Source organism: Shimia sp. R11_0 (assembly GCF_017744035.1).
Lineage (GTDB): Bacteria > Pseudomonadota > Alphaproteobacteria > Rhodobacterales > Rhodobacteraceae > Shimia > Shimia marina.
Genome location: NZ_JAGHQY010000008.1, coordinates 1 through 110,165 on the forward strand (window position 1 = coordinate 1; position 110,165 = coordinate 110,165).

The 110,165-nt window shown below is 57.8% G+C and carries 112 protein-coding genes, 2 tRNA genes and 1 riboswitch (1 of these 115 running past the window's edge); of the genes, 69 read left to right on the forward strand and 45 right to left on the reverse strand.

Annotated elements, in window-relative coordinates; genetic code table 11:
• Positions 1–258: hypothetical protein (locus tag J7382_RS15535; protein WP_209069941.1), on the forward strand; the 258-nt coding region annotated here is incomplete at its 5' end.
• A gap of 180 nt (positions 259–438) precedes the next feature.
• On the opposite strand, the gene J7382_RS15540 is transcribed toward J7382_RS15535, so the two are convergent.
• Positions 439–513, reverse strand: a tRNA-Gln gene (locus J7382_RS15540).
• Positions 514–735: 222 nt separating this feature from the next.
• Between J7382_RS15540 and J7382_RS15545 the strand changes: the two genes are divergently transcribed.
• The gene (locus J7382_RS15545; protein ID WP_209069942.1) at positions 736–1,965 is read left to right on the forward strand and encodes an acyl-CoA dehydrogenase family protein; all 1,230 of its coding nucleotides are present in this window, start codon (positions 736–738) and stop codon (positions 1,963–1,965) included.
• 237 nt (positions 1,966–2,202) lie between these two features.
• Here the strand turns inward: J7382_RS15545 and J7382_RS15550 are convergent, their stop codons facing one another.
• The 3 genes from J7382_RS15550 to carB all read right to left on the reverse strand — a co-directional run bounded on the left by J7382_RS15550 (position 2,203) and on the right by carB (position 8,000).
• Positions 2,203–3,174 carry a hypothetical protein gene (locus J7382_RS15550; protein ID WP_209069943.1) on the reverse strand — a complete coding sequence of 324 codons (972 nt, stop codon included), beginning with the start codon at positions 3,172–3,174 and terminating at the stop codon, positions 2,203–2,205.
• 85 nt (positions 3,175–3,259) lie between these two features.
• Positions 3,260–4,504, reverse strand: coding sequence for an Hsp70 family protein (locus J7382_RS15555; protein WP_209069944.1), 1,245 nt, complete (start codon positions 4,502–4,504; stop codon positions 3,260–3,262).
• 142 nt (positions 4,505–4,646) lie between these two features.
• Positions 4,647–8,000: a carbamoyl-phosphate synthase large subunit gene (gene carB, locus J7382_RS15560; RefSeq protein ID WP_209069945.1), complete on the reverse strand. Its 3,354-nt coding sequence runs from the start codon at positions 7,998–8,000 to the stop codon at positions 4,647–4,649.
• Positions 8,001–8,191: 191 nt separating this feature from the next.
• Between carB and J7382_RS15565 the strand changes: the two genes are divergently transcribed.
• The 6 genes from J7382_RS15565 to J7382_RS15590 all read left to right on the forward strand — a co-directional run bounded on the left by J7382_RS15565 (position 8,192) and on the right by J7382_RS15590 (position 15,565).
• On the forward strand, positions 8,192–9,319 hold the full coding sequence (locus J7382_RS15565; protein WP_348540041.1) for an aminodeoxychorismate synthase component I: 1,128 nt from the start codon (positions 8,192–8,194) through the stop codon (positions 9,317–9,319).
• Positions 9,274–9,933: an aminotransferase class IV family protein gene (locus J7382_RS15570; RefSeq protein WP_209069947.1), complete on the forward strand. Its 660-nt coding sequence runs from the start codon at positions 9,274–9,276 to the stop codon at positions 9,931–9,933. Before J7382_RS15565 ends, J7382_RS15570 begins: the two co-directional genes overlap by 46 nt.
• 105 nt (positions 9,934–10,038) lie before the next feature.
• Positions 10,039–11,895 carry an aspartate--tRNA ligase gene (gene aspS / locus J7382_RS15575; RefSeq protein ID WP_209070099.1) on the forward strand — a complete coding sequence of 619 codons (1,857 nt, stop codon included), beginning with the start codon at positions 10,039–10,041 and terminating at the stop codon, positions 11,893–11,895.
• A 215-nt stretch (positions 11,896–12,110) separates the two neighbouring features.
• On the forward strand, positions 12,111–13,514 hold the full coding sequence (locus J7382_RS15580; protein WP_209069948.1) for a DUF1800 domain-containing protein: 1,404 nt from the start codon (positions 12,111–12,113) through the stop codon (positions 13,512–13,514).
• Positions 13,515–13,528: 14 nt separating this feature from the next.
• Complete coding sequence (locus tag J7382_RS15585; RefSeq protein WP_209069949.1) at positions 13,529–14,782, forward strand: DUF1501 domain-containing protein; 1,254 nt, start codon at positions 13,529–13,531, stop codon at positions 14,780–14,782.
• 66 nt (positions 14,783–14,848) lie between these two features.
• A complete protein-coding gene (locus tag J7382_RS15590; RefSeq protein WP_209069950.1) occupies positions 14,849–15,565 on the forward strand; it encodes a GNAT family protein in 717 nt (238 codons plus the stop codon).
• 81 nt (positions 15,566–15,646) lie between these two features.
• Here the strand turns inward: J7382_RS15590 and J7382_RS15595 are convergent, their stop codons facing one another.
• A complete protein-coding gene (locus tag J7382_RS15595) occupies positions 15,647–16,360 on the reverse strand; it encodes a response regulator (protein WP_209069951.1) in 714 nt (237 codons plus the stop codon).
• A gap of 174 nt (positions 16,361–16,534) precedes the next feature.
• Here J7382_RS15595 and mce point away from each other — a divergent pair, with 174 nt between their 5' ends.
• Both mce and J7382_RS15605 read left to right on the forward strand, forming a co-directional pair.
• A complete protein-coding gene (mce, locus tag J7382_RS15600; RefSeq protein WP_209069952.1) occupies positions 16,535–16,939 on the forward strand; it encodes a methylmalonyl-CoA epimerase in 405 nt (134 codons plus the stop codon).
• Between the two features lie 67 nt (positions 16,940–17,006).
• Positions 17,007–17,312 (forward strand): DUF1467 family protein, encoded by a 306-nt coding sequence (locus J7382_RS15605; RefSeq protein WP_209069953.1) that lies wholly within the window; start codon positions 17,007–17,009, stop codon positions 17,310–17,312.
• Here J7382_RS15605 and J7382_RS15610 read toward each other — a convergent pair.
• From J7382_RS15610 to J7382_RS15620, 3 genes are read right to left on the reverse strand one after another with little or no spacing between them, the layout of a single operon-like run.
• On the reverse strand, positions 17,257–17,979 hold the full coding sequence (locus J7382_RS15610) for an EI24 domain-containing protein (protein WP_209069954.1): 723 nt from the start codon (positions 17,977–17,979) through the stop codon (positions 17,257–17,259). The genes J7382_RS15605 and J7382_RS15610 overlap by 56 nt on opposite strands.
• Complete coding sequence (locus J7382_RS15615; RefSeq protein ID WP_209069955.1) at positions 17,964–18,542, reverse strand: nitroreductase; 579 nt, start codon at positions 18,540–18,542, stop codon at positions 17,964–17,966. The genes J7382_RS15610 and J7382_RS15615 overlap by 16 nt, the downstream gene beginning before the upstream one ends.
• A 50-nt stretch (positions 18,543–18,592) precedes the next feature.
• The gene (locus J7382_RS15620; protein WP_209069956.1) at positions 18,593–19,717 is read right to left on the reverse strand and encodes a class II histone deacetylase; all 1,125 of its coding nucleotides are present in this window, start codon (positions 19,715–19,717) and stop codon (positions 18,593–18,595) included.
• An 83-nt stretch (positions 19,718–19,800) separates the two neighbouring features.
• Between J7382_RS15620 and J7382_RS15625 the strand changes: the two genes are divergently transcribed.
• Complete coding sequence (locus J7382_RS15625; RefSeq protein ID WP_209069957.1) at positions 19,801–20,058, forward strand: DUF167 domain-containing protein; 258 nt, start codon at positions 19,801–19,803, stop codon at positions 20,056–20,058.
• 9 nt (positions 20,059–20,067) lie between these two features.
• On the opposite strand, the gene J7382_RS15630 is transcribed toward J7382_RS15625, so the two are convergent.
• Positions 20,068–20,307 (reverse strand): hypothetical protein, encoded by a 240-nt coding sequence (locus J7382_RS15630; protein ID WP_058240338.1) that lies wholly within the window; start codon positions 20,305–20,307, stop codon positions 20,068–20,070.
• A gap of 126 nt (positions 20,308–20,433) precedes the next feature.
• Here J7382_RS15630 and J7382_RS15635 point away from each other — a divergent pair, with 126 nt between their 5' ends.
• From J7382_RS15635 to J7382_RS19980, 5 genes are all read left to right on the forward strand, one after another.
• On the forward strand, positions 20,434–21,171 hold the full coding sequence (locus J7382_RS15635) for a M48 family metalloprotease (protein WP_209069958.1): 738 nt from the start codon (positions 20,434–20,436) through the stop codon (positions 21,169–21,171).
• A 4-nt stretch (positions 21,172–21,175) separates the two neighbouring features.
• On the forward strand, positions 21,176–21,529 hold the full coding sequence (locus J7382_RS15640; RefSeq protein WP_209069959.1) for a YigZ family protein: 354 nt from the start codon (positions 21,176–21,178) through the stop codon (positions 21,527–21,529).
• Positions 21,530–21,785: 256 nt separating this feature from the next.
• On the forward strand, positions 21,786–22,055 hold the full coding sequence (locus J7382_RS15645; protein ID WP_247745052.1) for a DUF6455 family protein: 270 nt from the start codon (positions 21,786–21,788) through the stop codon (positions 22,053–22,055).
• Between the two features lie 53 nt (positions 22,056–22,108).
• Positions 22,109–22,393: a DUF6455 family protein gene (locus tag J7382_RS15650; protein WP_209069960.1), complete on the forward strand. Its 285-nt coding sequence runs from the start codon at positions 22,109–22,111 to the stop codon at positions 22,391–22,393.
• Positions 22,393–22,662 carry a DUF6455 family protein gene (locus J7382_RS19980; RefSeq protein ID WP_247745053.1) on the forward strand — a complete coding sequence of 90 codons (270 nt, stop codon included), beginning with the start codon at positions 22,393–22,395 and terminating at the stop codon, positions 22,660–22,662. The genes J7382_RS15650 and J7382_RS19980 overlap by 1 nt, the downstream gene beginning before the upstream one ends.
• Here J7382_RS19980 and J7382_RS15655 read toward each other — a convergent pair.
• Together J7382_RS15655 and rimO are read right to left on the reverse strand one after the other, a co-directional pair.
• A complete protein-coding gene (locus tag J7382_RS15655; protein WP_209069961.1) occupies positions 22,656–23,042 on the reverse strand; it encodes a DUF393 domain-containing protein in 387 nt (128 codons plus the stop codon). The two genes, J7382_RS19980 and J7382_RS15655, sit on opposite strands and share 7 nt — an antisense overlap.
• Before the next feature lie 56 nt (positions 23,043–23,098).
• Positions 23,099–24,496 carry a 30S ribosomal protein S12 methylthiotransferase RimO gene (gene rimO / locus J7382_RS15660; protein WP_209069962.1) on the reverse strand — a complete coding sequence of 466 codons (1,398 nt, stop codon included), beginning with the start codon at positions 24,494–24,496 and terminating at the stop codon, positions 23,099–23,101.
• Between the two features lie 153 nt (positions 24,497–24,649).
• Between rimO and J7382_RS15665 the strand changes: the two genes are divergently transcribed.
• From J7382_RS15665 to J7382_RS15675, 3 genes are all read left to right on the forward strand, one after another.
• The gene (locus tag J7382_RS15665) at positions 24,650–26,572 is read left to right on the forward strand and encodes an AsmA family protein (RefSeq protein ID WP_209069963.1); all 1,923 of its coding nucleotides are present in this window, start codon (positions 24,650–24,652) and stop codon (positions 26,570–26,572) included.
• Positions 26,569–27,789 carry a multidrug effflux MFS transporter gene (locus J7382_RS15670; RefSeq protein ID WP_247745054.1) on the forward strand — a complete coding sequence of 407 codons (1,221 nt, stop codon included), beginning with the start codon at positions 26,569–26,571 and terminating at the stop codon, positions 27,787–27,789. The genes J7382_RS15665 and J7382_RS15670 overlap by 4 nt, the downstream gene beginning before the upstream one ends.
• 193 nt (positions 27,790–27,982) lie before the next feature.
• The gene (locus J7382_RS15675) at positions 27,983–28,795 is read left to right on the forward strand and encodes a prephenate dehydrogenase (RefSeq protein WP_209069964.1); all 813 of its coding nucleotides are present in this window, start codon (positions 27,983–27,985) and stop codon (positions 28,793–28,795) included.
• A gap of 7 nt (positions 28,796–28,802) precedes the next feature.
• Here the strand turns inward: J7382_RS15675 and J7382_RS15680 are convergent, their stop codons facing one another.
• Together J7382_RS15680 and J7382_RS15685 are read right to left on the reverse strand one after the other, a co-directional pair.
• On the reverse strand, positions 28,803–29,534 hold the full coding sequence (locus tag J7382_RS15680) for a hypothetical protein (RefSeq protein WP_058240347.1): 732 nt from the start codon (positions 29,532–29,534) through the stop codon (positions 28,803–28,805).
• A gap of 121 nt (positions 29,535–29,655) precedes the next feature.
• Positions 29,656–30,255: a GcrA family cell cycle regulator gene (locus J7382_RS15685; protein ID WP_058240348.1), complete on the reverse strand. Its 600-nt coding sequence runs from the start codon at positions 30,253–30,255 to the stop codon at positions 29,656–29,658.
• A 173-nt stretch (positions 30,256–30,428) separates the two neighbouring features.
• Here J7382_RS15685 and J7382_RS15690 point away from each other — a divergent pair, with 173 nt between their 5' ends.
• Positions 30,429–31,253, forward strand: coding sequence for an ABC transporter permease (locus J7382_RS15690; protein WP_247745055.1), 825 nt, complete (start codon positions 30,429–30,431; stop codon positions 31,251–31,253).
• A 118-nt stretch (positions 31,254–31,371) separates the two neighbouring features.
• Here the strand turns inward: J7382_RS15690 and J7382_RS15695 are convergent, their stop codons facing one another.
• Entirely contained in the window at positions 31,372–31,515 is a 144-nt protein-coding gene (locus J7382_RS15695) for a hypothetical protein (protein ID WP_209069965.1), read from the reverse strand.
• A 90-nt stretch (positions 31,516–31,605) separates the two neighbouring features.
• Positions 31,606–32,604 carry a type I glyceraldehyde-3-phosphate dehydrogenase gene (gene gap / locus J7382_RS15700; RefSeq protein WP_209069966.1) on the reverse strand — a complete coding sequence of 333 codons (999 nt, stop codon included), beginning with the start codon at positions 32,602–32,604 and terminating at the stop codon, positions 31,606–31,608.
• A gap of 329 nt (positions 32,605–32,933) precedes the next feature.
• Here gap and J7382_RS15705 point away from each other — a divergent pair, with 329 nt between their 5' ends.
• Positions 32,934–33,392 carry a (2Fe-2S)-binding protein gene (locus J7382_RS15705; protein ID WP_209069967.1) on the forward strand — a complete coding sequence of 153 codons (459 nt, stop codon included), beginning with the start codon at positions 32,934–32,936 and terminating at the stop codon, positions 33,390–33,392.
• A 3-nt stretch (positions 33,393–33,395) separates the two neighbouring features.
• Positions 33,396–35,636 carry a molybdopterin cofactor-binding domain-containing protein gene (locus tag J7382_RS15710; RefSeq protein WP_209069968.1) on the forward strand — a complete coding sequence of 747 codons (2,241 nt, stop codon included), beginning with the start codon at positions 33,396–33,398 and terminating at the stop codon, positions 35,634–35,636.
• A 43-nt stretch (positions 35,637–35,679) separates the two neighbouring features.
• On the opposite strand, the gene J7382_RS15715 is transcribed toward J7382_RS15710, so the two are convergent.
• A complete protein-coding gene (locus tag J7382_RS15715) occupies positions 35,680–36,444 on the reverse strand; it encodes an enoyl-CoA hydratase-related protein (protein WP_209069969.1) in 765 nt (254 codons plus the stop codon).
• A 194-nt stretch (positions 36,445–36,638) separates the two neighbouring features.
• Here J7382_RS15715 and J7382_RS15720 point away from each other — a divergent pair, with 194 nt between their 5' ends.
• Positions 36,639–37,028 (forward strand): response regulator, encoded by a 390-nt coding sequence (locus J7382_RS15720; protein ID WP_058240355.1) that lies wholly within the window; start codon positions 36,639–36,641, stop codon positions 37,026–37,028.
• Here J7382_RS15720 and J7382_RS15725 read toward each other — a convergent pair.
• The 3 genes from J7382_RS15725 to J7382_RS15735 all read right to left on the reverse strand — a co-directional run bounded on the left by J7382_RS15725 (position 37,016) and on the right by J7382_RS15735 (position 39,340).
• Positions 37,016–37,372: an Hpt domain-containing protein gene (locus J7382_RS15725; protein ID WP_209069970.1), complete on the reverse strand. Its 357-nt coding sequence runs from the start codon at positions 37,370–37,372 to the stop codon at positions 37,016–37,018. The two genes, J7382_RS15720 and J7382_RS15725, sit on opposite strands and share 13 nt — an antisense overlap.
• Positions 37,359–38,843, reverse strand: coding sequence for a HAMP domain-containing sensor histidine kinase (locus J7382_RS15730; RefSeq protein ID WP_209069971.1), 1,485 nt, complete (start codon positions 38,841–38,843; stop codon positions 37,359–37,361). Before J7382_RS15730 ends, J7382_RS15725 begins: the two co-directional genes overlap by 14 nt.
• A 116-nt stretch (positions 38,844–38,959) precedes the next feature.
• On the reverse strand, positions 38,960–39,340 hold the full coding sequence (locus J7382_RS15735; protein ID WP_058240358.1) for a hypothetical protein: 381 nt from the start codon (positions 39,338–39,340) through the stop codon (positions 38,960–38,962).
• A gap of 542 nt (positions 39,341–39,882) precedes the next feature.
• On the opposite strand from J7382_RS15735, the gene J7382_RS15740 reads away from it, so the two are divergent.
• A complete protein-coding gene (locus tag J7382_RS15740; protein WP_348540042.1) occupies positions 39,883–40,476 on the forward strand; it encodes an acyl-homoserine-lactone synthase in 594 nt (197 codons plus the stop codon).
• A gap of 8 nt (positions 40,477–40,484) precedes the next feature.
• On the opposite strand, the gene J7382_RS15745 is transcribed toward J7382_RS15740, so the two are convergent.
• Positions 40,485–41,564, reverse strand: a complete 1,080-nt coding sequence (locus tag J7382_RS15745) for a response regulator (protein ID WP_058240359.1) — start codon at positions 41,562–41,564, stop codon at positions 40,485–40,487.
• A 291-nt stretch (positions 41,565–41,855) separates the two neighbouring features.
• The gene (locus J7382_RS15750; RefSeq protein ID WP_209069972.1) at positions 41,856–42,731 is read right to left on the reverse strand and encodes a MurR/RpiR family transcriptional regulator; all 876 of its coding nucleotides are present in this window, start codon (positions 42,729–42,731) and stop codon (positions 41,856–41,858) included.
• Positions 42,732–42,851: 120 nt separating this feature from the next.
• Here J7382_RS15750 and J7382_RS15755 point away from each other — a divergent pair, with 120 nt between their 5' ends.
• The 7 genes from J7382_RS15755 to J7382_RS15785 all read left to right on the forward strand — a co-directional run bounded on the left by J7382_RS15755 (position 42,852) and on the right by J7382_RS15785 (position 50,712).
• Positions 42,852–43,616, forward strand: coding sequence for an N-formylglutamate amidohydrolase (locus tag J7382_RS15755; protein ID WP_209069973.1), 765 nt, complete (start codon positions 42,852–42,854; stop codon positions 43,614–43,616).
• On the forward strand, positions 43,616–44,212 hold the full coding sequence (locus J7382_RS15760) for a TRAP transporter small permease subunit (protein WP_209069974.1): 597 nt from the start codon (positions 43,616–43,618) through the stop codon (positions 44,210–44,212). Before J7382_RS15755 ends, J7382_RS15760 begins: the two co-directional genes overlap by 1 nt.
• Positions 44,212–45,534, forward strand: coding sequence for a TRAP transporter large permease subunit (locus J7382_RS15765; protein ID WP_058240363.1), 1,323 nt, complete (start codon positions 44,212–44,214; stop codon positions 45,532–45,534). The genes J7382_RS15760 and J7382_RS15765 overlap by 1 nt, the downstream gene beginning before the upstream one ends.
• Positions 45,535–45,586: 52 nt before the next feature.
• Positions 45,587–46,621: a TRAP transporter substrate-binding protein gene (locus J7382_RS15770; RefSeq protein ID WP_058240364.1), complete on the forward strand. Its 1,035-nt coding sequence runs from the start codon at positions 45,587–45,589 to the stop codon at positions 46,619–46,621.
• Between the two features lie 108 nt (positions 46,622–46,729).
• Positions 46,730–48,094 carry a glutamine synthetase family protein gene (locus tag J7382_RS15775; protein ID WP_209069975.1) on the forward strand — a complete coding sequence of 455 codons (1,365 nt, stop codon included), beginning with the start codon at positions 46,730–46,732 and terminating at the stop codon, positions 48,092–48,094.
• Positions 48,095–48,187: 93 nt separating this feature from the next.
• On the forward strand, positions 48,188–49,570 hold the full coding sequence (locus J7382_RS15780) for an aldehyde dehydrogenase family protein (RefSeq protein WP_209069976.1): 1,383 nt from the start codon (positions 48,188–48,190) through the stop codon (positions 49,568–49,570).
• Positions 49,567–50,712, forward strand: coding sequence for an iron-containing alcohol dehydrogenase (locus J7382_RS15785; RefSeq protein ID WP_209069977.1), 1,146 nt, complete (start codon positions 49,567–49,569; stop codon positions 50,710–50,712). The genes J7382_RS15780 and J7382_RS15785 overlap by 4 nt, the downstream gene beginning before the upstream one ends.
• Here J7382_RS15785 and cobF read toward each other — a convergent pair.
• From cobF to cbiE, 6 genes are read right to left on the reverse strand one after another with little or no spacing between them, the layout of a single operon-like run.
• The gene (cobF, locus tag J7382_RS15790; protein WP_209069978.1) at positions 50,709–51,464 is read right to left on the reverse strand and encodes a precorrin-6A synthase (deacetylating); all 756 of its coding nucleotides are present in this window, start codon (positions 51,462–51,464) and stop codon (positions 50,709–50,711) included. The two genes, J7382_RS15785 and cobF, sit on opposite strands and share 4 nt — an antisense overlap.
• Positions 51,461–52,183 carry a uroporphyrinogen-III C-methyltransferase gene (gene cobA / locus J7382_RS15795; protein WP_209069979.1) on the reverse strand — a complete coding sequence of 241 codons (723 nt, stop codon included), beginning with the start codon at positions 52,181–52,183 and terminating at the stop codon, positions 51,461–51,463. Before cobA ends, cobF begins: the two co-directional genes overlap by 4 nt.
• Positions 52,180–53,496: a cobyrinate a,c-diamide synthase gene (locus tag J7382_RS15800; RefSeq protein WP_209069980.1), complete on the reverse strand. Its 1,317-nt coding sequence runs from the start codon at positions 53,494–53,496 to the stop codon at positions 52,180–52,182. Before J7382_RS15800 ends, cobA begins: the two co-directional genes overlap by 4 nt.
• A 1-nt stretch (position 53,497) precedes the next feature.
• The gene (gene cobM / locus J7382_RS15805) at positions 53,498–54,292 is read right to left on the reverse strand and encodes a precorrin-4 C(11)-methyltransferase (protein WP_209069981.1); all 795 of its coding nucleotides are present in this window, start codon (positions 54,290–54,292) and stop codon (positions 53,498–53,500) included.
• Complete coding sequence (locus J7382_RS15810) at positions 54,289–54,666, reverse strand: cobalamin biosynthesis protein (protein ID WP_209069982.1); 378 nt, start codon at positions 54,664–54,666, stop codon at positions 54,289–54,291. Before J7382_RS15810 ends, cobM begins: the two co-directional genes overlap by 4 nt.
• Complete coding sequence (gene cbiE / locus J7382_RS15815) at positions 54,663–55,859, reverse strand: precorrin-6y C5,15-methyltransferase (decarboxylating) subunit CbiE (RefSeq protein WP_209069983.1); 1,197 nt, start codon at positions 55,857–55,859, stop codon at positions 54,663–54,665. The genes J7382_RS15810 and cbiE overlap by 4 nt, the downstream gene beginning before the upstream one ends.
• Here cbiE and J7382_RS15820 point away from each other — a divergent pair.
• Positions 55,858–56,592, forward strand: coding sequence for a cobalt-precorrin-6A reductase (locus J7382_RS15820; RefSeq protein WP_209069984.1), 735 nt, complete (start codon positions 55,858–55,860; stop codon positions 56,590–56,592). The two genes, cbiE and J7382_RS15820, sit on opposite strands and share 2 nt — an antisense overlap.
• A 26-nt stretch (positions 56,593–56,618) precedes the next feature.
• Here J7382_RS15820 and cobJ read toward each other — a convergent pair whose 3' ends face one another.
• Genes cobJ through J7382_RS15855 form a run of 7 tightly spaced genes read right to left on the reverse strand, consistent with a single transcriptional unit; the run spans position 56,619 to position 64,636 of the window.
• Positions 56,619–57,383 carry a precorrin-3B C(17)-methyltransferase gene (gene cobJ / locus J7382_RS15825; RefSeq protein ID WP_209069985.1) on the reverse strand — a complete coding sequence of 255 codons (765 nt, stop codon included), beginning with the start codon at positions 57,381–57,383 and terminating at the stop codon, positions 56,619–56,621.
• Entirely contained in the window at positions 57,380–58,111 is a 732-nt protein-coding gene (gene cobI / locus J7382_RS15830) for a precorrin-2 C(20)-methyltransferase (protein ID WP_209069986.1), read from the reverse strand. The genes cobJ and cobI overlap by 4 nt, the downstream gene beginning before the upstream one ends.
• Complete coding sequence (locus J7382_RS15835) at positions 58,108–58,737, reverse strand: precorrin-8X methylmutase (protein WP_209069987.1); 630 nt, start codon at positions 58,735–58,737, stop codon at positions 58,108–58,110. Before J7382_RS15835 ends, cobI begins: the two co-directional genes overlap by 4 nt.
• Positions 58,737–59,870, reverse strand: coding sequence for a cobalamin biosynthesis protein CobG (locus tag J7382_RS15840; RefSeq protein ID WP_209069988.1), 1,134 nt, complete (start codon positions 59,868–59,870; stop codon positions 58,737–58,739). The genes J7382_RS15835 and J7382_RS15840 overlap by 1 nt, the downstream gene beginning before the upstream one ends.
• The gene (cobN, locus tag J7382_RS15845; RefSeq protein WP_209069989.1) at positions 59,867–63,157 is read right to left on the reverse strand and encodes a cobaltochelatase subunit CobN; all 3,291 of its coding nucleotides are present in this window, start codon (positions 63,155–63,157) and stop codon (positions 59,867–59,869) included. Before cobN ends, J7382_RS15840 begins: the two co-directional genes overlap by 4 nt.
• Before the next feature lie 6 nt (positions 63,158–63,163).
• Positions 63,164–64,255, reverse strand: coding sequence for a cobalamin biosynthesis protein CobW (gene cobW, locus J7382_RS15850; protein ID WP_209069990.1), 1,092 nt, complete (start codon positions 64,253–64,255; stop codon positions 63,164–63,166).
• Positions 64,256–64,636: a DUF1636 domain-containing protein gene (locus tag J7382_RS15855; RefSeq protein ID WP_209069991.1), complete on the reverse strand. Its 381-nt coding sequence runs from the start codon at positions 64,634–64,636 to the stop codon at positions 64,256–64,258.
• 77 nt (positions 64,637–64,713) lie between these two features.
• A riboswitch (cobalamin riboswitch) is annotated at positions 64,714–64,930 on the reverse strand.
• Between the two features lie 40 nt (positions 64,931–64,970).
• Between J7382_RS15855 and cobO the strand changes: the two genes are divergently transcribed.
• From cobO to J7382_RS15880, 5 genes are read left to right on the forward strand one after another with little or no spacing between them, the layout of a single operon-like run.
• Positions 64,971–65,588, forward strand: a complete 618-nt coding sequence (gene cobO, locus J7382_RS15860) for a cob(I)yrinic acid a,c-diamide adenosyltransferase (RefSeq protein WP_209069992.1) — start codon at positions 64,971–64,973, stop codon at positions 65,586–65,588.
• A 2-nt stretch (positions 65,589–65,590) separates the two neighbouring features.
• Entirely contained in the window at positions 65,591–66,061 is a 471-nt protein-coding gene (locus tag J7382_RS15865) for a metal-dependent hydrolase (RefSeq protein ID WP_209069993.1), read from the forward strand.
• A complete protein-coding gene (locus J7382_RS15870; protein WP_209069994.1) occupies positions 66,058–66,405 on the forward strand; it encodes a Lin0512 family protein in 348 nt (115 codons plus the stop codon). Before J7382_RS15865 ends, J7382_RS15870 begins: the two co-directional genes overlap by 4 nt.
• A complete protein-coding gene (locus tag J7382_RS15875; protein ID WP_209069995.1) occupies positions 66,402–66,746 on the forward strand; it encodes a Lin0512 family protein in 345 nt (114 codons plus the stop codon). The genes J7382_RS15870 and J7382_RS15875 overlap by 4 nt, the downstream gene beginning before the upstream one ends.
• 1 nt (position 66,747) lies before the next feature.
• The gene (locus J7382_RS15880) at positions 66,748–68,196 is read left to right on the forward strand and encodes a cobyric acid synthase (RefSeq protein WP_209069996.1); all 1,449 of its coding nucleotides are present in this window, start codon (positions 66,748–66,750) and stop codon (positions 68,194–68,196) included.
• A gap of 42 nt (positions 68,197–68,238) precedes the next feature.
• Here the strand turns inward: J7382_RS15880 and J7382_RS15885 are convergent, their stop codons facing one another.
• Complete coding sequence (locus J7382_RS15885; RefSeq protein ID WP_209069997.1) at positions 68,239–69,213, reverse strand: GlxA family transcriptional regulator; 975 nt, start codon at positions 69,211–69,213, stop codon at positions 68,239–68,241.
• A gap of 74 nt (positions 69,214–69,287) precedes the next feature.
• Between J7382_RS15885 and J7382_RS15890 the strand changes: the two genes are divergently transcribed.
• Entirely contained in the window at positions 69,288–70,199 is a 912-nt protein-coding gene (locus tag J7382_RS15890; RefSeq protein ID WP_209069998.1) for a 3-keto-5-aminohexanoate cleavage protein, read from the forward strand.
• A gap of 220 nt (positions 70,200–70,419) precedes the next feature.
• Here J7382_RS15890 and J7382_RS15895 read toward each other — a convergent pair whose 3' ends face one another.
• Entirely contained in the window at positions 70,420–70,884 is a 465-nt protein-coding gene (locus tag J7382_RS15895; RefSeq protein ID WP_209069999.1) for a DUF1203 domain-containing protein, read from the reverse strand.
• A 211-nt stretch (positions 70,885–71,095) separates the two neighbouring features.
• Between J7382_RS15895 and J7382_RS15900 the strand changes: the two genes are divergently transcribed.
• The 5 genes from J7382_RS15900 to J7382_RS15920 all read left to right on the forward strand — a co-directional run bounded on the left by J7382_RS15900 (position 71,096) and on the right by J7382_RS15920 (position 75,458).
• Positions 71,096–71,434 carry a hypothetical protein gene (locus tag J7382_RS15900; protein WP_209070000.1) on the forward strand — a complete coding sequence of 113 codons (339 nt, stop codon included), beginning with the start codon at positions 71,096–71,098 and terminating at the stop codon, positions 71,432–71,434.
• 16 nt (positions 71,435–71,450) lie between these two features.
• A complete protein-coding gene (locus J7382_RS15905) occupies positions 71,451–72,926 on the forward strand; it encodes a carnitine 3-dehydrogenase (protein ID WP_209070001.1) in 1,476 nt (491 codons plus the stop codon).
• Positions 72,923–73,684, forward strand: coding sequence for an SDR family oxidoreductase (locus J7382_RS15910; RefSeq protein ID WP_209070002.1), 762 nt, complete (start codon positions 72,923–72,925; stop codon positions 73,682–73,684). The genes J7382_RS15905 and J7382_RS15910 overlap by 4 nt, the downstream gene beginning before the upstream one ends.
• A 138-nt stretch (positions 73,685–73,822) precedes the next feature.
• A complete protein-coding gene (locus J7382_RS15915) occupies positions 73,823–75,094 on the forward strand; it encodes an FAD/NAD(P)-binding oxidoreductase (RefSeq protein WP_209070104.1) in 1,272 nt (423 codons plus the stop codon).
• Between the two features lie 10 nt (positions 75,095–75,104).
• A complete protein-coding gene (locus J7382_RS15920; protein ID WP_209070003.1) occupies positions 75,105–75,458 on the forward strand; it encodes a DUF5368 domain-containing protein in 354 nt (117 codons plus the stop codon).
• 13 nt (positions 75,459–75,471) lie between these two features.
• Here J7382_RS15920 and J7382_RS15925 read toward each other — a convergent pair whose 3' ends face one another.
• Positions 75,472–76,329 (reverse strand): helix-turn-helix transcriptional regulator, encoded by an 858-nt coding sequence (locus tag J7382_RS15925; RefSeq protein WP_209070004.1) that lies wholly within the window; start codon positions 76,327–76,329, stop codon positions 75,472–75,474.
• A 111-nt stretch (positions 76,330–76,440) separates the two neighbouring features.
• Here J7382_RS15925 and J7382_RS15930 point away from each other — a divergent pair, with 111 nt between their 5' ends.
• Both J7382_RS15930 and J7382_RS15935 read left to right on the forward strand, forming a co-directional pair.
• The gene (locus J7382_RS15930) at positions 76,441–76,644 is read left to right on the forward strand and encodes a DUF2061 domain-containing protein (RefSeq protein WP_209070005.1); all 204 of its coding nucleotides are present in this window, start codon (positions 76,441–76,443) and stop codon (positions 76,642–76,644) included.
• Between the two features lie 91 nt (positions 76,645–76,735).
• On the forward strand, positions 76,736–77,638 hold the full coding sequence (locus tag J7382_RS15935) for a DMT family transporter (RefSeq protein WP_209070006.1): 903 nt from the start codon (positions 76,736–76,738) through the stop codon (positions 77,636–77,638).
• A gap of 17 nt (positions 77,639–77,655) precedes the next feature.
• Here J7382_RS15935 and J7382_RS15940 read toward each other — a convergent pair whose 3' ends face one another.
• Together J7382_RS15940 and J7382_RS15945 are read right to left on the reverse strand one after the other, a co-directional pair.
• Positions 77,656–78,363 (reverse strand): NUDIX hydrolase, encoded by a 708-nt coding sequence (locus J7382_RS15940; RefSeq protein WP_209070007.1) that lies wholly within the window; start codon positions 78,361–78,363, stop codon positions 77,656–77,658.
• 40 nt (positions 78,364–78,403) lie between these two features.
• A complete protein-coding gene (locus tag J7382_RS15945; protein WP_058240927.1) occupies positions 78,404–78,784 on the reverse strand; it encodes a DUF983 domain-containing protein in 381 nt (126 codons plus the stop codon).
• A 257-nt stretch (positions 78,785–79,041) separates the two neighbouring features.
• Here J7382_RS15945 and J7382_RS15950 point away from each other — a divergent pair, with 257 nt between their 5' ends.
• The 4 genes from J7382_RS15950 to J7382_RS15965 all read left to right on the forward strand — a co-directional run bounded on the left by J7382_RS15950 (position 79,042) and on the right by J7382_RS15965 (position 81,196).
• Positions 79,042–79,635, forward strand: a complete 594-nt coding sequence (locus tag J7382_RS15950) for an EF-hand domain-containing protein (RefSeq protein ID WP_209070008.1) — start codon at positions 79,042–79,044, stop codon at positions 79,633–79,635.
• A gap of 80 nt (positions 79,636–79,715) precedes the next feature.
• Positions 79,716–80,300 (forward strand): RNA polymerase sigma factor, encoded by a 585-nt coding sequence (locus J7382_RS15955; RefSeq protein WP_209070009.1) that lies wholly within the window; start codon positions 79,716–79,718, stop codon positions 80,298–80,300.
• Entirely contained in the window at positions 80,293–80,679 is a 387-nt protein-coding gene (locus J7382_RS15960) for a hypothetical protein (RefSeq protein WP_209070010.1), read from the forward strand. Before J7382_RS15955 ends, J7382_RS15960 begins: the two co-directional genes overlap by 8 nt.
• 1 nt (position 80,680) lies before the next feature.
• Positions 80,681–81,196 (forward strand): periplasmic heavy metal sensor, encoded by a 516-nt coding sequence (locus J7382_RS15965; RefSeq protein ID WP_209070011.1) that lies wholly within the window; start codon positions 80,681–80,683, stop codon positions 81,194–81,196.
• A 132-nt stretch (positions 81,197–81,328) separates the two neighbouring features.
• Here the strand turns inward: J7382_RS15965 and J7382_RS15970 are convergent, their stop codons facing one another.
• The gene (locus J7382_RS15970) at positions 81,329–82,750 is read right to left on the reverse strand and encodes a diguanylate cyclase (protein ID WP_209070012.1); all 1,422 of its coding nucleotides are present in this window, start codon (positions 82,748–82,750) and stop codon (positions 81,329–81,331) included.
• 84 nt (positions 82,751–82,834) lie between these two features.
• On the opposite strand from J7382_RS15970, the gene J7382_RS15975 reads away from it, so the two are divergent.
• The 5 genes from J7382_RS15975 (at position 82,835) to J7382_RS15995 (ending at position 87,549) form a co-directional block, all read left to right on the forward strand.
• Positions 82,835–83,119, forward strand: a complete 285-nt coding sequence (locus J7382_RS15975; RefSeq protein WP_209070013.1) for a DUF3572 domain-containing protein — start codon at positions 82,835–82,837, stop codon at positions 83,117–83,119.
• 126 nt (positions 83,120–83,245) lie between these two features.
• Complete coding sequence (locus J7382_RS15980; RefSeq protein ID WP_209070014.1) at positions 83,246–83,935, forward strand: HAD family hydrolase; 690 nt, start codon at positions 83,246–83,248, stop codon at positions 83,933–83,935.
• Positions 83,936–84,138: 203 nt separating this feature from the next.
• Positions 84,139–85,890 carry a DUF4153 domain-containing protein gene (locus J7382_RS15985; protein WP_209070015.1) on the forward strand — a complete coding sequence of 584 codons (1,752 nt, stop codon included), beginning with the start codon at positions 84,139–84,141 and terminating at the stop codon, positions 85,888–85,890.
• 61 nt (positions 85,891–85,951) lie between these two features.
• Positions 85,952–86,539, forward strand: coding sequence for a heme NO-binding domain-containing protein (locus tag J7382_RS15990; RefSeq protein ID WP_209070016.1), 588 nt, complete (start codon positions 85,952–85,954; stop codon positions 86,537–86,539).
• A 5-nt stretch (positions 86,540–86,544) separates the two neighbouring features.
• Positions 86,545–87,549, forward strand: coding sequence for a GGDEF domain-containing protein (locus tag J7382_RS15995; RefSeq protein WP_209070017.1), 1,005 nt, complete (start codon positions 86,545–86,547; stop codon positions 87,547–87,549).
• Between the two features lie 43 nt (positions 87,550–87,592).
• Here the strand turns inward: J7382_RS15995 and J7382_RS16000 are convergent, their stop codons facing one another.
• Positions 87,593–88,498, reverse strand: a complete 906-nt coding sequence (locus J7382_RS16000) for a LysR family transcriptional regulator (protein WP_209070018.1) — start codon at positions 88,496–88,498, stop codon at positions 87,593–87,595.
• A 173-nt stretch (positions 88,499–88,671) separates the two neighbouring features.
• Between J7382_RS16000 and xdhA the strand changes: the two genes are divergently transcribed.
• From xdhA to kynU, 6 genes are all read left to right on the forward strand, one after another.
• Positions 88,672–90,123 (forward strand): xanthine dehydrogenase small subunit, encoded by a 1,452-nt coding sequence (gene xdhA, locus J7382_RS16005; protein WP_209070019.1) that lies wholly within the window; start codon positions 88,672–88,674, stop codon positions 90,121–90,123.
• Between the two features lie 11 nt (positions 90,124–90,134).
• Complete coding sequence (gene xdhB / locus J7382_RS16010; RefSeq protein WP_209070020.1) at positions 90,135–92,447, forward strand: xanthine dehydrogenase molybdopterin binding subunit; 2,313 nt, start codon at positions 90,135–90,137, stop codon at positions 92,445–92,447.
• Complete coding sequence (gene xdhC / locus J7382_RS16015) at positions 92,444–93,283, forward strand: xanthine dehydrogenase accessory protein XdhC (protein WP_209070021.1); 840 nt, start codon at positions 92,444–92,446, stop codon at positions 93,281–93,283. Before xdhB ends, xdhC begins: the two co-directional genes overlap by 4 nt.
• A 30-nt stretch (positions 93,284–93,313) precedes the next feature.
• Entirely contained in the window at positions 93,314–94,603 is a 1,290-nt protein-coding gene (guaD, locus tag J7382_RS16020) for a guanine deaminase (protein ID WP_209070022.1), read from the forward strand.
• A 233-nt stretch (positions 94,604–94,836) separates the two neighbouring features.
• Positions 94,837–95,676, forward strand: a complete 840-nt coding sequence (locus J7382_RS16025; RefSeq protein ID WP_209070023.1) for a tryptophan 2,3-dioxygenase family protein — start codon at positions 94,837–94,839, stop codon at positions 95,674–95,676.
• 2 nt (positions 95,677–95,678) lie between these two features.
• The gene (kynU, locus tag J7382_RS16030; RefSeq protein WP_209070024.1) at positions 95,679–96,872 is read left to right on the forward strand and encodes a kynureninase; all 1,194 of its coding nucleotides are present in this window, start codon (positions 95,679–95,681) and stop codon (positions 96,870–96,872) included.
• A 78-nt stretch (positions 96,873–96,950) separates the two neighbouring features.
• Here kynU and J7382_RS16035 read toward each other — a convergent pair whose 3' ends face one another.
• A complete protein-coding gene (locus J7382_RS16035; protein ID WP_247745056.1) occupies positions 96,951–97,841 on the reverse strand; it encodes a GNAT family N-acetyltransferase in 891 nt (296 codons plus the stop codon).
• Positions 97,842–97,901: 60 nt separating this feature from the next.
• On the opposite strand from J7382_RS16035, the gene J7382_RS16040 reads away from it, so the two are divergent.
• The 7 genes from J7382_RS16040 to J7382_RS16070 all read left to right on the forward strand — a co-directional run bounded on the left by J7382_RS16040 (position 97,902) and on the right by J7382_RS16070 (position 105,142).
• Complete coding sequence (locus J7382_RS16040) at positions 97,902–98,045, forward strand: hypothetical protein (protein WP_209070026.1); 144 nt, start codon at positions 97,902–97,904, stop codon at positions 98,043–98,045.
• 126 nt (positions 98,046–98,171) lie between these two features.
• Positions 98,172–98,245 (forward strand) — tRNA-Gly (locus J7382_RS16045).
• Positions 98,246–98,462: 217 nt separating this feature from the next.
• Positions 98,463–100,250 (forward strand): ABC transporter transmembrane domain-containing protein, encoded by a 1,788-nt coding sequence (locus tag J7382_RS16050; protein ID WP_209070027.1) that lies wholly within the window; start codon positions 98,463–98,465, stop codon positions 100,248–100,250.
• Between the two features lie 225 nt (positions 100,251–100,475).
• On the forward strand, positions 100,476–102,371 hold the full coding sequence (locus J7382_RS16055; protein ID WP_209070028.1) for an acyl-CoA synthetase: 1,896 nt from the start codon (positions 100,476–100,478) through the stop codon (positions 102,369–102,371).
• Positions 102,372–102,502: 131 nt separating this feature from the next.
• Positions 102,503–103,462 carry an agmatinase gene (speB, locus tag J7382_RS16060; RefSeq protein WP_209070029.1) on the forward strand — a complete coding sequence of 320 codons (960 nt, stop codon included), beginning with the start codon at positions 102,503–102,505 and terminating at the stop codon, positions 103,460–103,462.
• Positions 103,463–103,567: 105 nt separating this feature from the next.
• Positions 103,568–104,611, forward strand: a complete 1,044-nt coding sequence (locus J7382_RS16065) for an aldo/keto reductase (protein WP_209070030.1) — start codon at positions 103,568–103,570, stop codon at positions 104,609–104,611.
• 21 nt (positions 104,612–104,632) lie between these two features.
• Positions 104,633–105,142: a hypothetical protein gene (locus J7382_RS16070; protein ID WP_209070031.1), complete on the forward strand. Its 510-nt coding sequence runs from the start codon at positions 104,633–104,635 to the stop codon at positions 105,140–105,142.
• Positions 105,143–105,150: 8 nt separating this feature from the next.
• On the opposite strand, the gene J7382_RS16075 is transcribed toward J7382_RS16070, so the two are convergent.
• From J7382_RS16075 to J7382_RS16085, 3 genes are read right to left on the reverse strand one after another with little or no spacing between them, the layout of a single operon-like run.
• A complete protein-coding gene (locus J7382_RS16075) occupies positions 105,151–105,735 on the reverse strand; it encodes a hypothetical protein (RefSeq protein WP_209070032.1) in 585 nt (194 codons plus the stop codon).
• A gap of 3 nt (positions 105,736–105,738) precedes the next feature.
• Positions 105,739–106,275 (reverse strand): hypothetical protein, encoded by a 537-nt coding sequence (locus J7382_RS16080; RefSeq protein ID WP_058240414.1) that lies wholly within the window; start codon positions 106,273–106,275, stop codon positions 105,739–105,741.
• Entirely contained in the window at positions 106,272–107,981 is a 1,710-nt protein-coding gene (locus tag J7382_RS16085) for a TadE/TadG family type IV pilus assembly protein (RefSeq protein WP_247745057.1), read from the reverse strand. The genes J7382_RS16080 and J7382_RS16085 overlap by 4 nt, the downstream gene beginning before the upstream one ends.
• 428 nt (positions 107,982–108,409) lie before the next feature.
• Here J7382_RS16085 and J7382_RS16090 point away from each other — a divergent pair, with 428 nt between their 5' ends.
• Together J7382_RS16090 and J7382_RS16095 are read left to right on the forward strand one after the other, a co-directional pair.
• Complete coding sequence (locus tag J7382_RS16090; RefSeq protein WP_209070034.1) at positions 108,410–109,840, forward strand: Glu/Leu/Phe/Val dehydrogenase; 1,431 nt, start codon at positions 108,410–108,412, stop codon at positions 109,838–109,840.
• Between the two features lie 2 nt (positions 109,841–109,842).
• Positions 109,843–110,165: the 5' portion of a DUF6151 family protein gene (locus tag J7382_RS16095; protein WP_209070035.1), read on the forward strand. The gene runs 283 nt beyond the window's last position; the window shows 323 of its 606 coding nt (coding positions 1–323); its start codon is at positions 109,843–109,845; the stop codon falls past the right edge of the window.

Here is a 110,165-nt window from a genome sequence, read left to right on the forward strand (position 1 = left end):
GACAGCTTCCTCATCAACTACCGTCACGCCATCCAACTCAAGACGGTCATGAAAGCTGCATGTAAACTTGAAACGGGCTGTATCGTAGCGCTCTCAAATAACTATCAGGGCTTAGATGAGATGGAGCGGGACCGCCCAGAGTTGGTGGAGGACTATATCGAAGTCCGCCATCGGGATCGCTGCTCGGAATATAGTATCCGTCAGAGATTGTTCGGAGAGAGAGTTTCTTATCTTCGTTCTTTGGATTTGGGAGGATGATCATGCAAGGTGGGGAAGCTTCCGGGCTTCTCCGCATCTCTTCCCTGCGCCATCATTACTTATCCCTATCGCCTTCCTTGCTGACTATACTCAGACGGAGCCGAAAGCGGGGGCATTTTTAGGGGCACTTTTGACGCTAGCAAAGCCGCTGAGGCCAATAAACACTGATGTCTGGATTGATGGCTGGGGTGGTAGGATTCGAACCTACGGTGCGCGGTACCAAAAACCGGTGCCTTACCACTTGGCTACACCCCAACTGTGGGGCGGTGTTTACTCAGAGGGGGCGGGAGGCGCAAGACCTGAAATGCATTTTTGGGCGAAAAAATTTGCATTAAATTGCAGAAAATTTTGCGGAGGTTTTTAACGTTTCGCGAACCCCTTATTTTTAGGACCCTGCGTCATTTCCTGGGTCAGATCGTGGACAATGGTGGAGGGGACACGACATGGTGGGGCGAGGATTTTGAGAGGAGAAGAGCGATGTTCCTGGGAATGCGGCCGGAAAATGAGGCGCTCTTGGCGCAGGTCAAGGAGATGATCCGCGAAGAGGTGATGCCTCTGGAAGACGCCTATCACGCGGAGATCGGCAAAGGGGATCGCTGGGCCTACACAGAGCGGCAGGCAGAGATCCTGGAAGGGCTCAAAGCCAAGGCCAAAGAGCGCGGTTTGTGGAACTTCTGGCTCACGGATTCGGACAAAGGCTTCGGGCTCTCTACGGTGGAATATGCGTTCTTTGCGGAAGAGATGGGCAAGACCCCTCTGGGCGCGGAGGTGTTCAACTGTTCTGCGCCGGACACTGGTAATATGGAAGTTTTTGAACGCTACGGCACAGAGGTGATGAAGGCGCAGTGGCTCACGCCTTTGCTCAAGGGTGAGATCCGTTCTGCCTATCTGATGACCGAGCCGGATGTGGCCAGCTCTGATGCCACCAATGTCTCCATGTCCTGTGTGCGGGATGGCGATGACTACGTGCTAAATGGCGAAAAATACTGGGCTTCTGGGGCGGGGGATCCGCGCTGCAAAGTCTACATCGTCATGGTGAAAACCGGGGATGACACGCTTCCGGTGCACAAGCGGCAATCCATGATCGTGGTGCCAGCGGGCACCGAGGGTATCGAGGTTTTGCGCCCGATGATGGTCTATGGTCAGGATGATGCGCCCCATGGGCATATGCACATCAAATTCACCAATGTGCGCGTGCCAGCAGAGAATATCCTGCTGGGAGAGGGGCGGGGGTTTGAGATCGCACAGGGGCGGCTTGGGCCTGGGCGCATTCACCATTGCATGCGCGCGATTGGTCAGGCGGAGATTGCGCTTGAGCACATGTGCAGGCGGGCGCTGGATCGCGAAGCCTTCGGCAAAAAACTCGCGCATTTGGGGGCAAACTATGATATCATTGCGCAGTGCCGGATGGAGATTGAGCAGGCGCGTCTGCTGTGTCTGAAGACCGCATGGATGATGGATCAGGGCGATGCCCGCGCCGCCGCCCCATGGATCAGTCAGATCAAAGTGGTGGCGCCGAATGTGGCGTTGAAAGTGATTGATGAAGCGGTGCAGATGTTTGGCGGCACCGGTGTGTCGCAGGACACGCCCTTGGCAACAGCATGGACGCATATGCGTACGTTGCGTTTGGCAGATGGCCCTGACGCGGTGCATCGCCGTCAGGTGGCGCGCACAGAGCTGCGGAAATATACGCAGGAAAAGGTCTGAAAATTCACGTCGGTATCGTGTCGGTATCCCGTCTGTAACGCGGCGGTGCGATTTTCAGGGCCGCGACTCGGTGAGTCGCGGCCCATTTCTGTTGCATTGAGGACGGGCGCAACAGCGTGCGGTGTCATCATAGGTTGTTTCGTTCCCAACACATATCCATTGGGAGCCCTCCCAAACACACATTGCGTGGGGGCCAGCCCCCACACCCCCGGGATATTTTCATCAAGAGGAAAGGGGCTAAAATAGGGCTGCCGTATCGTCATGCAAAAGAAGGGCTTCGGCCTCTTCATATGGCGCGCGCATTTGCGGGGTTTCCAGATAGGTCATGAAGAGGCGGGTGATTGGGATGGTGTCTACCTGTAGGGCACGGTGCGCGATGCCCGCCGCGCTGTCATAGAGACGCTGGGCGACCTGCCGGTCAAATGTGGTGGAGACGAAGCCTGTGGGGCGTGGTGGCGTGAGCGGTTCATGGGAGGAGATGGTACGATAGAGCGTCACATGTGTTTGCCCCACTGTCGCATATGCCGCACGCAGAAAGGCGAGTCGCGCAAGGATGTGGGACTTGCGCCGTGCGATGGATTTGTGACCTGATACCTCGTCTTGATCGCGCAGTATGCGGCCTTTGTAGGGGCAGAGACCCAGATCTGCGAGCGTGAGGCGATGCGCCTTGATAAACTCTCCTGAGTGTGGATTGCTGACGTATTGGGTTGCAAAGGCGCTTTCCAGATGTGTCACATCATGATGTTGGAGCCACGTTGAAAATGCTTCTGCGTCCAAGAGAGCAGGAGGAGAGGGAGGCGTAGCCAGAGCGGCGACCGTGTGGCCGAATTTCGCCAACCATCGGAGCGCTTGTGCTGTCAGTTCGGTGAGTTTGTCATGCGTTGCCATACGGGTGTGCTGTGACACCGCGATGTACAGAGGTTGATCAAATCGCAAACAGGCCGCAGCAAGGTGCTTTGTGTCTTGAGGCTTGAGTTGAGGGTCCTGAGGATCGCCTAGGAACTTACTGACTTGCCAAAGCGGAAAGCTCCAAGTGGCGCCAATGTCTTCAAAGCCGATCACCTGTACGGAGAAACTTGCAATGTCTTCGCGCACAGAAAGAACCCGCACGGGGGTGCGGCGCGGGTCGCGCATCCAGAGGAGGCTGCCTTCACGGAGTGATGCAATGGTTGCAACAGCAGCATGTTCTGGGGGTGGGATCGCATCCATGCCAACATCTTCGACTGTAGCAAGATTGCGTCAAGGGGGCGCGTGCATTTCATGGGGCTGTAGGCCGGATGAGGGGGGATTACCTTTACTCCGCAGCAATCGCGAGACCATCGGCCACGGCTGTAAAGACCTCGGCCACTTTGTGATCTGCGCTCGGAAAGAGGGCTTTGGCGGTGTCTTGCACCACCGACAGGAGGCTTGAGCCCCCGACATAGATCACTTGTGTGATGTCTTCGGGCGCGGTTTGGGTTTCGGTGAGGATGCCTTGCATCGCGCTGTGCAGCTTCTGGGCGTGATCCGCAAGGATCAGGGGCAGGGCCTCGGGGGGCAGGGGGGCCTGTAGGCCCGGCTCAATGAGGGTGAGGCCGATTTGGGGATCGGCTTTTTGCAGGCTGGCGGCGACTTTGCCTGCCTCAACGGCAAAGGCGATGTCATGGCCCAGCTCATCGCGCAGAGTGGTGACCAGACGTGCGATCAGATCCGGCGCTTCGGCCTGACGGTGCATGTCTTCGACGGCGCGCCGGGTTTGCGCGGTGTAGAGGAAGGGGATTTTCTCCCAAGTGGCCAGATCATTGAAGATGGCATTGGGCGCGGTGTGCGTGCCTTTGCCCAATTGGTTACGCAGCTCTGTGCCGCGCCCAAAGAGCGGCATGACGCGGTCAATGCTGATGGCGCGGTCAAAGTCGGTGCCGCCGATGCGCACGCCGTGGTTTGCCAGCGTGGTGATGCCGCTGTCGTGGCTGCGAAACAGGGTGAAGTCGGAGGTGCCGCCGCCGATATCCACAATCAGGCCCAGTGCGCCGGGCTGATTGAGCGCACCATTGGCGATGGCGGCGGCTTCGGGTTCGGCCATGAAGGCAACCTCGGAAAACCCTGCGGCCAGATAGCAGGCGCGCAGATCCTCTTCGGCCTGTTGTTCACGCGGATCATTGGCGCCGTGAAAGACCACCGGACGGCCGGAGAGGGCGCGGCTGAAGGTCTGGCCGGTCTGTGCTTCGGCCTGTTGTTTGATATGGCGCAGGAAGCGGGCGATGATGTCGACAAAGGTGACGCGGGTGTTCAGGATCTGGCGCTTTTCATGCATGAGCGTGGTGCCCAAGACGCGTTTGAGTGCGCGCATGAAGCGGCCCTCGGCCCCATCCAGAAGCGCCTGATTGGCTGGGGTGCCCAGCAGGGTGGCGCGGGTGTCAAAATCAAAGAAGAAGGTGGTGGGCAGGGTGGTTTCGCCGGATGCAAAGCGGATGAGGTGTGGTTTGCCATCCACCGCGACGCCGGCGGCGGAGTTGGAGGTGCCAAAGTCGATGCCCAAAGTGTGGGATTTGGTGCTCATGGTCTGCTCTCCGCGTCTCAAGGAAAAGCGCGGGTTTTAGGGAGGGGCACAGGAGCTGTCAAGGCACAGAAAAAGGGCAGCCGGTGGGCTGCCCTTTGGGGTGTTGGTTGTGTCCGGGCTTGGCCCGTTCGCAAGGTGCCGCTTACCCTTGCAGGCTACGCACTTCCAGATCGCCTTCTTCACGCGCTTTCATGGCGCGGGCTGCGGCGTGGGAGGCTGCAGCGGTGGTGTAGTAGGGGATCTTGTCAAACAGCGCGACGGAGCGGATTTCGCGGCTGTCATTGACCGCCTGCGCGCCCTCGGTGGTGTTCATCACCAGAGAGATGTCGCCATCTTTGAGGTGATCCACGATGTTTGGACGGCCCTCATAGACTTTGTTGACCTTGGTGCACTCCACGCCCTGATCACTCAGCCAAGATGCTGTGCCGGAGGTGGCGACCACGGTGAAGCCCATGCCGATCAGGATGTTGGCGGCATCCACCATCATGTCTGTCTTGTCTTCGTCTTTGACGGAGATGAAGGCTTTGCCAGAGGTTGGCAGCTCCATGCCTGCGCCCATCTGTGCCTTCAGGAAGGCTCGCGCAAAGCTGCGATCCCAGCCCATGACCTCACCGGTGGAGCGCATTTCTGGCCCCAGGATGGTGTCCACGCCGGGGAAGCGGGCGAAAGGCAGAACGGCCTCTTTCACGGAGAACCATGGCATGTTGGGGTCCGCCAGTGTCATCTGATCGGCGATGGGCTGATCCTTGGTGGCGTCCAGTTCCACGTAGGGCGCGCGTTTGGGGAAGTCTGCCAGTTTCTCACCGGCCATGACGCGCGCGGCGATGGAGGCAATCGCGCTGTCGGTGGATTTGGCCACAAACGGCACGGTGCGGGAGGCGCGTGGGTTCACTTCGATGAGGTAGATGTCCCCGTCTTTCACGGCGAACTGCACGTTCATCAGGCCAACGACGTTCAGGGCCAGCGCAAGGGCGCGGGTCTGACGCTCGATTTCCGCGATGGTCTCTTTGTCCAGCGAGTAGGGCGGCAGAGAGCAGGCAGAGTCGCCAGAGTGGACGCCGGCTTCTTCGATGTGTTGCATGATGCCGGAGATGTGCACGTCGGTGCCGTCACAGAGTGCATCCACATCGAGTTCGGTGGCACCAGACAGGTAGCTGTCCAGCAGCACCGGGCTGTCGCCAGAGACCACAACGGCTTCAGCGATGTAGCGCTCCAACTGGCCCATGTCGCGCACGATTTCCATCGCGCGGCCACCCAGCACGTAGGAGGGGCGGATCACCAGCGGGAAGCCGATGGTTTCTGCGATTTTCAGCGCTTCTGCATCGGTGGAGGCGATGCCGTTTTTGGGCTGTTTCAGCTCCAGCTTGTTGACCAGCGCCTGGAAGCGCTCGCGGTCTTCGGCAAGGTCGATGGCGTCTGGCGTGGTGCCGAGGATCGGGATGCCTTCCGCTTCAAGCGCATTGGCCAGTTTCAGCGGAGTTTGACCGCCGAACTGTACGATTACGCCGTGCAGAGTGCCATTTTCCTGCTCAACGCGCAGGATTTCCATCACGTGCTCAAAGGTGAGCGGCTCAAAATACAGACGATCGGAGGTGTCATAGTCGGTGGACACGGTCTCTGGGTTGCAGTTGATCATGATGGTTTCATAGCCCTGCGCGGTGAGCGCGTAGCAGGCATGACAGCAGCAGTAGTCAAACTCGATGCCCTGACCGATGCGGTTTGGACCACCGCCAAGGATCACAACTTTCTTGCGATCAGAGGGGCGCGCCTCACATTCCACTTCGCCCATCATTGGGGTTTCGTAGGTGGAATACATGTAAGGGGTCTGTGCCTCAAACTCAGCGGCGCAGGTGTCGATGCGTTTGAACACGGCGGTCACGCCGAGGTTCTGACGGGCGCGGCGCACGTTGTCTTCGTCGCGACCGGACAGCGTGGCAAGACGGGCATCGGTGAAGCCCAGCATTTTGAGCGCGCGCAGCTCTTTTTCGGTAACCGGCAGGCCATTTTTGCGCACGTCGGCTTCGGCTTCGATGATCTCGCGGATGCGGTCAAGGAACCAAGGGTCAAACATGGTGACGCCGTGGATTTCCTCATTGGTGAGGCCGTGGCGCATCGCCTGTGCAATGTTGCGCAGGCGGTCAGGGGTTTGCAGGCTGATCGCTTTGATCACGGCGGCTTTGTCGTCCGCTTCTTCCCATGGGCCAACATTGAGGCCAGGAATGGTGACCTCGTCAAAGCCGGTCAGGCCGCTTTCCATGGAGGCCAGCGCCTTTTGCATGGATTCGTGGATGGTGCGGCCAATGGACATGGCTTCGCCCACGGATTTCATCGCCGTGGTCAGGTAAGGCTCAGAGCCCGGGAATTTCTCAAAGGCGAACTTCGGGATCTTGGTGACAACATAGTCGATGGTGGGTTCAAACGACGCAGGTGTGACTTTGGTGATGTCGTTGTCCAGCTCATCCAGCGTGTAGCCCACCGCCAGTTTTGCCGCGATTTTTGCAATCGGGAAACCGGTGGCCTTGGAGGCCAGCGCAGAGGAGCGCGACACGCGTGGGTTCATTTCGATCACAACCATACGGCCATCGGCGGGGTTCACGGCCCATTGCACGTTGGAGCCGCCGGTTTCCACACCGATCTCACGCAGAACGTTGATCGAGTGGTTGCGCATGATCTGATATTCTTTGTCCGTCAGGGTAAGCGCAGGGGCCACGGTGATGGAGTCGCCGGTGTGCACGCCCATTGGGTCGACATTTTCGATGGCACAGACGATGATGGCGTTGTCCGCTTTGTCGCGCACCACTTCCATCTCGTATTCTTTCCAGCCCAGCAGGCTTTCGTCTACGAGGATCTGGTTCACCGGGGAGGCATCCATGCCGGTGCGGCAGAAATGGATATAGTCTTCTTTGTTATATGCCACACCGCCGCCGGTGCCGCCCAAGGTGAAGGCGGGGCGGATGATGGCAGGCAGGCCGATTTCATCCAGGGCCTCAAGCGCCTGCGCGATGCCTGCGTCCAGATCGGCAGAGCCGTCTTCTTTTTGGGGGGCGGTTACGATGGTGGCGCGTGGATTTTCGATGCCCAGACGGTCCATGGCTTCGCGGAAGAGTTTGCGGTCTTCGGCCATTTCGATGGCGTCACGTTTGGCGCCGATCATTTCCACGCCGAATTTGTCCAGTACACCCATTTCTTCCAGCGCCAGGGAGGTGTTCAGACCGGTCTGACCACCCATGGTGGGCAGCAGCGCATCGGGGCGTTCTTTCTCGATGATCTTGGCGACGGTTTCTGGCGTGATGGGCTCGATGTAGGTCGCGTCGGCGAGGCCCGGGTCGGTCATGATGGTCGCCGGGTTGGAGTTCACCAGGATGACGCGGTAGCCTTCCTCGCGCAGGGCTTTACAGGCCTGTGCACCGGAATAGTCAAATTCACAGGCTTGGCCGATCACAATGGGGCCAGCCCCGATGATCATGATCGAGGAGATGTCGGTTCTTTTGGGCATGGTGGACCTCGGGCTTGAATGGCGACGGGCAGCAGTCGCCGAATGCGCAAATTGTCGTGGGTTATACGCATCGGGGAACAAGGCGCAAGGGGGATCGGGAAAATGTATTGATCTGTCGGTTTTGACCCCTGTTATCTGCTAAGATGCGACGTATATGGGCGGGAGAACGAAACGCCGATCAGGAGAGCCGGGTGCAGATTCGCTTTGATAGGGGGCCGAATGGGGATGCGGCGCTGTTTTCAGCGCCAGAGCATTTGATTTCGGTGACGGACCCAAATGAGGTGCCGCTGGCCTTTGATGTGCTGTCACAGGCGCAGGAGGCGGGCTTTTGGCTGGCGGGCTATGCCAGCTATGAGCTGGGCTATGTGCTGGAGCCGCGTCTGCGGCGGATGTTGCCCAAATCCCGGCGATTGCCGCTGATGCAGTTTGGGGTTTTCAAGGCACCGCAAGCCGCAGCTGCACTGCCTGCGCCGGAGGGATTTGAACTTGAAGCGTTTGAGCCGCGCTGGAGCAGTGCCACCTATCGCAGCGCTTTTGACCGTGTGCATGACTATATCGGCGCAGGGGATATCTATCAGGCCAACCTGACCTTTCCGATGGATGCCCAGATCGAAGGCAATCCGGAAGCGCTCTATGCGGCGCTGGTGGCGCGTCAGCCGGTGGGGCATGGGGCGCTGGTGCAGCAAGAGGGGTTGCCGACGCTGCTGTCGCGATCGCCTGAGCTGTTTTTTCGCACGGATGCGCAGGGGCGCATTGAAACGCGCCCGATGAAGGGCACGCAGCCGCGCAGCGAGGATGCTGTGGAAGATGCGCGGCGGCGGGACTGGCTTGTCAATGATGAGAAGAACCGGGCCGAAAACCTGATGATTGTGGATCTTTTGCGCAATGACATCAGTCGTGTTGCGCAGCCGGGCTCTGTGCATGTGCCCAAGCTGTTTGAGATCGAAAGCTATGCGACCGTGCATCAGATGACCTCCACGGTGGCGGCGCAGCTCAAGGATGGCGTCAAGCTGAGCGATATCTTGCAGGCGCTGTTTCCCTGTGGATCCATCACCGGGGCGCCCAAGTTGCGCGCGATGCAGATCCTGCGCGATCTGGAGCCCTGGCCGCGTGACATCTACTGTGGCACCATTGGCTGGGCCGCACCGGATGGGCGCAGCGATTTCAATGTGGCGATCCGCACTCTGATGGTGGAGGCCGGACGGGCTGTGTTGAATGTGGGCGGCGGTGTTGTCTGGGACAGCACGGCACCAAGTGAATATGAGGAAGCCCTATGGAAAGCCCGCTTTGCCAGAGCGTTCCAGCCGGAACCCGTCTGATTGAGACCTTTCGCTATGAGCCGGGGGAGGCGGTGGCACGTCTGACGCTGCATCTGGCGCGGCTTGAAAAATCAGCCAAAGTGCTGGGTTTTGTGTTTTCAGAAGACGCTGTGACGCGCGCTGTGGCAGCATTGCGGAGCGAGACCCCGTTGCGCTGTCGTTTGACGCTTGGGGAGGCGGGGGATGTGGAGATCACCACTGCGGAACTGCCTGTCGCAGCCCAAAAGCCCTGGGTGTGTCGGATCTCGGATGTGCGGCTGTCGTCGCAGGATATGTTTTTGCAGCATAAGACCACGCGGCGTGCGATCTATGATGGCGCGCGCGCCGATTTGCCTGAGGGTGTTCAGGAGTGGCTGTTTCTGAATGAGCACGGCGAATTGTGTGAGGGCACGATCACCAATGTGGTTTTGACCATGCCGGATGGGCGGCGGCTCACGCCAGCGGTGGCGTCTGGCTGTTTGCCGGGGGTCTATCGTCAAAGCCTGCTCAATGCGGGGGTGGTGCGCGAGGCTGTGCTGACGGAGGCGGATTTGGTGGCGGCGGAGCGCGTGCATCTGACAAATGCGCTGCGCGGAGAGATTTTGGCAGTGCTTGAGGAAGCGCGCTTGCGCTGACGTGGCGCTTTTTGCGGTCAGGCATGCGCAGTTCTCTTGACTTTGGCCGCCCAAAAAGGTGTATCGGCGCGACCAATGTTTTTCACCCTGAAAGAGGGGCCGCACATGCACGCCTATCGCAGCCATACCTGCGCCGACCTGAACAAATCCAACGTGGGCGACACCGTCCGCCTGTCTGGCTGGGTGCACCGCATCCGCGATCACGGCGGCATTCTGTTTGTCGACCTGCGCGACCACTTTGGCATCACGCAGGTGCTGTGTGATCCGGACAGCCCGGTTTTCTCCGAGATGGAGAAGGTGCGCAGCGAGTGGTGTATCCGTATTGATGGCAACGTCAAAGCACGTGACGCGGATCTGATCAACGACAAGATCCCGACCGGTGAGGTTGAGGTATTTGTGCGTGATCTTGAAATCCTCGGCGCAGCAGATGAGCTGCCACTGATGGTTTTTGGTGATCAGGAATATCCTGAAGAAACCCGCCTGAAGTACCGCTTCCTCGATCTGCGTCGTCAGCAGATGCAGGACAATATGGTGCTGCGCTCTGATGTGGTGTCTTCCATGCGCAAACGCATGTGGGATCAGGGCTTCCGCGAGTATCAGACCCCGATCATCACAGCGTCTTCGCCAGAAGGTGCGCGCGACTTCCTCGTGCCGTCGCGCATTCATCCCGGTAAATTCTATGCGCTGCCGCAGGCGCCACAGCAGTTCAAACAGCTGATGATGGTTGCAGGCTTTGACAAATACTTCCAGATCGCGCCGTGCTTCCGTGACGAAGATCCGCGTGCCGATCGCTCCCCAACCGACTTCTACCAACTCGACATGGAGATGTCCTTTGTGGAGCAGCAGGACGTGTTTGACACCATCGCGCCTGTGCTGGCGGGTGTGTTTGAGGAGTTCGGCGGTGGCCGCAAGGTGGATGCGCCAGAGAGTTGGCCGCAGATCCCTTATGCGGAAGCGGCGCTGAAATATGGCTCTGACAAGCCTGACCTGCGCAACCCGATTGAGATGCAGGTTGTGAGCGAGCACTTCGCGGGCTCTGGCTTTGCGATCTTTGCAAAGCTGCTGGAGCAGGAAGGCACCGAAGTGCGCGCCATTCCGGCACCAACCGGTGGTGGCCGCAAGTTCTGTGACCGCATGAACAAATTTGCCCAAGGCGAAGGCTTGCCGGGCATGGGCTATATCTTCTGGCGCGACAAAACCGCAGACAGCGTGGCGCAAGAGCTGGGTATTTCGGTGAAAGAGGCACAGGCCAAGCTGAAATCCGGTGAAGTGGAAGGTGGCATGGAAGCGGCTGGCCCGCTGGCCAAGAACATCGGCCCTGAGCGCACCGAAGCGATCCGTCAGCAGCTGGGTCTGGGCGTGGGTGACGCGGCCTTCTTCCTGGGCGGCAAACCAAAAGCCTTTGAAAAGATCGCAGGCCGTGCGCGTGATGTGATCGGCAAAGAGCTCGGTTTGATCGACGAAGATCGTTTCGCATTCGCGTGGATCGTGGACTTCCCGATCTATGAAGCAGACGAAGAGACCGGCAAGATCGACTTTGAACACAACCCGTTCTCCATGCCTCAGGGTGGTCTGGACGCGCTGAGCGGCGATCCGCTGGCGGTCAAAGGCTATCAGTACGATCTGGCGTGTAACGGCTATGAACTGGTTTCTGGTGCGATCCGGAACCACCAGCCAGAAATCATGCTGAAGGCGTTTGAGATTGCTGGTTACGGCGAAGAGGAAGTGAAAGAGCGCTTTGGCGCGCTTTACAAAGCCTTCTCCTATGGTGCGCCGCCCCACGGTGGCTGTGCCGCAGGTGTGGACCGCATCGTGATGCTGCTGGCAGATCAGCAGAACATCCGCGAAGTGATGATGTTCCCGATGAACCAGCGTGCTGAAGATCTGATGATGAACGCGCCCAACGATCCTTCCAGCGATCAGTTGATGGAGCTGGGTCTGCGGGTGATCCCGCAAGAGTAACTGGCAGCGCCGCGTGAATTTAAGGGCCGCTTTCGCAAGGAAGTGGCCCTTTTTCTGTGCAATTTTCGCCGAAGGCTGGCAGGTTGTTGCCTGTCCGAAAGTATTTGGGCCTGTGTGATCGCACAGGTTACAATGCGCATTATATGCTGAAGCAGGCGTCTCATTTCAGCGGCGCGTCCGTCGGCTGCCGTCTGTTTTTTGTGAAGGTTTGAACCATGAGCTTTGATCGCGGGTTGGCACAAACACGGTTTGGCTATGGCCGGTCGCCTGAGGTGGCGGGGCCTGAGACTGTCGCGCAGATGATGGCTCAGCTGCGTGGGCCGGATGTGGCGGCGGAGCAGTTTGCAATCCCGAAAGACGATGTATTTTACGAGCGGATTTCAGAACTGTTTGCGCATCGACAGGCCGTGCGGCAGGCAGAGAAAGACAGCGCGGATCGCGAGGCGCTTGATGGGGTGTTTCAAAAAAATCGCAAGCGGGCGCATGGCCAAATTCTGGGTTTCATGATGACAGAGCTGCAGCGTCGCGTCTGGACACAGGATGCGTTGCGGGAGCGGTTGGTTGCATTTTGGGCAGATCATTTTTCCGCGCCGGGCAAGAATATTTATTACCGCTATCTCGCAGTGTCGCATGTGGAACATGCCATTCGACCATATGTGACAGGGCGATTTGAGGATCTGTTGATTGCGGCTGTTACCCATCCGCAGATGCTGGTGTACCTGAATCAGGACGTGTCTATTGGGCCCAACAGCCGCGCGGCGCGATACCGCAAAGGCAAACGCCCTGCAGGTCTGAATGAAAATTTGGCGCGTGAAATTCTTGAGTTGCACAGCTTGGGCGTCAGAGGGAACTACACACAGGCGGATGTACGGCAACTTGCCGAATTGCTGACCGGGCTCACAACGGGCGTGGGCAAGCCTGCGCGGTTCTTTGGCAGGCGTGCGGAGCCAGGCGCGGAAGAGGTGCTGGGCAAGACATATGGCGGGAGACGTGCGGGATTAGATGACATTCATGCGGTGCTGCGCGATTTGGCGCGCCATCCTGACACGGCTGGGCATATTGCTTGGAAACTTGCCCGTCATTTTGTCAGCGACGTGCCTGATGCGGAGCTGATCACCAGTCTGCAGCAACGGTATCTGGAGACGGATGGGGATCTTGCCGAGGTGACGCAGGCTTTGCTGGAACATCCCGCAGCCTGGGCTCCGCTGAAAGACGGGCAGGGGAATTTTAAGCGGCCTGAGTTGTTTGTGTCTTCGGCCTTGCGGGCCTTGGCGGTGCCTGGGGCGCGGATGAAGGCGGCCAAGCCGGCAGAGATTATGCGGCTGGTCATGCATCCGCTGAGATTTATGGGGCAGCCGTGGCGCACGCCTTTGGGGCCGGACGGTTTTGAGGAGGCAGATTCCTATTGGCTTTCGGCGCAGGGGCTTGGCGCGCGGCTGCAATGGGCGCTGGCAGCGCCTGCGGCGGTGATGAGACGTTTGCCGGATCCGCGCGATTTTGTGCAAACAGCGCTTGGGCCAGAGGCACCCGCAGCAGTGCGTTTCGCGGCCAAGGCGGCAGAAAACCGGCAAGAAGGCGTGGCGCTCGTTTTGATGTCGCCAGCGTTTCAGCGGATCTGAGGGGAGAGTGAAGCATGAATGATACGGTTTTTAGTCGACGCAGTTTCCTCTCCACCGGTTTTCTGGCGGGATGCTCGATCGCCGCAAGCCCTTTGGTGACGCCGGTGAGTTTTGCCGCCACGCGAGGGGAGAACCGGCTGGTGGTGATCATTTTGCGCGGGGGGATGGACGGGTTGGATTTCTTGCGGCCTCCGAATTCGGAGATGATGACGCGGCTGCGCCCAACCTTGTCGCAGGCTGCGCCGTCAGAGATGATGCTGGCGGAAGGGTTTACGCTACATCCCGGCTGTGCGCCGCTTTATGAGTTGTGGCAGGCGGGGGAGTTGGACATTGTGCAGGCGGTTTCAACACCCTATCGGCATAAGCGCAGCCATTTTGACGGTCAGGACCTTCTGGAAGCGGGTACGGCGACTTTGGGTGGCGCGGGGGAGAGCGATGGCTGGCTCAATCGCATGTTGCAGCATATGCCCGGTGGTGAAATGGTCACCGCCTATGCGATCGGGGCAGATCCTATGTTGTTGAGCCGCGGGGCAGCGGAGGTGGAAAGCTGGTCGCCGGATGTGAACTTTGTTCTGTCCAGTCAAGGCGCGCGGCTCATGCAGTTGACCATGGAGCGTGATCCGGACATGGCGGGCAGTCTGGCGCAGGCTTTTGCGCTGGCGTCTGATGCACCTGGCGGTGGCGTCATTGAGGTTGATGATGCTGGGATGATGGGGGGTGTCAACGAGATGATGGCCGCTCAGATGACTGCCAAGGGAAAGAGTGCGGGGAGGACACATCAACGGGTGGCCTCCTTTGCGGCGGCGCAGCTGCGAGAGGAGGCGCGGGTGGCCTGTTTTTCGCTTGGTGGCTATGACACCCATGCGCGGCAGGCCAAGACGTTGCAACGGCCTCTGGAGCGGCTGAGTGACAGTCTTTTGACGTTGAAAAGCGAACTGGGTGCGGAGGTCTGGGGCAAGACCACGGTTCTGGCGATGACGGAATTCGGGCGCACGGTGGCGGAGAATGGCTCCAAGGGCACGGATCACGGCACCGGCGGCAGCATGATTCTGGCCGGGGGCGCGTTGCGGGGTGGGCGGTTGCTTGGACAATGGCCGGGCCTGGCAGAGGAAGATCTGTTTGAGCGTCGCGATCTGATGCCCACGGATGATGTACGCCGCTATGCAGGCTGGGCGATCCGGGAGAGTTTTGGTCTGAGCCGCCACACTTTGGAAACGGCGGTGTTTCCGGGGATGTCCCTTGGGGACAGCCCGGCGCTATTGTCATGAAATGAAAAGGGTCTTGGCGCAGGCTGGGGGCTGTGTCACTACTTCGACAAACGAAGGAATGACCCTATGAAAGAGCCAAGGCCGCTGGGCTTTGCTGTCCCGAATTGGCAAGCGCCCCCTCGACCGTCGGGAGATATCCTAGATGGCCGGTATGTGCGGTTGGAACCGCTCAATGCAGAGGCGCATGCCGCTTTGTTGTTTCGAGCCTATCAGGATGCGGATTGGGTATGGGACTACATGCCTTATGGGCCGTTTCATTCCGCGGCGCAGTACCATCGCTGGGTGCGCGAGACCGTCGCAAACCCTGATCATTTCTTTTACGTGATCTTTGACAAAACCAAAGGTCGCTTTGCAGGGGTGGCCTCCTATCTCCGGATTGCGCCTGAGGCGGGCTCGATCGAGGTGGGCAATATCAACTTTGCGCCGGTGCTGCAGGGCACGCCTGCGGCCACGGAGGCCATGTTTCTGATGATGCAGTGGGCTTTTGAGGCGGGATATCGACGTTATGAATGGAAATGTGATGCGCTCAATGCCCCGTCTCGCCGGGCGGCACAGCGTCTTGGCTTTAGCTATGAGGGCGTGTTTCGTCAGGCACTGGTCTACAAAGGGCGCAATCGGGATACGGCGTGGTTTGCCGTGATTGACAAAGACTGGCCGGCTTTGAGGAGCGCTTTTGATGTCTGGCTGTCGCCCGGCAACTTTGATGATGCGGGGCAGCAGCGGGAGCGGCTGAGTGATATGACCCAGCTTGTTCGGGTTGCCAGCGATCCCAAGCAGGGATGAAAGACACGGGATTTCTTAAAGTGTGATCAAGGCCCGCAGGTGGTGAGGGCCTGTTGATGTTCTTGGTTGTGACGCTGCGGATCAGACGGCGGCGGTGGCGTCCAGCCGATCCTGAATGAGCGTCTGGAGATGCGCCACGTCTGGCTGCGCCTGTTGACCGGCTTTGCGCGCTGTTTCGACCGCCTGTGCGGCTTGCAGGAGGGGCGTGTCGTTTGCGCTGCGGGCGAGGCCCCCGAGGAACTGTGCCACATAGTCTACGAGATCTGTATCGTCGGCCTTAAGCGTGTCTGCAGCATGCAGGAGGTCATCGCGCAGGGCCACAGGATCAGGCTGAACGGCTTCATTGTCAGCCACGCGTGCAATTGTGGGCCGATAGGCATCCGGCAGACGCGACAGGATCGCTTGTTGAAAGGCGGAAAGGCTGCCGTAGGGTTTGGCAATGAAGCCGTCCGCACCCGCCGCCAGGGCGTTGTCTTCAGCAAAGTCATCGCCGGAGGTGCCGATGATCAGTTCCACCCTTGGTGTGGCTTCGGCCAGCTCTGCAATCAGCTCTGCGCCGGAGCCATCGGGCAATCCCATGTCGACAATCGCGACGGTGGGCAAATAGGTTTTCAGATGTTTGCGTGCGGAGGTCAGACAGTCTGCGCGTCTGATCCGGGCACCTGAGCGGACGCACATCAGGCGCAGCGCATCAGATGAAAAACGGCTATCTTCGACCACAAGCACAGTCATGCCAAGCAGAGGCCGCGCCGCGGAAGGGGTGGTCAGGGATGAGAAAGGCGAGTGGTCGTTCATGTCTGAGATCCTCGGGAAGCGAAAAACTGATACCAAAACGTGCTTACAGGCTAGTCGGAAGTTGCCTAACGAAGGGTTAAGCGCAGACGCGACGCCCTGTCGCTTGCACAGGGGCGTTGCAGCTTTCATAAGGGCAGGCGAGCGGGACCACAGCGACCTTCGGAGGAGAATGAGATGATTGGACGATTGAACCACGTGGCCATTGCCGTGCCAGATCTGGAAGCTGCAAGCGCCCAGTATCGTGATGCGCTTGGCGCTCAGGTTGGCGCGCCGCAGGATGAGCCGGATCACGGTGTTACCGTTGTCTTCATCGAGCTGCCAAACACCAAGATTGAGTTGCTTTACCCTCTGGGAGAAGACAGCCCGATCAATGGCTTCCTTGAGAAGAACCCCTCAGGAGGCATTCACCACGTGTGTTATGAAGTGGATGACATTCTGGCGGCGCGTGATCATCTGAAAGCCACCGGCGCACGGGTTCTGGGCAGTGGGGAGCCAAAAATCGGCGCCCATGGCAAGCCTGTGCTCTTCCTGCACCCTAAAGACTTCAACGGATGTCTTGTGGAGCTTGAGCAGGTCTGAGATCTGCGAAACAGTGTAACAGCTTCAACGGGCGGCGACGCCCGTTGTCATTTTTTAGGAGCGCGCCATGACCATCACTTCTGCCCTCGTTTTGTATGCGGTTCTCTGGTTCATGACTTTTCTCATCGTCATTCCGATTCGCCTTGAGACGCAGGGAGATCTGGGAGAGGTTGTTCCCGGCACGCATGCGGGCGCGCCGGAAAATCACCATCTGAAAACCAAAGCCAAAATCACCACGCTTGCGGCGGCGGTGATGTGGGTTGGCCTTTATTTCATCATCACATCCGGTGTGATTTCCATCCGTGATTTTGACTGGTTCAATCGGATGGGCGATGCCCCTGTGACGGTTCCAGTTGATGGTACAGATGGGTAAAGGTGGCCGCGCCCAGAATTGGGATCACGAGGTTCAGCAGGGGAACTGACAGCGGCATGGCCATCAAGGTGCCAGCCAGCCAGATGGTGCCCATGTGTTTCTTGCGCAGCTTTTTGGCTTCGGCGCGCCCGACACGGCGCATGGCGACCAGTTGGAAATATTCGCGCCCCAGCAGAAAGCCATTCAAGCCCCAGAAGATGAAGAGCGCGAAGGGCGTGAAGATCACATAGAGCAAGAGCGCAAAGATATTGGCCGCGATCAGCACGCCAAGAAAATTGACCGAGTCTTTTAAACCTTCGGAAAATCCGACGCTTGGCACGTCAGGTAGATGCGGATAGTGGCGATCTTCTACGGCGTCAGCCACCTCATCCAGAAACATTGATGTGATGGCAGAGGCGACGGGCACCATCAGGAAGATGGATAGAAAGATCATCAGCAGCATTGAGGCGAAGGTGAAGACATCTCCAACCCAAGAAATGTTGCCCACCAGTTCTTGTACTGTCTGGCCTGCGCCAATCCAGTTCAAAAACATCAAGAAGACCGTGTAAACGGCTATCAGTAAAACAAAAGTCAGGCCAATACCCTTGAACAAGACCCGCCGAAAGCGCGGGTCTCCGACTTGAGACAGTGTTTTGCCGAAAGAGGTGATTGCTAGGCTGAGAGCCATGTCACTTTGGCCTCCATATTAGGGCGTGGGCGTTCTGGCGGCGTGGCTTTTTCTGTGCCGATGTGAATGAAACCCGCAACACGCTCACGCGGGCTGAGATTCAGGCCGGTTTCGACAAAGCTGCGGTCGTGGCTTGCCCAGCCGGAAAGCCAATTCGCGCCCCATCCGGCGGCCAGTGCGGCGTTCAGGAGTTGCAGGCAGACGCAGGCGGCAGAATAGCTTTGCTCAATGTCAGGAATTTTCTCGCTGAGCACCGGCGCCTCGACTACGGCGACGACCAACTCAGCATTGGCAAACTGATCCTGTGCTTTGCTGATCTGCTCAGGTTCCAGACCCAAGTCTTCTCCGCGCTTTGCAGCCAAAGCGCCAAGCCGGACCAAGGCTGATTTTTCCAGAACGATCAGACGCCATGGTTCCAGCTTGCCATGATCGGGGCTGCGCAGAGCGGCCTGTAGCAAAGGAGCCAGCTCCTCACGTGTGGGGGCAGGTGTGGTTAGTGTCTTTGCTGGGCGTGAGCGGCGGCTCAGCAGAAAGTCCAGCGCAGCAGTGTTGGCTTGAGGCATGTGATCTTCCCTCAGAGGTTGTTTCGTATGTGGCGTGGCGCGGGTGGGTTTCAACCGGGCGGGCTGGCAAAAGTTTTGGCCATCTCATCGACCAATGTGGCAAAAAATGCTTCGACGCGGGCATTTGGCTGGCGTTTGGCCAGGGCGGCGGCCATTGGGTCTTCGGCGCGGATATCGGAGCTTGCGAGCTCCTCAATGACCGCATGGCCACAAAATGGCACGTAGGCTTCAGAATAGCCGCCTTCGTGTACCAAAACCAGCTTTCCGTCACAGAGGTTCTCAGCGGCGCGCATGATCTGTTTGGTCATTTGGCGGAAAGTGTCGGCGGAGGCGAGCATGCGGGAGAGCGGATCAAAGGCGCTTGCATCAAAGCCACAGGCGACAATGATCATGTCCGGCTGATAGGCCTTTAGAGCTGGCAGCACGATCTGTTCCATGGCGTAGAGATATGTGTTGTGTCCTGCACCGGGGGGCAGGGGAATGTTGATATTGGCCCCAAGGCCGGCATCGCGCCCTCGATCTGTGATGTCGCCGCTATCCAGAGGATAATTGTGCTCCTGATGCATGGAGATGGTCAGCACGTCGTCGCGGTCATAAAATATCGCTTCCGTGCCGTTGCCATGGTGCACATCCCAATCCAGCACCACCACTTTTTGTAGCAGTCCCTGTGCTTTGGCCTCTTCGATGGCGATTGCGATGTTGGCCAAGAGGCAGAACCCATTCGGCCAGTCCGGAAGGCAATGATGCCCCGGGGGCCGGGAGAGGGCGTAGGCGTTTTGCAGATCACCCGTAGCGACGGCGCGCACGGCTTCGGTGGCCAGCCCTGCGGAAAGCGCGGCGATTTCATAGCCGCCTTTGCCAAAAGGTGTGCGCAGGCCGATTTCACCGCCGCCCGCGTCGGAGACGGATTTGAATTTTTCCAGAAAATCAGAAGGGTGCACTCTAGCCAGCATCGCATCGGTTGCCGCAGGGGCAGAGCGTAGGTGCAGTTCGGCGCTTAACCCTGTGACATCCATCAGGTTTTTAAGGCGTCGCTTGGTTTCAGGGCTCTCGGGCAGGCCGCCAGCGGCGAGAGGCTGCACCAAATCGCCAACGGGCAATGTCAGCGCGTAATTGCCGCCGCTGTGCCAGAAGCATTTTTCATCAAAAAAGAAGCCGGTGCCTTGCGCCATCATGTCTCTCTCCCTTTGTGCTGCGAGGGCTACCCTATGCGTTGAGATTGTGGAATGTAAATCGCCGTTACAGGAGGGAAAGGCACATGGGTGCTGAAATCGAGCCGCCAATGGCTGTTGGGGCAGAAATCGCTGTACGTGTTACTCCGAAGGCGTCCCGCAATCGGGTCATGCAGGACGGCGATGTCCTGCGGGTCTATGTCACGACCGTTCCTGAAAATGGCAAAGCCAATGTGGCTGTGCAAAAGCTGTTGGCCAAACATCTGGGGCTTGCAAAATCGCGGCTCACCCTGATCCGGGGGGTGACATCGCGCGACAAGGTGTTTCGCGTCGAAGAACCTTGAATTTGCGGGTCAGCTTGGCTCTCTTTTGAGCATGTAAACCCCTTCGGGCAGATCCAAGGCCGCGGCAAGATCCTGCACCTGCGTGTTGGACAGGGTGATTTTCTGCATTCGGTCTGTGCGGGCGTCATATTGTTCGATTGTGACGCAGTCTTCGAACATGTGGATCACCACATCTTCGCCCAAGGGAGCCGTACCCTCGTCAACGAGTGTCACAACGGTGGAGTCAAATTCGTGCTCGATGCTGAACATAGTTTCAGCCTAACGTATGGGGGCAAAGGTGCAAGCTTTTCCCACTGGCGTCTTTTGGGCAGGGGGCCTAAATTCAACCGAAACGTCACTGTTTTGCGCGGCGACGGGGCGACAGGAGGGTGTGTTATGGTCCATTCAAACCGCAATCGAGCGATTGGCGCTTTGGTTTTTGCTGGGGTGGTGTTGCAAGCCTGTGTTTCGACCACAACATCTCCGACTCCTCAGCCGAGCCCACAGGCAGCGCCACAGCCGAAGGTTGAGAAAATCAGCTACAGTCAGGCGGTGTCGCGGCTGGCACCGATCAAGGCGCGGATGGAGCCGATTGTGGAGCGCGAATGCAAAGCGCGCACAACCAGCGGCACCAATTGTGACTATCTGATTTCGGTGGACAAAGAAGAGACCAAGATCGCCAATGCCTATCAAACATTGGATAAAAACGGTCGCCCGTTGATCATTTTCACCGCGCCCCTGATCGCCGAAACGCGCAATGCCCATGAACTGGCTTTTGTTATGGGGCACGAAGCAGCACATCACATTGGCGGTCATATTGCCCGTCAGCAGACCAATGCCAGCTTCGGTGCGCTGGCGGGAGGCTTGCTGATTGCGGCGGCGGGGGGCGATGCGAGCTCTGTGCAGGCTGCGATGGATCTTGGCGCCACAGTTGGTGCGCGCTCCTATTCCAAGCAACATGAACTGGAAGCGGACAGTTTGGGCACGGTTTTGACCCATAAATCCGGTTATGATCCACTGATCGGTGTGAATTTCTTTGAGCGTACGCCCGATCCGGGGAACCAGTTTCTGGGCACGCACCCGCCCAACAGCGCGCGGATCAATGTGGTGAGACAAACGGCAGCAGGGCTCTGATCTGGTGTTGCAACTGACCAATGTGGTGACAGACCGCGGGAGCAAATACGCGGTGTCCGGTGGGGCTGTTACAGATCGCAAAGCTGTGGATAAGTTCCTCAAGGAGCTTAAGCGCAACAAGAAATTTGCCAAAGCGACCCACAACACATGGGCAGCTTTGTTGAGCGATGGCACCCCTCTGAAAGGGGATGACGGTGAAAGCGGTGCGGGACTTGTGATCTTGCGCATGCTGGAACGTGAAGAGCTGAGCGATCACATCGTTGTTGTGACGCGCTGGTATGGCGGCGTGAAGCTTGGCGGAGACCGGTTTCGTCGGGTTCAGGACTGTGTGCGCGCATATTTTGATGCCCTGAAATAAAGTCATTATTTCAATCGGTTGGGCGGGTTTTTGTATCGATTAATTTTGTGTAAATTTTCTATTTTTATCAATGACTTGGGGTGGTTTGATCCGATTTATGTTCCGGATTTCAAAAACTTAAACGCTCCAATGGATCGATTAAAAATTCCTTAAAACATGCCGTGCAGAAAGGGCGGTCCTCGTCTGTTGATGCAAGTCAAGGGCGGCGCCTGCGCGCTTTGATAGGCTTGGGTTATCGTGATCGGGAGAGATCGGCATGACCACGCCTGTACCGCAGAGAGAAAAGATGCACCGCCACACGGCGTTGTTTGACGATATGGCGCATCGTGTGGGCGTAGACCTGCAAGACGATGCCATATCCGGTGCGCTTACAATGGATGAGATTTCTCATGCGGTTGCGCGCTGTTGTGGATGTGAGGCACCAGAGCAATGTGCTGGGCTTTTGCGTCAGGAGGTGCCGATGGGGCGGCCCCCGAACTACTGCCGCAACGGTGATTTATTGATGCGGCTCAAAGGTGACACGTAAAGCACGTAAAGGCTGTGTCGCAAGTCGGTGATTTATGAGTGGAAAGCGTATTTATGAAACCTCTTGGAGATCGGAATAAACACTTCTGGCTGGCGCAGCGCATGGCGAAGCTGACGCAGACGGATCTTGTGGCTGCTATGGAGAGGTCTGAGCTGTCGCAGGCGGATTGGGCCGCCATGGTGGAGCAGTGTCGCAGCTGTGCCTGGGGAAAAGGTTGCCAAAAATGGCTGGGCCGCCATGCGCTTGAGGGACCCGAACACGAAGACATCGCGCCGAGCGCCTGTGTGAACCGGACGCGATTTGACAGATTAAAAAAAGCGCTGGAGGCGCAGGGATAATGGGAACGGTAGTGCCGTTGGGCGACCCGCAGGTGCATTTCTGGCTTACGAGAAGCGTGGCGCGCGCTGTCGGGGTCTCACTGAGCGAAGCGATGGCCGAGAATGCACTGAGCGCGCAGGGCTATGCGGAAATGATCACGCGGTGTCGCACCTGTCCATTTGTGGACCAGTGTCAGCATTGGTTGGGAACACCCTATTCACGTCAAGAGGGGGCTCCAGAGTTCTGTATGCACAAGTCGCTGTTTGACAGTTTGCGCAATGCTCACTGAGAGGGTGTTTTATCTGCTTTGCGCTGTCTTCTGAGGTGAAAGACGTAAAGCGTTGGGGCGAGGAGATAATCATAGATCAGAATGGCCCCATGCCGAATGCCCGGCACGCTCACAAGGCGCGCGAGCCAGCGGTATCTTGGCATCTCCTGCCACAGGACAATGAAGGCGGGAATGCCATCATAAAGCGTGCCATCCTGCACCACATGCAGGCGCTTTGCCGCTGTGTCTGCATCAAGGCCCCATGTTGAGAGGGCTTCTGTGTTCAGGTCATCAAAGCGAAGTGTGATGCCGTTGTCTTCGCTGTAACTGCGATAGTGGCAGATTTCGGCATTACAGACAGGGCAGTCTGCGTTGTAAAGAATGCGTGTTTCCTGAGGCATTGCGCCGTCTCCTTGAGAGTGACGGCGCAGCTGTGGCGCAAGTGGTTATTGCCCCTTTAAAGACGCCGTCCCCAGAGATCGTAGTCACCGGCTTCATCAACTTCAACGGACACAATGTCGCCCACCTTGAGCCCATCGGTATTTTCATCGATGAACAGGTTGCCATCAATTTCCGGTGCGTCTGCTTTGGTGCGACATGTGGCGATGCCGTCCGCGTCAATGTCATCAACGAGCACATCCATGGTCTGGCCGACTTTTGCCGCAAGTTTGGCCTCAGAGATCGCCTGAGCTTTCTCCATAAAGCGTTCCCAGCGCTCCTGTTTGACCTCAGCAGGCACATGATCGGGCAGATCATTGGAGCGCGCACCATCGACATTTTCGTATTGGAAGCATCCCACACGATCGAGTTGGGCTTCGTCCATCCAATCCAGAAGATGCTGGAACTCTTCTTCGGTTTCACCGGGGTAGCCGACGATGAAGGTGGAGCGCAGGGTGATGTCCGGGCAGATGTCGCGCCATGCGGCGATTTCTGTCAGCGTTTTAGACGTATGCGCTGGGCGCGCCATGCGTTTGAGCGTATCGGGGTGGCTGTGTTGGAACGGGATGTCCAAATAGGGCAGGATCAGACCGTCCGCCATCAGTGGGATCAGCTCGCGCACATGCGGGTAGGGGTAGACGTAGTGCAGGCGCACCCAAGCGTCGAACTGGCCCAACTCGCGGGCCAGATCGGTGATGTGGCTGCGCACCTCACGATCTTTCCATGGGTGCGTGGAGTATTTGCGATCCAGCCCATAGGCAGAGGTGTCCTGAGAGATCACCAAGAGTTCGCGCACGCCATTGTCCACCAGCTTTTCCGCTTCGCGCAGGATCGCATGGATGGGGCGCGAGGCCAGTTTGCCGCGCATGTCCGGAATGATGCAGAATTTGCATTTGTGATTACAGCCTTCAGAGATCTTCAGATAGCTGTAATGGCGCGGTGTCAGGGACACATTCTTGGCGGGCAGCAGATCGATGAATGGATCCGGGCTTGGCGGCACGGCGCCATGCACAGCGTCCAGCACCTGCTCATATTGATGCGGGCCGGTCACGGCGAGGACTTTGGGGTGTGTACCAGTGATGTATTCAGGCTCCGCGCCCAGACATCCCGTGACAATCACCTTCCCGTTTTCCTGAATGGCTTCGCCAATCGCCTCAAGGCTTTCGGCTTTTGCGCTGTCCAGAAATCCACAGGTGTTCACGATCACCGCATCGGCCCCGGAATAGTCGGGGGAAATGCCATAGCCCTCTGCACGCAGGCGCGTGAGGATACGCTCGCTGTCCACCAAGGCTTTGGGACAGCCGAGAGATACCATGCCGATGGTCGGCTGGCCGGGACGAAGATCGCTGGCGCGGGCATCCTGATGAATGCGGGCATTTGCCAAGTCGGGGCGGAGTTCTGGCGGATTGCTGGACATGGCGCCCATATAGGCGAGCGCGGGCAGTTTGGCAAAGGGGATCGCGGCGCTTTGGGATTTCTTGTGCGTAAGGGGGCTGGCACCCCGGTCGGGGTGATTGCCAGTCGGCTTTTGCAGGCATAGGCTCTCTCTGAGCAGAAAAGGAGATCCGTGATGAAGCTGATCCGTGGATTGATTGGGGCGATTGTTGTTTCGCTGATTGGCGCTGTTGTGCTTGTCGTGGCGCTGCCGGGGGAAAAACTTGCCAAATTGGCCGCAGATCAGGTGAAAGCGCAGACTGGTCGGGAGTTGAGCTTTGGCGGCCCGGTTGGGATCAGTTGGTATCCGGTATTAGGGATCAGCGCCGAAGATGTGCAATTTGCCAATGCGCCGTGGTCGGATTTGGGACCGATGTTTTCTGCGAAAAAAGCGGTGATTGGCGTGGATGTCATGGCTGCGCTGAGTGGCGCGGTGCGGATCAAGAACATCGAGTTGGACGCGCCGGATGTGCTTTTGCAGAAAAACGCGGAAGGTGCCGTTAATTGGACCCTGAGCGGTGTCTCTGCGGATGCGCCGGCCCCTTCACCCGATGCTGATCGCGCGGAGAGCGGCGGGGTTGCGTTACAGGACTTTGCGCTGGAGCGTTTTGTGATGAAAGATGCGCGGGTGCGTTATCTGGAGCACGGCGGCACACGTCATGAATTTTCCGGCCTGTCCATGCAGATGCGCTGGCCGTCGCATGACAAAGCGGCAGATGTGACGCTGCAGGCCGCGCCTTTTGGTCGTGCGATTGAAATGGAGGCCTCTGTCGCGGCGCCGTTGGATTTGCTGCGGGGGCAGCTGTCTTCGGTGGCGATCACCCTGACCTCTGCTGGGGGCAGCGCGGGATTTGACGGACGGTTCAGCCTGACACCAGAAGCCAGCGGACAATTGCGACTGGCGGCACCGGATGCGGCAGCTTTCTTTGCCGCGATTGGTACGACAGGCCCCGAGGGGCCTGTGGCCGCGTCTGGCAATGTGACTTTGACGGGCGCAGGACAGTTTTCTCTGCGGGGCGGGACGCTGGAAGCGTTGGGCAACGCACTGACGGTGCAGGCCGATGTGGATCTCGCGGTGACCCCGCCGCATGTGAAAGCGCAGGTTGCCACCAACCGACTTGCTTTCGCGTCTTCTGAGACGGGCGAAGCAGAACAGGCATCTTCCGTAGGAGAGGGCGGTTGGTCCAGGGATGAAATTGATGCCAGCGCTTTGGGGCTGGTCAATGGCACGGTGAGTTTTGCGGCCGAGAGCATGTCGTTTGACGGTATTGAGGTGGGCCGCACCCGCGCCAAGGTTGAGATTGATCGGGCGCGTGCGGTGGTCACGATTGCAGAGATGGCAGCCTATGACGGCACTGTGGGGGGCACGTTTGTTGCCAACAACCGTGGTGGATTGTCTGTGCGCGGCGATTTGACCGTGCGCCAGATCGCGTTGCAACCCTTTTTGGCGGCAATGGCGGATGTGGACAGTTTTACCGGTAAGGCGGATTTGAGCACGCGGTTTTTGAGCTCTGGGCAGAGTTTGGAGGCTCTGATGAACGGGCTGAGTGGAGACGGGACAATTCGCATTGGTCGCGGTACAATTGAAGGGATCGATTTGGATAGATTGTTGCGGGGGGATGTGACCGGGGGGACCACGGTTTTTGACACGATGTCCGCCAGTTGGACAATTTCCGACGGTGTTTTGTTAAACGAGGATCTGGCGATGTCGCTGCCAAGGTTGGCTGCGACGGGTAAGGGCACCGTGGGTTTGGGGCTGCGCACAATTGATTATCTATTTACGCCACAATTGAAAGGCACCGAGGGAGCGGCGGTGATTGTGCCGGTTAAAATCCGGGGCAGTTGGGACAACCCGAGTATTGTTCCCGATTTGGAAGCGGCGATTAAGGGCAGCTTTGATAGCGAATTGAAAGCAGTGGAAGACAACGCCGTGAAAGCGCTTGAAAAAGAGCTGGGTCTTGAGGCCAAGGAAGGTCAATCCACAGAAGACGCTTTGAAAGACAAGCTTGAAAATGAAGCGAAAAAGGGGCTGCTCAAGCTTTTGGGAGGGGGCAATTGAGGCTGCCCCAAGGCGGTGTAACGCCGCCGCATCTGAACACTTTGGTTCTGTTGACCGCACTTTCGGTTCTTTCGCTTAATATGTTTTTGCCGTCGCTGGCGACAATCGCGGATGAATTTGACGCGACCTATGCTGTGGCCAATCTGGCCATGGGGGGATTTTTGGCGGCGACGGTTGTGTTGCAGATCATTTTGGGCCCGATGTCGGATCGTTTCGGACGCCGCCCGGTGATGCTCTATGGATTGGCTGTTTTTTCACTTGGCTCTGCGGGATGTTTGCTGGCACAGAGCATAGAAAGCTTTTTGTGCTGGCGTATCTTACAAGCCGCAGGCGTGGTTGGCATCGCGTTAAGCCGTGCGGTTGTGCGCGACATGCATGGGCCGCAGGAGGCCGCCAGTAAGCTTGGCTATATTTCGATGGTGATGGCTATTGCCCCCATGACCGGTCCTGCGCTGGGCGGTCTTTTGCATGAGACCTTTGGCTGGCGCGCGAATTTTGCGGTCTACCTCTTCGCAGGTGTTGGTCTTTGGCTTTTGTGTTGGCGGGATCTGGGGGAAACCAATCTTCAGAAATCGCCAACGATGCGATCTCAATTTGCCAGCTACCCCCAACTTGTGACGTCTCGCCGGTTTTGGGGATATGCGTTGTGCAGCGGTTTTTCTGTCGCAGCGTTTTACGTTTACATCACGGCGGCTGTGTTGGTTGGGGCGCAGGTCTTTGGTCTGCAGCCTGCGGTGGTGGGTATCACCGTTGGCGCCATTGCCATTGGATTTTCCTTTGGCTCGTTTCTTTCCGGAAGGCTGGGAAAGCGGGTGCCTCTGTGGAGGTTGATGATTGCGGGGCGGATTGTTGCGCTGAGCGGGCTTTCCATCGGGTTTCTGGTCACTTTCTTGGGGGTGGTGCATCCTTTCAGTTTCGTTGGGGGCGTGATTTTTGTGGGTATTGGCAATGGGTTGACCTTGCCCGCCACCAACAGTGGCGCGATGTCCGTACGTCCGCAACTTGCCGGAAGCGCGTCAGGTCTGTCAGGGGCGTTGAGCGTGGCGCTGGGAGCGGTCCTGACCAGTGTGAGCGGGGCTTTATTGACGCCAGACAATGGCGTGGTTTTAAGCATGGCTCTGATGATCACCTGTGTCGTGCTGTCTTTGCTCTGTGCGCTCTATGTGCGGCGGTTGGATGTCAAAGCGCCGTTGGGCGGGATGTCGGAGGTGTCTTGACGCGGTCGTCCGGCTGTGCGACCAAACGCGCATGAACACTGAAGGCATCTTTTTTGGCATCTATTATTCCCTGTCCACATAGTGGCGGGGTCTTTTGCATCTTCATTCGCCGCGTTTGACGGGGATGAAGCCAAAAAACCTTCCAGACAATCCATCCCCTGAGGACGAGGCCCTATAAAAGGGACCCTCTATCATGGGACTGAAACAGACATTTGAAAGCGCACATTCAGTGGAGCAGGCGCAGCAGCCTTTTGTTGGACTGGTTGGATTTGGCGGATTTGGCCGCCTTATCGCACGCGAATTGGCGCAGGGGAGCAAACTCACCATCTGTGACCCGCTTTACAGCCGGGCCGTCTTGCCTGATGGGCAGCGCCTGACATTGCAGGGGCTGGCAGAGGTGGCGCAGAGCGATATTGTCATTCTGGCGGTGCCTGTTTCCGCGATGGCGCATGTCTGTCGGGTTTTGGCGCCGCATCTGAGGCCGGGGACATTGGTGGTAGACGTTGGATCCGTCAAAGTTGCGCCCATGCAGGACATGCAGCGGCTCTTGCCCGCGCATGTTGAGATTCTGGGCACACATCCGCTGTTTGGGCCCCAAAGCGCGCGCGATGGGATCGCTGGACATAAGATCGCGTTGTGCCCGGTGCGCGGCTCCAAATGGCGTCGTGTGGCGGCAGTATTGCGGCGGCGTGGTTTGCAAGTGTTGGTGACAAGCGCCCAGGAGCATGATCGTGAGTTGGCTGTGGTGCAAGGGCTCACTCATATGATCGGCAAAGTACTTTCTGATTTGGGGCCGATGCCAGAGCGCCTGACCACGGCGAGCTTTGATCTTTTGCGTGAAGCTGTGCGCATGGTGCAGGACGATCCGCCTACGGTGCTACATGCGATTGAGGTGGCCAATCCCTATGCTGCAGAGGTGCGCAACGCATTCTTTGAGCGCGCCGAAGAGTTGAAAGCGCAATTTGAAGCCCATCCTGAGGTGGGAAAGACAGTGCCTGCGTCCTAACGCTTTGTCAGATGACCATATATCCGGCGGTGGCGGCGGCTGCGCATGCCACGCCGATCAGAAATGCCACAACATTCACGCGAGCCCTTGGTGGCAGTTTGAGGCGGATCGACAGGATGATGATAATGCCCCCGACTACGGCGGTCGCAACTGATTGGTAATGATGGCCTTTTTCGATGTGGTTGCCAAGGATGCAGCCAAGATACATCCCTGTCATGAAGAGCGGCGCCATCCATCGCGCGAAGTCCTTGGGGTATTCGCGATGCAGAAAGCTGTTCACCCCAAAGAGGTGTATGGAAAACACAAAAACCGCAACGGCATAGGCAGTGGTGAAATCACTCTCGAAATGGGTGATGGTGATGCCGATCAGCACGTTGTAGGTGGCAAATGAGACGGCGTTAAGCGTTAAGGCGAAACGCGCAGGCCGGTTGTCGTGCTGTTTGAAGTCGACGAGATAGTAGATCAGGAAACCCGCCATCAGGTACATGTAGAGCTGATGCTCAAAAATGGCTCCAAAATCAGGATATTGCACGGCCACTTCTTGAGTCATTACTGCGATTTTAGGCAGCAGGTAGAGGAAAGCATAGCCCAGGCCAATGCCAGAGCTGAAATCCAAAAGCCAGCGAGACACCTTCGGGAACCGTTTGAGAAATGGTGTGGCGCCAATATGCGTGAGTGAAATCAGCAGCACCGCGATAACTTCGCGCCAGGTGATATCCCCATAGAGTAGCCCGGACATGGCTTAGCCTCTTTTTGTTGCCCATGCATTTAAGCTATAAGTTGTGCGCTATGCTACGCATAAAAATAGCCCCGCAAAAAGCGGGGCCATGACGTGAATTGCATCTATTTGAGGCGCGGTTTTACCGTTTGCGGTCGCGGCGTGCGCTCATCGGTTGGAAAGCCACGCCAACATGGGCTTCACAATAGGGCTTCCCGGCCTGAACCGGCAGGCCGCAGAACCAGAAATCAGATGTGGCAGGATCGCCCACTGGCCATTTGCAGGTACGTTCTGTCAGCTCCATCAGGGTCAGCTTTTTGGCGGTTTTCTCTACCTCGTTGACCTTGGCCAGCGCCTCTGGGCTGATTTCATTTGCCGAAGGTTGCGGAGGCAGCGGCTGTCCGGCTGGTATGATGGCTTTGCGCAAAGGCTGGGCAGGCTTTGCGGCCACTGCTGGTTCGGTTTTCGGCTCTGGTTTTGGCTCCGCTTTTGGGGCGGCCTTTGCAGCAGGTTTGGCCGCTGGTTTTGCCTTAGGCGCGGCTTTTGGTTTTGCGTCTGCCTTTGGTTTGGCCTCTGCCTTTGCCCCAGAGCTGGTCGCGCGGTTGGACAGGCCAAGACGATGGACCTTGCCGATCACGGCATTGCGGGTCACCCCACCCAACTCTTTGGCAATCTGGCTGGCCGATTGGCCTTCGCCCCACATTTTTTTCAACAGCTCTACGCGCTCGTCGGTCCAGGACATCCGTCACTTCCTCAGCTAGAAAAGCGGCCCCTAACAAGGCCGCCTCTGCATTTCTTGGTCAGGGGCCTATTCTAATCACCCCAGCCCGAGTTACAAGGCGAAGAATCACCGCAGCGCCGCGCCATGGCGCATTGGCCACAACCCTGCTGCTCTAAAACACCGAAGGACATCCCATGCAAAAGCCCGCATCAGGTCATGATCATCAACTTCAAATGGGCGTGCGCCGGTTTGGTCGGGTGAATTGGCTCGGTTTGGCGACCCTCGCACGGCGCGAAGTGCTGCGCTTTGCCACTGTTTGGACGCAGACATTGCTTGCGCCCTTGGTCACCGCCGGATTGTTTCTGTTGATTTTCTCCATCGCCATCGGACCGAGCCGCAGCGATGTCATGGGCGTGCCATTTCTCACCTTTCTGATCCCGGGGATTACCATGATGACCGTTATTCAGAACGCTTTTGCCAATACCTCCTCCTCGCTGGTGATTGCCAAGGTACAGGGCAACATTGTGGACACGTTGATGCCCCCTCTGGCGCCTCTGGAGATGGTTCTGGGGTATTTGGCTGGCGCTGTGGCGCGTGGTCTTTTTGTCGCCTGTGCTATCTCATTTGCGATCGCGCTTGTTTTGGGGCAGGGCATCGCGCATCCGCTCTGGGCTTTGGCCTTTGTTGTTCTGGGCGGGGCCATGATGGGCGCGGTTGGTATCGTGGCCGGGATTTTTGCCAATAAATTTGACCAGATGGCGGCGATTACCAATTTCATCGTCACCCCATTGGCGTTTCTGTCTGGCACATTTTACTCGGTTACGGCCTTGCCGGATGTGTTGCAGGGCATCACACGGTTTAATCCGATTTTCTATCTGATTGATGGGGCGCGTTACGGTATGATTGGCGTGTCTGACAGCAGTCCTTACCTCGGCCTGGTGGTGGTGTCAGGGGTGACCGCGGCCCTCTGCGCGGTGGCGTGGTGGATGTTGAAGACGGGGTATCGGCTTAAAAACTGAGTTGAAGCAGGTGCGTTTTTTGGCCCGTTTGAATATTTGGGGCTGTCACATCTTGATGTGACGGGGGCAACGCCCCCTCAGGCTCAGCGGAAGCTGAGCCACCGAAGCACGCGGGCAGTCACCGCCAGAAGGCCATCCATTCGATCAGGTCAAAGAGTTTTTTGGCCAGAAACAGGGCTGCTTCGCTGCTGTTGAACACCATGTCGACGCCCAATGCTACCAGCAGTAGGACAGCGATAAAGACAGCGATCGGATTGGTCATAACGCAATGCGCCCCCGAATTGTGGTGGTCGGGTCTGGTATGCCCGACCCCACCCGGGGGCGCAAGTTGTTGTCTTCTCAGAGGCTGAGATCAGAGGCTGCCCATTTTTGCAGCCACATCCGCCATACGTGCGGAGAAGCCCCACTCGTTGTCATACCATGCCAAAATACGCACCAGACGCTTGCCAATCACCTTGGTTTGGTCAGCTGCAAATGTGGAGCTTTCTGTGGTGTGGTTGAAGTCCACAGAGACCAATGGCAGGTCGTTATAGCCCAGAACGCCTTTCATTTCACCGGAGGCGGCTTCGGCCATTACGGCATTCACATCCGCTTCGGTGACGTCTTTGGAGGTCGTGAAGGTCAAATCAACTGCGGACACATTTGGAGTTGGCACGCGGATGGCGGACCCGTCCAGTTTGCCTTTCAGTTCAGGCAGAACTTCCCCCAGCGCTTTGGCCGCACCGGTGGAGGTTGGGATCATGGACATGGCTGCGGCGCGGGCGCGATACAGATCCTTGTGACGACGGTCCAGTGTTGGCTGGTCCCCGGTGTAGGCGTGGATCGTGGTCATGATACCGCTTTCGATGCCGAAAGCGTTGTTGAGCACCTTGGCCACAGGCGCGAGGCAGTTGGTGGTGCAAGAGCCGTTGGAAATCATGTTGTCATTGGCTTCGAGCTGATCGTCGTTGACGCCAAACACGATGGTTTTTTGCACGTTCTTCGCAGGGGCGGAGATCAGCACCTTCTTGGCGCCACGCTCAAGGTGCTTCTTGGCTTTCTCACCATCGTTGAAGTTGCCGGTGCATTCCAGAACGATGTCCACACCGTCCCAATCCAGCTCGTCCATGTCGTAGGTGGAATACATGCGCATCGGGCCTTGGCCCACATCCATGGTCCCATTTCCGGCCACAACTTCGTTGCGGAAGCGACCGTGTACGGAGTCATAACGGATCAGGTGGGCGGCGGTTTCCAGCGGCCCGGTTGCGTTGATCTTCACAACACGCACATCCTGGCGTGCCTCTTCGGCGATATGCATCAGCGTGCTGCGGCCAATGCGGCCAAATCCATTGATGCCAACGGTAACAGTCATGAGGCGCTCCTGTCCTGCTCTGAAAGTATGAGAAGTTACCCTTGGCTATAGTCCTGAGGGGACGTTTGGGGAAGGTGAAATCCTAATAGAAATGAGTATGTTAGCGATAAATCGTTGCGGTGCCGCTATCGGTGCCGCTGCCGGTGGCGCTAACGTGAGCATTGGGCGGAGGATGGTTTTTCTGCGCTGCGGCGGTTCCTGTGCAGGCGATTCGTCACCTTAGGTCACTTAGGGGGGCTTGGGTTTGGCACAATCTGCGAGTGGATTTCTGCGGCATTGGCGTATCTTATCTGATGTAGAAGGCGAACAGGAAATACGAGAGGCAGCCAATGCAACTGATCGTGGATGGAAAAACGCATGAAGTGGATGTCGAGGATGACATGCCTCTTTTGTGGGTGTTGAGAGACGAGCTTGGCATCAAAGGTGTGAAATACGGCTGTGGTGTCGCTGCTTGTGGGGCCTGCACGGTGCATGTCGATGGTGTGGCGGTGCGGTCTTGTCAGACGGTTCTGTCCGATGTGGAGGGCGAGATCACCACAATTGAAGGATTGGGACAGCCAGAGGCACTATATGCGGTTCAAGAAGCTTGGATTGAACATCAGGTGGCGCAATGCGGGTATTGCCAGTCGGGGCAGATCATGCAGGCGGCCTCTCTGTTGGCTGAGACACCCAATCCAAGTGATGCAGAGATTGATGAAGCCATGTCTGGCAACCTGTGTCGTTGTGGCACCTATCCCCGTATTCGTGCGGCCGTGAAAACAGCAGCAACAAAAATTCAAGGAGCGTAAGTGATGGGCAAGGTTGGAAAAATTGCACGCCGCAGCTTTTTGATTGGCGCAGCTGCCGTGGCTGGAGGTGTGGCGTTTGGGGTCTACAAGGTCCGCACACCTTATGAAAATCCGCTGAAAAATGATCTGGCGGATGGTGCGGCGACATTTAACCCCTGGGTCGTGATTGATGGCAACGGTATCACCCTGATTACGCCACATGGCGACAAGGGACAGGGTGTGGCGCATGCGCAGGCGGCGTTGATTGCGGAAGAACTGGACGTTGAATTTGGCCAGTTCCAGATCGATTTTGGTAAACCGGACAAAGCTTATTGGAACCGTGCGCTTGCGGCGGATGGGGCGCCCTTCATGGCGACGGATGAAAGCTTTGCTGCGGAAGCCACGCGAGGCGTCATGGGCGGTATGATGAAGTTACTGGGCATGCAGCTGACGGGCGGGTCCACAGCCATGCCTGACAGTTTTGACAAGCTGCGAGAGGCCGGCGCGGTGGCGCGGGAAACTCTGAAGCTGGCGGCCAGCACGAAGACCGGCGTACCGGTGGCACAGCTGAAGACAGCCCAAGGGGCAGTGATTCTGCCAGATGGCAGCACGCTTGCTTACACGGATCTGGCTGCGGAGGCGGCAGAGCTGGAGCCTGTCACAGACATTCGCCTACGCGCGCCCGCGCAGTGGCGGCTCATTGGGAAGCCGATGAACCGTATTGATATGGTTGCAAAATCAACAGGCACCTTGGCCTATGGTATCGATGTGGACATCGATGGCATGGTGCATGCCGCCGTTATGTGTAACCCGCGCCAGGGCGGGGCTTTGCTGAGCTACGATGCCAGCGCCGCGAAAGACATGCGGGGCGTTCAAGAGGTGGTTGAGGTGACTGGCGGTGTCGCGGTTATCGCCGACAACACTTGGCGCGCCATTCAGGCTGTGCAGGCGATTGATGCCGAGTGGGGGGAAGCGCCTTACCCTGCCGAGCAGGAGGATCATTGGGCAGCGATTGAAGCCTCTTTTAATGAGACGCATCTGGACAAAGAATGGCGCAACGAGGGCGATGTTAGTGCAGCGCTTGCCGGTGGCAAAGCGGTCGAGGCAGAGTATCGCGTGCCCTATGTGGCGCATGCACCTTTAGAGCCGCTCAACGCCACTGTTCTGGTTGAAGATGACAAGGTGACCGTATGGACCGGGCACCAAATTCCACGCATGTTGCAGGATCTTGTGGCTAAAATTACCGGGCACAGCGCCGCGCAGGTGGATTTGGTCAATCACTTTATGGGGGGCAGTTTTGGACATAGGTTGGAATTCAAACATGTTGAGCTGGCTGCTGAAATTGCCAATCAGATGCGCGGAACGCCGGTTAAACTAACCTATAGCCGTGAAGAGGACTTTGCGCATGATTATCCGCGCCACATTGGCATGGCGCGCGGTTCCGGGGCCGTCAAAGATGGCAAAGTGATTGCCATGGATCTGGAGGTTGCCACGCCGTCGGTGGTTGCATCTCAAATGGGACGCGCAGGGGTGACAGTGCCGGGCCCAGATATGCAGATTGCAGCCGGTGCATGGAATAACCCTTATGGGTTGGAAAACTTCCGCATGCGGGCGTATCGCGCACCAGAGCTTGCGCCGGTGTCGAGCTGGCGCTCTGTTGGGGCGTCGGCTGGCGGGTTCTTTTTTGACAGTCTGTTGGATGAGCTTATCCATGAGGCGGGCGCGGACCCTCTGGAAGAACGTATTCGTCTCATGCAACATGACGTCAGCCGCAAAGTGCTTGAGGCCGTGGGGGAAATGTCAAACTGGGGCAGCCCCTTGGGGCCGAACAAAGGCAGGGGCATCGCCTTTGTCGAGAGCTTTGGGGTTCCGACCGCGGAAGTGATTGAGGTGACCAATACGGAAGATGGCATCACCATCGACAAAGTCTGGGTCGCCGCAGATGTGGGGACAGTGATCGATCCTGTGAATTTTGAAAATTTGGTACAGGGTGGAGTTGTTTTTGCCCTTGGCCATGCGATGAACAGTGAAATCACCTATTCCGATGGGATGGCAGAGCAAGCCAACTATTGGGACGCAGAGGGCATGCGCATGATGCAATGCCCTGAGATCATGGTGCGCGGTCTGGAGAATGGGGCTGCGGTGCGCGGCGTCGGAGAGCCGCCAATACCTCCGGCTGCGCCGGCTCTGGCCAATGCGATATTTGCAGCAACCGGACAGCGCATTCGCGAGTTGCCTCTGTATCATCACGTCGATTTTGTATGATCTGAAAAGCCCGCCATTCTGGCGGGCTTTTTGTGAGTTGGGGCTAACTGGCAGTAAAGTTTGACGCGCGTTTTTCGAAAAACGCAGCGCGCCCTTCTTTGGCATTGTCGCTGGCCATGAGTTGGGGTTGCACGTTGCGTTCGTAGTCCAGCGCGTGATCAAGGCGACCGGAATCAAAAGCTTTGATGGCGCGCAGCGCCTCCGGCGCGAGGGTGTTCAGATGCTCGGTGAGCTCCAGTGCTGCCTTCAGAGCCGTGCCATCTGCGACCATTTCATCGATCATGCCGTAAGAGAGTGCGGTGTCTGCGGTGAGGGGTTTGGCATAGAGCATGATTTGTCGGGCGCGCGCCTGTCCGACGCGGGCGGGCAGAGAGGCAAGAAGGCCATAGTCCGGAATCAGGCCAATCTTAGGGAACGCCGACATGAACCTTGCGGATTCACTCGCAACAACCGTGTCACAGAGCATCGCCAGCGCCAGACCAGCACCGGCGGCCCAGCCTTCAACAGCGGCAATGACGGGAACCGAGGCGCCGGTGATTTGATTGACCATGCGTTTGACATGTTCAAAGTTGATCCGCTTTAAACGCATAGGTGCATCCATTGCAGAAATGTCTCCGCCGGATGAGAAATTGCTGCCAGCACCTGTCAGAATGATGGCGCGAAATGATGGATCAGCCTCAACCTCGACCAATACTTCTGAGAGCGCTTCTCGAGTGGACGCTGAAATGGGGTTGAGGCGGTCGGGATCATTGAGTGTGACAACCATCGTATGGCCGATACGCTCTTTGATAATTGGGGGCGTGGTCATGTCTGGCTCCGGTCTTGATCGCATGGGTTCGCACAGCTTAGGGCATCTTCTTATACGGGCAAGCTCGGCTGCTTTGCCCAACGCCGCGTCATCTCTTTTGGAAAATGTGTCCTTGATATAGCCGGTTCTGACGGATTGCGGGTTCCTTGGGCTGGAACGTGCGGGTAGTCTGCGGTGGGGATTTGGGGTGAACTATGGGCGACATTCGTAGAATTTTGCATGTCGAGGATGATCCCGACATTCGGGAGATCGCGCTTTTGGCGCTTTCAGATCTTGGGGGCTTCGACGTTTTGCAATGCGCCAGTGGCGCAGAAGCAGTGGCACATGCCGAAGGATTTGCGCCGGAGCTATTGCTGCTTGATGTTATGATGCCGGGGATGAGTGGATTTGAAACCTTGGCCGCCCTGCGCAAGATAGCGGGATTAGTGCAGACACCCGCCATCTTCATGACGTCCAAGGATGTGTCATCACAGCAGCATTTTGAGATACATTCGACTGCCATCGGGGCCATCCAAAAACCATTTGATCCCGTGCGTCTCCCTGATCAGTTGCGACAGATCGTAAGCGATGCTCAGGGCATTTGAGCAAAGCTGTCGGTGTAAATGACACGGTTGAGCTCCTGTCTCAGCAAGTCGGCGGTTTGCAAAACCTTTCTGAGATATTGATCTGTGGGGGCTTGAGTGAGACAGGCCTCAAGGCATGTTTCTGTGTGTCGCGCCACTTCACCAAGCTGAGCCAGCCCATAGGTGGCGCTTATTCCGGCGAGTTTGTGGCTGGCCAGATGGAGTTGTCTGAGCTGTAGAGGGCAGGGGCCGGATTTAGAGAGCGCGCCTGTCAGGGACGCAATTTCGGCTGCCCGTTCTGGCAGGCCCGCGAGGAACCGCCGCTTGAGGGCTATGAGACCGCTTTGAAAATCATGCGTCGTCATAACGGATCTCCTGGCGTTTGGTGTCATTTTGACCGCTGCTCTCAGGGTCTGTGTCGCACAGAGGAAAAGTCGCAAAGAAGCGCGTTCCTTCACCCGGCGCACTTTCAAAATCAATGGAGGCTCCATGATCTTCCACAATCTGGCGGGCGATCGAGAGACCCAGCCCTGTACCGTCGAAATTCCTCGAATCTGACGTGTCGACCTGTGCGAATTTGTCAAACACGAGGTGTCTGCTGTGGTCGGGAATGCCAATGCCGTAGTCGCGCACTTCCAGAACTGCACAGCCATCGGAGAGCCGCGCGCCAAGTTCCACATAGCCGCCGGCATGGGAAAACTTGACTGCGTTGGACAGCAGGTTGTCGAGAACCTGCATCATGCGCTCATGGTCGGCGCGAATGGTCAGAGGGACGTCTGATGGAATTGTTCGCACCGAAATGTCGAACTGATCCGCATAGGGAGTAATGGATAGCAGCGCATCATCGAGCAGATCCTGCACATCTACCGGCGCAAGATGATAAACCATCTTGCGGGCTTCCATTTTTTGAATATCGAGAAGGTCATTGATGAGCTTGGCCAAGCGTTTGCTGTTTTTATGCGCGATCTCCAGCATCCGGTCTGCGCTTTCCGGGTTCTTTGATAGGTCGCTTTCGCGCAACAGGGTGAGAGAGCCGGTGATTGATGTCAGTGGGGTGCGCAGCTCGTGGCTTACAACGGAGACAAACTGGGATTTGATCTCATAGCTCTCACGAGCGCGGTCGCGTTCCGTGCGCAGATCATCAAGCTGATCCAGGGTGCGCTGATACATGCGCAAGAAAATCGTTGAACATTCCAAGACAAAATAAAGCACGAACAGAGAGGTGGCGAAGTGCATCCACATCTTGGATTGAAATGTGGCCGTATGTGTGACGATGTCATAGGCAGGAATGAAGATGAACAACGCGCCATAGCTGACGAGCCGCAAGGCAAGAATTTGAGGGATCTGGTGATTGTTCACAGCCGCAAACAGCCCGGCGGCGAACAAGAAGAACAGTGAGGTAAAATGCTCTGTTGGGCCTTCCAATCGTGCCAAAAGCAAAGTGAACGTCGCTATGGACATGGCTGAGAGGCCATTGGACAGAAACAGAAGCTTCAGCAGTTTGTGGCTGTATCTCAGAGAATGATCTGTGCGGTTTATCACCCTGTAGCAAACGGCACTGTCAAAAAGATCTGCGGTTTGCACCAGCAGATAGCAAAATGCTGCCAGCGGCCAAGAGTAATAGAATCCACAGAGAAAGCCTGCGCCTGCGTAGATTCCTTGACGTTGCCAAAACAGCACCACGCCGCCAGTTGCAAAATCGTGGATCTGTTGCTTGAGCCGCCGGGAGTCTTCTATGTTTGGAGGCCGTTTGGGTGCCAGCAGACGCACTCGTTTGGCGATCGCTGACAGGAGTGGCGACCTGAGTGTCCGGTGTTTGGGGTGTTCAGTGTGCATTCTGCGACATCCGAAAAAACAAGCGTGTGGAGGCTGCACCTTCTGTGCATCTTCTGACATTTTAAGCTTTCGAATGTGTTCTGAACGTGTTCAGCCAGCGACACTATTGGGGTTTATCAGTTCGGACGTGCCGAGAGGGGCGCCTGAAATACGCGACCTTCATGTTCAAGACCCACCTGTTCGCTGAAGTGCACAAAGTCGAGCAATTCGAAGGTGGTGTCTACGTGACCGCGGTGATGGGGGACATAACCGGACTGATCAAAGGTGCCGGTGGCTTCAATCACATCCCCTTGAGAGACGGTTTTGCGAAACCGTTCTATCAGCTTCTTGTCGCGCACGGTGAAGCTAACGCGCTTGGGGTAGCGGAAGCCAGGAGCCTCTGCATCAGTTGCGGCTGATGCGGATATGTCCACAAGAAGTTTTGGTTCCGGCTCAGAGAGCAAAAGCGTGTGAGCAATCTCACCCTTTACATGAAAGTTCAGAAAATACGCCTGCATATCTGTCCCTAGTATTGCGCCCAAGCCGTGGGCGGAGGTTTGGCCAACCCTGCGCGTGTAAGGTGGCAATTTGGTGGTATGGGCTGGGAAATTTCGCGATTGTCAGGTCGCTTTGCCCCAGCGTCCCCTGAACCTCGGTGCAATTGGTTGATAGAGAGTAAATTTTTTGCACTGACTTCATATAAAATTGCAAAAACTGTGTTCACAAAGTAGAAACTATGAGGAAAGTTTTAGTAGTGAACTTTTTCAGTAGATGTTGACTCAAATTTGTGGCTCAATCGTCTCATAGGTGTATTGGGATTGGTGGGGTCCACGCGGCTAGGTTGTTTGTTTTTTTGGTCAAAAACCACCCATGCCTGTAGTGATTTAAGATTTGTGTTTGTGGACGAGGTATTTGTCTGGGGTGTTTTGGGGCGCTCCCGTCCCCAGTCCTGTGTTGTATCCAGTGGGTAGGGTTAGTGATACGGCGCGCGCCAGAATGGCCGCGTTTGAGTGCCAGTGTATTTGTTTGAATTAGGGGCAATACTGTATCCGGAGAACCGATGGATATGCTGACGACGACCTTGTCGTTCGAGAACATGCACAAGCATGGCGAACTGATGGTCAACTTACTTAGGGCGCGCAAACAGTCCTTTATTGTTCAAAATAATTGGGACCTGCCAGAAGTGGCGGGTATGGAATACGATCAATATGATACGCCTGCGAGCAGCTGGATCGCGGTGCATGAGGGGGAGCGCGTTCTTGCAGGTGTGCGCCTCACGCCGACAACTGCACGTTGTGGGATGTACTCCTACATGGTGCGTGATGCTCAGAAGGGCATGCTCGAGTCGATCCCGACGCATCTGCTTTATGAAGAGGCGCCGATTGATCCGCGTGTATTGGATGCAAGCCGGGTCTTTGTGGCGCGAGATGTGCCTGCACAACGGCGTCGCGAGGTGCAAACCCGCCTGATGCGTAAGCTTATCCAAACGGCCCGTGCTATGGAGGCGAGGCAAGTGATGGGGTTGGTGCCCGCTGTCTGGCCGCGGTGGATCAGGCCGTTGGGGCTAATTGCTGAGCCAGCCGGGCCGGTGATGAAAATCGACGGGCAACCTGTGCAGGTTGCCCGTATGGATCTTGATCGCACGCGGCATTGATCCGCAGCTCAGCTGAAGGCAGCTATAGCTGGTCGTTGATGGGTTTCGTCGCGCAGCGCATCCTGCAGAAGGTGTTCGTATGCGCGGCGTTCCATTTCAGTTTGAAAGCCAGTGCCTGGGTGTAGGCGCACAGACTTGCGCAGATTCACAATGCCTTTGGTGTGATCATTGGCGCGCGCTTCGGCACTGAGTGCTGCTTTTTGCAGCGCGCCAATGGCACCGCAGCGGGTTAGAGAGAGCATACTGAAGCGCTCTCCGACGTTTACCGAACTCTGTAGCCCGTCCATCTGAGTTGAGGGTACGTAGGTTAGCCGTTTGTTGAGCTCAACTTCGATGCGAGATTGAGAAAATGCGGCAGCACGCGGTATGACACAGAGGAACAGACCATCTCCTCTGTAGGTTGCCACAACACTGTTTTCAGCAATCACAGACATCATTTCGCTTGAAATGTCCGTCAAGAGTTGGCGGAAACCGATCGCCGGAAGTGTTTTATAGGCGGTTTCGATGGTGTTGATCTTGACCGCAAATGCGGCGTTGCGCATCAGATCTCCTCGGGTGAGATTTATCAGGTGATTTTCAAAGGCGACGTAGCCCAGCACCTGTGTCACGCCTGTGATTTCAATTGGCTCTTCCAGGCTGTGACTTGTGCTGTGAAGCAGGTCACGTTTCAGGGATGCCATTTCCGAAGCCTTGACCGCTAGTCTCTGATGTTCTGAAACAAGGCGACTGGCCACTGAGATCCGGCTGAACAGTTCCAGAAAATCAAAAGGTTTGGTGACATAGTCTGTCGCCCCTGCGGCAAATGCTGCATCGATATATTTTTTCTGCGACATTGCTGTCAGCATGAGGATCGGTGTGTTGGCATGCCCCCGCGTTTTGCGAATTTTTCGCGCAAGGGTGATGCCATCCATAACCGGCATTTGAATGTCCAATAGGAAGCAATCAAACGGAATTTTTGCTTTGGCAATGGCCCGGATGGCTTCCGGTCCAGATGGTACGGTGACGATCTGATGAGTGGTTTTGGCGGAGACTGCTTCTGTTAGAAGTTCCCTGATGCTTTCATCGTCGTCGACGGCCAGTATTTTCATCGCTCAGCCCCTTCTTTGGCTGCTGTGATCCAGAACGCATGAAACTCAAACCCACGAGTTGGACCGACATTCTGTCATCCAACAGCACGTACTGTGCAGTGGGATTGCGTCCACAAATGGGCGAAAGGGGGGCTTGGATGAAAAAATTAAGTAATTGTTAACCACGGTTTTTAGGGTGGTTTTTAGGGTGGTTTATGGGGTGGTACCGGTAGTGCTGGGCTAAATATGGCGGGAGTTTGGCATGACTGCGCCAAATTAGACCTTGTATCGGAGCGTATGCGATTTTCTGTGTTAAACGAATTTGCGGAAGATCTTTGTTTGATCAAACATGTCTTCTAACGTGCTCATACGGGATTTGGTGCGATCCCAGCTGGCTTCCTGCACCGCAGCGATCAGCGTTTCGGATAGCAACATCATAGCCACTGTGGAATCCCAAGCCGAGGGGGCCTCGATTCTGCAGTTCAGGGACACATCCGCATATTGACTGATCGGGCTTTGCCATTGATCTGTGATTAGAGCGATTTTCGCGCCCTGTGCCTTGGCGATCTCGGCCAGCCGCAGAGTTGAGTTTTCGTAGCGGCGGATATCATAGATCAGCACAACGTCACTTGGCTGGATGTCCAGAAGGTCATGGGGCCAGGCATTGGACGTCGAGCGGATGTGGCGCACGCGGGCGCGGATCACCTGCATATGTAAATGCAGATACTCGCTCAGTGCATGGGTGATGCGACCGCCCGTGATGTAAAGCGCCTGACTTTCATCTGCCAACATCGCTGTCAGATCGTCAAACTGTTTGGGATCAACGTTGGCGAGGGTCTGCCGGATATTGCTGATGACGGAATCCGTGAAGCGATTGAGGATATGTTCCTCGGGTGCGCTTTGTGCCCAGCTTTCGTGTTTGGCAATCGGATTGGAGAAACGTGCCTCCACTTCTATGCGCAGGGCGTCTTGAAAATCAGGAAACCCGCTGTAGCCCAGCTTTTGTACCATACGCGCCACGGTGGGGGTGGAGACAGATGCTTTGTCCGCGAGGCGTGTGATCGAGCCCATGCCCGACATCGGGTAATTCTCCAGAATCACACCTGCCAGCTGACGCTCAGCCCGGGTCAGGCTTTCATATACTCTCTTGATCTTTTCCTGCGCGGTGTCTGCCAATGAACTGCCCATTCCCTAAGCGATTTTTGTAATCATAGTTTCATATGTGAAAAAAAAGAAGAGATAGTTTCAGAATAATTATTGACAGGCGCACACCTCCTGAAGAAGTTTGTTCATCAAAGGGGGCGTCAAATGACACTGGAAGACCATGAGGCGGTAGATGTTGTGGGGAGCGTTGCGCCCTGCGATGTGATGTTTGTGTGTGAGCACGCATCAAACCATTTTCCCGATGAGTTTGGGGATTTGGGGCTGTCTGACGATGCAAAGATCAGCCATGTTGCTTGGGATCCGGGTGCCTTAGCCCTTACCAAGGAATTGGCAAGCCGCTTTGAGGCGACCTATGTCGCCGGTGCTGTGTCCCGGTTGCTCTATGACTGTAATCGCCCACCGGAAGCCGAGAGCGCCATTCCGACGCGTAGCGAAATTTTCGATATCCCGGGGAACGAAGGCCTGGATACCGCTGCACGGACGGCGCGTGTCGAACAGATCTACAAGCCGTTTCGCGCTGCGACAGAGCAGACGATGGAAATGGTGCATCCCAAGGCTCTGGTCACTGTGCATTCCTTTACGCCTGTGTTTCACGGCAAACCGCGCGCTGTTGAGATTGGCATTTTGCATGATCGCGATACCCGCCTTGCGGATGCCATGCTGACGGCGATGAAAGGGGCGGAGTTCAATGTGCAACGTAACGAGCCTTATGGGCCCGAGCATGGGGTGACACACTCTCTCAAAACATATGCTTTGCCGAGTAAAACGCCTAATGTGATGCTTGAGGTACGCAATGACCTGCTGAGAGAACCAGAAGCGATTGCCAAGATGGCGGATACCATCGCGGATGCGTTGCGGGCAGGGCTGGCGTCGCTTGCTGCTGAAAATGCACAGCGGGGAGCGCAGTGATGCCGGGGTTTGTGAAGCTCTTCATTCGAGGGGTAGACGGCTTTAACCGCCGCATCGGCCGCTTCATGATGTATGGCATCTTCGCCATGATGGCGATTTTGCTCTGGTCCTCCTTTTCAAAGACGTTTCTGACGCCGTCTTTGTGGACGTTGGAAATGGCGCAGTTTGCGATGGTTGCCTATTACATTCTGGGTGGCCCATATTCGATGCAGATGGGCTCCAATGTCCGCATGGATCTGTTTTACGGGGAATGGACATTGCGCCAGCGCGCCATTGTGGATGCGATCACAGTGTTCCTTCTGATGTTTTACATTGCGATCCTGATCCATGGGGCTGTTGGGTCCAGTGCCTATGCGCTTGGTCACTTTGGGGTGGAGCCCTATGGCTTTTACTGGGAGTTGATCACCGCTTTTGTGACAGGTGGTCGTGAGGCGGCAAGTGAAGTGATTGGCTATATCGAACGCAGCCCGACAGCGTGGCGCCCGGTGCTGTGGCCGATCAAACTCATCATGCTTTTTGGCTTTATTCTGATGTTCTTACAGTCGGTTTCTGAACTGCTCAAAGACATCGCGCGCATTCGTGGGGTGGACTACTGATGTCTTACGAAATGATCGCCATTCTGATGTTCTCGACCATGATGCTGATGCTCATGACCGGGCAGCGGGTCTTTGGCGCAATTGGATTTGTGGGTGTTCTGGCAGCGGTGCTGCTTTGGGGTACAGGGGGATCGGATATCGGTTTCTCTGCGGCGATGAAGCTGATGAAGTGGTATCCGTTGCTGACGCTGCCGATGTTCATCTTCATGGGCTATGTGCTGAGCGAAAGCAAAATTGCCGACGACCTTTATAAGATGTTTCACGTCTGGATGGGGCCTGTGCGGGGCGGTCTTGCGATCGGGACCATCCTGTTGATGGTTCTGGTTTCGGCAATGAACGGTCTCAGCGTGGCGGGCATGGCCATTGGTGCCACCATTGCGCTCCCAGAACTGCTCAAGCGGGGCTATGACAAACGTATGGTGACGGGTGTCATTCAGGCGGGATCCAGCCTTGGCATTCTGGTGCCCCCGTCTGTTGTGCTCGTTCTCTACGCCATGATCGCGCGCCAGCCGGTGGGGCAGCTTTGGCTGGCCGGGGTATTTCCGGGCCTGATGATGGCGGCGATGTTCATCCTGTATGTGGTGATTCGCTGTCGTCTGCAGCCCGAGCTGGGCCCGGCGCTGCCGCAGGCGGATCGGGACATTTCCCGCGCCGAAAAGATGAAGCTCTTGCGCGCGGGCCTGCTGCCTCTGGTGATCTTTGCCACCATGATGGTGCCCTTTGTGAATGGGTGGACATCGCTTGTGGAAAGCTCCGCCATTGGCGCCATCACTGCTTTTGTGGCGGCTGTTCTGAAGGGGCGTATGACCCGCGAAGTCTTTGAAAACTCCGTGCGCTCGACTTTGGGCATCTCCTGCATGTTCATGTGGATCATTCTGGCCGCGCTTGGGTTTGGCGCGGTGTTTGATGGTCTGGGCGCGGTGAAGGCGATCGACAGCCTGTTCACGGAACAGCTGGGCCTGGATCCTTGGATGATCCTCATTCTGATGCAGCTGAGCTTTATCATCATGGGCACCTTTCTGGATGACACCGCGATGCTGGTGATTGTGGCACCGCTCTATGTGCCGCTTGTGAAAGTGTTGGGCTTTGATCTGATCTGGTATGGCGTGCTCTATACGATCACCACACAGATCGCCTATATGACACCGCCCTTTGGCTATAACCTCTTCCTGATGCGGGCCATGGCCCCCAAGGAAGTGACGCTGAAAGACATTTACCGCAGCATTGTGCCCTTTGTGGCGGTCATGGTTCTGGCGCTGACGCTGGTCATGATCTTCCCTCAGATCGCGCTGTGGCTGCCGGACTATGTTTACGGAAAATAAGAAATCAACAGAGCGCCGCAAACGGGGCCAGATTCAACAAGGAGAGTAAGAGATGACAACAAGACGTAAGTTTCTTCAAACCGCTGGCGTTGGCGCCATGGCCGCACCTCTGGCGGCACCGGCGCTGGCATCCGGCACAATCAAATGGCGCATGCAGACCTATGCGGGGTCTGCTCTGGCCGCGCATGTGATTGATCCGGCGATTGAAATGTTCAACAAAATTGCGGGTGACCGCATGCAGATTGAGCTTTTCTACGCGGATCAGCTGGTGCCAACTGGTGAGCTATTCCGTGCGATGCAGCGCGGCACGATTGATGCGGTGCAGTCTGATGATGACTCCATGGCCTCGCCCACCGAAGTGACCGTGTTTGGCGGCTACTTCCCATTTGCCTCCCGCTACAGCCTCGATGTGCCGGTCCTGTTCAACCAATATGGTCTGAACGAAATCTGGGATGAAGAATATTCCAAAGTGGGCGTGAAGCACATCAGTGCCGGCGCATGGGACCCTTGCCATTTTGCCACCAAAGATCCGATCAACTCTCTCGCGGATCTGAAAGGCAAGCGGATCTTCACCTTCCCAACTGCGGGCCGCTTCCTGAGCCAGTTTGGTGTGGTGCCTGTGACCCTGCCATGGGAAGACATCGAAGTTGCGATGCAGACTGGTGAGCTGGACGGTGTGGCCTGGTCGGGCATCACCGAAGACTACACTGTGGGCTGGGCAGATGTGACCAACTACTTCCTGACCAACAACATTTCTGGCGCATGGGCTGGCAGCTTCTTTGCCAATATGGACCGCTGGAATGAGTTGCCAGAAGACCTGCAGACTCTGTTCCGCGTCTGTACCGATCAGTCGCACTACTATCGTCAGTGGTGGTACTGGGGCGGCGAAGCCAATCTGCGTGTCAATGGCACCAAAATGCAGCTGACCTCCATCCCTGATGACGAATGGGCACAGGTGGAAACCGCTGCTGTGAAGTTCTGGGATGAAATCGCAGCGGAAAGCCCGACCAAGGCAAAAGTTGTGGAGATCTTCCGCAAGTATAACGCAGACATGCAGGCGGCCGGTCGCCCCTACCGCTACGGTTAAGATCGGCTCTGTGCGAAAGAACGATGAGGCCCCGTCAGATGATGGGGCCTCTGCAATCCCAAAAACTGTGATCCCTGAAACACGGGAACCAAAAGGAAAGTGCGTCTGATGTCTGGCACCATGACCCTGGAAGAGCTGCGCGGCTTGAGCGCGAGCGGAGAGATCGACACCGTTCTGGCCTGTATTGTGGACATGCAGGGCCGTCTGATGGGCAAACGTTTTGTGGCGCAACATTTTGTCGACAGTGCTTGGGAAGAGACCCATTGCTGTAACTATCTTCTGGCGACGGATCTGGAGATGCACACGGTGGAGGGCTACGCCTCGACCAGCTGGTCGGCAGGCTATGGGGATTACCTGATGAAGCCTGATCTCTCCACACTGCGCCGGGCGGCGTGGCTGGAGGGCACGGCGCTGGTGCTTTGTGATGTGATGGATCATCATGGCCATCACGACATCGCGCATTCCCCGCGTGCGATGCTGAAAAAACAGATCGCGCGTCTGGCAGAGATGGGATTTGAAGCGGTTTCTGCAACGGAGCTGGAATTCTTCATCTTTGAGCAGAGTTTTGAGGAACTCGCCAAGACCGGCTATCGCGATCTCACACCGATCAGTGCCTATAACGAAGACTATCATATCCTGCAGACCACCAAGGAAGAGGATGTGATGCGCACCTTGCGCAATGATCTTTATGCCTCTGGCATTCCGGTGGAAGGCTCCAAAGGGGAGGCAGAGACCGGGCAGGAAGAGCTTAACATCCGCTATGGCAGCGCGATGGACGCGGCAGAAAATCACACGATTTCCAAACATGCGGCCAAGGAGATTGGCTGGCAGAAGGGGCATGCGGTCTCCTTCTTGCCCAAGTGGCGGCATGATAAGGTGGGCAGCGCCAGCCATGTGCATCAGTCGCTTTGGACCAAAGACGGCGTGCCCGCGTTTTATGACGCAGAAAAGGATCTCGGCATGTCCGATCTGGCGCGGCATTATCTGGGTGGTCTGCTGAAATACGCAGATGACATCACAGTGTTCCTTGCGCCCTATGTGAACAGCTATAAGCGGTTCCAGAAAGGCAGCTTTGCACCAACTGCGAAGGTCTGGTCTGTGGACAACCGCACGGCCGCTTTCCGGCTTTGTGGCGATGGCAGCAAGGCAGTGCGTGTAGAGTGTCGGGTGCCAGGGGCGGATATGAACCCTTATCTGGCGATTGCGGCCATGTTGGCGGCAGGCATCAAAGGTATTGAAGAAAAGCTTGATCCCGGCGCGCCTTTGACAGGCGATGCCTATGAGGGGGGCAATAATGTCATCCCGACCAATCTGCGTGATGCAACCGAGGCGCTGCGGGGCTCTGATATGTTGCGCGCGGCGATGGGCAGTGAAGTGGTTGACCATTACGTGCGCATGGCAGAATGGGAACAGGAAGCCTTTGAAGCGGTTGTGACCGATTGGGAAATTGCGCGCGGGTTTGAGCGCGCTTGATCTGGTGGGCATGAGGGGCCAGCCCCTCATACTCCCCGGGATATTTTTGGCCAAATGAAGGAGCGTGACGCTCTTTGGAACTGGAGGTGTGCCATGGCTGGCATGTTGACATGTATTTCACCGATTGATGGATCGGTTTTTGCAGAACGACCTGTGTTGAGCGCAGAGGCGGCCTTTGAGGCAGCTGCGCGTGCAAAAGTGGCGCAGAAAGCCTGGGCCGCGCGCCCCTTGCAGGAGCGTATTGATCTGGTGATGGCCGGTGTGGCCGCTGTGGGTGCGATGAATGATGAGATCGTGCCAGAGATTGCCCAGATGATGGGACGGCCCGTGCGCTATGGTGGCGAATTTGGCGGTTTTAATGAGCGGGCAAGCCATATGGCGGGCATTGCAGCCGAGAGCCTTGCCGACATTGAGGTGGGCGAAGACGCCACATTCAAACGCTATATCAAACGGATCCCACATGGTGTGGTGTTTGTGGTCGCACCTTGGAACTATCCCTACATGACGGCGATCAATACGGTGGCGCCTGCGCTGATTGCGGGCAATACTGTTATGCTGAAACACGCGACGCAGACCCTGTTGGTGGGCGAGCGCATGGCCCAGGCCTTCCACAGCGCAGGCGTACCGGAAGATGTGTTCCAGAATGTGTTCCTGAGCCATGATGTGACCAATGATCTGATTGCGGGCAATGCTTTTGACTTTGTCAATTTCACGGGGTCTGTGGGCGGTGGTCAGGCGATGGAACGTGCCGCAGCTGGCACGTTTACCGGCGTGGGCACCGAGCTTGGCGGCAAAGATCCGGGCTATGTGATGGAAGATGCGGATCTGGATGCGGCGGTGGACACGCTGATTGACGGGGCGATGTTTAACTCTGGTCAATGCTGCTGTGGGATTGAGCGCATCTATGTGCATGAGAGCCTTTATGATGCCTTTGTTGCTAAGGCTGTGGAGGTTGTGAAAGGCTATAAGCTGGGCAATCCGATGGAAGAGGCCACAACTATCGGACCTATGGCCAATGTGCGTTTTGCCAATGAGGTGCGCGCGCAGATCGCAGAGGCGCTTGAAGCGGGTGCAACGGCGCATATCGAGACTTTTGCGGAAGATGATGGCGGCGCGTACCTGACACCGCAGATTCTGACGGATGTCACCCATGAGATGCGTGTGATGCGTGATGAGAGCTTTGGCCCTGTTGTGGGCATCATGAAGGTCTCTTCTGATGAGGAAGCCATTGCGCTGATGAATGACAGTGAATTTGGCCTGACGGCGAGCCTCTGGACCACGGATGTGGCGCGGGCTGCGCGCGTTGGGGATCAAATCGAGACCGGCACGGTCTTCATGAACCGTGCGGATTATCTGGACCCGGGCCTGTGCTGGACCGGGTGCAAGAATACAGGACGTGGTGGCGGCCTTTCGGTCATTGGGTTCCACAACCTCACGCGGCCTAAATCCTACCATCTGAAGAAGGTGACAGCATGACACTTGTTGGAAACTGGTCTTATCCGACCGCAATCAAGTTTGGCGCAGGCCGGATTAAAGAACTGGCGGAGGCCTGCGCGGCCTCCGGTATGACAAAACCGCTTTTGGTGACAGACAAGGGGCTTGCGAGCCTGCCGATCACCACAGAGGCGCTGGATTTGATGGAAGCGGCCGGTTTGGGCCGCGGCCTGTTCTCTGAGGTGGATCCCAATCCCAATGAGAAAAACCTTGAGGCGGGTCTTGAGATCTATCGCGCCGGTGGGCACGACGGGGTGATCGCCTTTGGTGGCGGCTCCGGGCTCGATCTGGGCAAGATGGTGGCCTTCATGTCTGGTCAGACTCGTCCCGTTTGGGATTTTGAGGACATTGGCGACTGGTGGACACGTGCCGACCCTGATGGGATTGCGCCGATCATCGCGGTGCCGACCACCGCTGGGACCGGCTCAGAAGTGGGCCGTGCCAGTGTGATCACCAATTCACTTACCCATGAGAAGAAGATCATCTTCCACCCCAAAGTGCTGCCAGCCATTGTGATCTGTGATCCTGAGCTGACCGTTGGCATGCCACAGTTCATCACGGCGGGTACCGGGCTTGATGCCTTTGCTCATTGCGTGGAGGCTTATTCCAGCCCGCATTATCATCCGATGAGCCAGGGCATTGCGCTGGAAGGTATGAAGCTGGTGATTGAGAACCTGCCGCGCGCCTATGCCGATGGCAAAGATCTCGAAGCGCGTGCACATATGATGAGCGCGGCCATGATGGGGGCGACGGCCTTCCAGAAAGGTCTTGGAGCCATCCATGCCATGAGCCATCCGGTGGGCGCGATGTTCAACACCCACCACGGCACCACCAATGCGGTCTGCATGCCGGCGGTGCTTGAACTGAATGCGTCAGAGATTGCCGCTCGCTTTGATCTGGCGGCGGGGTACTTGGGTATTGAAGGTGGCTTTGAGGGCTTCCGCGCCTTTGTGCAGGGGTTCAACGACAGCTTTGCCATTCCGCGCAAGCTGTCTGACCTTGGCGTGAAAGCAGATGCCATCCCTGAGCTGGTCAAAGGCGCGCTGATTGATCCGAGCTGCGGTGGCAACCCGGTGGAACTCACTGAGGCGAACCTCACAGCGCTGTTTGAGGCGACGATCTAAGCGGATCTGCGCAGCAGATAGATATCCATAATCCAACCAATCGAGGCCCGTGCATCTGCGCGGGCCTTGATGATTTTGGCGGAGGTTTCTGCCAGCGGGCCTTCGATCAGGATTTGCTGATCCATCCCCACATAGCCGCCCCACCAGATGTGCAGATCTTCAGGAACGAGATGCTGGAAAGAGCAGTTGCCATCAAGCATCACAGCCACGGTCGAAATCCCTTCGGGCCAGCCGTCTTCGCGCAGCTTGCGCCCCGTGGTGATCTGAACCGGATCGCCCAAAGTGTTGAGAGGAATGGCGTGTGCGGCGGTGAGCATCTGCAGCGAGGTGATGCCGGGCACCACATTCACAGTCAGCGGGATACCGCGCGCAATCAGGCGATCTGCAATGCGCAGGGTGCTGTCATAAAGCGAGGGATCGCCCCAGACCATCAGCGCCACATGGCCCCCCTGCGGTACATGGGTGGTGATGAGATCCTGCCAGATTGCGGCCAGCGCATCATGCCAGGTGTTCACCCCGTCAAGATATTTGGGCGTGTCTGCGTCGCGCAGCGGGTAGTCAAATTCGACAATCTTAGGCGCGGTGGTCAGAAGCTCTGCAGCGATCATGCGGCGCAGATCGGCGAGTTCGGTTTTCTCGTCGCCCTTGCGGGGCAGCAGGATGACATCTGCGGCCTCCAGCGTTTTGAGCGCCTGACGGGTGAGGTGATCGGGATTGCCGGAGCCGATGCCAACAAGAGACAACGTGGTCATTTGGGGTCTGCCAGTTCGCCAAAGAGGATGATGCCGGGTGCTGAGGAAATCTCTGCGGCCAGTTGTTTGGCGAGCTCTTCCATCGTGGTGCGGGTGAGTGTCTGTTCCGGGTGGGACACGCTTTCAGCCAAGAGCGCAGGGCAGTCGCGGCGCAGGCCTGTGGCAAAGAGCTTTTCGGCCAGTTCCGGGAAGGTGCGTTTGGGCATAAAGAGCACCGTGGTGGCACCGGGGTCTGCGAGCGCCTGAAGGTTCAGATCGCCGGGTAGGGCGCCTGCAACATCGTGGCCGGTGACAAATTGCACGCGGCGGGCCACAAGGCGGCGGGTCAGCGGGATGCCAGCCGCGGCGGCGGCGGCGCTGGCCGAGGTCACGCCGGGGATAATTTCAAAATCAATGCCCGCCTCTTTGAGCGCGGTCATCTCTTCTTCCAGGCGGCCAAAAATACCGCTGTCGCCGGATTTGAGGCGCACCACATGGGCGCCGGATTGGGCGTAATCCACCAAAAGCTGGCTGACGTGGTGTTGCTTGGGCGAGGGGCGGCCTGCGCGTTTGCCGACGCCAACAAGATCCGCCTCTTTGTTGGCGTGCTCCAGAATGGGGCCTGCGGAGAGGTCATCAAACAGCACGGCCCCGGCCTTTTGCAGGCGGTCCACCGCCTTCAGGGTGAGCAACTCGGGGTCTCCGGGACCGGAGCTTACGAAACTGACAAAGCCGGTCATGCGGAGGCCTCTGCAATCAGGTGGAAGAAGGTGCCGGTGGTGTTGCCCTTGATCGAGCCGGTTTCCGGCACGGGGTTGCCGTCTGCATCGCCAACTTGGGCGAGGGGGGCATCCGGTTCTTCCAGAATGGTGGAATAGTGGAATTCATGGCCACGCAGGCGCGCGCCGGTGTCAAAGCCCAGCATCGGGGCCTGTAAAGTCGCTTGGCGGTAGCCGAGGTGAAACTTGCGTTTCTCATAAGAGGTCACAAGCCCAAGAAGGCCCGCCATTTCGTGGCGGTTGCCCTCTTTGTCAATCAGGGCCTGACCCAGAGCCATGTAGCCGCCGCATTCGCCGTGCACCGGTTTGGTTTCAGCGTGTTTGCGCAGGCCCGCAAGGTAGGTTTTGTTGGCGGCAAGCGTGCCTGCGTGCAGCTCGGGATAGCCGCCCGGGAGCCAGACCAGATCGGCGGTGGCATCAGGGGCTTCATCGGCGAGGGGCGAGAAGGGCAGGATCTCTGCACCCGCGTTGCGCCAGCCGGTCAGCAGGTGCGGATAGGTGAAGCTGAAGGCCGCGTCCCGTGCCAAGGCAATGCGCTGGGCTGGCGGCTTGGGCAGCTGTCCTGTGCGCGCGGGGCCTGCCTTGGCGGCCGCTTTGATGGCGGCGAGGTCCACATGCTCGCGCAGGAAGGCGGCATAGCCGGTGATGGCCTCTTCCAGATCGGGATGTTCAATTGCCTGAATGAGGCCGAGGTGGCGCTCTGGCAGGGCGAGGTCTCCACGACGGGGCAGCACGCCCAGCACATTGATGCCCGCCTGATCCATGCCCAGCCGCGCAAGGCGCTCATGACGCGGGGAGGCGCAGCGGTTGAGGATCACCCCGGCAAAGGGCAGATCCGGGTTGTAGGTTTGGAAGCCAAGCGCGGTGGCGGCCGCGGATTGCGCCTGACCGCCCACGTCGATCACTAAAACAACCGGCCAGCCCATCATCAGCGCGGTTTCCGCAGAGCTGCCAAAGCCGTTTTCGCCGCGTGTGGCCACGCCGTCAAACAGCCCCATGGAGCCTTCGGCGACGATGATGTCTGCGCCTTGCGCCTGTTCTGAGATGCCGCCAGCAAGGGCGGGCGGCATGGCCCATGTGTCCAGATTGAAGGCTGGACGGCGGGCGGCGGCGTGATGGAAGGCCGGGTCAATGTAATCCGGGCCGGATTTGAAGGGCTGCACATTGAGGCCATCTTCGGCCAGCGCGCGCAGCAGGCCCAGCATCACAGTGGTTTTGCCGGTGCCGGAGGAGGGTGCGGAAATCAGGATGCCGGGGGGCATGGTGGTGGTCATGTCAGTCGTCTCCATGCTGCCAGCTCGACCACGGGCTGTCTGCGGTCTGCGGGCGATAACGGCGGTCATATTCGGTGGCGTAGAGGCAGCTTTCGTCAAAGCCTTCGCCTGCGAGGGCGGGGCCGACAAGGATCAACGCCGTGCGGGTGATGTTTTCGGTCACATCGGCCTTCAGGGTAGCGAGTGTGGTGTGGATGATCTGCTGGTCTGGCCAGCTGGCGCGGTAGACCACAGCTACCGGGCAGCCTGCGCCATAGGCTGGGGTGAGATCGGCGATCACCTGATCCAGATTGCCTATGGAGAGGTGGATTGCAAGGGTCGCGCCGGTGGTCGCGAAGTTCTTGAGCGTTTCGCCTTCTGGCATGGAGGAGGCGCGTCCCGGGGTGCGGGTCAGCACCACGGATTGCGCAAGGCCGGGCAGGGTGAGTTCCGTTTGCAAGGCTGCCGCGGCCGCGGCGAAGCTTGGTACGCCCGGTGTCACGGAGACGGGAATGCCCTCAGCGCGCAGGCGGCGGATCTGTTCGCCCATGGCGGACCAGACTGAAAGATCACCAGAGTGCAGACGCGCCACATCCTGCCCCTTTTCATGGGCCGCTTTGCATTCGGCCACAATGGCGTCCAGATCCAGCGGGGCGGTGTTGATCACGCGCGCCTCAGGCGGGCAGTGCGACAGGATGGCATCGGGCACCAGAGAGCCCGCGTATAGGCATACAGGGCAGGCGGCGATCAGGTCGCGCCCACGCAGCGTGAGCAGATCGGCAGCACCGGGGCCTGCGCCAATGAAATGAACGGTCATAGGCTGTCTCCTTGTGCGATGGCACAGGTGGCGCGGCGGTCCTGGGAAACCACGCGCTTGTGGGTAAGTTTGGCATTGATGCCAATGGCCGCCAATGCGCTAGCCTCGGCAACAGAGCCGGTGCCGCGCAGGGTTTGCACGGTGGCGGATTGTGTGGGCGTTTCCATCGCCTGTAGCGCGTCAGGAGCGAGGGCGATCACAGGCAGGGCAAGCTCTGCGGCGAAGCGTTTGAAAAGCTCCGTCTCTGCTTTGTCCTGCGGTGTAGCAAGGGCGGCCAACGCTGGGACGTCATGGCTCACCGCACAAGCCGCCAGCGCGCTGCGCAGACTGTCCAGAGTGGCTGATTGCCGAAAGCCAAAACCGGCGACATTCATTTGATCACGCTCCATTGCACAATGGGATAGCTGGACTTCCAGCCCCGTTTGCGGCCCAGAGGAGTGGCATGGGCGAGCTCAATACGCAAGAGCTCGCCGCCATGTGCGCTGTGCCAATTGGCCAGTAAGACTTCGGCCTCCAAAGTCACTGCATTGGCCACAAGGCGGGCACCTTGGGGCATTTTTTGCCAAACCGTTTGCAGCATCTCTTCACTGACGCCGCCACCGATGAAAACAGCATCGGGCTGCGCAAGCCCTTCGAGGGCTTCGGGGGCACCACCGGTGACCACGGTGAGGCGGTCCACACCAAGATTTGCGGCATTTGCGCGGATGCGTGCGGCGCGCTCCGGGTTGATTTCGACGCTGGTGGCCTCTGTGCGCGGATGGGCGAGCAGCCACTCAATGGCGATGGAGCCTGAGCCACCACCGATGTCCCAGAGGTGCTCCCCGGGCAAGGGGGCCAGAGCAGAGAGCGTCAATGCGCGGATCGGGCGTTTGGTGATCTGACCGTCGTTGTCAAAGAATTGGTCTGGGCGTCCGGAAGCCTGCGGCAGCGCGTCGGTGCCTTTGGCGTCAAGCGCGACTGACACGGGATGTGTGATCTCTGTCAAAGTCATGGCATTGGCTGTAGTGTGTCGAATGCGTGCACGCGGACCGCCCAAGGCTTCCAACACAGTGAGATCGCTGGCGCCAAAGCCAATGTCGCTTAGCCAAGCGGCAAAATCGGCAACCGCGGCCCCGTCGCGCAGTGTGACAATGGCGCGCTCCCCGGTGGCAAGATGGGGGCGCAGCCGCGCGAAAGGCGCGGCATGTAAGCCCATCGTAAGGGTCTGCTCCAGAGGCCAGCCCAAGATCGCGGCGGCCAGTGCCATGGTTGAGGGCGCCGGCAGGCTGCGCCATTCACCTGCACTCAAGTGTTTGGTCAGACTGCCGCCTGCGCCGTGCCAGAAGGGATCGCCGGAGGCCAGAACCACAGTTTTGCGCCCGCGTTGCTGCATGAGGATCGGTACACCATCGGCAAAAGGCACCGGCCAGACAATGGTCTCACACCTCAGATCCGGCAACAGCGACAGATGGCGCGCCGCCCCCATCACCACTTCTGCCTCAGACAGAGCTTTGAGACTTGCAGGTGCCAGCCCATCTGGGCCATCTTCGCCGAGCCCGACAATGGTTAGCCACGGATTATCAGACATGACAGCCAAACTCCTTCTTCTCGGTGGCACAACCGAGGCCAGCCAGCTGGCCCGCCTTTTGGCCGAACGGGGCGTAGATGCGGTGTATTCTTATGCGGGGCGTGTGGCCAGCCCCAAGGCGCAGCCCTTGCCAACGCGGGTCGGCGGTTTTGGCGGTGTGGCTGGGCTTGTGCAGTATCTGCGCGAGCATAGCATCACCCATGTGGTGGACGCCACGCATCCTTTTGCAGCGCAGATGAGCTGGAATGCTTACGAGGCCTGTGAGCAAGCGGGGGTGGTGCTCTGTGCGCTGACCCGGCCAGCGTGGGAGGCGGTGGAGGGCGACCGTTGGCAGCATGTGGAGGATATTCAGGGGGCTTTGGCCGCGCTGCAGGGCGTGCCCAAACGTGTCCTTCTTGCGCTTGGCAAGCTGAACCTGCCCGCCTTTGTGGCACAGCCGCAGCATCACTATGTGTTGCGCCTTGTGGATACGCCGGATGTGGCACCGCCTTTGCCGCATCACACCGTGGTGGTGGCCCGTGGGCCGTTTGATCTGGCCGGAGACCGCGCGCTCATGCAGAGCCACGCGATCGACGTGGTGGTATGCAAAAACGCGGGCGGTATCGGTGCCGAAGCGAAGCTGCACGCCGCGCGAGAGCTGGGATTGCCGGTGGTCATGATTGACCGCCCCGCGCTGCCGCCTCGGCCTGAAATCAGTTCGGCAGAAGCGGTTTTGCAGCACATGGGGCTGTGACATTGGCATGGTCCAGCGTTGCGCTGTCATTTCTCAACAGAGCGTGGCGTGTAAACAAAAGGCGCGCCATCCCGCTCAATGATCCGGGTCTGGCTTGATCCCAAGAGCACCACGGTGCGCATGTCGGCCATATCCGGGGTTGTCTCTTGAAGTGGGACAATCTTGATCGTTTGATCTGGGCGCGACACGTTGCGGGCAAAAATCATGGGCCGATTATCGGCGCAGGCGTCTTTGAGTGCAGTCAGGGCTTTTTCAAACCCTTCAGGGCGGGATTTGGAGCGCGGATTGTAAAACGCCATGGCGAAATCTGCCTCAGCAGCAAGGCGCAGGCGTTTTTCGATCAGGGCCCAGGGCTTGAGGTTGTCACTGAGATTGATGGCACAGAAGTCATGACCCAAAGGCGCGCCACAGGCGGCGGATGCTGCGAGCATGGCTGTGATGCCGGGCAGCACGCGAATGTCCAGATTGCGCCATTCAGGGGCACCGTGCTCCACCGCTTCGTAGACAGCGGCGGCCATGGCAAAGACCCCCGGGTCGCCGGAAGACACAACCACCACGCGTTTGCCTTCGCTGGCCATTTCCAGCGCATGTTGCGACCTGTCAATTTCCACGCGGTTGTCCGATGGGTGCAGAGTGAGGTTCGAATTTTGCGCCACGCGTTCCACATAGGGAATATAGCCCACAGCATCTGTTGCTTCTGCCAGAGCGGCTTGTACCTGTGGTGTCACGAGTGCATCGTCACCGGGGCCAATGCCCACAATCTGCACCCAGCCTTTTGATCCCGTGCTCATGGGCGGCGTCCCTGTCCGTGCACAACGATGATGGAAAAATAAGGGGTCACATCTTCGGTCATTTCCGAAAGTTTCAGGACGTTTTGATTTGGCATGGTGGCGTATTGCACGATCCATGCATCGTTATAACGGCCTGCGGATTTGAGCGCGGAGATGACTTTCTCAAAATTTGTGCCGATTTTCATCACCACCAGCGCATCGGTGCGGGCGATATAATCGGTGAGCGTGTCTTCGGGCAGGGTGCCCGTCAGCACGGTCAGAACATCATCCCCCCAAGTGATGGGCGCGGCGGTTGCTGTCCAGGCGCCCGACATGCCGGTGATGGCAGGCACCACTTTCACAGGCACCACGTTGCGTACGCGCTCATAGATATGCATGAACGACCCGTAGAAAAACGGATCGCCTTCGCAGAGCACAACCACGTCATCGCCGCGCTGGGCGAGCGTGATCAAGTGTTGCGTGACCTCTTCGTAGAACTCAGAGAGCATTTCATTATAGCGTGGATCAGACAGAGGGATTTCCGTCGTGACGGGATATTCCATTGGAAATTCCACCACAGTGTCTGGCAAAAGCCCTTCCACAATCTGGCGTGCCTGACCTTTGCGGCCAGCCTTGCGAAAAAACGCTACATGTTTGGCTCCGGTCAACAACCGATGCGCGCGTACGCTCATCAGATCCGGATCGCCGGGGCCAAGGCCGACGCCATGGATTGTGCCAACCGCGCTCATTCTTTGCGGCTCGCAATGGCGTTGATGGCGGCCACGGTCATGGCAGAGCCGCCAAGGCGGCCTTCAACAATCATGCAGGGGACGGGTTGATCGGCAAAAAGTGCGTCTTTGCTTTCTTTGGCACCGATAAAGCCCACAGGACAACCGATGATGGCAGCTGGGCGCGGGCACTCTGGATCTTCGAGCATGTTGAGCAGGTGGAACAGCGCCGTTGGGGCATTGCCGATGGCCACGATCGCGCCGCCAAGACGATCGCGCCAATGTTCAAGCGCAGCCGCCGAGCGCGTGTTGCCCATTTCTTTGGCCAGATCGTAGATCCCGTCGGCATGTAGGGTGCAGATCACCTCGTTGTCGGCTGGCAATCGGGGGCGGGTGACCCCTTCAGACACCATACGGGCATCGCAAAAGATCGGCGCGCCATTTTCCATCGCCGTGCGGGCGGCTGCGACCATGCCGGGGGTGAATTTCACGAACTTCTCAAGCCCCACCATGCCTGCGGCGTGGATCATGCGCACGACAACTTGTTCTTCGTCTTTGTCAAATTCAGAGAGTTCCGCTTCGCGCCGGATGGTTGCAAAGCTCTCATCATAAATGGCCTGACCATTTTTTTCATATTCGTAGGGCACTAAAGCTCTCCTCGGGCTTTCATGAGGGTGCGCGGCGCAAGGCCATATTTTTTTGGGGAATCCCATGCGCGGCCATTTTTGACAAGATCAAAGACGCCGTCGTGGCCCACAAGTGTGGTGCTGCAAGCTTGTGGATGCGCACAACCTTTGGCGCAACCGGAGACATGCAGCGGGCCTTTGATTTCAGAAGCGAGCGCGCGTGCGAGATCGCGGGTTTCCACAGTGGAGGATGTGCAAAGCGGTGCGCCGGGGCAGGCATCGGTATGCAGCAGCGGGTCATTTGCACGGGTGATAAATGCGTCGGTCTCAACGGCCTCTGCGCTCTCAAGCAAGAACAGACGCCATGGCGTGACCCGCAGGGCGGTTGCTTTGCTGGCCTGCATGACATGTTTCAGAACGCGTGCTTCGATCTGACCAAAAGCGGCTCCCAAGACGGCACCAAGTGGTGTGTCTCCGGGTGTTAAAGCAGGTGCAGAGGCGGAGGGCAGCACGGCTTGCCAATCTGCGGGCAGAGGATTGCGGGCCGCATGCGGCGCCATACGGCGGCTTTTGATGCCGCCGGTGTCCACAAACCAATGTGCCATTTCAATCAGCGCATCCACCGCGTTGTCTGCCGTGATCGCACGGCCGCGTGACGCGCCATCTGCGCGCAGAAGAAGGGCACCGTTGCTGTCGCGCTCAAAGCGGAAATCAGCGGAATTTTTTGTGAACTGCGGCGCGCCATCAATGTCGATAGCATAACCCATTTTGGCTGGCAGTTCTGGCAAATCTGCCAAGCGACGCATAAGCGCATGCGCGATCTGTGTGGTGCTGTCCCCTTCAGTCCAAAGCGGGGGTATCAAGATATTGCGACGGCTTTCCAGAAGTGGGTCATCCGGAAGCAAATCCAAGGCTGCCAAGCGCTCAAGCACAGCTGTGTGATTTGCCTCAGTCACGCCCCGAATTTGCAGGTTTGCACGGCTTGTGAGGTCAATCAGTCCGGAACCAAAGGAGAGTGCGGTGTCACACAGGCCGGTCACTTGATCTGCGGTCAAACGGGCCAAGACAGGGCGCACGCGGACGACCAATCCATCGCCCGACATCATCGGTCTGTAGGCACCGGGGCACCAGCCTTTTGCCTCTGGACGACTCATGAGGCCTGTTCCAGATCCGCCAGAATGGAATTGCGGCGGGTGACCCAGAGGCCAGCGGCATGTAGTGCGGCAAAGCGGTCTCGCATGGCGGCAAGGGCCTGTGGATTTTCGCGTTCCAGAAAGGCCACGATGTCTTCATTGCCTAGTGTGGCATCATGATAGGCGTCAAACAGCTGCGGGGGGACGGCTCCTGCGAGATTGGCAAAAGCCCCCATGTGATCCAGCGTTGCCGCAATCTCCGCCCCGCCACGGAAGCCATGACGCATCATGCCGGCCAGCCAATCGGGGTTGCTGGCGCGGGCATGTACCACCCGGGCGATTTCTTCGGTCAGGCTGCGCGCGCGCGGGGCTTCTGGATTGGTGTTGTCCACGTGATAGAGATTGGCTTGCCCACCTGTGATTTTCTGTGCGGCTGCAAAGCCAGCTTCGTGAGCCGCGTAGTCAGAGGCGACAAGTACATCTGTTTCCGGCAGATCCTGTAGGTGCACAAAGCTGTCTGCGGCGCTGACGCGATCACGGATGCCAGCGGCGTCTTTCGTGATCTTGTCGCCATCAAACGCATAGGAGGAGGCGTTGAGCCAAGCTTCACCTGCAGCTTTGCGCCCCTCATCAGAGTAGTTTTCAATCTCGCTGCCCATGCCGAGCCCATAGCTGCCGGGCGCGGGGCCATAGACGCGCGGTGCCGTGATACGGCCTGCGAAAGGGTTCCAATCGGCGGCTTCATCGCGTTCGGCCAATGCTTTGACTGCCTGACCAAACAGGGTAGAGAGCGTGGGGAACACGTCGCGAAACAGGCCAGAGACCCGCAGGGTGACGTCAATGCGGGGCCGATCAAGAAGGGTGATGGGCAGAATTTCCACGCCAGACACACGCTCAGAGCCTTCGTCCCAGACAGGTTTCGCGCCCAAAAGATGCAACGCCATGGCGAATTCTTCGCCTGCGGTGCGCATGGTCGCGCTGCCCCATAGATCCACGATCAGATTTTTGGGATAGTCGCCTTCTTCCTGAAGATGGCGGCGCACCAGCTCTTCGGCCAGCTTCACGCCCTGCGCATAAGCGGAACGCGACGGCACGGAGCGCGGGTCGGTTGTGAAAAGGTTGCGGCCAGTGGGCAAAACATCATTGCGGCCCCGATAAGGGGAGCCGGAGGGGCCAGCCTCGATCCGTTTGCCACTAAGCGCGCGCAACAGCGCGCTGCGTTCTGCTTTCGCGGATGGCGCGGCGTCAAAGCTGCCCGCCTCTTGGGGTGGGCGGCCATAGACATGCAGGCCGTCGCCGAACTGACTTTCTTTGATGTCACAGACAAACGTATCAATGCGGGTGATTGCCTCGGCCAGACAGGTGGCCTCATCCAGTCCCAGCTCAGCCTGCAGGCCAAGTGCGTCGGCTTCGTCGCGAATGTCACTTTGCAAACGATCCCGGCGTTTGGGATCCAGGCCATCCGCATTTGAGAACTCATCCAGCAGGGTTTCCAACCGCGCAAATCTTTGCGGCGTGGCGCTGGTTTTGAGCGGCGGTGGCACATGGCCGAGTGTCAGCGCATTGATGCGGCGCTTGGCTTGCGCGGCTTCGCCGGGGTCATTGACGATAAACGGGTAGATCACTGGCAGATCCCCGATCAGCGCTTCGGGCCAGCAGGTTTCTGAAAGCGCAACGGATTTGCCCGGCAGCCATTCCAACGTGCCATGCGCGCCGACGTGGATCAAAGCATCTGCGGCGATCGTCTCGCGCAGCCAAAGATAAAAGGCGACATAGCTGTGGCGCGGCACACGGGAGAGATCGTGGTATTCATCTTCGCGCAGGTGATCGCTGCCGCGCTCTGGTTGCAGCGCAATCAGCAGCTTGCCACGGCGCACGGCTTTGAAATGGAAAGACCCGTCCACCAAGGAAGGATCGTCGCTTGGTGCGCCCCATGCTGCGGTCAGATTATCCTTCAGGGAGGCTGGAAGTTTTTCCAGTGCGCGAACATAGTCTTTGAGCGGCCATGAAAGGGTGTCGTGCAGCAGGGCGTCTTGCAGCGCTGGCTGTGCCTCATGTGAGACGTCAAAACCGGCCTCGTCCAGATCTTGGATGATGGCATCAACGCTTGCCAATGGATCCAGTCCTACCGCGTGGGCCATGTTCCAGTCTTTGCCAGGGTAGGTGCTCAGCACGCAGGCAATCTGTTTGTTTGGATTGACTTTTGCGCCAAGGGCAATCCAGCGTTCCACCTTGTCGGCAACGGCGCGGATGCGTTCAGGCTGCGCGCGGTGGGCAAAGCGGGAGTATTCCAGTGCCGGGTCTTTTTTGCCCGGCTCTTTGAAGGAGCTGACGCCTGCGAAGAGACGGCCGTCCACTTCTGGCAAAACAACATGCATCGCCAGATCAGAGGGCGCGAGGCCGCGTTCTGACTCTGCCCAAGCTTTTTTGCGGGATGTGGCAAGCGCCACCTGAAAAACCGGGGCCTCGGTGGCATCCAGAGGCGAGGTGCCGCTGTCGCCCTTGCCGGAAAAGGAGGTGGCGTTGACGATCGCAGCGGGCTGCAAATCTTGTAGGGTCTGCGCCAGCCATTTCGCGCTATCAGGCACCTTGAGCGACGGGGCAAAGAGCCCGATGACATCAAAGCCGCGCGCGCGAAATTCTGCAAACATCGCCTCAATCGGGGCCGTATCGGCAGAGCTGACATAAGCGCGATAGAATGTAATGGCCACCAGAGGCTTGTTGGGATCCCGCGCTTGCAGCGGATCGGTCAGCCCTTGTTCTGGTGTCCAGCCGCCGTGGGGGGGCAGCGTCTTTGAGCCCATGACCGGCTTGGCATAGAGACCGGCCGCCAGCGCAAGCTGTGCCAGCGCTGCCTGCGCGGCAATTGCGCCGCCCGTGTCACAGAGATGTGTCAGCCGATGCAGGGTGGAGACGGGCAGTGTTGAGGTCTCGTCCAAACGTTCATCAGGGCGCCCATCAGCAGGCAAAACGGCCAGCGCAATGCCTTTTTCCTGTGCCAGCGCGCGCACCTGTTGAATGCCATATTGCCAATAAGAGATGCCGCCAATGAGGCGGATCAGAATGGCCTTGGCACCTGACAATGTCTGTTCCACGTAAGTGTCGACAGACAGAGGGTGTTTCAAAGCTGTCAGATTGGCCAGCCGCAGCGTGGGCAAATCCCCGTTGCTGCGGTGCCAGCCCGCCGCGAAAGCCCCCAGATCACTGTCTGAGAAAGACAGCACGACAAGATCGGCCGGGGTTTGACCCAGATCCATCGGGGTGTCGGCCTCATCAAGGCCATGGCTTTCGCGAAAGACTACATGCATGGCGGTTTAGTCTATCAGAGCTGCGCGGATCGCTTCGACATTTACGTCACCCTGTTCCGCAATCACGACCATGCGCCCCTGACGACCTTCCTCTGGTTTCCAAGGACGATCATACTGATGCCGTACACGTGCGCCAACCGCCTGTACCAGCAGGCGCATGGGTTTGCCGGCAACCGCCGCATAGCCTTTCACACGCAAGATATTCTGATCTTTGGCCATTTTTTCGATTTTGGCGGCAAATGTGGCCGGATCAGACTGCTCAGGTACATCCACGACAATGCTGTTGAACGCGTCATGATCGTGGTCGTGATCATGATGGTGATGCTCATCGTCGTGCTCATGGTCATGGTCGTGATGGTGATGATGGTCTTCGTGGTGTGACGGGCGCGCGTCGATGTCATCCTCCGCGGCTGCTTCCAATCCCAGAATCACGCGTGGATCCACCACGCCTTCTGCCACTTCCACCACAGGCAGGGTGCGCGGCGCGGCTTTCAAAACGATGTCTTTCGCCTTGGCCGTGCCTTCCGGGCCAGCAAGATCCGGTTTGGTCAAAAGCACGATGTCAGCGCAGTTGATCTGATCCTGAAACACTTCAGACAGGGGCGTTTCGTGGTCCAGACCTTCATCTGCCTCACGCTGAGCATCCACCGCGGCGACATTGCTTGCAAACCGACCATCTGCAACCGCTTCAGCATCGGCCAGCGCAATCACACCGTCCACGGTGATTTTGGAGCGGATATCGGGCCAGTCAAAAGCTTTGAGCAGGGGTTTGGGCAGCGCCAGACCAGAGGTCTCGATCAGAATATGCTCTGGGCGCGGCTCCAGTGCCATCAGGGCTTCGATGGTCGGAATGAAATCATCCGCCACGGTGCAGCAGATGCACCCATTGGCCAGTTCCAGAATGTTTTCAGCAGGGCAATCCGGGATGGCGCAGGATTTCAGGATCTCTCCGTCGACACCAACATCGCCAAATTCATTGACGATGACGGCAAGGCGCTTGCCCTGCGGGTTTTGCATCAACTCCCGCACAAGCGTGGTTTTACCAGACCCAAGAAAGCCGGTGATGACGGTGACGGGAAGTTTCTCAAGCGAGCTCATTTAGGTGGTCTCCAGTGGGGGAATGCGTGCAATGCAGTTTTTGCGGAAGTGTGTGGAGCGTTCGCGCCAAGGTACGAGACCGTCAGCGGTGGCTGCGTATTTCGTCACGCCTTCTGCGACAAGCGCCACATCCTCTGCGCCGGTAAAGTTGCCGTAGATATAGGTCCAGCGATCCGCGCCACCGCGCAGAGTGATGGAGCAGCCTTGATTGCAGTTGGAAAAACATTCAACGCCGCGCAATGTCACATTGTCCGGCAGCTCACTTGTTCCCAAAGCCTCAAACAGTTGTGTGCCGGGGCGCGGCCCTTCCACATCTGTCGGCTGTCCCGCACGGCAGGTGGTGCAGACAAGCAGTTCGACTGGAGCGGTTGCATCAGCCATGGTCATCAGTCCCTTTTCAGGAACGGGGGCACACGGGACACCTTTCTTCAGAGCCCGACACCGAAACACCCCGTCCGGTTCATGTCATTTCCGCTGGCAGGTCTCCCGGCTTGCGGATTTCAGGGACATGCCCTGACGGGCCGCCGGCCTTCCCGGAGTGCTCCAGTGGCTGTGGCGGACCTTTCCGGTCACGGTCGCGGGGGCGGCTGCGCTTTGGGCCTTGACGTCAGGCCCGTTTCACATTCCCTTTTCACCTGCTCAAAACGAGCAGAAACCAGCGACATTCCGAATGGGCAATGATCGCGGCTGTGTCAAGCGCGAACGGAGAGGCAGCATGTCTGAAAACACGGATCAGAACGAGCGTCACAAGGCCAAGATGGCAAAAATCAAAGCGGCACGAGACCGTATGATGGCCACCAAGACCGAAGAAAAAGGCTTGATCATCGTGCACACGGGACCCGGAAAAGGCAAAAGCTCTTCGGGATTTGGCATGATCATGCGCTGTATCGCCCATGACATGCCTGTGGCCGTGGTGCAGTTCATCAAAGGCGCGATGGCTACTGGCGAACGGGCCTTTCTGGAAGAGCATTTCCCTGAAGAAGTCAAATTTCATGTGTCAGGGGAAGGTTTTACCTGGGAGACGCAAGATCGCGAGCGTGATATTGCCAAAGCAGAGGCCGGCTGGGAGCTGGCCAAAGAGCTGATCCGAGATCCCAAGAACCGCTTCGTGATGCTGGATGAAATCAACATCGCGCTGCGCAATGATTATCTGAACATCGATGATGTTGTGGATTTTCTACTGAGTGAAAAGCCTGCGATGACTCACGTTCTTTTGACCGGGCGCAACGCCAAGCCGGAGCTGATTGAGGCCGCTGATCTGGTCACCGAGATGACTTTGCTGAAACACCCCTTCCGCGATGGCATCAAAGCGCAGGCGGGGGTGGAGTTCTAGCAGTGCTGATCGCGCATCTCCCCGCAGGATATCTTGCGGCCAAGGGAGCGCAGGGTGCTGGCGCGTCAAAAGCGGTTTTCTGGGGCATTTTGCTGGGCAGTATCGCGCCGGATTTTGACATGCTCTGGTTCTTTTTTGTGGATAGCCAAAGCACACATCATCACGACTACCTGACCCACAGGCCGATACTTTGGGCGGGTTTGCTCTTGTTTGGGCTTCTACTCCGGCGCCCGTTTCTGATCGCGGTGGGGTGTGGCGCACTGTTCCATCTGATGCTTGATAGTATTGCTGGTAAGGTAAGCTGGGGCTGGCCGTTTTTTGAGGGAGCGACGACGCTTGTGACGGTGCAGGCGACGCAGGGTCATTGGATAAAATCCTTCATGGCTCATTGGACGTTTAAGGTGGAATGTCTGATCGTGCTTGTTGCTGTGGCAGTGTATTTACGGTCAACTTTTAAAGGAAAATCAGAATGATAAAACGCCTTCTGACCGAATTTGGCATGGGGACTTCGCTGCGCCGTCAGGATTATACCGAGGCGGCAAGTCGCGCGGTGAAAGATGCGTTGTGGCACAATTCGATCAACCTCGCAGAGCTGTTTGGCAAAGACAAATCGGAGATGATCATCACTGTTGAGGTCGCGGTGCAGCAGCCGGAACAGCTCGACACAGAGGTGATCGCGGCGATCTTTCCTTATGGCCAAGTCACTGTAAAGGCGGTGAAAGGTGGGCTGGATGTGCCGCGCACGGATGGCGGCAATCCGACCGTGATGGCCAATGTCGCCATTTCCGTGGCGCTTGATGTGGAGGATGTGGCATGAGCGAGCAGCGTTTCATCATCGAAATGGGCATGGGCAACGACCAATACGGCCAAGACTACACAAAAGCGGCTGCGCGGGCGATTGAGGATGCCATTCGGCATTCGTCGATTCCGCTGTTTGCGGCTTTGGGCAAGGATCCCAAAGAGATGCGGGTGCAGGTGACCGTGGGCGTGCAAGCGCCAGAGCAAGTGGATTGCGCCGCGCTTGTGGAAAAACTGCCGCGCGGCCGGGCCGAAGTGAAGGCCGTGTTTGGTGGGATGAATGTGACCAATCCAGATGATGGCAATGTGCTGGTCATCGCCTCGGCGGCGGTGGAAGCGTTTTTGCCCAAGCAGGTGTGACATGAGCAAAGCGCTTATGATTCAAGGCACTGGCTCCAATGTTGGTAAGTCCATGCTGGTCGCGGGGCTGTGTCGGGCTGCGGTGAAACGCGGGCTGTCGGTGGCACCGTTTAAGCCACAGAACATGTCCAACAATGCGGCGGTGACCTCTGATGGCGGGGAGATCGGGCGGGCGCAGGCGCTGCAAGCGATGGCCTGTTGTAAGGCGCTGACGGTGGATATGAATCCGGTTCTGCTGAAGCCAGAGACAGATGTGGGCGCTCAGGTTGTGGTGCAGGGCAAACGGCTGACCACGGCAAAGGCGCGAGACTACGCCAAGCTGAAACCGCAGTTGATGGAGGCGGTGCTTGAAAGCTTCAACCGCTTGAAATCTAAAAACGATCTGGTGATTGTGGAGGGGGCAGGCAGCCCGGCAGAGGTGAACCTGCGCCGGGGAGACATTGCCAATATGGGCTTTGCGCAGGCTGCAGATGTGCCTGTTGTGCTGGCCGGAGACATCGACCGGGGCGGCGTGATTGCACAGGTCATTGGCACGCAGGCGGTGATCTCTGAGGAAGATGCCGTCAAGGTTGCCGGGTTTATGATCAACAAATTTCGGGGCGATCCCAGTTTGTTTGATGACGGCTATGACTTCATCAAAGAACGTACTGGATGGTCTGGGTTCGGCGTGTTGCCCTATTTTGGGGATGCGTGGAAACTGCCCGCAGAAGATGCGCTGGACATCAAAAATGCCAAGCGCGACGGGGGGCTGAAGGTGGTGTGCCTTGGCCTGTCGCGGATTGCCAATTTTGACGATCTTGACCCGCTGGCACAGGAACCCGGCGTGTCGCTGACCATGCTGCGCGCAGGCGCGCCGATCCCCGGCGATGCCGATGTGGTGATCATTCCGGGCAGCAAATCCACCCGTGGTGATCTGGCGTTTCTGCGTGCGCAGGGGTGGGATATTGATCTTGCCGCGCATGTGCGTCGTGGCGGGCATGTGCTTGGGATTTGTGGAGGATATCAAATGCTTGGCGTTTCTGTGCGGGATCCGGATGGGATTGAGGGGCCTACAGGGGAGACCGAAGGGCTGGGGCTCTTAAATGTGGTCACGGAGATGACAGCGGACAAGCGGCTGACCGAAACAGAGGCAGTGCATGTGGCCTCCGGGCAGAGCTTTTGTGGCTATGAAATCCACATAGGACGAACCGATGGAGAGGACCGTGCGCGCCCCTTTGCGCGGGTGGCTGGGCGTGATGAAGGGGCGGTGTCTGCGAATGGGCGGATCAGCGGCAGCTATCTGCATGGGATGTTTCGCGATGACGGGTTCCGCGCGGCTTGGCTGTCTGCACTTGGGGCAGAAGCGGGACAGGTTGGATATGACTCCACAGTGGAGGCTGTTTTGGACGATCTGGCGGCGCATATGGAGCGCCATCTGAATGTGGAGGCTTTGCTGGGTGTGGCTCGATAACTTCTTGCCTCCGGCGGGGATATTTACAGTCAAATGAAGGGTTTAGAGGTCTTTTCTTAGGGCGCGCACGGACGTGCCGTGGGCAGATTTGAAGGCGCGGGCGAAGCTTGTGGGGCTGGAAAACCCGGTCAGCAGGGCGATGTCGCGGACAGGAAGGGTGGTGTCCGTGGCCAGGCGCAGGGCCTCTTCCAGTCGCATGCGTAGGTAGACGGCTTGTGGTGTGGCCTGAAGATGGGATTGGAACGTCAGTTCCAATGTGCGTGTGGAGAGACCCAGAAGCTGAGCGATTTCGGTGATTTTCTTTGGTGCATCAAGGGATTGGCTCATTATGTCCAGCGCCTTGGTCATCTGAGGGTGGTGGTGGATGGCGCGTGGCAAAGAGATCGGGCGCTGGGCGCTGGCGGGCATTGGATCATAGAGAAAGGCACTGCTGACACGGCGGGCCAGATCGGCACCGTAGCGGGTTTCGATCAGGTAGAGCATCATGTCGATACAGGGGCTGGCGCCGCCGGATGTGGCGAAGCGGCCGGAGAGGCAGAAGCGATCACGAATTGTGGTAACATTCGGAAATTTAATGGAGAATTCCTCTATGTCTTCCCAGTGTGTGGTGGCGGTGTGGCCGTCCAGAAGCCCGGCCTGCGCAAGAAACCAAGGGCCGCCGTCGATGGCGGCGATGGTGGCACCGCTGGCATAGAGGCGGCGCAATGAGGCGAGCAGGCGCGGCGTGGCTTGCTCTTTGAGACGAAAGCCCGCAACCACCAGAAGCAGATCGCAGGAGAGCAGCTGTTCGATGGCTAAGCCGTTGATCTGCAATCCACTTGTCAACGTCGCCGGGGCTTCTGTGGCGGTGTAGAACTGCCAGCGAAATACCGTTTTTCCGGCGCGGCGGTTGGCGGCGCGCATCGGGTCTACTGTGGCGGCAAAGCTCAGCGTGTTGCAGTCATCCAAGACCAGAATGGCAGTATTCAGCGGCGCTGGGTTGGGATGAAAAATATTGGGTTCTGCGGATTTTGACATATCATTTGCGTAAAGTGAAAACTGTTGCGTGGCAAGCGGGGTACAGTTGGGTCAGATGTCAGAAAGGAATCACCATGCCGCTGCAAATGAATCGTGAGGTTTTCATCACCTGTGCCGTAACCGGATCGGGCGGAACGCAGGATCGCAGCCCGCATGTGCCGCGTAGCCCCAAGCAGATTGCCGAGAGTGCGATTGCCGCAGCGAAAGCAGGCGCGGCGGTGGTGCATTGCCATGTGCGTGACCCGGACACCGGTGCGCCGAGCCGCGATTTGGGGCTTTATCGCGAGGTGACAGACCGCATCCGCGACAGCGAAGTCGATATGGTGTTGAACCTGACCGCCGGCATGGGCGGTGACATGGTGTTTGGCGGTGTGGAGACCCCGCTGCCCACCGTGGCGGGCACCGATATGGTGGGGGCCACCGAGCGGGTGGCGCATGTGGCGGAATGCCTGCCGGAGATCTGCACATTGGATTGCGGCACGATGAACTTTGCCGAGGCCGACTATGTGATGACCAACACACCGGGCATGCTGACGGCGATGGGAAAAATGATGACAGATCTGGGGGTTAAGCCCGAGATTGAGGCCTTTGACACTGGGCATCTTTGGTATGCCAAACAGCTGGTCAAAGATGGCGTGCTGGAGCCCAATGCGCTTGTGCAGCTCTGCATGGGCGTGCCGTGGGGCGCACCGGATGATCTCAACACCTTTATGGCGATGGTCAACAATGTGCCGGACGACTGGACGTTTAGCGCGTTTTCTCTGGGTCGCAATCAGATGGCCTATGTCGCGGCTGCGGTGCTGGCGGGTGGCAATGTGCGCGTGGGGCTGGAGGACAACCTGTGGCTCGACAAAGGGGTGCTGGCGGAAAACTGGCAGCTTGTGGAGCGTGCGGGCACGATCATTGAGAACATGGGCGCGCGAGTGATTGGCCCGGCGGAAGTGCGCGAAAAGCTTGGCTTGGTGAAACGCGCGCCGAAGGGCTGAGGCCTTGCAGGAGTGCGGCGCAACAGCTGCGCGCGGCGGGGTAAGCTTTGCTGGCTTTTGGGCCCACCGCGCGCTGTTTGGCCAAAAACACAACACGTCGGTATTGCGTCGGTATCCCTACGGTATTGCGTCGGTGCCAAAAACGGCCCTTGAGTCGGCGGTGCAATGGTTAAGAAAGGCCGTTGCGCGGCCTTTTTTGCGCGCGGCAGAGCGGCGGGTTTCAGGCGGGTTTGATCCGGCACAGGAAGCAGTTGTTGGAGGCGCTGCGCACATCGACAAAGGCGATGTCGTCCCGCGCAAGCAGGCTGGCGGCGTAGGCGCTGATCTCTGCTGTCGGGGTGATCTGGCCGGTGCCGTAGACAATGCGCTCATCAGAACTGTAGCCGCGGACAATATGGCTGGGCGCGCTCAGGATCGCCGGAAGGGCGGCGCTTGGCAGCGTGCCTGCGCAGCTCTCACAGAGATAGATCGGGCCGGTTTCGGTAAAGGCATTCTGCCCTTTAAAGGGGCGGTGGGCCAGTGTGAGGAACGGCTGCCCAGCGGCGGTTTCAGTAAGACAGGACCGGCAGGGATGTCCGGGACCGTCACAGATCGCGTGCTCGACAGGGTTACCGTAGGAATCGATGCGGCTGTCGCGAATTGCGGCCACGGTGGCTCTGGGAAGCGGGTGAAATTGAATAGTCATAATGTGTCTCCTTTTGGACGGGAGACTATGGGGCACCCTGAGATGCAGCGACCCGGATCATGCGGAAAAGACGTGGGATGGCGATGAGGGGCAAGGCACTGAGCTTCAAACAGAGAACACCATCTCATAAGCCAAATGGAAACTATTGTATTGCCCGGATGACTCGGGTCTACCTGACTTCATTTGCAAACAGACTTCCGGAAAGACCTCCATGTTTTTTATCCTAACTATGGCATTTTTGATCGGCGCGATGTCCGCCTTGGTGAGCTACCTTCAATATGATGCGGCGTGGTGGAAAGGCCTATTGGGGGCTGCGCTAATGATTGGGGCTTCTCTGGGCATCGCGTCCTGGGCGACTGCGCCTGAAGTGGCTGTGGGCGATCAGGTCATCCTCGCAGCGGGGATGTTGATCTGGTGCGGGGCAATCACGGCGCTTGTAGTGGTGGCCACGCTGGTGGCGCGCAGGCGTTTTTCAGAACGACAAACAGTGACAGCTGCTTTCTTTGGGGGCGCAGCATTATTTGTAATCGCTCTATTTGGGCTCAACTAATGAACTGGAACATGACATGACAAAGACAGCAGCGGTCATTGGCGGCGGGGTTATTGGCGGCGGATGGGCCGCGCGGTTTTTGCTCAATGGCTGGGATGTGCGGGTGTTTGACCCGGACCCGGAGGCGGAGCGCAAGATTGGTGAGGTGATTGCCAATGCGCGGGTGAGCCTGCCGGGGTTGAGCGACACGGCCTTGCCTGCCGAGGGGGCGCTCACCTTTCATGAGACCATGTCAGAGGCTGTGGACGGTGCGGCTTGGATTCAGGAGAGCGTACCGGAGCGGCTGGAGCTGAAGCGGAAGGTATATCAGACGCTGCAGGAGCATTGCGACGAGGACGCCATCATTGGCAGCTCCACCAGTGGGTTTAAGCCGAGCGAATTGCAGGGCTGCGCCTCGCGGCCTGCGCAGATTGTGGTGACCCATCCGTTTAATCCGGTCTATCTGATGCCGCTGGTTGAAGTGGTGCCCACCGAGAAAAACCCACCAGAGATGGTGGCGCGGGTGAAGGAGATCCTGACCGGTGTGGGCATGTTCCCGCTGCATGTGCGCAAGGAGATTGATGCCCATATTGCGGATCGCTTCCTTGAGGCGGTGTGGCGTGAGGCGCTTTGGCTGGTGAAAGACGGGATTGCCACCACCGAGGAGATTGATGAGGCGATCCGCATGGGCTTTGGCATTCGCTGGGCGCAGATGGGGCTGTTTGACACCTATCGCGTGGCGGGCGGTGAGGCTGGGATGAAGCATTTCATGGCGCAGTTTGGCCCCGCTTTGGAATGGCCTTGGACCAAGCTGATGGATGTGCCGGAGTTCACCGAAGAGTTGGTGGATCTGATCGCAGGGCAGTCTGATGAACAGTCTGGCCATATGAGCATTCGCGAGATGGAGCGCATTCGCGACAACAACCTTGTGTCGATGATGCGGGCCTTGAAAGCGCAGGACTTTGCCTCTGGCGTGGTGCTGAACAAACATGACGCAAAGCTCTCTGCCGAGGCGGGCATGGTGCGCAAGGCGAGTGAGATTGCGGACCCGAGGCAGCCGATTGTAACGGTGCGTCGGGCGGTGCCGATCGACTGGCTGGATTACAACGGGCATATGACCGAGAGCCGCTATCTGCATGCTTTTGCCGATGCCACTGACCGGCTGATGGAGATCATTGGTTGTGATCAGGCCTATATCGCCACAGGCGGGAGCTTCTTCACCGCGGAGACCCATATCCGGCATATTGACGAGACCCATTTGGGCAGCGTGATTGAGGTGCGCACCCGCGTGCTGATGGGCGAAGGCAAGAAGATGCATGTTTGGCATGAGATGTATGCCGGGGAGAAACTCCTGGCGACGGGGGAGCATATTCTGATCCATGTGAGCCTTGAGACCCGCCGTCCTGCGCCGTTTAGCGCAGAGATCGCGGCCAATCTGAAGATGATCTGTGACGCGCAGGCGGAGCTGCCTGCCCCAGAAGGTGCTGGGCGCTATGTAGGGCAGCCGCGATGAGTGGGCGGGTTCTGATCACAGCGGGGGCCTCTGGGGTTGGCTTTGCCATGGCGGAGGCTTTTGCGCGTGATGGCTGGCAGGTGTGGATTGCAGATGTGGATGGTGCGGCCTTAGCTGCCGCGCCTCAGAATTGGCGCAAAACTGAGATGAGCGTCACCGACGAAGACGCTGTTTCTGCGTTATTTTCTGAGATTGGCGCGACTTGGGGCGGTTTGGATGCGCTTTGCGCAAATGCCGGTGTTGCTGGGCCTACTGCGGCAGTGGAGGATATAAATCTGCAGGACTGGCAGGCCTGTGTGGCGGTCAATCTGGAAGGGGCGTTTCTGGCGGCAAAATATGCGGCGCCGATGATGAAGGCGGCGGGCCGGGGTGCGATTGTGGTCACCAGCTCTACGGCGGGGCAATATGGCTATCCCTATCGTGCGCCCTATGCGGCGGCCAAATGGGCGGTAATTGGATTGACCAAGACGCTGGCGATGGAACTGGGGCCGCATGGGGTGCGGGCGAATGTGATCTGCCCCGGTGCGGTGGAAGGGCCGCGCATGGAAGGCGTGCTGGCGCGGGAAGCGGCGGCCAAGGGCATGACGCGCGATCAGGTCTATGAGGGCTATGCCTCTGGCACGGCGCTGGGGGCGTTTGTGGAAGGCCGGGATGTTGCGGATATGGCCGCGTTTCTGGCGTCTGACAAGGCGCGGATGATCAGCGGGCAGGTGATTGCGGTGGATGGGTTTACCATCAACCCGGACCCTCAACTCTAGAGGCGCGCGCTGCGGTCTTCAATTGATCTAAGTCAAAGTCATCTTTTGAATCCCATTCCATTAATGGAATATGTTTAGGGAGACAAAGACTTGAGAGACATTTTGAAGGAGGCGCACAGTCGTCGCGCGTTTTTGAGCATGGCGGCGGGTGCGGGAGCCGTGGCTGTATCCGGCGGCGCGCGCGCGGCGCGGGCGCAGGTTCAAACCAAGGCGCATATCGTTATTTTGGGTGCGGGTGCGGCAGGTGCCGCGCTGGCCAACCGCTTGACAGAACGGCTGGATGGGGCGCAGATCACGATTGTGGATGGGCGGGCTGAGCATTGGTATCAGCCCGGTTTCAGTCTGATTGCCGCCGGGCTCAAACCTGCCAGCTATTCCGTGAGTCAAACCACGGATTGGTTGCCCAAGGGTGTCACGCTGAAGGCGGACTGGGCGGCGGAAATCGACCCGGAAGCGCGCAAGCTGCGCCTACAGGGTGGTGAGACGCTGACCTATGACTATTTGATCGTGGCCACCGGGCTCACGCTGGATCATGCGGCGATTGAAGGCTTTTCGTTGGACCTCGTGGGCAAAGACGGGATTGGCGCGCTTTACGCGGGGCCACAGTATGCGGCACGTACATGGCAGGCGGCTTCCGCTTTTGTGGAGCAGGGCGGCGTCGGGATTTTCACGCGGCCAGCCACCGAAATGAAATGCGCCGGTGCGCCGCTCAAACATACGTTTCTGATTGACGACATTGCGCGGGATGCCGGCACCCGAGGCAAAATGGACCTCACTTATGCCGCCAACAACAACAGCCTGTTTGGGGTGCCGATTGTGGCAGAGAAAGTGCGCATGCTGTTTGGAGATAGGGGCATTGATGCGCAATACGCGCATGTGCTGCGCGCCATTGAACCCGGCGCGAAGCGTGCGATTTTTGACACGCCAGAGGGACGCGTTGAGCGAGACTATGACTATCTGCATGTGATCCCGCCACAGCGTGCGCCAGATGTGGTGCGTCAATCTGGCCTCAGCTGGGCGGATAAATGGGTCGATCAGGGCTGGGTTGAAGTGGATAAACACAATCTGCGCCATCGTCGTTATTCCGAAGTCTTTGCGCTGGGCGATGTGGCGGGCGTGCCCAAGGGCAAGACGGCGGCCTCCGTCAAATGGCAGGTCCCTGTTGTGGAGGATCATCTGGTGGCGCAGATTGCCGGAGATACCGCAGAGACCAGCTATCACGGCTATACTTCCTGTCCGCTGATCACGCGGGTTGGGCGTGCGATGCTGATCGAGTTTGACTATAACGACAATCTGGTTCCTAGCTTCCCCGGAGTGATTGCTCCGCTCGAAGAGCTTTGGATCAGTTGGTTGATGAAAGAGGTGGCTCTGAAGGCGACCTACAATGCAATGCTGCGCGGCAAAGCCTGAGGAGGGTGCAATGAAAGATCTGACGTTTGAAACCCTTTGGGCGGTGTTTGAGGAAGTCTTTGGCAAAGGACTTTTCTGGGCCATGGTGCTGGCTGCTGTGGTGGTGACGCTGGCCTATCTTTTTGTGCTGATCCGGGATCGTGCGGTGAGTTGGCGCAAGTTCCTTTGGGCGCAGATGTCCATGCCGTTTGGGGCGCTGGGCGCGGTGCTGTTTGTGCAATGGGCCACAAAATCGAGCTTTGCCGATTTGGGCGGGCCCATTGATGTGATTGTCATGTTGATGGTGGCCGCCGTGGGCGCCATCGGTCTGGCCATTCTGGTCTATACGCTGGAGGCACTTCTGGTGCGGCGTCCCAGCGAATAAGAGAGGTGCGGTCTCAGCCACCGGTTTTGAGGGCTGAGACGTGATCGGCAAACTGGCGCGCCGGGATATCGGCCTGGCGTACCAGATCATCAAAATGCTCGGTGAAGCTTGTGACCCGTTCGGTGTCGCGAAAGGCCAGATAGTTTCGCCCCAGATAGAGCACAGCCAAGAGCGGACCAAAGACCGTGATCGGGCTTGAGAACAGCCGGTGCGCATCGAACAGATAGAGCCGCATGCGCGGATAGAGCTGAGCGCTGAGCGTGGCGAAATGTGCAAGCTGACGCGTACGGATCTCTTCGGGCAGGCCTGCATAGTAGCCTTCGCCGCGTGCAAAGGCCTCGATCTCATGCCGCGGCAAGGCAATTTCGTAATCTGAAGGCGAGGATCGCATCCAATCAAGACGGTCACGGGAGGCATTGATGGCCTGTTCCGTGGTGCGCCCCAGATGGGCGGAGTATTCCCAGACCAGCATCTCATCAATTTTGAGCATATCGGGCAGGCCCGTTGGCACATGGCGGATTTTGTAGCCCGCCGCCTCTTTGTGCCAGGCAAAGATCTGTTCATCCACCAGCGCGCGGGGCGCTTTGGTCACCGTGAGCGCGTTGGCCAGAATATCAGCGGTGTTTTCCGGGCGATCGGTGAGCGACAGCAGCCAGTCGGCAGACACGCCCAGAGCCGCAGCACATTCACCCACGACCTGTGCATTGGGCAGCCGCGCGCCGCTGTCTTTCAAAAGCTGGCTTATGGTGGAGCGATCCACGCCAATATGACGTGCCAGCGCGGCCTGTGTCATGGCGCGGTCCTGCATGGCCGTGGCAAGGCGCTGGCGGAACCGATCCGCGCGCAAGCGTTTGTCGATATTCTCTATCATTTGGTGATAAATGTCCTCAGTGCAGATTTTTGTTAATTATATCCAGAATGCCGCAACATGCTTTGGGGTGCTACTGCTTTTGTGAAAACCAAAGACATATGGGCTGAATTTATGGAAACACGCCGCCGCTCGCTTGTGAAAGCTGTGATCTGGAATGTGATTGGCATTGTGTCCATGACCTTGGTGGGGTTGCTGGCCACGGGCTCGGCCAGCCTTGGGGGGAAGATGGCGCTGATCAACACGGTGATCGGTTTTGGCTGTTACCTGATTTATGAGCGGGTCTGGTCCAATATCCATTGGGGGCGACGCGGGTGATTGCCTGTCTAAGATCGCCGTACTGAGGGACGAACGGGCCGGGGGACGAACGGGGCGTGACAATGTCAAAGGCGCAGGGCATGAAGGCGGCATGGACCTCTGGATCATTGCCTCTCTCGCCGCTGCGGGTTCTCAGACCGTACGCTTCATGTTGCAGAAACATCTGGCACAGGTGTCGCTTTCGGCCGCTGGCGCCACGTTTGCGCGGTTTGTCTATTCTGCGCCGCTGGCCTTTGGGCTTTTGCTGGCGCTGGTGCTGAGCGGGCAGGTGAGCCTGCCGCCTTTGCCGCTGGCGTTCTGGGGATATGGCATTGTCGGCGGCGCAGCGCAGATTACGGCGACGGTCTGTACTGTCATGCTGTTTGGGCGCCGCAACTTTGCCGTGGGCATGGCTTTCATCAAGACCGAAGTGCTTTTGACGGTGCTGGTTGGTTTGCTGGTGCTTGGGGAAAGTGTGAGCCTGACCGGGTTGTTGGCGATTGTGCTGGGGGTCTGTGGCGTGCTGATCCTGTCCGGGCCGATTGAAGGTGGGCAGCAGGGCTGGCGGCGGATTTTGACGCCTTCCGCTGCGCTGGGCCTGAGTGCTGGCGCGCTTTTTGGCGTCTCTGCGGTGTGTTATCGCGGGGCGTCATTGCAGGTGGCGGTGGATGCGCCCATGGCGCGCGCGCTGATCACCCTTGCGGCGGTGACCATGATGCAGATGCTGGGCATGTGGCTTTGGTTGAGGCTGCGTGAGCCGGGAGAGGTGCGCCGTGTGCTGGGGGCCTGGCGCAGCGCGAGTTTCATTGGCGTGACCAGCATGGCGGGCAGCTTCTGTTGGTTTACCGCCTTTACGCTGCAAAACGCGGCTTATGTGAAAACCGTTGGGCAGATCGAACTGGTCTTTGGCATTTTGGGCACGGTGTTGATCTTCCGTGAAACCATCAGCCGCCGGGAATATCTGGGGATGGGGCTGCTGGCCACGTCGATTTTGGCGCTGATCCTGTTGGGCTGAACCGGACCTGTCGCGGTTCAGCGATCCTGTGTGCGGCCGTGTAGGCGCATGAACAGGCTTTCTTCGTCATCATTGCGAAAGAAGGGCACCGCTTCGGGTGGTGTGCGATCGGTGATGCGGGCTTCGATTTCGGCCAGAACCACCTCGGTGATGAAGGGCAGATCAAAGCCGCGCACGTCTTTGATGGGGATCCACTGAAGGTGGGAGAGCTCTTCGCAGGCGGCGGAGAAATCATCCAGATCGCTGGCAATCTCCTCTGCATCCAGCAGAAAGAAACGCGCATCAAAGCGGCGCGGACGGCCCGGAGGCGTGATGGCGCGGAAGACAAATTGCAGCGCCTGCGCATCGGGCACATGGCCGGTGGCGGCGTAGCTTTCCCAATCTGCTGGGGGGGGAACCTCCCAGGTGCCAGGCCGGCCGAGAATGAGCCCGGTTTCTTCCCAGAGTTCCCGGATTGCCGCAGCGGCCAGCGCGGGGAGGATGCTGGCATCGGTATCCGCGCGCAAATCCTCGAGCAGGCGTGTGCTGCAAAAGTCCGAAATGGGGGCAGCCAGAGGGATGTGGGCATCCCCGGGATCCACGGCACCGCCGGGGAACACCACTTTGTTGGGCATGAACGCCGCTTTGGCTCCCCGCTGTCCCATCAGGATGGCAGGGTTGGTGTCGCGGTCACGCACCACAATCACCGTTGCGGCGTTGCGAATGGCGGTTTTGTCGATGCTCATTGTGATGTGCTCCCCTCGCGTCGCAGGGTGGTGCCGGGTCTTATTCGAACCCATGCATCCGGCGCGCCCATTGGAACGCAACCACACACCCCTTCATTCTGGGGAGAAGGTAGAGGGAGAGGCCGACACAGCCAACCGCAAAAACGGTAAAAAGGATCCAAGGATCTGGGCGCCAATGCACGAAGGCCACATGAAGCAGCGGTGCCAGAAGGTGGCCCACGATCAGAATGGTCAGATAGGCCGGGCCATCATCGGCGCGGTGGTGGTGAAATTCTTCTTTGCAGACCGGGCAGTGGTCACGCACTTTCAGATAGCCTTTGAGCATCGGGCCTTCGCCGCAATTCGGGCACTTGCACCGAAAGCCGCGCAAAAGCGCCTGTTTCATGGGTCTTTCTTCGATGGTCACTGTGGAATCGGTCATTTCGGGTCCTCGCTGTTCGCTGCGCCAAGATGTGCCCGTTCGCGCAAACATGAAAGAGGTCAAAAGGACTTGCGTCGCGATGTCGCAAATCCGGCTGGGCAGCATTGGCACGGTAGCATTTCTTTTTGTCTCTTTTCAGCCGGTTAGAAAAAAAGATGCAGAAAATGCGACGGAACTGCGGGGCGCGGGCGTTTTAGGATCACTGAACAGGCGATGAGCCGGCGCCGGAAACGGCCCTTAACCAGGAGAGTATTGAGATGAAGAGCACTATGATCATCGGAGCCGTTGTTGTTGCAGCCCTGGGCGTGACTGCGGTGGGAGCTGCTGCGAAAGAAGGCGGCAAGATGCGCCACCATCGGGGCCACATGCTTAACTTTGAGCAGTTGGATACAAATGCGGATGGCTTTGTCACCCCCGAGGAACTGGCGGCACAGGCACAAGCACGGTTTGACGCAATGGATGCGGACAAAGATGGCGGCCTCACGCTGGAAGAGCTCAAGGCGCATGCCGAAGCAAACGGCAAAGACCGTATGGTGAAAGGCGCGGAGCGGATGTTTTCGCGCAAAGATGCGAATGGGGATGGCACATTGAGCCCTGAGGAAATGATGCCCAGTACCGAGCGTCAGGCCAAGATGCTTGGCAAGTTTGACACGGATGGTGACGGAAAAATCTCCACCGCAGAATATGAGGCTGTCACCGCAGACCGTCAGAGCAAGCGCGCGGCCCATAAGGCAGAGATGTTCAAAAAGCTGGATACCAATGGCGATGGCACCATCAGCCAAGAGGAATGGGATGCCGCGAAAGAGGCACGTGGCAGCAAAGTTCGTGGGGCAGATACGCAGAGCAACTGATCCTTGAGACAGGCAGAACTCGGGCGGCAGCGGTTGCCCGAGATTGCAACCCGCATGAAGAGACGCTAGCCATCGAGACTATGACGATGCCCTACGATCAACAGGATGATGTCCCTGATGATACCTTGTTGGTGCTTTATGCCAATGGGGACGACACGGCGGCGCGCGCGCTGACGCTGAGGCTGACGCCTCGAGTGTTTTCGCATGCGTTTCGCATGTTGGGAGATCGGGCAGAGGCAGAGGACGTGGCGCAGGAGGCCATGATCCGCCTGTTTCGCCAGGCACCGGAGTGGCGACAAGGGGAAGCCAAGGTCACCACATGGTTATATCGCGTCACGGCCAATCTGTGTACGGATCGGTTGCGCAAAGCCAAGGGGGTGGCGCTTGATGCGATTGCCGAGCCTGAGGATGACGCCAAAACGGCGGCGCAATCTATGCTGGATCAGGCGCGGTCAGAGGCTCTACAAAGGGCTTTGGCGACTTTGTCTGAGCGGCAAAGGGAGGCGGTGGCCTTGCGCCATTTGCAGGGGTTGAGCAATCCGGAGATTGCAGAGGTTATGACAATCAGCATTGAGGCTGTGGAAAGTCTGACGGCACGGGGAAAACGGGCGCTGGCTGCCGCTTTGGCGGATCAGCGCGAGGCACTGGGGTATACCGATGGCTGATAAGTTTGACGATGACATGCTGAACGATCTGTTTGCTGCCGCACGGTCCGACGTGCGTGTGGCGCCCGACCCGGATTTGATGGCGCGCGTACTGGCGGATGCCGAGGCAGTGCAAGCCTCCTGGGCGCGCGATGATGCCGGGGCCTGTGCCGAGGCCAGCATGCCCAGTCTCTGGCAGGGTATTCTGTCCGCTTTGGGAGGATGGGGCTCTTTGAGCGGCGTGGCTATGGCCGGTGTTGCCGGTGTTTGGATTGGCGTGGTGTCGGGCTCTACACTGATGACCAATACGCTTGGCCTTGATCTTTCTGGGACGGGTGCCCAAACCTATTTGTCCGATCTGGACGTGAGCTACGCCCTTGAACTGGACGTGGAGGAATAAAATGAGCGAAGAGAGCAAAACCAAAGGCAAAAAGCGCGGTGTGATGCGGGCGCTTTTGATTGGGTCGCTGGCGCTTAACCTGCTGATTGTGGGCGTTGTGGGCGGAGCCATCTTCAGTTTCAAACGCCATGGTTCAGACGGGGGGAGTGACCGCTTCAGCGCCCCCTTTGTGCGGGCGTTGAGCCATGAGGACAAGCGCATGGTGGGGCGCGATATCCGGCGGTCTTTCCGCGAAGCTTCGGTGGATCGTAGTGGCGATCAGTTGCTGTATCAAACCGCGTTGCAGCAGTTGCGCGCGCAGCCTTTTGATGTGGATACGCTGCGGGAAACGGTGGGCGCGCTCGATCAGGCAAGCGCGGATCGCCGGATGCTTGCGCGTCAGAGCTTTCTGAGCCGAATTGATGCCATGAGTGATGCCGAGCGTCTGATCTACGCGGATCGTTTTGAGGAGATGATCATGCGCAAGGAGCGGGGTGGAAAGCATGATGGCAAACACGTGGACAAAAAACACCACTAAAAACACGGCTGACCTTCGGTGACAGAGGGTTCTTGCAACTGAAATGCCGTGAAGATCACAAAAGCGCGCCCCGGGCGCGCTTTGCTTGTTTGAGAGCACCGTTTGCCGAAGTGGGGAAGGCGGGCGCGCGCGTTAGGCGGCGGGCAAGGACAAGGTGACCTTGTCGCGGCCCTCGGCCTTGGCGCCATAGAGTGCCTGATCTGCGCGATCAATCAATGCGGAGGCGATGGCCTCATGTGATTTGGCGCAGTTGGGCAGAGCGTTTTTCTTGGCCTTGAGCATATCACTGCCCATGGCCACCCCAATGCTGACCGTGACGGGGATCTGAATGTCACGCCCCCGCAGGGCAACAGGCTCCGTCCGCACCGCGTCGCACAGGCGCTCAGCAATCTTGGCCGCATCCTCAGCATTGTCAGTTTGCGCAACGATCAGGAATTCTTCACCGCCCATGCGGGCAATCAGATCGGTTTGTGACAGGCAGCGGCGCATCCGGCGCGCCACCTCGGCGAGCACCATATCTCCGGCGGCGTGGCCAAAGCGATCGTTTACACGTTTGAAGTGATCCAGATCGGCAAGCATGACAGCGAAGTCCCCGCGTTGGGTGTCGGCATGCTGGGCCATTTTCGACAGATGCGGCATCGCATAGCGGCGGTTGAACAGGCCGGTCAGAGGATCCGTGACCGCCGCCGCAAGCCCATCGTCCACCCGTTTGCGCAGCCGGTCTGCAAGACGTTTGCGTGCGATCATACTGTCCAGACGCAGGGCAGCCTCTTCGGCATCAAAACCATCGCTCAGCACATCGTTGGCACCCAGATCGAGCGCGTTGACGCGGGCGGAGTCGTTATTTTCATCCAGCACGACCAACACGGCGGCTTCTCGCGTGGTGGCGCGGGCACGGACCTCTGCCAGCAGGCGCAGCGCATCTTCTGGAAGGGCCGTTTGCAGGGAGATGACAATCGCATCTGGGGCACTGAACTGTGACATGTCGCGCATGATCTCAGGCAGTGGTTGGCTGCGCAGACCATAGGGCACAATGCGCTGCAACTGCCGGCACCATTCCTGGCCCGTCGCAGTGGAGTGGCCGGCAATCAGAACCTGCGCGGGGCGGTCAAAGCCCTGCATGGCGTCCGCCAGACCGGGCAGGCGGCCTGCCTGTTCACGAAGACGCAGCTCTTCATAGGAGTTGCGCGCGCGCATGATCGAGCGGATTCGCGCCAGAAGCGCGTCGGTGGTGACAGACATTTCAAACGCGTCATCGGCGCCTGCGCGCAGAGCCGCGATGCGATCTGCGCGGCTGCCATCGGTGTGCACAAGCAGGATGGGCAGATGGGCGAATGCGGGGTTCTCTTTGATCTTGGCGCAGAGCGTGAGCGCGCTCATGTCAACGAGATCTCCGCCCAGAACCAGAAGGTCTGGGAGATCTGCCTGAAGCAAATCCAAAGCCTCGCCAGCGCTGGCGGCCTGTTCGACTTGAACAAAAGCGCCGGCCAATTTGACTTTCAACAAGATACGGTTCGCCGAGATACTGTCGACGATCAAGACATGAGCTGCCATAAGAAAACCTGAAAACTGTGGAAAAAGGGACAAGGTCATAATGGCTGAGCAATGGTTAACAAACTCTTTCGAAAGTTTTGACAAATGAATATGTCTCAAGACTTTGCGGAAACCGTTGCGCTGAAGGCTTTGGGCTGGTTGGTGACCCAAGATGAGGTGGTTTCGGTCTTTCTTGGGGCTACTGGTGCGTCGGTTGAAGACCTGCGCGCGCGGGCGGGTGATTCTGACTTTATGGGGTCCGTGCTGGAATTCCTGACCATGGATGATGCCTGGGTTGTGGCCTTTTGCGATGCCAATGAGCTCGCCTATGAGGTGCCGTTGCAAGCAGCGCATCAGTTGCTGGGGGCATCTCGGGCCCATTGGACGTGAAACACTGCGCGGCGCATGTGTGGTTTTGCTTGCGTCAGCAGGGGACGCGGGGCACGGTGCTGCGATGAACGCAGATCTGGCAGGATTGCCGGGCGTAAGAGCGAAGACATCACAAAAGGCAATATGATGCGGGTTGACGGACTTCTGTTTGATAAAGACGGTACGTTGTTTGATTTTGGAGCCACTTGGAACGGTTGGGCGGCGCAGATGATTGCGCGCTTTGCCGCCGGGGACGCGGATTTGGCAGGGCGCATTGCGCAGGCTTTGGATTATGATCTTCAGGCGCAGGCCTTTTTGCCAGACAGTTTTGTCATTGCCGGGACCAATCGTGAAGCCGCAGAAGCGGTGGCAAGTGTTCTGCCTGAGGGGGATGTGGACCAGATTGAGACGGATCTGATGCTGGCTGCTGCGGAGGCACCTTTGTCACCTGCTGTCCCGCTTGGGCCGCTGATGGACGGTTTTTTGAACCATGGCTTGCAGCTTGGCGTGATGACCAATGATACCGAATACGGGGCGCGGGCGCATCTGCGTGAAGCAGGTGTTGAGGATCGTTTTGGCTTCATTGCCGGGTTTGACAGCGGATTTGGGGCCAAGCCGGACCCTGCGCCGCTTTTGGCATTTGCGGATCATGCCGCCTTGTCACCGGGCCGCGTGGCCATGGTGGGCGACAGTACGCATGATTTGATCGCGGGACGCCGTGCCGGGATGCAGACCGTGGCCGTTCTGACCGGAGTAGCCGGGGCGGAAGAGTTGGCCCCTCTTGCAGATGTGGTTCTGACCAATATTGGGCATCTTCCAGATTGGGTGAACAGCTGAGCGGTAGTTGCGCTTGAGCGCGCTGCTTTCAGTCTGAGATGATGATTGCTATGGCCGTGCCCTAAATATTGCGCGGCCTGCCCCAGGTTGCCCTTATTTTTCGGGCGAATAGGCCCATGTTTTGACTTAAGGTCAACCCTCAAAGCATTGTTTTCCTGAGCCAAGACCGATAGAGAATGCGCGACATTTGCAGGAGGGGAGCCATGCATATGCAAGATGGGCGCACGGTAGCGGGGCGCGCTGAAATGGCATTGGTCGGCGGTTTTGCCGGCCTTTCTATCTGGGCGCTTGTGGAGCAGATCCCCGAGGTCGTGACGCAGCCGCATGCCTATCTGGCCGTCTTCAGCTTTGTGTCTGGTTTTTTTGCCGTACTTCTTGGGTTGAGTGGTCCTTATCGGGTGGGGCGCTCCATCTGGCCCGCTCTGTGTCTTTCCGCTGTTGCGGCAGTGTTGTTTTTTGCGGCCGGTTTGCGCTTTGACACATTGGAGACGTTTTTTGACGCAGGCTACCCGGCGATTGCCTGGGCGATCTTGCTTGCGATCGGCACGCCATTTGCTGCCAGTCTTTTACGAGACCACCGCATGGTTTGGGACTATGTGCATCTGTTTGATGTGAGTTGGGGTATCCTTGTGCGCTATTCTGCCGCCTGGCTCTTTGCCGGAGTGTTCTGGGCGGTGGTGTTTCTGAGTGATGCGCTTTTGCAGATCGTCGGGCTGACGGTCATTGACGATCTGCTGGATATTGATGCTGTGCCCTATTTGATCACCGGAGCAGCGCTGGGGCTTGGCCTATCGGTGGTGCATGAAATGCGGGACTATCTGTCGCCTTTCCTTGTGCTTCGGCTCCTGCGGCTCCTCATTCCGGTTGTCCTGGCGGTGGTGGTGGTGTTTGTCATCGCTGCCCTGTTGCAGGATCCGGGGGCCTTGTTTGGCAGCCTGAGCCGGGCCGGAACCCTTTTGGCGGTGGCGGTGGCGATGATCAGCCTTGTCAGTGTTGCGCTGGATCGTGGGGATGCCGATGCCGTTCCAAGCGGGTGGATGCGCTGGGCCACCGGTGCGCTGGCGCTGCTCTTGCCGGTGATTGCCGCCCTCGCGGGCTATGCTTTATGGTTGCGTGTTGCGCAGCATGGCTGGACACCACCGCGGCTTGCGGCGGTCTGTTCGGCGGGTATCGTGGCGATCTATGCGCTCACTTATGCTATCGCCGTTATAACCGGGCGCGGATGGATGCGGCGCATTCGGCAGGCCAATATTGTGATTGCAGGTCTGGTTCTGGCGCTTGCAGCGCTGTGGTTGACGCCTCTCCTGAATGCAGAGCGGATTTCAAGCGCATCGCAGGTTGCGCGCATTCTTCGGGAGGATCTGTCACCCGCCGAGGCACCGCTTTGGGAGTTGCAGAATGACTGGGGCCGTGCCGGACAACGTGGGCTGGATTTTCTGATCGCGCAGTTGGGGAATGATCACCCAGAGTACGCAAAGGCGATTGCGGCCTTGAGTAAGGCGCCGAGCAAATGGGAGCTGGAGCAGGTGACGCAGGATACGCGTGAGCTGCGCGATGCCGAGGCTTTGTTGAATTCTTTGAGTGTCATTCCCGCAGAAGCTGATATTCAGGCGCAGAATTTGCTTGCTTGGCCCGGATATCGCCTTAGAAACTGGGCGGAACTGTGCGAAAAACGGTCGGATCCTGGCTGTGTTTTGCTGCTCGGCGACTTTCAGCCGACACAATTAGGGAGAGAGGGTTTTTTGTTTTTGCCCACCAATGGACGAAATTTTACCGTTTTTAGTGTGTTTGAACGGGGGGCAGATCTTTTCATAGGTGCAAACGTGCCGACGGAGGGCGCCATGCAGGTGACCCGTGGACATGTTGAGCATATAATGGAAGGACGTTTTGAGGTTGCCCCAAGTAGCCGCAATTCCTTGTGGATTGGTACGTTGGAGTTGTTTCCAGAATTCTGACGTGTTGGGGAAATCTTAAGATGGGTCGTGTCATAGTGTGTATGACGGAAGAGGTGTACTGATGCATGGGTTGATCAACAGAGCAATACAATGCTTTGTCCGCGACAGCTATGGGCAGTCGCGCTGGATCGATGTGACCCGTCTTGCCAGCGTGGAGACCACGGATTTTGAAGCCATGCTGCACTATGAAGACAGCGTGACGGACGATCTGATCATGGCCAGCGCCAAAGTCATCGGCGCGCCACGTGAGACCATTCTTGAGGACATCGGCACCTATTTGGTCACGCATCCCAATGTTGAAGCGCTGCGGCGGTTGCTGCGATTTGGGGGGCTGGATTTTGTTGAGTTTTTGCACTCTTTAGATGAATTACCCGAACGGGCGCGCTTGGCCGTTGATGATCTGATTTTGCCTTCGCTTGAACTGCGAGAGCATTCCTCTGAGTGTTTCAGCCTGACTTGCCGCCATGACCACCTTGGCTTTGGACATGTGATGATCGGTATTTTGCGCACAATGGCTGACGATTATGGCGCGCTTGTGTTTCTGGAGCATAAGGGCGCGCAGCAGGATGCGGAGGTGATCGACATCACCTTGGTGGAGAATGCTTTTGCGAGCGGCCGTGAATTTGAACTGGGAGCACGGGCAGGGTGAGCGAGATGCATCAGAATTGCGATCTTGGGGCCACTATGGATGTGCTGTGTCCGATGCACGTGCATTTGGACAGTTTTGGCAAGATTGTGCATGCTGGTCCGACTCTGGCGAAGCTCTACCCCGAGGGCGGTTTGATTGGTCAGCGTTTTCTGGAGGTGTTTGAGCTCAACCGTCCACATGGCGTGAACTCCATGGAGTGCCTGTTGCAGGTGCGTGGTAAAAAACTGCACCTTAAGAAGCGCAGCGATCCTCAGACTGGGCTTAAGGGGGTTCTGATGCCGCATGGCGACGGTGCCATCGTCAATCTGAGCTTTGGCATTTCCATTCTGGACGCGGTGCGTGAGTATGAATTGAACGCCCGCGATTTTGCTGCGACCGATTTGACCATTGAAATGCTCTATCTGGTGGAAGCGAAGTCGGCTGCGATGGAGGCGAGCCGTAAGCTGAATCAGCGCCTGCAAGGTGCGAAGATCGCAGCAGAAGAGCAGGCCTATACCGATACGTTGACTGGGCTAAAGAACCGCCGCGCGCTGGATTACATCTTGCCGCGGATGGTGGAGGAAACCACGCCCTTTGGGCTGCTGCATGTGGATCTTGATTTCTTTAAAGAGGTCAATGACACCAAAGGGCATGCGGCGGGGGATCTGGTCTTGCAGCATGTGGCCAAGGTCCTTGTGGACAGCAGCCGGGACGATGATGTGGTGGCCCGTGTCGGTGGCGATGAATTTGTACTGGTTATCAATGGCACGACGGATGCCGATGTTCTGGGGCGGATTTCTCAGCGGATCATCAAAGAGGTGGAACGTCCTGTGCCCTATAAGGACAGCCTGTGTCAGGTGTCCGCGAGTGTTGGGATTGCTATCCATACCGGTGAGGTTGGGGCCTCGGTTGATCAGTTGATGGCGGATGCGGATGCGGCACTTTATGCGTCCAAGCATGATGGGCGCGCGACCTTTACATTGTTTACGCCGGACCTGCGCGACAGCGGGCCGTTGGCGCTGCATTCCTGAGTTTCGGATATCTGCACCTGCAAATGGCGTGGCACGCGGCCGGTCAAAGGCGCGCGATCGCCTGTCGGCTTTCGGTGGTGATGAAGTCCACAAACAGGCGCACCTTGGGATCTTGCAGTTTGCGGTGTGGATAGAGGCAGCCAAAGGCTGCTGGAACCGGTGGGGTGTCTGGCAGCACTTCCACCAAGGCACCGCTTTTCAGATGGGCGGCCACATCAAAGCGGGGTTTATTGGCCACGCCAGCTCCATCCAGCGCCCATTGGGTGAGCACGTCCCCATCATCCGCATCAAACCGGCCTTTGGCTTCAATCTTCTGGGGGCCATTTGGTGTTTGTAGCGTCCAGAAATACTCCGGAGACCTTGGAAAGCGCAGCAAAAGGCAATTGTGTTTGGCCAGAAGCTCTTCCGGGGTCTGCGGTATGCCAGCGCGGGCGAGGTACTCGGGTGCGGCAACCAGCACGCGGTCACAATCTGCAATCTTGCGCAGCTTGAGATTGCTGTCTTGCAGCTCGCCCAGCACGAAGGCCACATCCAACCCATCTTCGAAGATGTCGACCTTGCGATCAGACAGGCGCAGGCGCACATCCACATTGGGGTGCAGATCAGTGAAGGCCGGGATCAGAGGCGCGATGATGCGCCGCCCCACGCCCAAAGGGGCGGTGACGCGGATGGTCCCCCGAGGGGTGTCGGAAAATCCTGCCACTACCGCCTCGGCCTCATCGAGCGTTTCAATCACCTTGCGGGCGTGGTCATAAAACACCTTGCCCACTTCGGTGGGGGAGAGGTGGCGGGTTGTGCGATTGAAAAGCCGCACCCCCAGCCGTGTTTCCAACTCTTTGACGCGGTTTGAAGCCACCGCTGGTGTGAGGCGCAGATCGCGACCTCCGGAGGTGATGGACCCCAGCTCCACAACGCGCACAAACACACGCAGGCTTTCAAGATATGGCATGGCAGTCCTTTGTGTGGCTGATCTCTCTTTTGCCCAATTTAGTGGCGAATGCGCTTGTTATTTTCAATAAATCATTGAAATAGATTTGCCAAAACCCACGTTTCGGTCAAGTCTTGAGCCTTGCTACACTGATGTGTGGCCAAAGACGTGCCGACTCCCAGCAAGAGGTCAGGATGCAGCACCGCAGCGAAATACGGTTTCTTCTCAACGGGCGCGATGTGGCGCTTTCGGATGTGGGCGCAGATGATACGCTCCTTGATTTTCTGCGTCTTGATCAGCGCCTTACCGGGAGTAAGGAAGGCTGCGCTGAAGGCGATTGTGGCGCTTGTACCGTGATGGTTGGGCGGCTCACGCCAGAGGGGCTGCGCTATGAAACAGTGAATGCCTGTATTCGCTTTCTCGCCTCGTTGGACGGCTGCCATGTGGTGACCATTGAATATCTCGGCGGTCCTGATGGGCGGCTGTCGCCGGTGCAGAAGGCCATGGTGGACCATCACGGCAGCCAATGTGGATTTTGTACGCCAGGCATTGTGATGTCGCTTTATGCGCTGTGGATGGCCCATGAGCAGCCAACCGTGGCACAGGTGGAAAGCGCGCTTCAGGGCAACCTGTGCCGTTGCACCGGCTATGCGCCGATCATCCGCGCTGCGCAAGTGGTGACGGACTATGGCACAGCCTCCGCCGAGCATTTGGCCACGGAGCGGGACAGCGTGACTGCGCGTCTGACAGCTATGCGTGATGGGCGTCGGGTCGATGTTTCCAAAGGCGATAGCCGCGCAATCCTGCCTGCGGATGTGGATGATCTGGCCGCGGTTCTGAAAGCTGTGCCAGAGGCTACCATTGTGGCGGGTTCCACCGATGTGGGACTTTGGGTGACCAAGTTTTTGAAGCGGATTTCTCCGGCGGTGTTCATTGGCCAATTGGACGGCTTGAAAGAGATCACGGTGACTGAGGAGGCGGTGACCTTTGGGGCCGGGGTGACCTATTCCGAGGCGCAGGATGTGATTGCGCAGCACTATCCGCATTTGGTCGATTATTGGGATCGCATCGCAGGTTGGCAGGTGCGCAATATGGGTACGATTGGGGGCAATATCGCCAACGGCAGCCCGATTGGCGACACGCCTCCGGTGCTGATTGCGCTGGGCGCGTCGATCACATTGCGCAAGGGCGATGCGCGACGGCAGCTGCCACTGGAAGCGTTTTTCCTCGACTATGGCAAGCAGGACCGCGTCGAGGGAGAGTTTGTTGAGAGCATCTCCATTCCGCGCCTCGCAGGTGGCTATCATGCGGCCTATAAGATTTCCAAACGGCGCGAAGAGGATATTTCCTCGGTGGCTGTTGGCATGCAGGTGACGGTGGAGGCTGGGATGATCACAGCCGCGCGTCTGGCCTTTGGGGGTATGGCGGGCGTGCCCGCGCGCGCGGCGGCGGCAGAAGCAGCGCTGCTTGGCCAGCCGTGGAGTGAGGCCAGCCTGCTGGCGGCGGCAGAGAAACTGCCAGAGGATTTCCAACCTTTGAGCGATATGCGCGCCACGGCCGATTATCGCATGAAAGTGGCACAGAACCTGTTCCGTCGTTTCTGGCTGGAACAGTCCGGCGCAGACGCGCGGTTGGAACGGGCGTGAGGAGTGAGATGATGAAACAGACCGTTGCGATACGCGGTGCAGCGCATACCGACCACATTCACGACAGCGCCTTTAAACATGTGATGGGGGCGGCAGAGTATTGTGATGACATCGCCGAGCCCATCGGCACGCTGCATGCCTATTTTGGCACCGCCAAAGTGGCCCATGCCAAGATTGTCTCCATGGACCTGAGCGCGGTGCGCGCAGCGCCGGGTGTGGTGGGCGTGCTGACCGCAGAGGATGTGCCCGGGGTGAATGATGTGAGCCCTACGGGGCGGCATGATGAGCCACTGTTTGCCACCGAGAAGGTCGAATTCTGGGGGCAGGTTCTGTTTGCTGTGGTCGCCGAAAGCCGCGACGTTGCCCGCCGCGCGGTGGAGCTGGCGCAGATCGAGTACGCGCCGCTGGATCACGTGATCGAAGCGGATGAGGCTGTGGCTAAGGGCTATCCGCATGTGACCGATCCCATGACCTTGCAACGAGGAGATGTGGCCGAGGCGCAGGCCAGCGCCGCCCACCGTATTCAGGGGCAGATGCGTATTGGCGGGCAGGATCATATGTATCTGGAGGGGCATATTGCCTTTGCCATGCCCGGCGAGGATGACGATGTGATCGTGCATTCCTCAACTCAGCACCCAAGCGAGGCGCAGCATATGGTGGCGCATGTGCTGGGGGTGCCGAGCAATGCAGTGGTGGTGAATGTGCGGCGTATGGGCGGTGGTTTTGGTGGCAAGGAAAGCCAGATGAACCAGTTTGCTGCCGTGGCCGCGATGGCGGCAAAGAAGTGGAGCCGCGCGGTGAAAATCCGTCCTGATCGCGATCAGGATATGGAGAGCACCGGCAAGCGCCATGATTTTGTCGTGGATTATGATGTGGCCTTTGATGGGGAAGGCCGGATTGCGGCGGTGGACAATGTCTTTGCTGCGCGCTGTGGCTGGACCTCTGATCTCTCTGGTCCGGTGACCGACCGGGCGCTGTTTCACGCGGACAACGCCTATTTCTATCCGCATGTGAAGCTGCAAAGCCGGCCGATGAAGACCAACACTGTCTCCAATACCGCGTTTCGTGGCTTTGGCGGGCCGCAGGGTGTTGTGGCGGCGGAACGGATGATTGAGGAGATTGCCTACAGCCTTGGCAAAGACCCGCTGGAGGTGCGTAAGGCGAATTTCTACGGCACCACAGATCGCAATGTGACGCCCTATCACCAGACGGTTGAGGACAATGTCATGCCGCGGCTGGTGGAGGAACTGGAACAGAATTCCGACTATCAGGCGCGCCGCAAGGCCGTGCTGGCGCATAACGCTAAAGGCGGGATCATCCGCAAAGGTATCTCGCTCACCCCGGTGAAATTCGGGATCAGCTTTACTGCGACCTGGTACAATCAGGCGGGGGCCTTGGTGCATATCTACAATGATGGCTCCATCATGCTCAATCACGGCGGCACCGAGATGGGGCAGGGGCTCAACATCAAGATTGCCCAAGTGGTGGCCGAAGCCTTTCAGGTGGATGTGGACAGGATCAAGATTACCAAGACCACCACGGAGAAAGTGCCCAATACTTCTGCCACAGCGGCGAGTTCGGGCACGGATCTGAACGGGATGGCGGCGCTGAATGCCTGTGAGCAGATCAAGGAACGGCTTATCCGCTGGGCCTGTGAAGAGTTTAAAGTGGAGGCGCTGCTGGTGCAGTTTAAGCCCAATGAGGTGCATGTGGGCGATGAGGTGTTCCCCTTTGGGGAGTTCATCAAACAGGCCTATATGAGCCGGGTGCAGCTTTGGGCGGCGGGGTTTTACAAGACGCCGAAGATTCATTGGGATCGCGAAAAGGGACAGGGGCGGCCGTTTTACTACTATGCCTATGGTGCGGCGGTGGCCGAGGTTTCGGTGGATACACTGACCGGGGAATATACCGTGGATCGCGCTGACGTGCTGCACGATGTGGGTAAATCTCTGAACCCTGTCTTGGATAAGGGGCAGGTTGAGGGGGCCTTTGTGCAGGGGATGGGCTGGCTCACCACCGAAGAACTTTGGTGGGATCAGAAAGGCCAGCTGAAGACCCATGCGCCAAGCACCTATAAGATTCCACTGGCCGGGGATATTCCGCGCGAGTTCAACGTCAATCTGGCGGATTGGTCCGAAAACCGCGAGCTGACAATCAAACGCTCTAAAGCGGTGGGGGAGCCGCCGTTTATGCTGCCGATCTGTGTGTTTGAGGCGCTGGGCATGGCGGTGGCCTCAGTGGCGGATTACGCGGAGTGCCCACGGCTGGATGCGCCGGCCACGCCGGAGCGTGTGCTGATGGCGGTGGAGCGGATGCGCGGATGAACGCGGCGGACCTCATAGCATTCTTGGGCCGCAATCGCGCGGTGATGCGGGTGGAGATCACTCGTGTGCGCGGCAGTTCACCGCGCGAAGAGGGCGCCGTGATGTTTGTGGCCAAAGGTGAGATGGCGGGCACCATTGGCGGCGGCCAGCTTGAGTATATGGCTTTAGATCAGGCGCGTAAGCTTTTGAATTTTGGAGAAGAGTCCGGCTTCATGGATGTGCCTCTGGGGCCGGAGATCGGCCAGTGCTGTGGTGGACGTGTGGAGATCACGCTCGCTTTGATGGGCGCGCAGGCGCGTGAAGAAGCGATCGCGCAGGTGACAGAGGATGCGGCGGCGATGCCGCATGTCTATGTCTTTGGGGCAGGCCATGTGGGCCGGGCTTTAGCAGATCAGTTTCAGCATTTGCCGCTGCGCTGCATGCTGGTGGACAGTCGCAGTGCGGAGCTTGCGCTATGTCAGGCAAAGGTTGAAACGCGTCTCACGCCCCTGCCGGAGGCAGAGCTGCGCCATGCGCCAGCCGGCAGCGCTTATATTGTGCTGACACATGATCACGCGCTGGATTTCCTGCTGACCTCAGAGGCGCTTGCACGGCGCGATGCGCGTTGGGTCGGGATGATCGGATCAAACACCAAACGTGCGAATTTTGAGAGTTTTGCCCGCAGTACTTGTGCCGGGCTGATGACAGACACCCTTAACTGCCCCATTGGAAACAAGGATGGGGCAAGCGGTAGCCGCGATAAGCGGCCTGCGGTGATTGCGGCGATGGTTGTGGCCGAAGTGATCATTGCATTGACCTCTGAAACTGCCGCTCAACCCGTGGTCGCCCCCTCCTAAACCGGGCGGCTCTCACTCAAGAGGTCAAAAATGACACAGAAAATACTGCGCGGTCGCGTATTGAGTTTTGTTGCGGAGCCGCAGGGGCCGGAAGACACCGATAGTTTTGTCTATCACGAAGATGGCGCCCTATTGATTGTGGATGGCAAGATTCTGGCCATGGGGCCGTTTGATCAGGTTGCGCCAAGGGCGCCGAGTGCCGCGGTTGTTGATCACCGCCCACATCTTTTGATGCCCGGTTTCATCGACATGCACCTGCATTTTCCGCAGGTGCAAGTGGTGGCAAGCTGGGGGTCACAGCTTCTGGACTGGCTCAACAATTACACCTTCCCTGCGGAGTTGAGTTTTGCGGATGCGGGCCATGCCACGCGTATGGCAACGGCGTTTTATGATCAGTTGACCGGCCATGGTACCACTTCTGCGATGGCCTTTTGTTCGGTGCATGAGACCTCTGCAGAGGCTTATTTTGCGGAGGCTGCGCGGCGCAATATGTGCATGATCGGTGGAAAGGTCATGATGGACCGCAATGCGCCAGACGGGCTGCTAGACAGCGCGCAGACGGGATATGATGCGAGCAAGGCTCTGATTGCGAAATGGCACGGGCAGGGGCGCGCGCGGTATGCGATTTCGCCGCGTTTTGCGATCACCTCCACGCCGGAGCAATTGGAGGCGGCGGGGGCTTTGGTTGCAGAGCATCCGGAGTGCTATGTGCAGACGCATCTGAGTGAAAACCGGGATGAAATTGCCTTTGCCACCAGCCTTTACCCAGAGGCGCGCGACTATCTGGACATCTATGAGGCGGCTGGATTGGTCACAGATAAAATGTTCTTGGGCCATGCCATTCATTTGGAAGATCGCGAGATTTCAGCCATTGCAGAGCAGGGGGCGCATCCGGTGTTTTGCCCCACATCCAATCTTTTCCTTGGCTCGGGGTTGTTTGATCAGGGTGGCCTGAAAGCGCGGGGCATTCAGAGCGGGATCGCCACGGATATTGGCGCGGGCACCAGTTATTCGATGCTTCAGACCCTCAATGAGGGCTACAAAGTGATGCAATTGCAGGGTCAGGCACTGCATCCCTATCAGGCGTTTCACTGGATCACGCGGGGCAATGCGCTGACGCTTGGTTTGGCACATGAGATTGGCACGCTGGACGCAGGCAGTGCGGCGGATGTGGTGGTGCTGGATGCGGCGGCGACCTCTGCGATGGCGTTGCGGATGGAGACGGCGGAAACCCTGGCAGAAGAGCTGTTTGTTCTGATGATGATGGGGGATGATCGCGCGGTGGCGCAGACCTATGTCGCGGGGATAGCGCAGAAATAGGCGGGACTTTTGTGGCTGCGGGCGCGCGCTGGTAGGGGGCAGCCCCCACACCCCCGGAGTATTTGGGGCAGAAGAAGCCGGGGGCGCTGTGGAACTGCTGGCCGGGAGCTTTGGGTTTGCTGATTTTGGTGTTGGCAGCGTTGGCAGTCCGAAAGCTCTGTTTCTGGGGTTGTCGGTCTTTTCTCAGAGCGTAGGGTGGCAAAAAAATGCGGTTTTGCGGAGGGGAAGACCGAATGACTGACAAAGCCTATGACCCATCGGTGGATGGGGCCAAAATGTCCTTTAAGGATGCCATGTCTTATGGGGATTATCTGCATCTGGATGGGATCCTGACGCAGCAGCATCCGCAGAGTGATGCGCATGATGAACTCTTGTTTATTATTCAGCATCAGACTTCAGAGCTGTGGATGAAGCTCGCCCTGCATGAGTTGGGCGCTGCCCGTGAGGCGCTGCGGGAGGGGGATTTGAGCCATATGTTCAAAATGCTGGCGCGTGTGAGCCGGATTTTTGAACAGCTCAATTCAGCCTGGGATGTGCTGCGAACGATGACGCCTGCGGATTATACCCGATTTCGGGATGCTCTGGGGCCGAGTTCGGGGTTTCAGAGCCATCAATACCGGTTGATTGAATATGTTCTGGGCAACCGCAATCCCAATATGGTGAAACCCCACGCGCATGTGCCGGAGGCTAAAGCCGCATTGGAGGCAGAGCTGGCGCAGCCAAGCTTTTATGACGAGGTGATCCACTATCTGTTTGTCTCGCTGGATGGGGATGCGCGCGCAATGCCCGCGCCGCAGTTGACGCAGCCGCACAAGGCGCAGCCAGAGGTTCAGGCGCGTTGGAAAACCGTTTATGAGGATGTGGACACGCATTGGCGGCTTTATGAGCTGGCTGAGAAACTGGTCGATCTGGAGGATTACTTTCGGCGGTGGCGGTTCAACCACGTCACCACGGTGGAACGGGTGATCGGCTTCAAACGGGGCACTGGCGGCACGTCGGGCGTTCAGTATCTGCGCAGGATGCTGGATGTGGAACTTTTCCCGGAACTTTGGCATCTGCGCGGAGACTTGTAAGCATGGGCGTTTCGCTTCCCAGAAAAGAGCTTTTTGATATTCCAGAGGGCGTGATCTATCTCGACGGCAATTCACTTGGCGTTTTACCCAAAGGGGCCGCTGCGCGGGCGGAGCAGACCATCACAGAGGAATGGGGCGCACAGCTTATTCGCGCCTGGAACTCTGCGGGCTGGATGGCGTTGCCGCAGGTGGTGGGAGATCGGATTGCGGATCTGATCGGGGCTCCTGCGGGCTCTGTGGCCACCGGCGACACGCTGTCGATCAAAGTCTATCAGGCGCTTGCAGCCGCGTTGAAGATGCGGCCAGATCGCAAAGTCATCCTGAGCGACAATGGCAATTTCCCCTCCGATCTTTATATGGCGGAGGGGCTGATCAAGACCTTGGATCAGGGCTATACGCTGCGCACGCCCGCGCCAGAAGAGGTGATGGCGGCGATCACCGAAGAGGTTGCGGTGGTGATGTTGACGCAGGTGGATTACCGCTCCGGGCGCATGCATGATATGGCGGCCATCACCCAGCGCGCCCATGAGGTTGGCGCAGTGATGATCTGGGATCTGGCCCATTCTGCGGGGGCGGTTCAGCTTGATATGGCCGCAAGCAACGCGGAATTTGCCGTTGGTTGTAGCTATAAATACCTCAATGGCGGACCAGGCGCGCCGGCGTTTATTTATGTGCGGCCTGATATTGTGGAGAGCATTGAGCCGGCGCTGTCGGGTTGGCTTGGGCATGACGCGCCTTTTGCGATGGAGCTGAGCTACCGGCCGGCCTCTGCCACAGAACGCATGCGTGTGGGCACGCCCCCCATTTTGCAACTTGCTGTGCTACAGGAGGCGCTGACCGCGTGGGACGGGGTGGATATGGCCGATCTGCGCGCCGCCTCTCAGAGGTTGTCGGATCTGTTTATCACTGAGGTGGAAAAACGCTGCCCGATGTTGGCGCTGGCCAGCCCGCGCGATGCGTCCACGCGTGGCTCGCAGGTGTCATTTGCTTTTGAGCATGGCTATCCGGCCATGCAGGCGATCATTGATCGCGGGGTGATTGGAGATTTTCGGGCGCCCAATATCATGCGTTTTGGCTTCACGCCGCTCTATCTGGACGATGCAGACATCATTGCGGCTGCTGATATCATTGAAGATGTGATGGCCAAGGAGCTTTGGCGCGCAGAGAAATACAATATCCGCTCACGGGTGACCTAGGCGTAGGTATTCTGCGAGATAAAATAGTATTGGGTGGGGGGGAGATCCTCCCGCCCAGTGTTGACGCTTTCTGTTGTCTTACAGCGCTGAGGAATAGTCGGCCTGCGTTGCCACGGCCATCAGCCTGCGATCCAGCAGATTTAGGGGCGACATTAGACGCCCCAGCGGCGGCCACCATCCCCAGGTGCCCCCAAGCGCGCGGGGCTTGGCCCCGGTGCCGAGTTTGAAGCGTGCAAGCCCCGGGGCTTTGTCTGTATCAATGGTACCCAGTTCCAGCTGCGTGACACCTTTGGCAGATAGCCATTGCATGGCCTCCCAAAGCAATAAGTTATGAGCACAGAGGCTGCGGCCATGGGGGGTGCTGTGGCCAATGTGATAGCTTGCGCTGCGCCCATGACAGAGAAACAGCATGGCGGCGACCTCATGTTTGCCATCAAAGGCCGTGAAGAGTTTCGCAGCGCCGGGGTTCGCGCGCCCATAGGCTCGCGTCAGTTCCTCAGACCAGGTCTTGTAGCCGCGGGCGCTTTGTTGGTCCTGATCCTTTTGCAGCAGCCAGATGTCAGGTTTGCTGGGCAGGTTTTGGCGGGTGATGCGCAGGTTCTGACTTTGAGAAAATGTCAGGCGGTTGCGCCACTTCTGATGCATTTGGGCGCGCAGATCCCCAGTGAGAGACAGTTGCGCCACATAGCTGGGCGACATCAACCCCACCGCGCCCAGGGAAGCCAGCCAGGGTGCGGGATGATCCGGGCTGATCACCAAAAGCGATTTGTGTAAATTGGCTGCGCGCAAATTGTCTCTTAGGGTGTCGCGGCAGAGCTGTGCACGCGGCAGCAGGGCGACAGGGAGTTTGCCAAAGCGACGCTGCAAAACCAGCGTGTCGTCAGATAAGGTGACGCTTTGCCCGCCCACCATGGTGACGGCCTGACGGTATTCGCCGCTTTGTTGAAGCGGCTTGGCGGGGAGGGGCATTTGAGCATCAAACATAAGCTCATTAACACCTCAGAAACCTAATTCATGGTTAATGAAGTCATGAGAAAACCGAGTCACACCTCCGTATTTGGGCATGCCCTGCCTGCGCAACGCTGGACAAAAGCCTCCGCTGTGCTTGTGGCGACGCTTCTTTCTGTGCCGGTGTTTGTCGTGCTGACAGCGATTGATTGGCTGTTTCTGTAAAGCGGTTTTCGCGCATCATCTCGATGGCGATGCGCCCGCTCGCAGAAATTCCCCGGAATTTGTCGTTAGTTGGCTGTGGCCCTATTGACGTCCCGCGACCGCTGAATTAGGAAAAGCGCATTCTTGGCGGGTATGGTGAAATGGTATCATAAGAGCCTTCCAAGCTTAAGGTGCGGGTTCGATTCCCGCTACCCGCTCCAAGAATATGTTCTCCCAATAGTGATCTGAACTTAAAGTTAGCTCCGCCGTTTACTGTACTGATTTATATACATTAATTGATGTTTTGATCTGAGATTTTGTGGTGCGCCGCCTGTCCCGGTTGTGGCAACTTCACGTTTTTTGCGCTCTGCGCTTGACCCTTGCTGCAGGCTTGGCCACTAACGGCAAGAAGTTCACTTGACAGCGCAAGGGCATCCCATGGCCAGACAGCCGCAGCTTACATCCGGCGAACAGGATCGTGAGAAAAGCAAAAACATTAGTGCCCTGAGAGGGTTGCGCCCGTTTTTGAAACCATATCGTTTCCATGCTTTCCTGGCGCTTTGTGCGCTGACGCTGACGGCGTCCGTCTCTTTGATGCTGCCGGTGGCAGTGCGGCGGGTTGTGGATAACTTTGGCACGGAAAGTGATGCGCTGCTGGATAAGTATTTTCTGGCCGCTTTAGGATTTGCCGCGCTTCTCGCGGTGGGCACGGCACTGCGGTATCTCTTGGTTACAAAGCTTGGGGAACTGGTGGTCACGGATATCCGCAAGGCGGTGTTTGCCCGCGTCATCAACATGAGCCCCTCTTTCTTTGAGACCCTGATGACGGGTGAGGTACTGAGCCGGATCACGACGGATACAACGGTCATTCAGTCGGTGATTGGTTCGTCGATTTCCATCGCTCTGCGCAATGTCCTGCTGTTTTTTGGGGGTCTTGCGCTGATGCTCTTCACCTCCACCAAGCTCACTTTGATGGTGTTGCTTGTGGTGCCGATGGTGATTGTGCCGATCATGGTTTTGGGGCGGCGGCTGCGCCGGTTGAGTCGGGAAAACCAGGATTGGATTGCGGAAAGTTCTGGCAATGCGTCTGAGGCGTTGTTGTCTGTGCAGACGGTGCAGGCCTTTACCCATGAAGCCCAGACCAGAGCGGGTTTTGACCGGGTCACAGATCTGTCTCTGAGCGCGGCGATGCGCCGGATCAACACCCGCGCAGTTTTGACGATGATTGTGATCTTTCTGATTTTCACTGGCGTTGTTGTGGTGTTGTGGATGGGCGCGCGGGATGTGCGTGCAGGTGGCATGAGTGTCGGTGTGCTGGTGCAGTTTGTGATCTACTCGGTTATGGTGGCGGGCTCTGTGGGTGCGCTGTCTGAGATCTGGAGTGAGTTGCAGCGCGCTGCGGGCGCCACAGAGCGGCTGGTTGAGCTGCTCTATGCAGAAGACAGCGTTCTGGATCCTGATTCACCTAAGGCGCTCGCTTTGCCGGTCAAGGGCGAGATCACCTTTGCGGATGTGTCTTTCCGCTATCCTGCGCGGCCGGATGCGCCGGCGTTGGATCATGTGGATCTGATCATTCAACCGGGGGAAACCGTGGCCTTGGTGGGCCCTTCGGGGGCGGGCAAGACCACAATCATTCAGATGCTGCAGCGGTTTTATGACCCGGTCAGCGGTGAGGTGCGTCTGGATGGTGTGCCTTTGCCACAGATGCAGCGCGAGGCCTTCCGCCAGCATATGGCGCTGGTGCCGCAGGATCCGGTGATCTTTGCACAAAGCGCTCGTGACAATATCCGATTTGGCCGCCTTGATGCGAGTGATGCCGAGGTTGAGGCCGCTGCAAAGACCGCTGCCGCACATGAGTTCATCTCTGCTTTGCCAGAGGGCTATGACAGCCCACTGGGCGAACGTGGCGTGATGCTCTCGGGGGGGCAGAAACAGCGCATTGCCATCGCACGCGCGATCTTGCGCGATGCACCGGTGCTGTTGCTGGATGAGGCGACTTCCGCACTTGATGCAGAAAGTGAGCGTCTGGTGCAGGCGGCTGTGGATGCGCTGTCTCAGGATCGCACCACCATCATCGTGGCGCATCGTCTGGCCACAGTGAAAAAGGCGGATCGCATCATTGTCATGGATGAAGGGCGCATTGTGGCGCAGGGGCGTCATGACGATCTCGTGGCGCAAGACGGGCTGTATGCCAAATTGGCACGTCTGCAATTTACCGCCGGTTGAGCCGCTTTGGGGAAGGGGGCATGCGGTTCCCTTCCGCGCTAGAGTGGTTTTTCAGCTGGACGGCCCCATTTATGGGGTTAATCTGACGTAACGTTTTAGGGCTGATTGACCTTAGGTTGCACTGGCCTCAGGCCGGTGCGCCGGTGTCTTTAAGTACGGACTTAACGTAATGCGGCAAAAGCGCGCTTGCAGAGGTGGGTAAGCCGAAAAAGGGGGAGGAAGCATATGAGCTTTGAGAATCTGGCGGAACTGAGAGCCATTGAAACGGAGAAAACCTGGGAGGAGCGCGACAAACCTGTGACCATCTTTGAGATGCTCACGCGCACCAAGGAAAAACATCCCAACCGTCCTGCTGTGAGCTATCAGATTTTCTCTGGTCCAACGGATAAGGCGGAGACCCTGAGCTGGTCTGAACTGCATGCCAAAACAGCACAGGCGGCCAATATGTTCCGCGATCTGGGCATTGGCGAGAAAGACACGGTGGCCTATGTGCTGCCCAACTGTAACGAGACGCTCGTCACCCTTTTGGGAGGCATGGTCGCGGGGATCGTAAACCCGATCAACCCTCTGCTTGAGCCTGAGCAGATTGGCGCGATCCTGCGGGAGACGGATGCCAAGGTTGTTGTCTCGCTGAAGGGCTTCCCCAAGACCGACGTGGCGCAGAAAGTGGCCGAAGCGGTACGCCACGCACCGCATGTGCATACGGTGCTTGAGATTGATCTGAACAAATACCTGACTCCGCCGAAAAGCTGGATCGTGCCTTTGATCCGTCCCAAGGTGACCGGTCCGAAACACGCAGATTTCAAAGACTTCAACAAAGAGTTGGCCAAGTATCCAACCACTTTGCAATTTGAAGATCACAAGGTTGATCGGGTTGGTGCCTATTTCCACACAGGCGGCACCACGGGCATGCCGAAAGTGGCTCAGCACCTCTATTCCGGCATGATCTATAATGGTTGGCTGGGCGATCGTCTGCTCTTCACGGAAGAAGACAACATCATGTGCCCGCTGCCGCTGTTCCACGTTTTTGCGGTGCATGTGATCATGCAGGCGGCGCTGTCTTCTGGGGCGCATGTGGTCTTCCCGACGCCACAGGGCTATCGCGGCGATGGTGTCTTTGACAACTTCTGGAAGTTGATTGAGCGGTGGAAGATTTCCTTCATCATCACGGTGCCTACGGCGGTTTCTGCGCTGATGCAGCGCCCTGTGGATGCGGATATCTCCTCTGTGAAAACCGCGTTCTCCGGTTCAGCCCCGATGCCGATGGAGCTTTTCAAGCGGTTTGAGAGTACCTGTGGTGTGGATATCGTGGAAGGCTATGGCTTGACCGAGGCGACCTGCCTTGTGTCCTGTAACCCACCGACCGGTGACAAGAAGGTTGGTTCTGTTGGTCTGCCTTTGCCTTATACCGATGTGCGCATTTTCAAGGATACGCCGGAAGGCCCGGAGGAATGCGCGGCGGATGAGATTGGAGAAATTTGCATTTCCAACCCAGGTGTTTTTGCAGGCAATACCTATACCGAAGCGGATAAGAACGTGGATCTTTATCATCACGAGAAATATCTGCGCACCGGGGATCTGGGCCGGATTGATGGCGATGGGTATCTGTGGATCACCGGTCGTGCCAAGGATCTGATCATTCGTGGGGGTCACAACATTGACCCGGCAGAGATCGAAGAGGCGATGCTGGCGCACCATGATGTGGCCTTTGCCGGGGCCATTGGCCAGCCGGATGCTCACGCAGGTGAGGTACCTTGTGTCTATGTGGAGCTTGTGGAAGGCGCGAGTGTTTCCAAAGAAGAGCTGATGAACCATGCCAAGGTGCATGTGCATGAACGCGCCGCGCATCCGAAATTTGTGGAGGTTATGCCGGAGCTGCCAAAAACAGCTGTGGGTAAGATCTTTAAACCTGATCTGCGCAAGGCTGCGATCAAACGGATCTATGACGCGGCGCTGTCGAAGGCTGGTGTGGATGCCCATGTGGATCACGTGCTGGACGACAAGAAACGCGGCCTGATCGCGCAGGTGAAAACCACCGGTGGGGCCACGGACGCAGATGTGGGCAAGGTGCTTGGCGATTTTGTGCGCCCATGGGAATGGGCCAAAGACGAAGCTGCCTGAGGCCGCGTCTGATGCGTGAAGTTCTGAAAGGGCGCCCTGACCAGGGCGCCCTTTTTGTTGTGCCTCACTTTTGCTGCTTTACCGGTGATAAAAATCCGGCCACCGTCCTCTGGTAACAAAAGGAGACGGGCATGGCTGGGCATGGGTATGAAACTGGACGGTTGGATCTGCCATTTGTGGGCATTTCAACCTTTGGCAAGCGTCCTTATGTGGCGGATTGGAGCCATCTGGAGGCTGATGTGGCCGTATTGGGCGCGCCGTTTGACTTTGGCACTCAGTGGCGCAGTGGGGCGCGGTTTGGGCCAAGGGCGGTGCGCGAGGCCTCTACGCTTTTCAGCTTTGGTCATGCCGGGGCCTATGATCACGAGGATGACGCGACCTATCTGCCCGCAAGCGTGCGCATTGTGGACATGGGGGATGCAGATATCGTGCATACCGACACGGTGAAGAGCCACGCCAATATCGAGACCGGCGTGCGGGCGGCTTTGGCGGCCGGGGCGCTGCCGGTCACCATTGGCGGAGATCACTCGATCAACATTCCCTGCATCAACGCCTTTGACGATCAGGGAGACATTCACATTCTGCAGATTGATGCGCATCTGGATTTTGTGGATGAGCGTCATGGGGTGCGCCATGGTCATGGAAACCCGATGCGGCGCGCGGCGGAAAAACCTTATATCACTGGGCTGACGCAGCTTGGTATTCGCAATGTGAGCTCCACTGCGCGTGAAGGTTACGCCGATGCGCGTGCCATGGGCAGTACAATTTTGAGCGTGCGTCAGGCGCGCGCGCTGGGGCCTCAAGGCACTGTTGCACATATTCCCAAGGGCGCACGTGTCTATATCACCATCGATATTGATGCTTTCTGTCCCTCGATTGCGCCCGGGACGGGCACGCCAAGCCATGGCGGTTTCCTCTATTACGATGTGTTGGAGATGTTGCAGATCGTGGCGCGCGATCATGAGGTGGTTGGGATTGATCTGGTGGAGGTGGCACCGGATTACGATCACACAGGATCGACCGCCATTCTGGCCGCGCAGTTGCTTCTTAATTTGCTGGGCTTTGTGTTCCATGCGAGAGGCGCGCGCTGAACAGTTGCGAAACCGATCTGATGGGAGCGCACAGGGGGGCCACTTGCAACGGGCATGGCAGCCATTAGATTATGCGCCAAAGCATCTTCCAACAGGACAACCTCCATGAAAATGAACCCGCTGGGCCGTACGGGCCTGACTGTCTCCGAGTATTGCCTCGGCACCATGACCTTTGGCACCCAGACAAGTGAAGAGGGCGCGCATGCGCAGATGGATCTGGCGCTGGATCACGGCATCAACTTTATCGATGCCGCTGAGATGTATCCGGTGAACCCGATCAGTGCAGAAACCCAGGGGCGGACAGAAGAATATCTGGGCACGTGGTTTGCCAAGACCGGTCGCCGCAAGGACTGGGTGCTGGCCACCAAACATTCTGGCGTCGGGATGAAACATGTGCGCGACGGGGCACCGATCACGGCGCAAAGCGTGCCGGAGGCGATTGAAGGGTCGTTGAAGCGGCTGCAAACCGATCACATCGACCTCTATCAGCTGCACTGGCCCAACCGTGGCTCTTATATGTTCCGGCAGAATTGGAATTATGATCCCTCTGCACAAAACAAAGAAGAGACGTTGGCCAATATGCTGGAGGTGCTGGAGGCGCTCCAGAAAGAAGTGGATCGCGGTACCATCGGGGCCTTTGGGCTGTCAAATGAAAGCGCCTGGGGCACGTCGCAGTGGCTGCGTCTGTCAGAAGACCGGGGTCTGCCACGGGTGGCCTCTGTGCAGAACGAATATTCTCTGTTGTGCCGCCTGTATGATACGGACATGGCGGAGATGAGCCTCAACGAAGATGTGGGGCTGCTGGCGTTTTCACCGCTGGCCACCGGGCTTCTGACCGGGAAGTATCAGAATGGCCAGACTCCGGAAGGTTCGCGCAAGGCGATCAATGGGGATCTTGGCGGGCGCGTCTCTGTGCGGGTGTTTGATGCGGTACAGGCCTATCTCGATATCGCGGCCAAACATGGGATCGATCCGGTGCATATGGCTATGGCCTTCACCGTGCAGCGCCCGTTCATGTGTTCTTCCATCTTTGGCGCAACCACGCTAGAGCAGCTTGAGCATATCCTCAAAGGGGCTGATCTGCGGTTGAGCGATGAGATCCTTAAGGAGATCAACGCTGCAAACCGCGCCCACCCGATGCCTTATTAAGAGAGCGAAGACCTCAATCTGATGACACAGCCCGCTTCCCCCAATGATGAGACGCCGGAGGTCTTGGCCTCCATTTCCGCTTCTGGCCCACGTCGTGTGTTCGGCATTGCGACACTGGCTGTTTTAGGGGGCTTGCTGTTGTATCTGGGGCTGAGCACAAGCCCGTCACCGCTCTGGCAGGTGTTTCTGTTGGTTCTGGGGGTGCTTGTGCTGTTGCTGGCAGAAAAGACCCGGCGGGCGACAGAAAGGGTCATTCAACTCACCCATGCAGGGCTCTTCACTGATCAGGGGGAAGAGATCGCAAAGCTTGACGTCATCGTGGGGGTCAAGCGCGGCATGTTTGACCTCAAGCCCTCCAATGGTTTCAGTTTGGTGCTCAGCACATCCCGGTCACGCAGGTGGCAGCCGGGCATGTGGTGGGCCTGGGGGCGTCGCGTTGGAGTTGGCGGTGTAACGCCGGGCTCACAAGCCAAAACCATGGCCCAGATTCTGGAAGCTCTGCTTGTGGAGCATGGCCAAGCCGCGCAGTGATGTCGTGGTTAGGCATCGCTCCAGGCGAGGTTTGACACAAAGCGCGGACGGGTGAACACAAGGGTGTTCATCGGAAAGCCGTTCCAGTTTTCGCCCCACCAGCGTTTCATGATCACAGGTGGGGAGAAGACGCTTTGGGTTTGAACCACAATCAAGCTCTCTCCGTTCACCAGCGTTGGCAGGTTCTGACTCATGGCGAGCATATCTGCATTATCCCATGAAGTTTCATCCCGGTCCCCATCGCGAGAAATGGAGTGAGACCACACCAATTGGTGGGTGCGATTGATGACATCCCACGTGACAAGGCTCACAGTCAGATCATGACCACTGCGCAGGGTCGAGATTTGGTCGAAGAGGGAATGCACACCATTCAGATAGTCGTGGTTCACGGCCGCAGTTTCACGTGACAGCATATCGGAAATGGCGAAGGCCGCCTTTTCGGTGGTCGAGCGCGCGCGATAGGCGTCAAACAGCACGGCCATCGCCAGCATCGCCAGGAAAAGGCCGGGCCACATGACCACAGTCTCGACGGCCACGGTGCCGCGTGTGTCTTTGCGAAAATCACGAATTTTGCGAAGGATCGACGTGATCATGGCTTAGCGAGGCTCCTGAACAAAGGCGTTTGATACCACAAGGGCATAGTCCCCGTTGTTGTCCCTTTGCAGGGCTGAGCCGATCCACGAGCCCGGGAAGATCGTGGTGACTTTGGCACAGGCGCGCAGCACCATCATGTCATTTTCACGCCCCCCCTCAAAAACGGTCACAGGCTGTGCCTCCTCAGAGCTGTCGGTACAGACAGTTTCTGCGGGCAGATCCACCCAGTTGCGTGGGTCGCGGATGACCATTTCCAGTTTCAGCTTTTCGGAACAACTTGGGATCACACCCGCGCGGGCGCAGACTTCTGAAACGATTGCATCATGGGTGATGGGCGCGCCTGTAGAGAGGCGAATATCACGCACGACCATATCCAGAGACCGCTCAAGATAGGAATAGCGCAGGGTCATCAGGCCCAGTTCAACGGAGGACATGAACAGCCCCATATAGAAGGGGAACATGATCACGAATTGAACCGTAACCGTGCCATCATCGCGCAGATGGAAAGATCTGATCTTTTGAAGCAGGCGGCGCATCATTGGGTCAACCTCAGCTGGCGGATTGAGGTGGCGATGGTTGCAAAGGCCTGACGGATTTCCAGACCATCCACATCAAAATAGTGGCTGTCAGAGCTGGCACAGTCTTTCAGGACGGCCTGACCGCTACTGGGGGCTTCAAAACCGATGGTGAAGACGATGATGCCGGCCTGTTTTGCGGCATCACAGATGTTGCGTGTGCGCGCGTCTTTGGTAGATGTCCCATGGCTTGAGCGCACACCGTAGTGCCAGTCATTATAGGCGGAATTCGATCCCATGAAAGGACGGTAGAGATATTCGGCGATCCATGAGCTGGTCGTGTAGGCCCAGAGGTCGGGGTAGGTGATGATCTCCGCATGTCCTGGTTCGTTGACGGTGACGGTTTTGGTCACTTTGCGATAGCGGCGGCAGGATCCATTGCGACGGTAGGAACGGCACTCCCAAGAGGTTTCTGTGGTGTCATAGGAGCCTTCGCCATAAGCCCAGTTGCGCCATTGCTGTGTTGACGGCCAGAAAAATAGGGGTTCCTGATAGTTGCCATCATTGTCTTCATCCCACTCGTCTTGCCCCACGTAGACCGAGTAAAAGTCTTCTTGTTCATTGTACCAGACATTGGAGTCACCGCTGCGGTAGCCGTCGCGGATATAATATTGGCTGGTGTTTTGACCGTCGGTCATGAGCACGACAATCTTGAGGGCATCTCTTGTGCCATAGTCGTAGGGGCGGTCTTCAAATTCGCGGGCGACCATGCCACCGTTGACCAATTGCTCAATGGCGGGCCGCAACGAGGGGTCAAGCAAAGCCGTGCCCCACTTCATGCCGATGTCAATGGAGGTGTTGCCGTCTGCATCAAGAGCCGTGATGTAGTTTTTGAGCTGCTCACGGTCGTCACCAAGGACCATGATTTCGCGGTCGCGGGCAAATTCGCAGACCGGCATGTTATTGACCGGTTCGGGTGTCGCATCGCGATTGTCATAGCGGTACCACGGGTCAAAGTGCATGGTCCGCTGATAGGTTGCATCCATATTGATGCCCGTACTGTGGAAGTCGTTGCTGCTGAAATTGATACAGTTGGAATATTTATTCTCGCCTGTGGTGCGCAATTGACCAAACAGATCCTCATGTAGTGAGACCTGTGTGGCATAGGGCACGATGGAAATCGAAAGTGTGCCATCCTCGGTATTGTCATCCATCGTGTCGATGAACTCGCGGGCGGCGATTTTCAGGTTTGAAAGGCGGCTGTTTCTATCCATGGAGCCGGAAACGTCCAGCACCATGGAGATTTCGACATTGCCGATCTGTTCCACTGCGGTGCCAGCTGCTCCAACAGTGAAGGCAGGACGAATTGGGCGGTCCCCTGTGTAGGGCTGCGGTTTCCAAAGGTTCTTGAAGCGCGCACCCACCTGACTGTTGCTTAGAGACGAGGTCACGGTGGCAGTGGCGCTCACACTGCGGCGCGTCACTGTCGTGTGAGACATATTGGTTTCTGAGGTCGCCTGAACGGTTTCGTATTCGACGCCAGATTTGTCGAAATAGTCTTCCACAACTTCGGTGGCACCGCGGGTTTGATCCAGATCTGCTGCAGCAAGGACAGCGCGGTCCAGAGTGTGTTGCAGGCGTGTGCGCTTCATCTCTGCGAGCATGATGTCTGCGCCGAGACCTCCGAGCATCACCATCATGATCACCAAGATGACAGCAAAGCCAACCATGACACCGTCATCTTCTTTTCGGAATCGCGCGCTGAGCGCCTTAACTGATGTCAAGCACGACGTTGGCAATTTGCTTACAGCAGAGATCGAAGACAGTATCATTTCACGCACCTCATTGTGACGAAGGCCCTTTTAATCCTTGTGTCAGAGCGGTCCTCATCATCATTTGGTATGTTTTGTGATTGGGGCGGAATTGAGGCGTAAAAAAGTGATTACCTAGACGTTAAGGAAAATTTTATCGTTTTAAAATATATGGTTGTGAACAGTTCAGGGGGCTTGAGGAGTTCTGTTTCCTGTCTGTGAACAACTGGAACAGGCGAGATCACGCTAATTTACCTATCGTCACTTGAGCTTAAGTGCTCTTACTGTTCCTTAAGGTCATGTGTGTGACGGTGAGTCGCAGCTTGACGCTTATCTGGAGGAAAATGATGAGCCCAATCAAAGAGCCGAGCTTTCGTGAAAGTGTGGATCTGATGTTCAACCGTGCGGTTGCGCTGATGGATCTGCCGCCGGGCTTGGAGGAAAAGATCCGTGTTTGCAATGCCACTTACACTGTGCGTTTTGGTGTGCGATTGCGGGGTCAGATCCAGACGTTTACGGGCTATCGCTCTGTCCACAGTGAGCATATGGAACCTGTCAAAGGTGGGATCCGCTTTGCGCCAAGTGTCAATCAAGATGAGGTGGAAGCGCTGGCGGCGCTGATGACCTATAAATGTGCGCTTGTGGAGGCCCCATTTGGCGGCTCTAAAGGCGGGCTGTGCATTGATCCGCGCAAGTATGATGAGCATGAGCTAGAACAGATCACCCGCCGCTTTGCCTATGAGCTGGCCAAGCGTGATCTGATCCACCCCTCCCAGAACGTCCCAGCGCCTGATATGGGCACCGGTGAACGTGAGATGGCCTGGATTGCGGATCAATATGCGCGGATGAACACCACCGACATCAATGCGCGTGCCTGTGTGACCGGCAAGCCGCTCAATGCTGGCGGTATTTCCGGGCGCGTCGAGGCCACGGGTCGTGGTGTGCAATATGCGTTGCGTGAATTCTTCCGGGATCCGCGGGATGTGGAGAAGGCGGGTTTGACAGGGTCACTGGACGGCAAGCGGGTCATTGTGCAGGGGCTTGGGAACGTGGGCTATCACGCTGCCAAATTCCTGAGCGAAGAAGATGGGGCCATAATTGTCGGCATCATTGAGCGGGACGGGGCCCTTTATAATGCCAATGGCATTGATGTGGATGCGGTGCAGCAGTGGTTGATGAAGCATGGTGGCGTGTCTGGATTCCCGGATGCGACCTTCACGCGTGACGGCGCAGTGGTGCTTGAGGAAGAGTGCGATATTCTTGTGCCTGCGGCACTGGAAGGGGTCATCAACCTTCAGAACGCAGCCAACGTCAAAGCGCCGCTGATCATCGAAGCCGCCAACGGCCCGATCACAGCCGGCGCAGATGATATCCTGCGCAAGAAAGGCACCGTGATCATCCCGGATATGTATGCCAACGCCGGTGGTGTGACCGTGTCTTATTTTGAGTGGGTCAAAAACCTCAGCCACATTCGCTTTGGCCGGATGCAGCGCCGTCAGGAAGAGTCGCGCCACCAGCTGGTTGTGGATGAGCTGGAGAAAATCAGCGCGGCGCTGGGCGGTCAATATACGCTGACCGATGGCTTCAAGCAAAAGTACCTAAAAGGGGCTGGCGAGCTTGAGCTGGTGCGGTCGGGGCTGGATGATACCATGCGGATCGCCTATCAATCCATGCGAGAGGTCTGGCATGAGCGGGCAGATGTGGAAGATCTGCGCACGGCGGCCTATCTTGTCTCCATCGACAAAGTGGCCGCGAGCTACAGAGCCAAAGGATTGTAAACATGACAGGCACAAACGTTCCGCTGAAATGTAAATGTGGAGCGTTTGAGGCTGTACTCAACGATGTGAGCCCGAGGACGGGCTCACATATCCACTGCCACTGTCAGGACTGCCAGACAGCGGCGCGGGTTCTTGGGGCGGAAGAGCAGCTTCTGCCACGCGCTGGCAGCGATATATTTCACACCACCCCAGCGCAGTTGACGCTGACCAAAGGACAGGAACATCTCGCCTGTCTGCGCTTGTCTCCACGCGGGCTGATGCGCTGGTATGCGGGCTGCTGCAACACGCCGATGTTTGCCACGATGGCGCATACCAAATTGGCCTT

What these genes read in the sequence shown, in the direction of transcription:
- J7382_RS15545 (WP_209069942.1), top strand. Translation starts at nt 736, where the DNA reads ATGTTCCTGGGAATGCGGCCGGAAAATGAGGCGCTCTTGGCGCAGGTC.
- J7382_RS15550 (WP_209069943.1), bottom strand. Translation starts at nt 3,174, where the DNA reads ATGGATGCGATCCCACCCCCAGAACATGCTGCTGTTGCAACCATTGCA.
- J7382_RS15555 (WP_209069944.1), bottom strand. Translation starts at nt 4,504, where the DNA reads ATGAGCACCAAATCCCACACTTTGGGCATCGACTTTGGCACCTCCAAC.
- carB (WP_209069945.1), bottom strand. Translation starts at nt 8,000, where the DNA reads ATGCCCAAAAGAACCGACATCTCCTCGATCATGATCATCGGGGCTGGC.
- J7382_RS15570 (WP_209069947.1), top strand. Translation starts at nt 9,274, where the DNA reads ATGGAAAGCCCGCTTTGCCAGAGCGTTCCAGCCGGAACCCGTCTGATT.
- aspS (WP_209070099.1), top strand. Translation starts at nt 10,039, where the DNA reads ATGCACGCCTATCGCAGCCATACCTGCGCCGACCTGAACAAATCCAAC.
- J7382_RS15580 (WP_209069948.1), top strand. Translation starts at nt 12,111, where the DNA reads ATGAGCTTTGATCGCGGGTTGGCACAAACACGGTTTGGCTATGGCCGG.
- J7382_RS15585 (WP_209069949.1), top strand. Translation starts at nt 13,529, where the DNA reads ATGAATGATACGGTTTTTAGTCGACGCAGTTTCCTCTCCACCGGTTTT.
- J7382_RS15590 (WP_209069950.1), top strand. Translation starts at nt 14,849, where the DNA reads ATGAAAGAGCCAAGGCCGCTGGGCTTTGCTGTCCCGAATTGGCAAGCG.
- J7382_RS15595 (WP_209069951.1), bottom strand. Translation starts at nt 16,360, where the DNA reads ATGAACGACCACTCGCCTTTCTCATCCCTGACCACCCCTTCCGCGGCG.
- mce (WP_209069952.1), top strand. Translation starts at nt 16,535, where the DNA reads ATGATTGGACGATTGAACCACGTGGCCATTGCCGTGCCAGATCTGGAA.
- J7382_RS15605 (WP_209069953.1), top strand. Translation starts at nt 17,007, where the DNA reads ATGACCATCACTTCTGCCCTCGTTTTGTATGCGGTTCTCTGGTTCATG.
- J7382_RS15610 (WP_209069954.1), bottom strand. Translation starts at nt 17,979, where the DNA reads ATGGCTCTCAGCCTAGCAATCACCTCTTTCGGCAAAACACTGTCTCAA.
- J7382_RS15615 (WP_209069955.1), bottom strand. Translation starts at nt 18,542, where the DNA reads ATGCCTCAAGCCAACACTGCTGCGCTGGACTTTCTGCTGAGCCGCCGC.
- J7382_RS15620 (WP_209069956.1), bottom strand. Translation starts at nt 19,717, where the DNA reads ATGATGGCGCAAGGCACCGGCTTCTTTTTTGATGAAAAATGCTTCTGG.
- J7382_RS15625 (WP_209069957.1), top strand. Translation starts at nt 19,801, where the DNA reads ATGGGTGCTGAAATCGAGCCGCCAATGGCTGTTGGGGCAGAAATCGCT.
- J7382_RS15630 (WP_058240338.1), bottom strand. Translation starts at nt 20,307, where the DNA reads ATGTTCAGCATCGAGCACGAATTTGACTCCACCGTTGTGACACTCGTT.
- J7382_RS15635 (WP_209069958.1), top strand. Translation starts at nt 20,434, where the DNA reads ATGGTCCATTCAAACCGCAATCGAGCGATTGGCGCTTTGGTTTTTGCT.
- J7382_RS15645 (WP_247745052.1), top strand. Translation starts at nt 21,786, where the DNA reads ATGACCACGCCTGTACCGCAGAGAGAAAAGATGCACCGCCACACGGCG.
- J7382_RS15650 (WP_209069960.1), top strand. Translation starts at nt 22,109, where the DNA reads ATGAAACCTCTTGGAGATCGGAATAAACACTTCTGGCTGGCGCAGCGC.
- J7382_RS19980 (WP_247745053.1), top strand. Translation starts at nt 22,393, where the DNA reads ATGGGAACGGTAGTGCCGTTGGGCGACCCGCAGGTGCATTTCTGGCTT.
- J7382_RS15655 (WP_209069961.1), bottom strand. Translation starts at nt 23,042, where the DNA reads ATGCCTCAGGAAACACGCATTCTTTACAACGCAGACTGCCCTGTCTGT.
- rimO (WP_209069962.1), bottom strand. Translation starts at nt 24,496, where the DNA reads ATGTCCAGCAATCCGCCAGAACTCCGCCCCGACTTGGCAAATGCCCGC.
- J7382_RS15665 (WP_209069963.1), top strand. Translation starts at nt 24,650, where the DNA reads ATGAAGCTGATCCGTGGATTGATTGGGGCGATTGTTGTTTCGCTGATT.
- J7382_RS15675 (WP_209069964.1), top strand. Translation starts at nt 27,983, where the DNA reads ATGGGACTGAAACAGACATTTGAAAGCGCACATTCAGTGGAGCAGGCG.
- J7382_RS15680 (WP_058240347.1), bottom strand. Translation starts at nt 29,534, where the DNA reads ATGTCCGGGCTACTCTATGGGGATATCACCTGGCGCGAAGTTATCGCG.
- J7382_RS15685 (WP_058240348.1), bottom strand. Translation starts at nt 30,255, where the DNA reads ATGTCCTGGACCGACGAGCGCGTAGAGCTGTTGAAAAAAATGTGGGGC.
- J7382_RS15690 (WP_247745055.1), top strand. Translation starts at nt 30,429, where the DNA reads ATGCAAAAGCCCGCATCAGGTCATGATCATCAACTTCAAATGGGCGTG.
- J7382_RS15695 (WP_209069965.1), bottom strand. Translation starts at nt 31,515, where the DNA reads ATGACCAATCCGATCGCTGTCTTTATCGCTGTCCTACTGCTGGTAGCA.
- gap (WP_209069966.1), bottom strand. Translation starts at nt 32,604, where the DNA reads ATGACTGTTACCGTTGGCATCAATGGATTTGGCCGCATTGGCCGCAGC.
- J7382_RS15705 (WP_209069967.1), top strand. Translation starts at nt 32,934, where the DNA reads ATGCAACTGATCGTGGATGGAAAAACGCATGAAGTGGATGTCGAGGAT.
- J7382_RS15710 (WP_209069968.1), top strand. Translation starts at nt 33,396, where the DNA reads ATGGGCAAGGTTGGAAAAATTGCACGCCGCAGCTTTTTGATTGGCGCA.
- J7382_RS15715 (WP_209069969.1), bottom strand. Translation starts at nt 36,444, where the DNA reads ATGACCACGCCCCCAATTATCAAAGAGCGTATCGGCCATACGATGGTT.
- J7382_RS15720 (WP_058240355.1), top strand. Translation starts at nt 36,639, where the DNA reads ATGGGCGACATTCGTAGAATTTTGCATGTCGAGGATGATCCCGACATT.
- J7382_RS15725 (WP_209069970.1), bottom strand. Translation starts at nt 37,372, where the DNA reads ATGACGACGCATGATTTTCAAAGCGGTCTCATAGCCCTCAAGCGGCGG.
- J7382_RS15730 (WP_209069971.1), bottom strand. Translation starts at nt 38,843, where the DNA reads ATGCACACTGAACACCCCAAACACCGGACACTCAGGTCGCCACTCCTG.
- J7382_RS15735 (WP_058240358.1), bottom strand. Translation starts at nt 39,340, where the DNA reads ATGCAGGCGTATTTTCTGAACTTTCATGTAAAGGGTGAGATTGCTCAC.
- J7382_RS15740 (WP_348540042.1), top strand. Translation starts at nt 39,883, where the DNA reads ATGGATATGCTGACGACGACCTTGTCGTTCGAGAACATGCACAAGCAT.
- J7382_RS15745 (WP_058240359.1), bottom strand. Translation starts at nt 41,564, where the DNA reads ATGAAAATACTGGCCGTCGACGACGATGAAAGCATCAGGGAACTTCTA.
- J7382_RS15750 (WP_209069972.1), bottom strand. Translation starts at nt 42,731, where the DNA reads ATGGGCAGTTCATTGGCAGACACCGCGCAGGAAAAGATCAAGAGAGTA.
- J7382_RS15755 (WP_209069973.1), top strand. Translation starts at nt 42,852, where the DNA reads ATGACACTGGAAGACCATGAGGCGGTAGATGTTGTGGGGAGCGTTGCG.
- J7382_RS15760 (WP_209069974.1), top strand. Translation starts at nt 43,616, where the DNA reads ATGCCGGGGTTTGTGAAGCTCTTCATTCGAGGGGTAGACGGCTTTAAC.
- J7382_RS15765 (WP_058240363.1), top strand. Translation starts at nt 44,212, where the DNA reads ATGTCTTACGAAATGATCGCCATTCTGATGTTCTCGACCATGATGCTG.
- J7382_RS15770 (WP_058240364.1), top strand. Translation starts at nt 45,587, where the DNA reads ATGACAACAAGACGTAAGTTTCTTCAAACCGCTGGCGTTGGCGCCATG.
- J7382_RS15775 (WP_209069975.1), top strand. Translation starts at nt 46,730, where the DNA reads ATGTCTGGCACCATGACCCTGGAAGAGCTGCGCGGCTTGAGCGCGAGC.
- J7382_RS15780 (WP_209069976.1), top strand. Translation starts at nt 48,188, where the DNA reads ATGGCTGGCATGTTGACATGTATTTCACCGATTGATGGATCGGTTTTT.
- J7382_RS15785 (WP_209069977.1), top strand. Translation starts at nt 49,567, where the DNA reads ATGACACTTGTTGGAAACTGGTCTTATCCGACCGCAATCAAGTTTGGC.
- cobF (WP_209069978.1), bottom strand. Translation starts at nt 51,464, where the DNA reads ATGACCACGTTGTCTCTTGTTGGCATCGGCTCCGGCAATCCCGATCAC.
- cobA (WP_209069979.1), bottom strand. Translation starts at nt 52,183, where the DNA reads ATGACCGGCTTTGTCAGTTTCGTAAGCTCCGGTCCCGGAGACCCCGAG.
- J7382_RS15800 (WP_209069980.1), bottom strand. Translation starts at nt 53,496, where the DNA reads ATGACCACCACCATGCCCCCCGGCATCCTGATTTCCGCACCCTCCTCC.
- cobM (WP_209069981.1), bottom strand. Translation starts at nt 54,292, where the DNA reads ATGACCGTTCATTTCATTGGCGCAGGCCCCGGTGCTGCCGATCTGCTC.
- J7382_RS15810 (WP_209069982.1), bottom strand. Translation starts at nt 54,666, where the DNA reads ATGAATGTCGCCGGTTTTGGCTTTCGGCAATCAGCCACTCTGGACAGT.
- J7382_RS15820 (WP_209069984.1), top strand. Translation starts at nt 55,858, where the DNA reads ATGACAGCCAAACTCCTTCTTCTCGGTGGCACAACCGAGGCCAGCCAG.
- cbiE (WP_209069983.1), bottom strand. Translation starts at nt 55,859, where the DNA reads ATGTCTGATAATCCGTGGCTAACCATTGTCGGGCTCGGCGAAGATGGC.
- cobJ (WP_209069985.1), bottom strand. Translation starts at nt 57,383, where the DNA reads ATGAGCACGGGATCAAAAGGCTGGGTGCAGATTGTGGGCATTGGCCCC.
- cobI (WP_209069986.1), bottom strand. Translation starts at nt 58,111, where the DNA reads ATGAGCGCGGTTGGCACAATCCATGGCGTCGGCCTTGGCCCCGGCGAT.
- J7382_RS15840 (WP_209069988.1), bottom strand. Translation starts at nt 59,870, where the DNA reads ATGAGTCGTCCAGAGGCAAAAGGCTGGTGCCCCGGTGCCTACAGACCG.
- cobN (WP_209069989.1), bottom strand. Translation starts at nt 63,157, where the DNA reads ATGCATGTAGTCTTTCGCGAAAGCCATGGCCTTGATGAGGCCGACACC.
- cobW (WP_209069990.1), bottom strand. Translation starts at nt 64,255, where the DNA reads ATGAGCTCGCTTGAGAAACTTCCCGTCACCGTCATCACCGGCTTTCTT.
- J7382_RS15855 (WP_209069991.1), bottom strand. Translation starts at nt 64,636, where the DNA reads ATGGCTGATGCAACCGCTCCAGTCGAACTGCTTGTCTGCACCACCTGC.
- cobO (WP_209069992.1), top strand. Translation starts at nt 64,971, where the DNA reads ATGTCTGAAAACACGGATCAGAACGAGCGTCACAAGGCCAAGATGGCA.
- J7382_RS15870 (WP_209069994.1), top strand. Translation starts at nt 66,058, where the DNA reads ATGATAAAACGCCTTCTGACCGAATTTGGCATGGGGACTTCGCTGCGC.
- J7382_RS15875 (WP_209069995.1), top strand. Translation starts at nt 66,402, where the DNA reads ATGAGCGAGCAGCGTTTCATCATCGAAATGGGCATGGGCAACGACCAA.
- J7382_RS15880 (WP_209069996.1), top strand. Translation starts at nt 66,748, where the DNA reads ATGAGCAAAGCGCTTATGATTCAAGGCACTGGCTCCAATGTTGGTAAG.
- J7382_RS15885 (WP_209069997.1), bottom strand. Translation starts at nt 69,213, where the DNA reads ATGTCAAAATCCGCAGAACCCAATATTTTTCATCCCAACCCAGCGCCG.
- J7382_RS15890 (WP_209069998.1), top strand. Translation starts at nt 69,288, where the DNA reads ATGCCGCTGCAAATGAATCGTGAGGTTTTCATCACCTGTGCCGTAACC.
- J7382_RS15895 (WP_209069999.1), bottom strand. Translation starts at nt 70,884, where the DNA reads ATGACTATTCAATTTCACCCGCTTCCCAGAGCCACCGTGGCCGCAATT.
- J7382_RS15900 (WP_209070000.1), top strand. Translation starts at nt 71,096, where the DNA reads ATGTTTTTTATCCTAACTATGGCATTTTTGATCGGCGCGATGTCCGCC.
- J7382_RS15905 (WP_209070001.1), top strand. Translation starts at nt 71,451, where the DNA reads ATGACAAAGACAGCAGCGGTCATTGGCGGCGGGGTTATTGGCGGCGGA.
- J7382_RS15910 (WP_209070002.1), top strand. Translation starts at nt 72,923, where the DNA reads ATGAGTGGGCGGGTTCTGATCACAGCGGGGGCCTCTGGGGTTGGCTTT.
- J7382_RS15915 (WP_209070104.1), top strand. Translation starts at nt 73,823, where the DNA reads ATGGCGGCGGGTGCGGGAGCCGTGGCTGTATCCGGCGGCGCGCGCGCG.
- J7382_RS15920 (WP_209070003.1), top strand. Translation starts at nt 75,105, where the DNA reads ATGAAAGATCTGACGTTTGAAACCCTTTGGGCGGTGTTTGAGGAAGTC.
- J7382_RS15925 (WP_209070004.1), bottom strand. Translation starts at nt 76,329, where the DNA reads ATGATAGAGAATATCGACAAACGCTTGCGCGCGGATCGGTTCCGCCAG.
- J7382_RS15930 (WP_209070005.1), top strand. Translation starts at nt 76,441, where the DNA reads ATGGAAACACGCCGCCGCTCGCTTGTGAAAGCTGTGATCTGGAATGTG.
- J7382_RS15935 (WP_209070006.1), top strand. Translation starts at nt 76,736, where the DNA reads ATGGACCTCTGGATCATTGCCTCTCTCGCCGCTGCGGGTTCTCAGACC.
- J7382_RS15940 (WP_209070007.1), bottom strand. Translation starts at nt 78,363, where the DNA reads ATGAGCATCGACAAAACCGCCATTCGCAACGCCGCAACGGTGATTGTG.
- J7382_RS15945 (WP_058240927.1), bottom strand. Translation starts at nt 78,784, where the DNA reads ATGACCGATTCCACAGTGACCATCGAAGAAAGACCCATGAAACAGGCG.
- J7382_RS15950 (WP_209070008.1), top strand. Translation starts at nt 79,042, where the DNA reads ATGAAGAGCACTATGATCATCGGAGCCGTTGTTGTTGCAGCCCTGGGC.
- J7382_RS15955 (WP_209070009.1), top strand. Translation starts at nt 79,716, where the DNA reads ATGACGATGCCCTACGATCAACAGGATGATGTCCCTGATGATACCTTG.
- J7382_RS15960 (WP_209070010.1), top strand. Translation starts at nt 80,293, where the DNA reads ATGGCTGATAAGTTTGACGATGACATGCTGAACGATCTGTTTGCTGCC.
- J7382_RS15965 (WP_209070011.1), top strand. Translation starts at nt 80,681, where the DNA reads ATGAGCGAAGAGAGCAAAACCAAAGGCAAAAAGCGCGGTGTGATGCGG.
- J7382_RS15970 (WP_209070012.1), bottom strand. Translation starts at nt 82,750, where the DNA reads ATGGCAGCTCATGTCTTGATCGTCGACAGTATCTCGGCGAACCGTATC.
- J7382_RS15975 (WP_209070013.1), top strand. Translation starts at nt 82,835, where the DNA reads ATGAATATGTCTCAAGACTTTGCGGAAACCGTTGCGCTGAAGGCTTTG.
- J7382_RS15980 (WP_209070014.1), top strand. Translation starts at nt 83,246, where the DNA reads ATGCGGGTTGACGGACTTCTGTTTGATAAAGACGGTACGTTGTTTGAT.
- J7382_RS15985 (WP_209070015.1), top strand. Translation starts at nt 84,139, where the DNA reads ATGCATATGCAAGATGGGCGCACGGTAGCGGGGCGCGCTGAAATGGCA.
- J7382_RS15990 (WP_209070016.1), top strand. Translation starts at nt 85,952, where the DNA reads ATGCATGGGTTGATCAACAGAGCAATACAATGCTTTGTCCGCGACAGC.
- J7382_RS15995 (WP_209070017.1), top strand. Translation starts at nt 86,545, where the DNA reads ATGCATCAGAATTGCGATCTTGGGGCCACTATGGATGTGCTGTGTCCG.
- J7382_RS16000 (WP_209070018.1), bottom strand. Translation starts at nt 88,498, where the DNA reads ATGCCATATCTTGAAAGCCTGCGTGTGTTTGTGCGCGTTGTGGAGCTG.
- xdhA (WP_209070019.1), top strand. Translation starts at nt 88,672, where the DNA reads ATGCAGCACCGCAGCGAAATACGGTTTCTTCTCAACGGGCGCGATGTG.
- xdhB (WP_209070020.1), top strand. Translation starts at nt 90,135, where the DNA reads ATGAAACAGACCGTTGCGATACGCGGTGCAGCGCATACCGACCACATT.
- xdhC (WP_209070021.1), top strand. Translation starts at nt 92,444, where the DNA reads ATGAACGCGGCGGACCTCATAGCATTCTTGGGCCGCAATCGCGCGGTG.
- guaD (WP_209070022.1), top strand. Translation starts at nt 93,314, where the DNA reads ATGACACAGAAAATACTGCGCGGTCGCGTATTGAGTTTTGTTGCGGAG.
- J7382_RS16025 (WP_209070023.1), top strand. Translation starts at nt 94,837, where the DNA reads ATGACTGACAAAGCCTATGACCCATCGGTGGATGGGGCCAAAATGTCC.
- kynU (WP_209070024.1), top strand. Translation starts at nt 95,679, where the DNA reads ATGGGCGTTTCGCTTCCCAGAAAAGAGCTTTTTGATATTCCAGAGGGC.
- J7382_RS16035 (WP_247745056.1), bottom strand. Translation starts at nt 97,841, where the DNA reads ATGCCCCTCCCCGCCAAGCCGCTTCAACAAAGCGGCGAATACCGTCAG.
- J7382_RS16040 (WP_209070026.1), top strand. Translation starts at nt 97,902, where the DNA reads ATGAGAAAACCGAGTCACACCTCCGTATTTGGGCATGCCCTGCCTGCG.
- J7382_RS16050 (WP_209070027.1), top strand. Translation starts at nt 98,463, where the DNA reads ATGGCCAGACAGCCGCAGCTTACATCCGGCGAACAGGATCGTGAGAAA.
- J7382_RS16055 (WP_209070028.1), top strand. Translation starts at nt 100,476, where the DNA reads ATGAGCTTTGAGAATCTGGCGGAACTGAGAGCCATTGAAACGGAGAAA.
- speB (WP_209070029.1), top strand. Translation starts at nt 102,503, where the DNA reads ATGGCTGGGCATGGGTATGAAACTGGACGGTTGGATCTGCCATTTGTG.
- J7382_RS16065 (WP_209070030.1), top strand. Translation starts at nt 103,568, where the DNA reads ATGAAAATGAACCCGCTGGGCCGTACGGGCCTGACTGTCTCCGAGTAT.
- J7382_RS16070 (WP_209070031.1), top strand. Translation starts at nt 104,633, where the DNA reads ATGACACAGCCCGCTTCCCCCAATGATGAGACGCCGGAGGTCTTGGCC.
- J7382_RS16075 (WP_209070032.1), bottom strand. Translation starts at nt 105,735, where the DNA reads ATGATCACGTCGATCCTTCGCAAAATTCGTGATTTTCGCAAAGACACA.
- J7382_RS16080 (WP_058240414.1), bottom strand. Translation starts at nt 106,275, where the DNA reads ATGATGCGCCGCCTGCTTCAAAAGATCAGATCTTTCCATCTGCGCGAT.
- J7382_RS16085 (WP_247745057.1), bottom strand. Translation starts at nt 107,981, where the DNA reads ATGGTTGGCTTTGCTGTCATCTTGGTGATCATGATGGTGATGCTCGGA.
- J7382_RS16090 (WP_209070034.1), top strand. Translation starts at nt 108,410, where the DNA reads ATGAGCCCAATCAAAGAGCCGAGCTTTCGTGAAAGTGTGGATCTGATG.